Source organism: Micromonospora sp. RP3T (genome assembly GCF_003027925.1).
GTDB lineage: Bacteria > Actinomycetota > Actinomycetes > Mycobacteriales > Micromonosporaceae > Micromonospora.
Map to the genome: position 1 here is coordinate 1 of NZ_PYPS01000028.1, position 102,854 is coordinate 102,854.

The 102,854-nt window shown below is 74.0% G+C and carries 92 protein-coding genes, 1 tRNA gene and 2 pseudogenes; 44 read left to right on the top strand and 51 right to left on the bottom strand.

What is annotated here, in order from left to right; translation table 11 throughout:
- Window positions 1-42: 42 nt before the first annotated feature.
- Genes panD through C8054_RS21580 form a run of 3 tightly spaced genes read right to left on the bottom strand, consistent with a single transcriptional unit; the run spans window position 43 to window position 2,276 of the window.
- Window positions 43-474, bottom strand: coding sequence for an aspartate 1-decarboxylase (panD, locus tag C8054_RS21570; RefSeq protein ID WP_107159484.1), 432 nt, complete (start codon window positions 472-474; stop codon window positions 43-45).
- 30 nt (window positions 475-504) lie between these two features.
- Window positions 505-1,347: a pantoate--beta-alanine ligase gene (panC, locus tag C8054_RS21575; RefSeq protein ID WP_107159486.1), complete on the bottom strand. Its 843-nt coding sequence runs from the start codon at window positions 1,345-1,347 to the stop codon at window positions 505-507.
- Window positions 1,341-2,276, bottom strand: a complete 936-nt coding sequence (locus tag C8054_RS21580; protein ID WP_107159489.1) for a Rossmann-like and DUF2520 domain-containing protein — start codon at window positions 2,274-2,276, stop codon at window positions 1,341-1,343. Before C8054_RS21580 ends, panC begins: the two co-directional genes overlap by 7 nt.
- 210 nt (window positions 2,277-2,486) lie before the next feature.
- On the opposite strand from C8054_RS21580, the gene C8054_RS21585 reads away from it, so the two are divergent.
- Entirely contained in the window at window positions 2,487-3,551 is a 1,065-nt protein-coding gene (locus C8054_RS21585; protein WP_107159646.1) for an SAM-dependent methyltransferase, read from the top strand.
- Window positions 3,548-4,717 (top strand): NADH-quinone oxidoreductase subunit D, encoded by a 1,170-nt coding sequence (locus C8054_RS21590; RefSeq protein ID WP_181570726.1) that lies wholly within the window; start codon window positions 3,548-3,550, stop codon window positions 4,715-4,717. Before C8054_RS21585 ends, C8054_RS21590 begins: the two co-directional genes overlap by 4 nt.
- Before the next feature lie 63 nt (window positions 4,718-4,780).
- Here C8054_RS21590 and C8054_RS21595 read toward each other — a convergent pair whose 3' ends face one another.
- The 4 genes from C8054_RS21595 to C8054_RS21610 all read right to left on the bottom strand — a co-directional run bounded on the left by C8054_RS21595 (window position 4,781) and on the right by C8054_RS21610 (window position 9,774).
- Window positions 4,781-6,949, bottom strand: coding sequence for a hypothetical protein (locus tag C8054_RS21595; protein ID WP_107159493.1), 2,169 nt, complete (start codon window positions 6,947-6,949; stop codon window positions 4,781-4,783).
- 132 nt (window positions 6,950-7,081) lie between these two features.
- Window positions 7,082-8,086: a glycine betaine ABC transporter substrate-binding protein gene (locus tag C8054_RS21600; RefSeq protein WP_107159495.1), complete on the bottom strand. Its 1,005-nt coding sequence runs from the start codon at window positions 8,084-8,086 to the stop codon at window positions 7,082-7,084.
- A gap of 223 nt (window positions 8,087-8,309) precedes the next feature.
- Window positions 8,310-9,032: an ABC transporter permease gene (locus tag C8054_RS21605; RefSeq protein ID WP_107159498.1), complete on the bottom strand. Its 723-nt coding sequence runs from the start codon at window positions 9,030-9,032 to the stop codon at window positions 8,310-8,312.
- A gap of 55 nt (window positions 9,033-9,087) precedes the next feature.
- Window positions 9,088-9,774 carry an ABC transporter permease gene (locus C8054_RS21610; RefSeq protein ID WP_107159500.1) on the bottom strand — a complete coding sequence of 229 codons (687 nt, stop codon included), beginning with the start codon at window positions 9,772-9,774 and terminating at the stop codon, window positions 9,088-9,090.
- A 2-nt stretch (window positions 9,775-9,776) separates the two neighbouring features.
- On the opposite strand from C8054_RS21610, the gene C8054_RS21615 reads away from it, so the two are divergent.
- A complete protein-coding gene (locus C8054_RS21615; protein WP_107159503.1) occupies window positions 9,777-10,769 on the top strand; it encodes an ABC transporter ATP-binding protein in 993 nt (330 codons plus the stop codon).
- 168 nt (window positions 10,770-10,937) lie between these two features.
- Here C8054_RS21615 and C8054_RS21620 read toward each other — a convergent pair whose 3' ends face one another.
- The 7 genes and pseudogenes from C8054_RS21620 to folP all read right to left on the bottom strand — a co-directional run.
- Window positions 10,938-11,429 carry a hypothetical protein gene (locus C8054_RS21620; RefSeq protein ID WP_107159506.1) on the bottom strand — a complete coding sequence of 164 codons (492 nt, stop codon included), beginning with the start codon at window positions 11,427-11,429 and terminating at the stop codon, window positions 10,938-10,940.
- Between the two features lie 82 nt (window positions 11,430-11,511).
- Complete coding sequence (locus tag C8054_RS21625) at window positions 11,512-11,814, bottom strand: hypothetical protein (protein WP_107159648.1); 303 nt, start codon at window positions 11,812-11,814, stop codon at window positions 11,512-11,514.
- 113 nt (window positions 11,815-11,927) lie between these two features.
- A complete protein-coding gene (locus C8054_RS21630; RefSeq protein WP_107159508.1) occupies window positions 11,928-13,160 on the bottom strand; it encodes an ABC transporter permease in 1,233 nt (410 codons plus the stop codon).
- A gap of 118 nt (window positions 13,161-13,278) precedes the next feature.
- Window positions 13,279-13,767: a DUF3180 domain-containing protein gene (locus tag C8054_RS21635; RefSeq protein WP_199199875.1), complete on the bottom strand. Its 489-nt coding sequence runs from the start codon at window positions 13,765-13,767 to the stop codon at window positions 13,279-13,281.
- Window positions 13,768-13,805: 38 nt separating this feature from the next.
- Window positions 13,806-14,333, bottom strand: coding sequence for a 2-amino-4-hydroxy-6-hydroxymethyldihydropteridine diphosphokinase (gene folK / locus C8054_RS21640; protein ID WP_107159512.1), 528 nt, complete (start codon window positions 14,331-14,333; stop codon window positions 13,806-13,808).
- Window positions 14,330-14,689 (bottom strand): dihydroneopterin aldolase, encoded by a 360-nt coding sequence (gene folB, locus C8054_RS21645; RefSeq protein ID WP_107159514.1) that lies wholly within the window; start codon window positions 14,687-14,689, stop codon window positions 14,330-14,332. The genes folK and folB overlap by 4 nt, the downstream gene beginning before the upstream one ends.
- Window positions 14,689-15,561 (bottom strand): annotated as a pseudogene (gene folP, locus C8054_RS21650) (dihydropteroate synthase); the annotation flags it as partial. The gene folB and the pseudogene folP, both read right to left, overlap by 1 nt.
- A gap of 360 nt (window positions 15,562-15,921) precedes the next feature.
- Between folP and C8054_RS21655 the strand changes: the two are divergent.
- The 7 genes from C8054_RS21655 to C8054_RS21685 are packed head-to-tail and all read left to right on the top strand — an operon-like array spanning window position 15,922 to window position 24,329.
- Complete coding sequence (locus C8054_RS21655) at window positions 15,922-16,236, top strand: hypothetical protein (RefSeq protein WP_091070155.1); 315 nt, start codon at window positions 15,922-15,924, stop codon at window positions 16,234-16,236.
- A gap of 14 nt (window positions 16,237-16,250) precedes the next feature.
- Window positions 16,251-16,613 carry a hypothetical protein gene (locus tag C8054_RS21660; RefSeq protein ID WP_089157613.1) on the top strand — a complete coding sequence of 121 codons (363 nt, stop codon included), beginning with the start codon at window positions 16,251-16,253 and terminating at the stop codon, window positions 16,611-16,613.
- A 49-nt stretch (window positions 16,614-16,662) separates the two neighbouring features.
- Window positions 16,663-20,043, top strand: coding sequence for an ATP-binding protein (locus tag C8054_RS21665; protein ID WP_107159520.1), 3,381 nt, complete (start codon window positions 16,663-16,665; stop codon window positions 20,041-20,043).
- 1 nt (window position 20,044) lies between these two features.
- A complete protein-coding gene (locus tag C8054_RS21670) occupies window positions 20,045-21,988 on the top strand; it encodes a hypothetical protein (RefSeq protein ID WP_107159522.1) in 1,944 nt (647 codons plus the stop codon).
- Window positions 21,989-21,994: 6 nt separating this feature from the next.
- The gene (locus tag C8054_RS21675) at window positions 21,995-22,546 is read left to right on the top strand and encodes a hypothetical protein (protein ID WP_107159524.1); all 552 of its coding nucleotides are present in this window, start codon (window positions 21,995-21,997) and stop codon (window positions 22,544-22,546) included.
- Window positions 22,543-23,718 carry a M23 family metallopeptidase gene (locus tag C8054_RS21680; protein WP_107159526.1) on the top strand — a complete coding sequence of 392 codons (1,176 nt, stop codon included), beginning with the start codon at window positions 22,543-22,545 and terminating at the stop codon, window positions 23,716-23,718. The genes C8054_RS21675 and C8054_RS21680 overlap by 4 nt, the downstream gene beginning before the upstream one ends.
- A gap of 11 nt (window positions 23,719-23,729) precedes the next feature.
- On the top strand, window positions 23,730-24,329 hold the full coding sequence (locus C8054_RS21685; RefSeq protein WP_107159528.1) for a hypothetical protein: 600 nt from the start codon (window positions 23,730-23,732) through the stop codon (window positions 24,327-24,329).
- A gap of 6 nt (window positions 24,330-24,335) precedes the next feature.
- Here the strand turns inward: C8054_RS21685 and C8054_RS21690 are convergent, their stop codons facing one another.
- Window positions 24,336-24,899 (bottom strand): hypothetical protein, encoded by a 564-nt coding sequence (locus C8054_RS21690; protein ID WP_107159530.1) that lies wholly within the window; start codon window positions 24,897-24,899, stop codon window positions 24,336-24,338.
- Window positions 24,900-25,113: 214 nt separating this feature from the next.
- On the opposite strand from C8054_RS21690, the gene C8054_RS21695 reads away from it, so the two are divergent.
- Complete coding sequence (locus C8054_RS21695) at window positions 25,114-27,642, top strand: FtsK/SpoIIIE domain-containing protein (protein ID WP_199199869.1); 2,529 nt, start codon at window positions 25,114-25,116, stop codon at window positions 27,640-27,642.
- Window positions 27,639-28,340, top strand: a complete 702-nt coding sequence (locus tag C8054_RS21700; protein ID WP_107159535.1) for a hypothetical protein — start codon at window positions 27,639-27,641, stop codon at window positions 28,338-28,340. Before C8054_RS21695 ends, C8054_RS21700 begins: the two co-directional genes overlap by 4 nt.
- Before the next feature lie 44 nt (window positions 28,341-28,384).
- Here C8054_RS21700 and folE read toward each other — a convergent pair whose 3' ends face one another.
- The 4 genes from folE to C8054_RS32350 form a co-directional block, all read right to left on the bottom strand.
- On the bottom strand, window positions 28,385-29,002 hold the full coding sequence (gene folE, locus C8054_RS21705; RefSeq protein ID WP_107159537.1) for a GTP cyclohydrolase I FolE: 618 nt from the start codon (window positions 29,000-29,002) through the stop codon (window positions 28,385-28,387).
- Between the two features lie 83 nt (window positions 29,003-29,085).
- Complete coding sequence (gene ftsH / locus C8054_RS21710; RefSeq protein WP_107159650.1) at window positions 29,086-31,092, bottom strand: ATP-dependent zinc metalloprotease FtsH; 2,007 nt, start codon at window positions 31,090-31,092, stop codon at window positions 29,086-29,088.
- Window positions 31,093-31,474: 382 nt separating this feature from the next.
- Window positions 31,475-32,050: a hypoxanthine phosphoribosyltransferase gene (gene hpt, locus C8054_RS21715; RefSeq protein ID WP_107159539.1), complete on the bottom strand. Its 576-nt coding sequence runs from the start codon at window positions 32,048-32,050 to the stop codon at window positions 31,475-31,477.
- Between the two features lie 99 nt (window positions 32,051-32,149).
- The gene (locus C8054_RS32350; RefSeq protein ID WP_199199870.1) at window positions 32,150-32,287 is read right to left on the bottom strand and encodes a hypothetical protein; all 138 of its coding nucleotides are present in this window, start codon (window positions 32,285-32,287) and stop codon (window positions 32,150-32,152) included.
- Between the two features lie 150 nt (window positions 32,288-32,437).
- Here C8054_RS32350 and C8054_RS21720 point away from each other — a divergent pair, with 150 nt between their 5' ends.
- Window positions 32,438-33,424 (top strand): GlxA family transcriptional regulator, encoded by a 987-nt coding sequence (locus C8054_RS21720; RefSeq protein ID WP_107159542.1) that lies wholly within the window; start codon window positions 32,438-32,440, stop codon window positions 33,422-33,424.
- A 41-nt stretch (window positions 33,425-33,465) separates the two neighbouring features.
- On the opposite strand, the gene tilS is transcribed toward C8054_RS21720, so the two are convergent.
- The 3 genes from tilS to dacB all read right to left on the bottom strand — a co-directional run bounded on the left by tilS (window position 33,466) and on the right by dacB (window position 37,108).
- On the bottom strand, window positions 33,466-34,473 hold the full coding sequence (gene tilS, locus C8054_RS21725) for a tRNA lysidine(34) synthetase TilS (RefSeq protein WP_233219880.1): 1,008 nt from the start codon (window positions 34,471-34,473) through the stop codon (window positions 33,466-33,468).
- A gap of 76 nt (window positions 34,474-34,549) precedes the next feature.
- A complete protein-coding gene (locus C8054_RS21730; protein ID WP_107159652.1) occupies window positions 34,550-35,617 on the bottom strand; it encodes a zinc-dependent metalloprotease in 1,068 nt (355 codons plus the stop codon).
- A gap of 66 nt (window positions 35,618-35,683) precedes the next feature.
- Window positions 35,684-37,108 carry a D-alanyl-D-alanine carboxypeptidase/D-alanyl-D-alanine-endopeptidase gene (dacB, locus tag C8054_RS21735; protein WP_233219916.1) on the bottom strand — a complete coding sequence of 475 codons (1,425 nt, stop codon included), beginning with the start codon at window positions 37,106-37,108 and terminating at the stop codon, window positions 35,684-35,686.
- A 418-nt stretch (window positions 37,109-37,526) separates the two neighbouring features.
- Between dacB and C8054_RS21740 the strand changes: the two genes are divergently transcribed.
- On the top strand, window positions 37,527-38,033 hold the full coding sequence (locus C8054_RS21740; RefSeq protein WP_091070192.1) for an inorganic diphosphatase: 507 nt from the start codon (window positions 37,527-37,529) through the stop codon (window positions 38,031-38,033).
- Between the two features lie 52 nt (window positions 38,034-38,085).
- Here C8054_RS21740 and eccD read toward each other — a convergent pair whose 3' ends face one another.
- On the bottom strand, window positions 38,086-39,468 hold the full coding sequence (eccD, locus tag C8054_RS21745; protein ID WP_107159546.1) for a type VII secretion integral membrane protein EccD: 1,383 nt from the start codon (window positions 39,466-39,468) through the stop codon (window positions 38,086-38,088).
- Between the two features lie 101 nt (window positions 39,469-39,569).
- Between eccD and eccCa the strand changes: the two genes are divergently transcribed.
- From eccCa to C8054_RS21765, 4 genes are all read left to right on the top strand, one after another.
- Window positions 39,570-43,508 carry a type VII secretion protein EccCa gene (gene eccCa / locus C8054_RS21750; protein ID WP_107159548.1) on the top strand — a complete coding sequence of 1,313 codons (3,939 nt, stop codon included), beginning with the start codon at window positions 39,570-39,572 and terminating at the stop codon, window positions 43,506-43,508.
- A gap of 89 nt (window positions 43,509-43,597) precedes the next feature.
- The gene (gene mycP, locus C8054_RS21755; protein ID WP_107159550.1) at window positions 43,598-44,911 is read left to right on the top strand and encodes a type VII secretion-associated serine protease mycosin; all 1,314 of its coding nucleotides are present in this window, start codon (window positions 43,598-43,600) and stop codon (window positions 44,909-44,911) included.
- Window positions 44,912-44,954: 43 nt separating this feature from the next.
- Window positions 44,955-45,743 (top strand): phosphatase PAP2 family protein, encoded by a 789-nt coding sequence (locus C8054_RS21760; protein ID WP_107159552.1) that lies wholly within the window; start codon window positions 44,955-44,957, stop codon window positions 45,741-45,743.
- 30 nt (window positions 45,744-45,773) lie between these two features.
- On the top strand, window positions 45,774-46,499 hold the full coding sequence (locus tag C8054_RS21765) for a phosphatase PAP2 family protein (protein WP_107159554.1): 726 nt from the start codon (window positions 45,774-45,776) through the stop codon (window positions 46,497-46,499).
- A gap of 64 nt (window positions 46,500-46,563) precedes the next feature.
- On the opposite strand, the gene C8054_RS21770 is transcribed toward C8054_RS21765, so the two are convergent.
- The 6 genes from C8054_RS21770 to C8054_RS21795 form a co-directional block, all read right to left on the bottom strand.
- On the bottom strand, window positions 46,564-47,742 hold the full coding sequence (locus C8054_RS21770) for a MarP family serine protease (protein ID WP_107159556.1): 1,179 nt from the start codon (window positions 47,740-47,742) through the stop codon (window positions 46,564-46,566).
- Between the two features lie 76 nt (window positions 47,743-47,818).
- On the bottom strand, window positions 47,819-48,511 hold the full coding sequence (locus C8054_RS21775; protein WP_107159558.1) for a CoA pyrophosphatase: 693 nt from the start codon (window positions 48,509-48,511) through the stop codon (window positions 47,819-47,821).
- Window positions 48,508-49,110, bottom strand: a complete 603-nt coding sequence (locus C8054_RS21780) for a TlpA disulfide reductase family protein (protein WP_199199872.1) — start codon at window positions 49,108-49,110, stop codon at window positions 48,508-48,510. The genes C8054_RS21775 and C8054_RS21780 overlap by 4 nt, the downstream gene beginning before the upstream one ends.
- A complete protein-coding gene (gene nth / locus C8054_RS21785) occupies window positions 49,107-49,886 on the bottom strand; it encodes an endonuclease III (RefSeq protein WP_107159561.1) in 780 nt (259 codons plus the stop codon). Before nth ends, C8054_RS21780 begins: the two co-directional genes overlap by 4 nt.
- Window positions 49,887-49,945: 59 nt before the next feature.
- A complete protein-coding gene (locus C8054_RS21790; protein ID WP_233219882.1) occupies window positions 49,946-51,109 on the bottom strand; it encodes a CapA family protein in 1,164 nt (387 codons plus the stop codon).
- A gap of 136 nt (window positions 51,110-51,245) precedes the next feature.
- Window positions 51,246-51,950: an adenosylcobinamide amidohydrolase gene (locus C8054_RS21795; protein WP_107159658.1), complete on the bottom strand. Its 705-nt coding sequence runs from the start codon at window positions 51,948-51,950 to the stop codon at window positions 51,246-51,248.
- Window positions 51,951-52,124: 174 nt separating this feature from the next.
- On the opposite strand from C8054_RS21795, the gene C8054_RS21800 reads away from it, so the two are divergent.
- From C8054_RS21800 to C8054_RS21830, 7 genes are all read left to right on the top strand, one after another.
- Window positions 52,125-52,802, top strand: a complete 678-nt coding sequence (locus tag C8054_RS21800; RefSeq protein ID WP_007073398.1) for a Crp/Fnr family transcriptional regulator — start codon at window positions 52,125-52,127, stop codon at window positions 52,800-52,802.
- Window positions 52,803-52,914: 112 nt separating this feature from the next.
- Entirely contained in the window at window positions 52,915-53,658 is a 744-nt protein-coding gene (locus tag C8054_RS21805; protein ID WP_107159565.1) for a metallophosphoesterase, read from the top strand.
- A 65-nt stretch (window positions 53,659-53,723) separates the two neighbouring features.
- Entirely contained in the window at window positions 53,724-54,185 is a 462-nt protein-coding gene (locus C8054_RS21810; RefSeq protein ID WP_107159567.1) for a glycosyltransferase, read from the top strand.
- A gap of 2 nt (window positions 54,186-54,187) precedes the next feature.
- Window positions 54,188-54,682: a hypothetical protein gene (locus C8054_RS21815; RefSeq protein ID WP_107159569.1), complete on the top strand. Its 495-nt coding sequence runs from the start codon at window positions 54,188-54,190 to the stop codon at window positions 54,680-54,682.
- A complete protein-coding gene (locus tag C8054_RS21820) occupies window positions 54,679-55,500 on the top strand; it encodes a bifunctional 2-polyprenyl-6-hydroxyphenol methylase/3-demethylubiquinol 3-O-methyltransferase UbiG (protein ID WP_146179951.1) in 822 nt (273 codons plus the stop codon). Before C8054_RS21815 ends, C8054_RS21820 begins: the two co-directional genes overlap by 4 nt.
- 28 nt (window positions 55,501-55,528) lie before the next feature.
- On the top strand, window positions 55,529-56,602 hold the full coding sequence (locus C8054_RS21825; RefSeq protein WP_107159571.1) for a radical SAM protein: 1,074 nt from the start codon (window positions 55,529-55,531) through the stop codon (window positions 56,600-56,602).
- 4 nt (window positions 56,603-56,606) lie between these two features.
- A complete protein-coding gene (locus C8054_RS21830; protein WP_107159573.1) occupies window positions 56,607-57,374 on the top strand; it encodes a bifunctional 2-polyprenyl-6-hydroxyphenol methylase/3-demethylubiquinol 3-O-methyltransferase UbiG in 768 nt (255 codons plus the stop codon).
- A gap of 32 nt (window positions 57,375-57,406) precedes the next feature.
- Here the strand turns inward: C8054_RS21830 and C8054_RS21835 are convergent, their stop codons facing one another.
- Window positions 57,407-59,443, bottom strand: coding sequence for a DegT/DnrJ/EryC1/StrS family aminotransferase (locus C8054_RS21835; protein WP_107159575.1), 2,037 nt, complete (start codon window positions 59,441-59,443; stop codon window positions 57,407-57,409).
- A 121-nt stretch (window positions 59,444-59,564) separates the two neighbouring features.
- On the opposite strand from C8054_RS21835, the gene C8054_RS21840 reads away from it, so the two are divergent.
- From C8054_RS21840 to C8054_RS21875, 8 genes are all read left to right on the top strand, one after another.
- Entirely contained in the window at window positions 59,565-60,179 is a 615-nt protein-coding gene (locus C8054_RS21840) for a TetR/AcrR family transcriptional regulator (protein WP_107159578.1), read from the top strand.
- Window positions 60,180-60,203: 24 nt separating this feature from the next.
- A complete protein-coding gene (locus C8054_RS21845) occupies window positions 60,204-60,992 on the top strand; it encodes a TIGR03084 family metal-binding protein (protein WP_107159580.1) in 789 nt (262 codons plus the stop codon).
- Complete coding sequence (locus C8054_RS21850) at window positions 60,989-62,668, top strand: acyclic terpene utilization AtuA family protein (RefSeq protein ID WP_107159583.1); 1,680 nt, start codon at window positions 60,989-60,991, stop codon at window positions 62,666-62,668. The genes C8054_RS21845 and C8054_RS21850 overlap by 4 nt, the downstream gene beginning before the upstream one ends.
- The gene (locus C8054_RS21855; protein WP_107159585.1) at window positions 62,665-63,855 is read left to right on the top strand and encodes an acyl-CoA dehydrogenase family protein; all 1,191 of its coding nucleotides are present in this window, start codon (window positions 62,665-62,667) and stop codon (window positions 63,853-63,855) included. The genes C8054_RS21850 and C8054_RS21855 overlap by 4 nt, the downstream gene beginning before the upstream one ends.
- Complete coding sequence (locus C8054_RS21860) at window positions 63,852-65,453, top strand: acyl-CoA carboxylase subunit beta (protein ID WP_107159588.1); 1,602 nt, start codon at window positions 63,852-63,854, stop codon at window positions 65,451-65,453. Before C8054_RS21855 ends, C8054_RS21860 begins: the two co-directional genes overlap by 4 nt.
- A gap of 11 nt (window positions 65,454-65,464) precedes the next feature.
- Window positions 65,465-67,459 carry a biotin carboxylase N-terminal domain-containing protein gene (locus tag C8054_RS21865; protein ID WP_107159590.1) on the top strand — a complete coding sequence of 665 codons (1,995 nt, stop codon included), beginning with the start codon at window positions 65,465-65,467 and terminating at the stop codon, window positions 67,457-67,459.
- Window positions 67,456-68,619: an acyl-CoA dehydrogenase family protein gene (locus C8054_RS21870; protein WP_107159592.1), complete on the top strand. Its 1,164-nt coding sequence runs from the start codon at window positions 67,456-67,458 to the stop codon at window positions 68,617-68,619. The genes C8054_RS21865 and C8054_RS21870 overlap by 4 nt, the downstream gene beginning before the upstream one ends.
- A gap of 80 nt (window positions 68,620-68,699) precedes the next feature.
- The gene (locus tag C8054_RS21875; RefSeq protein WP_146179952.1) at window positions 68,700-69,386 is read left to right on the top strand and encodes a hypothetical protein; all 687 of its coding nucleotides are present in this window, start codon (window positions 68,700-68,702) and stop codon (window positions 69,384-69,386) included.
- 79 nt (window positions 69,387-69,465) lie between these two features.
- Here the strand turns inward: C8054_RS21875 and C8054_RS21880 are convergent.
- From C8054_RS21880 to C8054_RS21895, 5 genes and pseudogenes are all read right to left on the bottom strand, one after another.
- A pseudogene (locus C8054_RS21880) lies at window positions 69,466-69,649 on the bottom strand (DUF397 domain-containing protein).
- Complete coding sequence (locus C8054_RS32090) at window positions 69,646-69,822, bottom strand: Scr1 family TA system antitoxin-like transcriptional regulator (RefSeq protein ID WP_255563041.1); 177 nt, start codon at window positions 69,820-69,822, stop codon at window positions 69,646-69,648. Before C8054_RS32090 ends, C8054_RS21880 begins: the two are co-directional and overlap by 4 nt.
- Before the next feature lie 38 nt (window positions 69,823-69,860).
- Window positions 69,861-70,970 carry a hypothetical protein gene (locus tag C8054_RS21885; protein ID WP_107159596.1) on the bottom strand — a complete coding sequence of 370 codons (1,110 nt, stop codon included), beginning with the start codon at window positions 70,968-70,970 and terminating at the stop codon, window positions 69,861-69,863.
- Window positions 70,967-71,905, bottom strand: coding sequence for a transporter substrate-binding domain-containing protein (locus tag C8054_RS21890; protein WP_107159598.1), 939 nt, complete (start codon window positions 71,903-71,905; stop codon window positions 70,967-70,969). The genes C8054_RS21885 and C8054_RS21890 overlap by 4 nt, the downstream gene beginning before the upstream one ends.
- 124 nt (window positions 71,906-72,029) lie before the next feature.
- Window positions 72,030-73,811, bottom strand: coding sequence for an alpha/beta hydrolase (locus C8054_RS21895; protein WP_107159600.1), 1,782 nt, complete (start codon window positions 73,809-73,811; stop codon window positions 72,030-72,032).
- Between the two features lie 236 nt (window positions 73,812-74,047).
- Between C8054_RS21895 and C8054_RS21900 the strand changes: the two genes are divergently transcribed.
- Window positions 74,048-74,509, top strand: coding sequence for a hypothetical protein (locus C8054_RS21900; protein WP_107159602.1), 462 nt, complete (start codon window positions 74,048-74,050; stop codon window positions 74,507-74,509).
- Between the two features lie 45 nt (window positions 74,510-74,554).
- On the opposite strand, the gene C8054_RS21905 is transcribed toward C8054_RS21900, so the two are convergent.
- From C8054_RS21905 to C8054_RS21935, 7 genes are all read right to left on the bottom strand, one after another.
- Window positions 74,555-76,045: a serine/threonine-protein kinase gene (locus tag C8054_RS21905; RefSeq protein WP_107159604.1), complete on the bottom strand. Its 1,491-nt coding sequence runs from the start codon at window positions 76,043-76,045 to the stop codon at window positions 74,555-74,557.
- A gap of 30 nt (window positions 76,046-76,075) precedes the next feature.
- Window positions 76,076-76,546 carry a hypothetical protein gene (locus C8054_RS21910; RefSeq protein WP_107159606.1) on the bottom strand — a complete coding sequence of 157 codons (471 nt, stop codon included), beginning with the start codon at window positions 76,544-76,546 and terminating at the stop codon, window positions 76,076-76,078.
- Between the two features lie 100 nt (window positions 76,547-76,646).
- Complete coding sequence (locus C8054_RS21915; protein ID WP_107159608.1) at window positions 76,647-80,222, bottom strand: adenylate/guanylate cyclase domain-containing protein; 3,576 nt, start codon at window positions 80,220-80,222, stop codon at window positions 76,647-76,649.
- A complete protein-coding gene (locus C8054_RS21920; protein ID WP_107159610.1) occupies window positions 80,219-81,013 on the bottom strand; it encodes an MBL fold metallo-hydrolase in 795 nt (264 codons plus the stop codon). Before C8054_RS21920 ends, C8054_RS21915 begins: the two co-directional genes overlap by 4 nt.
- A 119-nt stretch (window positions 81,014-81,132) precedes the next feature.
- Window positions 81,133-81,594, bottom strand: a complete 462-nt coding sequence (locus tag C8054_RS21925) for a RidA family protein (protein WP_107159613.1) — start codon at window positions 81,592-81,594, stop codon at window positions 81,133-81,135.
- A gap of 3 nt (window positions 81,595-81,597) precedes the next feature.
- The gene (locus tag C8054_RS21930) at window positions 81,598-81,753 is read right to left on the bottom strand and encodes a DUF4177 domain-containing protein (protein ID WP_013289021.1); all 156 of its coding nucleotides are present in this window, start codon (window positions 81,751-81,753) and stop codon (window positions 81,598-81,600) included.
- Window positions 81,754-81,815: 62 nt separating this feature from the next.
- The gene (locus C8054_RS21935) at window positions 81,816-82,262 is read right to left on the bottom strand and encodes a hypothetical protein (protein WP_107159615.1); all 447 of its coding nucleotides are present in this window, start codon (window positions 82,260-82,262) and stop codon (window positions 81,816-81,818) included.
- Between the two features lie 334 nt (window positions 82,263-82,596).
- Between C8054_RS21935 and C8054_RS21945 the strand changes: the two genes are divergently transcribed.
- From C8054_RS21945 to C8054_RS21955, 3 genes are read left to right on the top strand one after another with little or no spacing between them, the layout of a single operon-like run.
- Window positions 82,597-83,205 carry a hypothetical protein gene (locus C8054_RS21945; protein ID WP_107159617.1) on the top strand — a complete coding sequence of 203 codons (609 nt, stop codon included), beginning with the start codon at window positions 82,597-82,599 and terminating at the stop codon, window positions 83,203-83,205.
- A gap of 26 nt (window positions 83,206-83,231) precedes the next feature.
- The gene (locus tag C8054_RS21950; protein ID WP_107159619.1) at window positions 83,232-84,206 is read left to right on the top strand and encodes an ArsA-related P-loop ATPase; all 975 of its coding nucleotides are present in this window, start codon (window positions 83,232-83,234) and stop codon (window positions 84,204-84,206) included.
- 55 nt (window positions 84,207-84,261) lie between these two features.
- The gene (locus C8054_RS21955) at window positions 84,262-85,413 is read left to right on the top strand and encodes an ArsA-related P-loop ATPase (protein WP_199199873.1); all 1,152 of its coding nucleotides are present in this window, start codon (window positions 84,262-84,264) and stop codon (window positions 85,411-85,413) included.
- A gap of 19 nt (window positions 85,414-85,432) precedes the next feature.
- Here the strand turns inward: C8054_RS21955 and C8054_RS21960 are convergent, their stop codons facing one another.
- Entirely contained in the window at window positions 85,433-85,756 is a 324-nt protein-coding gene (locus tag C8054_RS21960) for a WhiB family transcriptional regulator (RefSeq protein ID WP_107159621.1), read from the bottom strand.
- A 400-nt stretch (window positions 85,757-86,156) separates the two neighbouring features.
- On the opposite strand from C8054_RS21960, the gene C8054_RS21965 reads away from it, so the two are divergent.
- Entirely contained in the window at window positions 86,157-88,598 is a 2,442-nt protein-coding gene (locus C8054_RS21965; RefSeq protein WP_107159666.1) for a transglycosylase domain-containing protein, read from the top strand.
- Window positions 88,599-88,665: 67 nt separating this feature from the next.
- Here the strand turns inward: C8054_RS21965 and C8054_RS21970 are convergent, their stop codons facing one another.
- Window positions 88,666-89,121 (bottom strand): GatB/YqeY domain-containing protein, encoded by a 456-nt coding sequence (locus C8054_RS21970; RefSeq protein WP_107159623.1) that lies wholly within the window; start codon window positions 89,119-89,121, stop codon window positions 88,666-88,668.
- A gap of 25 nt (window positions 89,122-89,146) precedes the next feature.
- Here C8054_RS21970 and C8054_RS21975 point away from each other — a divergent pair, with 25 nt between their 5' ends.
- Window positions 89,147-90,040 (top strand): metallophosphoesterase, encoded by an 894-nt coding sequence (locus tag C8054_RS21975; protein ID WP_107159625.1) that lies wholly within the window; start codon window positions 89,147-89,149, stop codon window positions 90,038-90,040.
- Window positions 90,041-90,175: 135 nt separating this feature from the next.
- Window positions 90,176-90,252: transfer RNA gene (locus C8054_RS21980), tRNA-Pro, on the top strand.
- Window positions 90,253-90,360: 108 nt separating this feature from the next.
- Here the strand turns inward: C8054_RS21980 and C8054_RS21985 are convergent.
- The 3 genes from C8054_RS21985 to C8054_RS21995 all read right to left on the bottom strand — a co-directional run bounded on the left by C8054_RS21985 (window position 90,361) and on the right by C8054_RS21995 (window position 91,945).
- Window positions 90,361-90,570, bottom strand: coding sequence for a hypothetical protein (locus C8054_RS21985; RefSeq protein WP_107159628.1), 210 nt, complete (start codon window positions 90,568-90,570; stop codon window positions 90,361-90,363).
- A gap of 265 nt (window positions 90,571-90,835) precedes the next feature.
- On the bottom strand, window positions 90,836-91,030 hold the full coding sequence (locus C8054_RS21990; RefSeq protein ID WP_107159630.1) for a hypothetical protein: 195 nt from the start codon (window positions 91,028-91,030) through the stop codon (window positions 90,836-90,838).
- Between the two features lie 627 nt (window positions 91,031-91,657).
- Entirely contained in the window at window positions 91,658-91,945 is a 288-nt protein-coding gene (locus C8054_RS21995; RefSeq protein WP_146179953.1) for a hypothetical protein, read from the bottom strand.
- A gap of 184 nt (window positions 91,946-92,129) precedes the next feature.
- Between C8054_RS21995 and C8054_RS22000 the strand changes: the two genes are divergently transcribed.
- Window positions 92,130-93,233, top strand: coding sequence for a calcium:proton antiporter (locus tag C8054_RS22000; protein WP_199199877.1), 1,104 nt, complete (start codon window positions 92,130-92,132; stop codon window positions 93,231-93,233).
- Window positions 93,234-93,364: 131 nt separating this feature from the next.
- A complete protein-coding gene (locus C8054_RS22005) occupies window positions 93,365-95,287 on the top strand; it encodes a DNRLRE domain-containing protein (protein ID WP_107159636.1) in 1,923 nt (640 codons plus the stop codon).
- A gap of 47 nt (window positions 95,288-95,334) precedes the next feature.
- Here C8054_RS22005 and C8054_RS22010 read toward each other — a convergent pair whose 3' ends face one another.
- Window positions 95,335-95,808 carry a hypothetical protein gene (locus tag C8054_RS22010; protein ID WP_199199874.1) on the bottom strand — a complete coding sequence of 158 codons (474 nt, stop codon included), beginning with the start codon at window positions 95,806-95,808 and terminating at the stop codon, window positions 95,335-95,337.
- Between the two features lie 110 nt (window positions 95,809-95,918).
- Between C8054_RS22010 and C8054_RS22015 the strand changes: the two genes are divergently transcribed.
- A complete protein-coding gene (locus C8054_RS22015; protein WP_107159638.1) occupies window positions 95,919-97,208 on the top strand; it encodes an MFS transporter in 1,290 nt (429 codons plus the stop codon).
- 150 nt (window positions 97,209-97,358) lie between these two features.
- On the opposite strand, the gene C8054_RS22020 is transcribed toward C8054_RS22015, so the two are convergent.
- The 3 genes from C8054_RS22020 to C8054_RS22030 all read right to left on the bottom strand — a co-directional run bounded on the left by C8054_RS22020 (window position 97,359) and on the right by C8054_RS22030 (window position 100,982).
- Window positions 97,359-99,101 (bottom strand): bifunctional UDP-sugar hydrolase/5'-nucleotidase, encoded by a 1,743-nt coding sequence (locus C8054_RS22020; protein ID WP_107159640.1) that lies wholly within the window; start codon window positions 99,099-99,101, stop codon window positions 97,359-97,361.
- 307 nt (window positions 99,102-99,408) lie between these two features.
- Window positions 99,409-100,194 carry a histone deacetylase gene (locus tag C8054_RS22025; protein WP_233219884.1) on the bottom strand — a complete coding sequence of 262 codons (786 nt, stop codon included), beginning with the start codon at window positions 100,192-100,194 and terminating at the stop codon, window positions 99,409-99,411.
- 8 nt (window positions 100,195-100,202) lie between these two features.
- The gene (locus tag C8054_RS22030) at window positions 100,203-100,982 is read right to left on the bottom strand and encodes a phosphodiesterase (RefSeq protein ID WP_107159642.1); all 780 of its coding nucleotides are present in this window, start codon (window positions 100,980-100,982) and stop codon (window positions 100,203-100,205) included.
- 164 nt (window positions 100,983-101,146) lie between these two features.
- Between C8054_RS22030 and C8054_RS22035 the strand changes: the two genes are divergently transcribed.
- Window positions 101,147-102,604, top strand: a complete 1,458-nt coding sequence (locus C8054_RS22035) for a diguanylate cyclase (RefSeq protein ID WP_107159644.1) — start codon at window positions 101,147-101,149, stop codon at window positions 102,602-102,604.
- The last annotated feature ends 250 nt before the right edge of the window (window positions 102,605-102,854 follow it).

Genomic DNA, 102,854 nt, shown 5'->3' on the forward strand with positions numbered 1-102,854 from the left:
TCTCCCCCGACCCCGGCCCACCCCCCTCGGCGAGGGGCGGGGTCAGGACAGGGAGGGGGCGGCGAGGGGGTTGGGGACGGGGGTGCCGGCGGTGCCGGGAGCGGCGGTGGAGGGGTCGGCGGTCAGGTCGACGATGCGGTTGTCGGCGTCCACGTGCACCACCCGGGGCTGCCAGGTGCGGGCCTCGGCGTCGTCCATCTGCCCGTACGAGATGAGGATGACCAGGTCACCGGGGTGCACAAGGTGCGCGGCGGCACCGTTGATGCCGATCACGCCGCTGCCCCGGCGACCCGGGATCACGTACGTCTCCAGCCGCGCCCCGTTGGTGATGTCGACGATCGCGACCTGCTCGCCGGGGAGCAGGTCCGCGGCGTCCAGCAGATCCTCGTCCACCGTCACCGAGCCGACGTAGTGCAGGTCGGCCTGGGTCACCGTGGCCCGGTGGATCTTCGACTTGAGCATGGTCCGGAGCATCGGGTTGCCTTTCCGCGATTCGTGGAGGGGTCAGGAACGCGGCGCGAGGTGGATCGCCGTGTTGTCGATCAGGCGGGTGGCGCCCACCCAGGCGGCGATCAGCAGCCGGGCCGCGCCGGAGACCGGGCCGGGCTCCAGATCGGTGTCGGTGAGCACCAGATAGTCGAGGCGGGCCTCCGGCGCGTCGAACGCCCGGTGGGCGGCGGCCAGCACCGCGCCCGCGTCGTCACCCCGCTCCGCCGCCGCCGCACCGGCGCGCAGCGCGGCGGAGAGGCTCAGCGCGGCCCGCCGCTCCGACGCGGAGAGGTAACGGTTGCGGCTGGACAGCGCCAGGCCGTCCGGCTCGCGTACGGTCGGCACGCCGACTATCTCGGTCGGCACGTCGAGGTCGCGGACCATCCGGCGGACCAGGGTGAGCTGCTGGTAGTCCTTCTCGCCGAAGAGGGCCAGGTCCGGACGGGTGAGCTGAAGCAGCTTCAGCACCACGGTGAGCACGCCGTGGAAGAAGCCGGGCCGGCTCAGGCCCTCCAGGTCCGCGCCGAGCGGGCCCGGGTCGAGCCGCACCGTCGGCGGTCCCTCCGGATACATCTCGTTCACCGAAGGCGCGAAGACCAGGTCCACCCCGACCCGGCGGCAGATCTCCAGGTCCGCGTCGAGCGTGCGCGGATAGCGGTCGAAGTCCTCGTCCGGGCCGAACTGGAGCGGATTCACGAAGATCGTCACCAGCACGCGGTCGGCCCGCTCCCGGGCGGCCCGCAGCAGCGTCTCGTGCCCTTCGTGCAGCGCACCCATGGTCATCACCACACCGACCGTGCCGGCCAGCCCGTCCCGGGCCGCCGCCAACTCCTTCCGCGTGTGCACCACGTTCACCACGAGGAGGCCACCTCCATCCCGTCCAGCACGTCCCGCAGCGGCGCCGCGTCCGCCGGGTGCAGGCGACCCGCCGCGACGGCGCGGTCCGCCGTCCGTCGGGCCAACGCCAGGTAGGCCGGCACCGATTCCGGCGCGGTCGCGGCCAGCCGGTCCAGGTGCCGGCGTACGGTGCCCGCGTCGCCCCGGGAGACCGGGCCGGTCAGCGCGTCGTCGCCGAGCCGCAACGCGTTCTCCAGGGCGGCCCGCAACAGCGGGGCCAGCACCTTCTCCGGCCGGTCCACCCCGGCGTCGCGCAGCCGGTCGGCCGCGTCGTTGACCACTGTCACCAGGTGGTTCGCGCCGTGCGCGAGCGCCGCGTGGTAGAGCGGCCGATCGGCCTCGCCCACCCACTCCGGCACCCCGCCCAGATCGGCCACCAGCCGGGCCGCGAACGGGCGCAGCTCGGCCGGGGCGGTCACCCCGTAGGAGCTGCCGGCCAGGCGGGACAGGTCGTCCGGCGTACCGGTGAAGGTCATCGCCGGGTGCAGCGCGAGCGGCCGGGCGCCGGCCGCGGCGGCCGGGGCCAGCACGGCCAGCCCGTGCGCGCCGGAGGTGTGCGCCACGACCTGCCCGGGGCGCAGCGCGCCGGTGGCGGCCAGGTCGGCGATCACAGCGGCCAGGGCGTCGTCGGGGACCGCCACGAGCAGGAGGTCGGTGGCGGCGCGGGCCACGGCGGGAGCGGGCCGGTGCGGGGTCTGCGGCAGCAGCAGCGCCAACCGGGCCCGCGAGGCGCCGGACGCGCCGGACGCGGCGACCACCAGGTGACCGGCGGCGGCGAGGGCCGCGCCGAGCACGGCGCCGACCCGGCCGGTGCCGAGCACACCGACGGTGAGGGTACGGGGAAAGGCGAGCGGGGCGCGGTGGACCCGCGGGCGCAGCGGTGCGCTCATGGCAGCGATCCAGTCCTCGAAGGGGGTACCGGTCGATGGCAAGTATGCGCCGTGGTCACGGAGCCGGGACAAGAAGGTGTGAAAACCTTCACCGGCGCGGGAGGGCTGGCGCACCGTAGCGGTCCGCCTCGTGTCCGGTCACCGTAGGGTCGGCACGGTGACGTGCCTGGAACGAGGAATGAATTGACGGTGCTGCGCTGGCGTGACGCGATGGAGACCGCGCTCTACGGGCCGGACGGCTTCTTCGTCTCCGGTCCGGGGCCGGCCGCCCACTTCCGCACCAGCGTGCACGCGTCCCCGGTGTTCGCCTCCTGCCTGCGGCACGTCCTCACCGCGCTCGACCTCGCACTCGGCCACCCCGCCCGGCTGGACGTGGTCGATGTGGGCGCCGGGCGGGCCGAGCTGCTCCGCGCGCTGCTCGGCGCCGTCGTGGCGACGCCCACCGAGCCGTCGCTGGCGGAGCGGATCCGACTCGTCGCGGTGGAGAAGGCCGCCCGCCCGGCCGGCCTGCCCGCCGAGATCGAATGGCGGTCCGACCTCCCGCCGGAGATCACCGGTCTGCTGCTGGCCACCGAGTGGCTCGACAACGTCCCCCTGGACGTCGCCACCCACACCGCCGACGGCTGGCGTCACCTCCTGGTCGACCCCACCACCGGCGCGGAGTCCCCCGGCCCGCCACTCTCCCCCGCCGACACCGCCTGGCTGACCCGCTGGTGGCCCCGCACCCCGACCCCCACCTCGTTGATCAAGGAGTTTGCGTCGGGCGGAGACCCCGACCAGGACGCAAACTCCTTGATCGACGAGGGCGGGTGGGGGCGGGTGGAGATCGGACGGGGGCGGGACGAGGCGTGGGCGGAGGCCGTGGGGCGGGTACGGCGGGGGGCGGCGCTGGCCGTCGACTACGGGCACCTGCGCGACGCCCGGCCCGTGGACGGGACGTTGACCGGGTACCGGAACGGGCGGCAGGTGCCGCCGGTGCCGGACGGGTCGTGCGACGTGACCGCGCACGTCGCCATCGACTCGGTCGCCTCCGCCGGTGAGCGGGTCGCGCGGTGCGCGTACACCCTGGTGTCGCAGCGGGCGGCGGTGCGGGCGCTCGGGGCCGACGGCGGGCGACCGCCGTTGAGCCTGGCCTCGGAGGACCCGGCCGGCTACCTGCGGGCGCTGGCCACCGCGTCGGCGGTGGCCGAGCTGACCGACCCGACCGGCCTCGGCGGGCACTGGTGGCTGTGGCAGCCGGTCGGCGTCGACCTCGCTCCGCTTCTGGCACGATGACGGGCATGACCACGGACGCCGGCGACCTCCGCGAACTGACCGTCGGGACCGGCGCCGGCGGTGAGCAACTCGGCACCGACATGGTGCTCAACATCGGGCCGCAGCACCCGTCGACGCACGGCGTGCTCCGGCTGCGCCTGGTGCTCGACGGGGAGCGGGTGGTCGCCGCCGAGCCGATCGTCGGCTACATGCACCGGGGCGCAGAGAAACTCTTCGAGGTACGCGACTACCGGCAGATCATCGTGCTCGCCAACCGGCACGACTGGCTCTCCGCGTTCTCCAACGAGCTGGGCGTGGTGCTCGCGGTGGAACGGCTGATGGGCATGGAGGTGCCGGAGCGCGCCACCTGGCTGCGGATGGCGCTGGCCGAGCTGAACCGGGTGCTCAACCACCTGATGTTCCTCGGCTCGTACCCGCTGGAGATCGGCGCGATCACGCCGATGTTCTACGCGTTCCGGGAACGGGAGACCATCCAGGCGGTGATGGAGGAGGTCTCCGGCGGCCGGATCCACTACATGTTCAACCGGGTCGGCGGCCTGAAGGAGGAGGTGCCGGCCGGCTGGACCGGTCGCGCCCGCGCCGCCATCGGCGAGGTCCGCCGCCGGATGCCGGACCTGGACAACCTGATCCGACGCAACGAGATCTTCCTGGCCCGTACCGTCGGCGTCGGCGTGCTCTCGGCGGCCGACGCCGCCGCGTTCGGCGCGTCCGGGCCGGTCGGCCGGGCCTCCGGCCTCGACCTCGACCTGCGCCGCGACGAGCCCTACCTGGCGTACGACCAGCTCGACGTGCCGGTGGTGACGAAGACCGCCGGGGACTGCCACGCCCGGTTCGAGGTGCTGCTCGACCAGGTGTACGCGTCGCTCGACCTCGCCGAGCAGTGCCTGGACCGGGTGGACCGGATCAGCGGGCCGGTGAACACCCGACTGCCCAAGGTCGTCAAGGCGCCCGAGGGGCACACCTACGCCTGGACCGAGAACCCGCTCGGCATCAACGGGTACTACCTGGTGTCGCGGGGCGAGAAGACGCCGTGGCGGTTGAAGTTGCGCACCGCCTCGTACGCGAACGTGCAGGCGCTGTCGACGCTGCTGCCCGGTTGTCTGGTGCCGGACCTGATCGCCATCCTCGGCTCGATGTTCTTCGTGGTGGGCGACATCGACAAGTGAGCTGCGGCGCGGCGACGCCGCCCCGCGCGTCGGTGTGTCGGTGCTGTCGGCGTGGGCGTCGTGTCAGCGCCAGCGGTCGGCGGTGTCCCCGGGCGGAGGGCCGTAGCCGTCCGGCTCCGGGCGACGCCACTCCGGCCCGGGCTGCCGTTCCGGCCCGGGTTGCCGCCACTCGGGCTGGGGCTGCCGCCACTCCGGTTGGCCGCTGCGTTGGGTCGGCGGTCGCCACGCGTCCGGCATCGGCACCCCACCGGCCGGTAGCGCCGGCTGGCCCTCCCCCGACCAGCCGCCGCCCGGCGACGGCTCCCGCTCGTACCGCGACGCCCCGACGTCGTGGTACGCCGCCTCGCGGTCGTGGTGCGCCGGCTCGCGGACGTGGCGGGTCGGGCCGGTACCGTCGTGGCCGGGTGGCGTGGGCGTGCCGCGGACGGAGGCCCACCGGTCCTCGATCCGGTACCCGGTGCCACCGCCGTCGGCGTGCACCGCGGCCCGCCGCTCCCCGACCCGGACCTCCCGTCCCTGACCGTCGTCGCGGACCTCGGCCCAGCGGTTGCCAGCCCGCAACTCGGACCAGTGGCCACCGTCCGGCTCGCCGACCGCCGCGCGGCCGTACGGTTCGGGCGACGCCGTCCGCTCGGGCGTGCCGGTCGGCGGCCAACCGGCCTCCGCGAGGGACGGCCGACCGGCCCGGTCGTCGGTCGACCCGGACCAGGGGCGTTGCTCGTCCGCCGGCCGGCCCGGCCGCGAGCCGGTCGACCAACCGTCCTCCGCCGGCCGCGCCGGCCACCCCCGGGCACCGCCCGCGGCACGGCCGACGCCGGCCCAGGGGTGCTCCCGCCCGTCGCCGGTGCCGGTGCCGGTGCCGGTGCCGGTGCCGGTGCCGGTGCCGGTGCCGAATTGTCCGTCGCCCGGTGGGTCCGGCCGGAAGCCGCCAGCCCGTCCGCCCTCGTCCCGCGAACCGGGCCACGCCCCGCCGTCCCGCGCGCCGTAGTCCCGCGCGCCGTCGTCTCGTGCACCCGGCCATGCGCTGTCGTCCCGGGCAGCGGGCCAGGCACCGCCGTGAGCCCGCGAACCCGGCCACACGCCGCCGTCCGGTCCGCCGTCGTCCCGACTGTCGGGCCACGCCCGCTCCGGGCCGGACGACGGCGATCCGGGCCAGGCGTCCGGCCCGGCACCCGGCCAACCGGCGCGCGCGTGGTCGTCCCCGGCCGGCTCACGGTGGCCGGCACCGCGCCGGGCGGCCGGTTCCATGCCGGGCGGCCGGTCCTCCGCCGACGGGGACCAGCGGCCGGGGTACCCCCCGTACCGGGTACCGGCCGGGTCGGCGCCGCCGTCCACGACGGTGTGCCGCGTGGTGACGTGCACGGTCTCGGTGTGGTGGACCACCCCGACCGGACGGGATTCCGGCCGGGCAGCCGGTCCGGGTACCCGCGCCACGCCGTACCCACCGGCGGCGGCCCGTTCCGCGTCCCGCCCGGTGGGCGGCGGCTCCGTGCCGTAGCTGCCGAACTCCGCGCGCGGCCGGGCCGGGCCCGCCGCGTGGCCGCCGGACTCGGCGTGCTCGCCGGCCGGGCGGTCGCGATCGACACCGGGCGGCTCGGGGCGTGCCCGGCCCGCCGGGGCGTACGCGTCGGAAGCGGATCGCTCGGCCCGGTCGTCGCCGTGGCGGCCGGTGGCGTCCGAACGGCCGGCCCACGGCGACTCGACCTGCTGGTCGGTGCCGAAGCGACCCCCCGTCGCCGGGTTCGGCTCGTCCTCGTCGGGGCCGGCCGGATGCGCCGCTCCCGCGTCGTACGCCCCGGCGACCGGGACCCGGGCCCGTCCGCCCGGGCGGTCCTCGGCGGATGGGGCGGCCAGGCCCGCAGCCGCCGCGTCGAGCCGTCGGCGCACCGCGCCGGCCGCTTCCTCCGCCCGTCGCGCCTGGTCGAGCGCCTGGTTCCCACGCTGGGCGGCGGCCACGATCTCGGCCCGCAACTCCCGGCGGAGCTGCTCCAGCTCATCGCGCAAGCCCTCGGACACGGCCCCGTCGCCGCCGTTGTCGGCCCGCAGCGCGATGGAGAGGCCGATCAGCACGACGGCGAGGATCGCGAGCACGGCACCGAACCGGAGCGTGCCGTTGCCGTCGGCGACCAACAGGATCAGCGCCGCCAGGGGGGCCAACCCCACACCGGTCCAGAACAGGATCGTCAGTGGCGTGGGGGTGCGCTTGTCGGCGGGGGCGACCGAGGCGGGCATGGGTGAGCAGACTACCGAGAGTTCCATCGGAGTGGAACGGGTCGGCACAGTCGGATGCCCGCACCGTCGGCCGGGTCGCCGGTTCCGCCGCGCCGCCGACCGGCCACACCGGCCGGCGGCAACGGCGAGCGGTCAGCTGGTGGCGAGCGCGGCGTCGGAGGAGAAGACCAGACCGACGCTTGCGGAACCGGTCTTCAGCGCGTTCTTGGTCTGCGGGCCGCCCGCGTCCAGCGAGCTGAACGAGCCAGCCTTGAAGTCGTAGACCTCGACGAGCCCGGCCTGGCACTTCGGCCGCTGCGGGCACTCCGGCGGGCCGGCCAGCACGGTGGCCTGACCGGAGCACTTCGCGGCCAGGTCGGAGAGCGTGGAGACGCCGTACTTGTCGGCGAAGGCCTTGGTGACCGCGAAGGCGTTCTGGTCCTGCGCCTGGGACGGCTGGCCGAACACCAGGCCGGACTTGTCGCCCTCGGTCTTCAGCGCGGCGACCGTCTTCTCCAGCTCGGGCGAGGAGATCGGCTGGGCGTCCTTGCCGTTGGCCTTGGTGTTGAGGAACTCCGCCATGGTGGCGGCGTACTCCGGGACGACCTGGATCTGGCCCTTCTCCAGGGCCGGCGCGTAGAGCTCCCGGTTGCCGATGGTCTGCACCTTGACCTGGTATCCGGCCGCGGTGAGCGCGATCTTGTAGAGCTCGGCGACGGTCTGGCTCTCGCTGAAGTTGCCGGCGCCGACCGTGACCTGGCCGCCCGGCCCCTTCTCGATCCCGTCGGTCACGCCGTTGGCGCCGGCGAACTCCTGCGCCGCCACCTGGGGCGTCTTCCGGTCGACGTCGACCGCCCGGTTGAGCTGGATCAGCTTCGGGGTGTCGAGCTTCGCGGAGACCTTGTCCAGCGCGGCGACCAACTGCGGGGTGGCCGCCTTCTTGTTGATCGCGGGAAGGACGTTGTCGGTGTTCTGGAGCTTCTTGTCGTCGGTGAGGACGACGAGCTGGTCACCCGCCACCGGGGCGCAACCGGCGCCCGAGGCGCCCGCCTCGGGCGCGTCGGTGCCGGACGAGCCGGCGTCGCCGCAGCCGGTGAGAAGACCCGCCGCGACGAGGGCGCCGAAGGCCCCCGCGACCAGCCGTGAACGTGCGCGCATCAGATGCCCGCCTTCCGTGTCCCGGCGCGGCCCCTTCGGGCCGGCCGCGTGTCCGACGGGCGATCCGTGCGCCGCCCGTGAGTTCACCCAACATCCTCACGGACCGGACCGACAAATTCGGAGCGGTTTTCGTCATCGGATCGTCACCAGAGGGCCGCGCGACGGTGACCGCCGTCTCGTCACCCGCCCGGCGGCCGGATGTCACCCGCCCGGCGGCCGGGCGTCAGCCGCCGGCCGTGGCCGCCGACGCGCGGCGGTTCGCCCGCCGCCGGGCCCGCCGCAGCGGGCGCGGCGTGACCAGCCGCTCCACCACCGCGAGGACGCCCTCGACCAGCAGCGCCAGGCCGGCCACCAGGACGCCGCCGGCGATGATCTGGCCGCCGCCGGCGGCGATGTCGAGACCGAAGCCGGCGCGGATGATCTGGCCCAGCCCGCCGCCGTTGACGAAGGACGCCAGCGCGGCGGTGGCCACCACCTGCACGGCCGCGGTCCGGAACCCGGCCGCCAGGTAGGGCACCGCGAGCGGCAGCTCGACCCGGCGCAGCACCTGCCCGCCGGACAGCCCCATGCCGCGCGCGGCGTCCCGGGCCTCCGCGTCGGCCTGCCGGACCCCGGTGTACGCGTTCGCCAGCAGCGGCGGCACCGCGAAGACGGCGAGCGCCACCACCACTGAGGCGCGGCCGAACCCGAGGAAGGTCAGCGGCAGGATGGTCAGCAGCGCCAGCGTGGGGATCGCCAGCGTGACGTTGGAGACCAGCAGCACCATGCCGCCGCCCCGACCGCTGTGCCCGAGCCAGAGGCCGATCGGCCAGGCCACCAGGCAGCCGAGCAGCACCGCCAGCGCGGACATGCTCAGGTGCTCGCCCAGCCGGTCCAGCACGCCGCCGGGGTTGGTCCAGTTCAGCGGGTCGTTCAGCCAGGTCACCGCCGCCTCGACCGGGTTCATCGAGCCGACCTTCCGTTCGCGACCGCGGGGCTCCGCCGGGCTGCGCTCCGCGCGCTCACGACTGCCGTCCCCGCAGCCAGGGGGTGAGCAGCCGGCCCACGCCGGCCAGGACCAGGTCGAGCACCAGCGCCAGCAGCACGCAGAGCACCGTGCCGGTCATGATCTGCGCCTTGTAGAAGTTGTTCTGGAACCCGGCGAAGATGAGCTGGCCGAGCCCGCCCCGGCCCACCACCACCCCGACCGTGACCAGCGCGACCGTGGAGACGGTGGCCAGGCGTACGCCGGTGAGGATGCCGGGCAGCGCCAGCGGCAGTTCGATCCGGAACAGCCGGCCCCAGCGGCCGTACCCCATGCCCTCGGCGGCCTCCCGCACCTCGGGTGGCACCTGGTTCAGACCGGCCAGTGTGTTGCGCACGATCACCAGCAGCGCGTACAGGGCCACCACGGTGAGCACGGTCACCGCGCCGATGCCGAGGTAGGGGGCGAGGAACGCGAACAGCGCCAGCGACGGGATCGTGTAGAGCACCCCGGTCAGCGCCAGGATGGACGCGGCCAGCGACCGGAACCAGTACGCTGCCACCGCGAGCGGCAGCGCCACCAGCGCGGCGATCACCACGGCCCGGGCGGTCAGCCAGGTGTGCTCGCGCAGCGCGGCGAGGATGCTGTCAGAGTTGTCCCGCACGTACCGCCAGGAGAACCACGGATTACCCGGGGCGGCCCGGTAGCTCAGGTGGAGGAACACACGTGGACGTTACCCCGGAGACCCCCGCCGGTCACGGCGCCGCCTCGATCACGCTGGAGCGCATCCGCAAGCGCTACCCGGACGGCACCGAGGCGGTCCGCGAGCTGAGCCTGGAGGTCAAGGCCGGCGAGCTGGTGGTGCTGATCGGCCCGTCCGGCTGCGGCAAGTCCACCGTGCTGCGGATGATCAACCGGCTGATCGAGCCGACCGACGGGCGGATCCGGCTCGGCGACGACGACGTCACCCGGGTCGACCCGGTGACGCTGCGCCGCCGCATCGGCTACGTGATCCAGAACGTCGGTCTCTTCCCGCACCAGACCGTGGCCGCCAACGTGGCCACCGTGCCGGGGCTGCTGGGCTGGTCCCGGGACCGCACCCGGGCCCGGGTCGGTGAGCTGCTGGAACTGGTCGGGCTCGACCCGGCGCAGTTCGGCAAGCGCTACCCGCACGAACTCTCCGGTGGCCAGCGGCAACGGGTGGGGGTGGCGCGCGCGCTCGCCGCCGACCCGGTGGTGCTGCTGATGGACGAGCCGTTCTCGGCCGTCGACCCGATCGTCCGGACCCGGTTGCAGGAGGAGTTCCTCCGGTTGCAGGCCGAGGTCCGCAAGACCATCGTGCTGGTCACCCACGACCTCGACGAGGCGGTCCGGCTGGGCGACCGGATCGCGGTGCTGTCCGAGGGCGGCGTGTTGGAACAGTACGACCGGCCGGCCGCGCTGCTCGGCTCGCCCGCCTCGGCGTTCGTCCGCGAGTTCGTCGGCGCCGACCGGGGCATCCGGCAGCTCGCGGTCACCCCGGTGACCCGCGCGGTGCTCGACCCGCTCCCGGCCGGCGACACCGAGGGGCTGCCCACGGTGGCGCTGGGCAGCTCGGCCTACGACGCGCTGGGCACGCTGCTCACCGCCGGCGCCGACCGGGCCGTGGTCACCGAGGACGGTCGTCCACTCGGGCTGCTCGCCCGCACCCGGGTGCTGACCCTGGGCGCGGTGGACTGAGCCGGCCCGACCGCACCCTCGCCCCGGCCAGGCCGACGATCCCCGGCTCAGGTCAGGCCCGGCCGCCCCGGCCGGCCCGACCTGGTCAGGCCGACGATCCCCGGCTCAGGTCAGGCCCGGCCGCCCCGGCCGGCCCGACCTGGCCAGGCCGACGATCCCCGGCTCAGGTCAGGCCCGGCCGCCCAGGCTGGCCAGGCCGACGATCCAGCCGGCGAAGAAGCCGTACGCGGCGCCGGTGCTGGCGGCCTGGAACGCGGCGTAGAGCGTGCCGTGCGGCCCGAGCAGCGTGGCGAGCAACGCGCTGAGCCCGGCGGCCAGGGCGTACGCGCCCCAACCGGAGAGGAACTGGCTGCCGAAGGCCGCCACCCGGTCGACCTGCGGACCGGGCAGCAGGTAGAGCAGCGCCGCGGCCAGCACGATCAACAGGATCGCCCGCAGGTTGGTGGCGAGCATCCCCTCGTCCGCGTGCCAGCGCCAGGCCGGCCAGGCCAGCAGCCGCAGGAACCAGCCACCGGCGCCGGTCGGGTCGGTGTGCTGCTGCGCCCAGCCGACGTACATCGGGCTGCCGCCGACCGCGACGAGCAGGAACGCGGCGAGCGTGCCGGTGCCGGCGGCCGTGCCGTACCGGCTGACGGTGCGGGGGCGGTTGGTGAGGGCCATGGCACGGCCAGTTCCCGGGGCACCGCGGCGGGCAAACCTGCCCGGTCGTCGGACCGCCGCCGGCCGGCGTACGGCCATCGGGTCAGTGCTTCATCAGGTAGTCGATGAAGGCGGCCCGCAGCAGCGGCGCGGACTCCTCGTAGCCGTGCCCGGTCAGCTCGCGCCACAGCGCGTTGGCCTCGTCGATGGTCGGCCCGACGGAGTTGGGCGCGCCGTCCAGGGCCGCGGCCTCGTCGGCGTTCGGCAGGTGCCGCAGCACCGACCAGAAGAACCTGACGTCGCGACGCTCCCGGGCCAGGTGGAACGCCTGCTCGCGCAGCTCCTCGGTGGAGAGCTTGTCGAGCTCGTCGAAGGTACGGCCGCCGGGGGCAGGAGTCTCCGTCATGCCGCCGAGCCTAACCGGCGAGATCAGCTCCGGCCCGCCGGACGCCACGCCACCGGCCGAGCCCCGGCCGACGCCCGCGGCGACCAGACGGCCGGCCAACCGGGCGGTGACCGTCAGCGACCGTCGGTGTCCCAGCGTCGCGGCTCGTTCTCCCAGCGCGGCGCCTCCCAGGCGTCGACCGGGGTGTCGGTGTCCCGTACCGGCAGCACCGACGGCCAGGTGTCGGTCGGCTCGGGCCTCGGCGGCATCACCCAACCGCCGCTGATCGTGCCGTCGCCGGGCGGCCGGATCGGCGCGGGCGCGCCCGCGGCGGGCCCGGCCGGGCGGGGCCGGCCGAACGTCTCCACCAGGCGGGTGACCACCAGCCCGGCGCCGAGGACGGCGCCGCCCACCGCCCACCGGCTGACCGTCCAGCCGTGCGAGTCGGCCCAGATCTGGAACACCACCACCAGGCAGACCGCCAGCAGGGCGCCGAAGATGCCACCGCGCCGGCCGTACGCGCTGGTGCCGCCGAGCAGCACGGTGCCGACCGCCAGCACGGACCAGTCCAGCCCGGTGCCGGGCGGGACCGGGCCGTGCCCGTTCGCGGCGATGAGCACGCCGCCGAGCATGGCCAGCACGGTGGAGCCGACGAGCGCCAGCGCGGTCACCGTGGCGGCCACCGCGCCCCGCCGCCGCGCCGGGTCGGCGACCGGACGGAACCGGCCGAGCAGTCGGCGTACCGGTTTGATGGCGCCGAACAGACCGCCGAGGACGGCCACCGCGGCGAAGCCGACGAAGAGGTAGAGCGCGGTGCGGCGGGGGTCGTAGTCGCCCTGGACCGCGACCGGGGCGGTCCGGCGCTCCAGCCAGACGATCACGCCGGCCGCGGCGGCCAGGCTCGCCGCCCAGCCTGGCACGTGCAGCACCACGACGGCCAGGGCGAGCGCCAGCCCACCGACCGCCGCCACCGCCAGCGCCGGCAGCAGCGCGTCGCGGAGACCCCGGTCGCCCTGCTCGGCGAAGTGCACCGCGGCGGCCAGCGCGACCGGGCCGACCGCGAGGTTCACCGCGGCGGCCCGCAGGCTCAGTCCGGCGGCCAACGTGAGCAGGCCCAGCCCGGCCACGTCGACGAGCAGCATCTTCAGGGTGCCGCCGCGCAACGCGTCCGAATCCTCGCGCCAGAGCAGCCAGGTCACCGTGATCAGGCCAGCCAGCAGCAGGAACTCCCAGACCACGTGCACCGCGATCCGGTCCCGGCCCGGCTCGCCGTGGGAGGGGTCGTCGAAGACGTTCTCCAGCACCGCGGCGGGCACGCCGGACGGCGTGTCCGGTGGCGCCGTCCGGCCCGACTCGTCGTACCCCATTGGCCCGTGCCTCCCAGGTGGCCGCGTCCGGCCCACTCGGCGGGCGGACCGGCGGCGGCCGTCGCTCTCCGGTCGCCAGGGACGGTACCTGCGGGCGGAGACGGGGGAAACCCTCTGCTCAGCGGCGCCCGCGCGGCGTCTCCCGATCGCCCGGTTCCCGGTCCTCGTCGTCCTCCTGCTCGGGCACCCGGCACGAGCGCTCCAGCCAGAGCGCGGCGGCGACCAGGGCCAGCGCGGCGACCAGGCCGGACACCGCGGCCGGACGGTCACCGACGGCGGCGTTGGTCCGCTCCACGAAGAGCCAGCCGACCAGCCCGGCGTAGAAGCCGGCGAAGATGGCCCCGGCCAGCGCGGACGCCTTGGCGAGCACCACGAACCGGGCGACCAGGAGCGGGTTCACCGGCTCCCGGCCGGGCCGGCGCTCGACCCGGGCGCGGGTGTTGGCCGCCGCGTAGCCCTCCAGCACGGCCAGCCCGGCCAGCGTGATCACCGGCAGCCACGGCAGATCGGGGGCGAAGTCGTAGTAGAAACCGCTGATCAGCAGCCAGGCCACCGCGGCGGCGGCCAGACCGGCCACCACCAGCGTGGAGACCCGGGTCGGCCCCATCCGGAAGCGGTCGGGGTCCTGCGGGGGCCGGGCCGTACTCATGCGTCCGACTCTAGCGTCAGATCGGGCCGTGGGCTCAGTTCCAGCGCGTCGGCGGCCAGCGGCTCGGCGTTGAGCAGGTCGGTCAGCCAGCCGTGCCCGGGCAGCCGGCCGTGCGGCTCGATGTCGATCCACGGCCGCAGCACGAACGCGCGCAGGTGCGCCCGAGGGTGCGGCAGGGTCAGCTCGGGATCGTCGCTGAGCACCGGCTGCCCGGCGGCGTCCCAGACCGCGACGACGTCCACGTCGAGCGTCCGCGGCCCGTACCGGCGGGCCGGGTCGCGGGCCCGGCCGGCCGCCGCCTCCGCGGCCCGGGCCCGGGCCAGCCAGTCCGCCGGCGTCGCCGCCGGGTCCGCGACCATCACCGCCGCGTTCAGGTACGCGGGCTGGTCGGCGTCCCCCCACGGTGGAGTCTCGTAGACGCCGGAGACCAGCAGCACGTCGCCGCCGAGCGTGGCCACCGCGCCGCGCAGGTGGTCGAGGCGGTCGCCGAGGTTGCTGCCGATCGACAGCACGGCCCGGGTCACCGGGTACGCCGCATGGTGACGGCCACGTCGTGGAAGGCGTGCGGGATCGGGGCCTCCGGCTTGTGCACGGTCACCGTCGCGGCGGCGACCAGCGGCTCGGCCAGGCAGACCGCGAGGAGCCGGTCGGCGAGCGTCTCGATCAGGTTCACCGGCTCGCCGGTGAGCACCGCGACCAGCCGCTCGGCCAGCTCGCCGTAGTGCACGGTGTCGGTCACCTCGTCCGAGCGGGCGGCCGGGGCCAGGTCGAGTTCGAGCACCGCGTCGACCACGAACTCCTGCCCCTGGGCCCGCTCGAAGTCGTAGACCCCGTGCCGCCCGTGGGCCCGCAGGCCGGTCAGCTCGATCCGGTCGGTCATCGATGTCCTTCCCCGGTCGTGCCGGCGCTCGTGGTGGCCAGTCGGGGGCGGCCGGTGGCCTGCCAGACCGCGAGCGCGTCGACGGTGCCGCGGACGTCGTGCACGCGTACCCCCCAGGCGCCGGCGGCGACGGCGAGCACGCTGGTCGCGATGGTCGCGGCCGCCCGCCCGGCGGTGGGGCGCGGCTCGCCGGCCGGATCGGCGAGCAGCCGGCCCAGGTAGGACTTGCGGCTGGCCCCGAAGAGCAGCGGGAAGCCGAGGTCGACCAGCTCGGGCAGGCGGGCGCTGAGTTCCCAGTTGTGCGCGGCGGTCTTCGCGAAGCCGAGCCCGGGGTCGACGATGATCCGGTCGGCGGCGACGCCGGCGGCGAGCGCCGCGTCGACCCGCTGGCCCAGCTCGGCCCGGACGTCGGCCACCACGTCGGGGTAGGTGGCCAGGTCGCGCATGCCGCGCGAGTGGCCCCGCCAGTGCATGAGCACCCAGGGACAGCCGGCGTCCCGGACCACCCGGGCCATGTCCGGGTCGGCGAGCCCGCCGGAGACGTCGTTCACCACGTCCGCGCCGGCCGCGAGCACCGCCTCGGCGACGCGGGCCCGGCTGGTGTCGATGCTGACCGGGATGCCGGCGGCGCTCAGTTCGCGGATCACCGGCAGCACCCGGGCGGTCTCGGTCTCCGCGTCGACCCGGTCGGCGCCGGGCCGGGTGGACTCGCCGCCGACGTCGACCAGGTCCGCGCCGGCCTCGCGGAGTCGCACCCCGTGTGCGACGGCGGCGTCCAGATCGGCGTATCTGCCGCCGTCGGAGAAGGAGTCGGGGGTGACGTTGAGGACGCCCATCACCACCGGGGCGTCCGCTCGTACCAGATCGGTCACGGACCCGACAGTACCGTTCGCCAGCAGGGCTTCCGGCGACCGGGCGCGACCCGGATACGACGCCCCTGACGTGCACATTGGAACAGGCGTACGATCGGTCGTCCGGGTCGAAGCGGGTCCACTCTTCGCGGCTTGTCGCAAAGGTGGCCGGCCCGTACGCTTTGGAATTGCCCAGCATCGAGATGGCGAAGCCCGGAGGGGAGGGCCGAAGCGGGAAGAATCCGCCCAAAGCTCACCACTCTTCGTGGTGGGTGACGGACGCAGCGTCGACGGCGCTGTTCCCGTCGAGCACCATCCCGCCAGGCTTGTCCAACTGCACCATCGCGGCGCCGCCGGCCGCGACCTTTGGGGAGGTTTCCAGTGATCGCCATCGAGCTCATGGCAACGGCGTCCACCGCCGTCGACCACGCGCTCCACACCCTGGCGTCGACTCCACTCGCCGAGCCGGCTCCGAAGGGCATCGACACCGACAACGTCGTCACATTCTTCGCCAGCAAGGTCGCGCCGATCCTGCTCGCCGTGCTCGGCGTGATCTTCATCGGGCGGGCCAGCCGGGGTGAGATCTCCAAGGTGCTGACCAGCTCCGCCATCGCCATCATCGGGCTGGCCTTCATCGCCGGCGCGGCCACACTCTTCTTCGTCGGCGACTACCTGATCAACCTCATCTTCGAGTAGGGCGTTGGGCGACGATGCGGCTGCGCACCGACGACGACATCTACCGGGCTCGCCTCGTCTACCTGGGGCCGCCCGGCTACACCCTGCCCGTCCATCTGCCGTACGCCCAGTACGGCCTGTTCATGCTGCTCGTACCCCTCTACGTGTTCATCCACTGGTTGTTCACGCTCCAGGTCGAGCTCTTCCCCGCCTGGGAGATCTCGCTCGCCATCGTGACGACCTCGTTCATCTTCCGGTACGTCGACCCGGACCGGCCGGCGCGCATGGTCATCCGGACCGCGCTGACCGACTGGCGACGCACCCGGGAGCCGGCCGCCGAGCTGCGCGATCCGCGCCTCGTCGCGAGCCGGATCAGGATCCGGGAGGAACTGGCATGACCGGGCGCAGGCCGACGACGCAGACGAACGACGCGGGTGAGGCGGTCGCATGAGTCGCTCCTCCACGCCGGGTTCCCCGGCCGGACGCCCGGCCGACACGCCTGGTAACCGTGCGCGATCATTCGACTACCCACCGGACGAGGATCTGGACGAGGTCGTACTGGACCCGGCGCTCGTCACCAGCCCCGGCCACGGCCGCGTCGGCGTGTTCCAGCCGCCACGCCCGCTCGGCCCGCGCGGTGGGGACGCGCGCGAGGCGGTCCGTCCCGACGGCGACATCGACTCGCCGTTCCTCGACCTGTTCGGCGGCGCGCAGCCCCGGGTCCGCCGCCCCGCCGCCACCCCGCCGGCCCTGCCGGTCGAACCGGTGGTGGCCCCACCCCGACGCGGCGTCGGCGGCGTCGGGCGCGACGCGCTGCCGATCCCGCACCAGCCCGCCGCACCGGCCGAACCAGCGCCGCCGGTCCGGCCCGAACCGCCGGCCCGGGAGCCCGCCCCCGGCGTACGCGCGATGGAGCGACAGCGGCCGGAGCACGCGCTCGCCGCGCCCGCCGAGCCGCCCGCGCTCGACCCGCCGCCGGCGACCCGCAGCCGGGTGCCGCTGCAGGCGGGCGACCGGCTCGCGCTGCGCCCCACCACCGAGCCGGCGCCGGCAGCCGAACCCGTGCTCCCGCCGCCCGCGCACGCCGAGCTCGGAGCCGCCGCGAACCGCACCGACCCGCGGGAGCCGGCACCCGACCTGCCGGACCGGCCGACGCCGTCCCGGGAGGTCGGCCGGCCCGCGCACCGTGAGGTGACGCCGCCCCGGCAACGCTCGGCCGACCGCCGCAACAAGCCGGCCAAGCCGGCCCGAGTCCGCGCCCCGAAGATCAAGTTCGGCGATCGGGACCCGGCCGTCGAGCTGGCCATCACCGAGATCGCCGGCCACCTCACCTTCACCCCCAACACGGTCACCGCCTGGTACTGGCTGCCCGAGGTGCGCTGGGCGTTCCGCCCCGACGCGGAACGCGAGGCGTTGCTCTCGGCGATCTCCGAGCAGTACGCCGGCCTGGCCGGGTTCCGGCTGCACCTACGCCGCACCACCCGGCCCTTCCCGGCCGACGAGTGGGCGCGCACCATCGACGCGCACACCGCCACCCCGCTGCCCGACGTGGCCGGCACCGCCGGCTGGGCCGACCACCTGGTCTCCGCCCAGCGGCACCTCATGTCCGTCAACCACGCCGAGGGCCAGACCTACCTCGGGGTCACCTTCGCCCGCCGGTCGCTCGGCGACTCGCTCACCGAACGCCTGCTGCGCACGTTCGGCCGGGGCACCGCCGACGGCGAACGGCGCCGGCTGGGCCGCACCGTCGAGCAGTTCGACGAGGTGCTCGGCGCGTTCGGCATGCGCGGTCGCCGGGTCACCGCGCCCGAGCTGGAATGGCTGCTCTACCGCTCGGTGGCGCTCTGCATGGCGCCGCCCGGCGTGCTCTCCCCGATCACCAACGGCCGGTGGGAACGCGGCGACCTGCTGGCCCTCACCGAGCAGGTCGAGCGCTACCGCACCCCGTACGGCTCCACCGTGAAGCTGGTCAACCGGATGACCGGCGAGGAACGGCACGTGGCCGTGCTCGCGGTCGGCCGGATGGAACCGCTGGAGATCCCCGAGCGGCACGAGCCCTGGCTGCACTTCCACGAGCGGCTGCCGTGGCCGATGGAGCTGTCCACCCGGGTCGACCTCCTCGGCCCCAACGACTCCTTCCGGAACCTCGAACACCGGCTCCGGATGATCCGCTCCCAGCAGCTCGACTACGCCGAGCACGGCATCGACGCCCCACCCGAGCTGGAGCGGCTGGCCAAACGGGCGCTGGTGATCGGTGACGAGATGACCACCGGGCTGCCGGTCGACTCGGCCCGGGCGCACGGCTGGCACCGGATCGCGGTCGGCGGTCGCACCCGGGAGGAATGCCTGGAGCGGGCCCGCCGCCTCATCCAGCTCTACTCCCGCGAGCTGCGCATCTCGCTCCAGCATCCGAAGAACCAGGACTGGCTGGCCCGTGAGTTCATCCCCGGCGAGCCCATCGCCAACACCGGATACGTCAGACGGATGCCGGTCCAACTGCTCGCCGCCGCGCTGCCCCAGGCCGCGTCCACGGTCGGCGACCGGCGCGGCGACCTGATCGGCCGGACCGCCGGCACCTGCCGCCGCCCGGTCTTCCTCGACCTGCACTTCCCGATGGAGGTACGCGAACGCTCCGGGCTCGCCGTCTTCGTCGCCGAACCGGGCGGTGGCAAGTCCACGCTGCTCGGGGCGCTCGGCTACCTGGCCGCGCGGCGCGGCGTGCAGGTGACGCTGCTCGACCCGTCCGGCCCGCTGGCCCGGCTCTGCGCCATGCCCGAGCTGGCGCCCTACTCGCGGGTGCTCAACCTGACCGGCTCGGAACAGGGCACGCTGGCCCCGTACGCGCTGATCCCCACGCCGCTGCGCAGCGAGTTCGGCACCGGGGCGGCCGGCGACCGGGAGTTCGAGATCGCCGTCTCCAACGCCCGCGCCGAACGCCGGATGCTGGTGCAGGACATCTGCATGATGCTGGTGCCACCGCAGGTGGCCCGGGAGGCGTCCACCGCCACCCTGTTCCGACACGCCGTACGCCAGGTGCCGGCCGAGGAAACCTCCACCCTGGACGACGTGGTCGCCTGCCTCCAGGGGCTCGACGACGACGCCGGCCGCGAACTGGCGAACCTGCTGCTCGACACCGCCGAGATGCCGCTGGCGATGCTCTTCTTCGGCCGCCCGCCGGAAGGACTGCTCGGCGCCGACGCCGCGCTCACCGTGATCACCATGGCCGGCCTCCGGCTGCCCGACCTCAAGATCGAGCGGGAGTACTGGTCGGCCGAGGAAGCCCTGGCCCTGCCGATGCTGCACACCGCGCACCGGCTGGCGGTCCGCCGCTGCTACGGCGGGTCGATGGGTTCCCGGAAGCTCGTCGGCTTGGACGAGGCGCACTTCATGGAGGGCTGGCGCTCCGGACGGTCGTTCCTGGTCCGGCTCGCCCGGGACTCCCGGAAGTGGAACCTCGCCGCGCTGGTCGCCTCGCAGAACCCGAAGGACATCCTCGGCCTCGACGTGCAGAACCTCGTCTCCACCGTCTTCGTCGGCCGGATCGCCGAGGACAGCGAGATCGCCTCCGAGGCACTGCGGCTGCTCCGGGTGCCGGTCGACGACGGTTACGAGGCGACTCTCGCCTCGCTCTCCCAGGCCGACAGCGGTTCCGCCAACCGGCTCGGGTTCCGTGAGTTCGTCATGCGCGACGTCGACGGACGCGTGCAGAAGGTCCGGGTCGACGTGTCGTACGTCGACGGGCTGCTGAAGCACCTGGACACCACCCCCGCCGCGGTCGCCCAGGCCGCCGGCCAACTGCCGACCGTGCTGGCTGATCTGGAGGCGTGACATGGCGAGGGCCCGGGCACGGATCACGGCGCTCCTCATCGCCCTCGGCGTACTCGCCGGGGCCACGATCTCCTGGCCGCTGATCGGGGGCACACCCGCGTACGCGGCCGGCCCGGCCGCCCAGGCGCGGGCCGAACTGTGCAGCACCAAGGAGTGGCAGGCCGACTTCCGCGCCTGCGTGGGCAAGCTCAAGGCGGTCAGCGAGGACCAGGTCGAGTGCCGTAACGCGCCGGTGCCCGGTGCACCGGACTCCGGCCTCGCCGGCTGGTTCGCGGCCCGCCCCGACTCCGCCAAGCAGCCCGGCCCCAAGGGCCTCTACAGCGACTACGGGTACGCCGGCTACAGCTACACCACGTACGACGTGGACGGCGGCTGCGCCTCGTCCGTGCTGCACCCGGACTACCGCTTCACCACGATGGTGGCGAACGGCGAGTTCATGTTCGCCAACGCGGTGATCGGCGCGTCGAACGCGTTGCGGGAGCGCGCGTGGGACCCACGGACCATGTGGCGCTGGGCGGACCCGCTGGTGGAGCAGGCCACCAAGGCCGTCTACCAGAAGGTGTTCAGCGTCTTCGGCATCATCACCATCTGCGTGGTCGGCCTCTACCTGCTCTGGCGCTCCCGCCAGTCGGACATGAGCAACGCGATGACCACTGCCGGCTGGGCGATCCTGGTGATGGTGGCGGTGACCGCCCTGGCCGCCTGGCCGGTGAAGTCCGCGAACATCGCCGACAACACACTGATCACCACCCTCGGCGTGGTGCACGACGCGGTCGGCCCATCCGCGAAGGACACCCCTGCCGGTCAGTGCGATGACCCGAACCCCGAGTCGTGCAAGGACCATCGCCCGCCGGCCGTACGGGCCAGCGACACCGCGACCGAGACCATGCTCTACCGCAACTGGCTGCGGGGTGTGCTCGGCTCCGCGGACAGCGAGACCGCCAAGAAGTACGGCCAGGCACTCTACGACGCGAAATCGCTGACCTGGGACGAAGCAGCATCGATCCGAAGCAACCCGGCGACGCGCGACGTTGTGATCAAGGCCAAGCAACAGCAGTGGGCCCGGGTCGCCGAGCAGATCAAGTCGGAGGATCCGGAGGCGTACGAGTACCTCCAGGGCACCAAGGACATGGACCGGATCGGTGCCGGCTTCATCGCGGTGCTTGCCTCGCTGCTGTTCGCCATGTTCGACCTCACCGCGTCGGTGCTGGTGCTGCTCGGCTTCCTGATCTTCCGGTGGGCGGTGATCGCCGCGCCCATCCTCGGCACGGTCGGGTTGATGCGCCCAGCCAGCGCCGGGCTCCGCCGGCTGGCGAACGCTGTGGTGGCCGCCGTGTTCAACATCGCCATCTTCGGCACCGGTGCGGCCATCTACCTCTTCGCCGTCGACCTGATCATGAACACGGCCACCCTGCCGGGTTGGCTCCAGGTGGTCCTGGTCTGGCTCTGCGGTGTGGTGGGCTGGCTGTTGCTGCGGCCGTACCGACGGATCACCCAGCTCGGCGGTAAGGACAGCAGCGAGGCGGTCAGCTCGGCCGGCTCGTGGCACCGCCGGTTCTTCCGGGACATGCGGGTCGCCGCCCGGCTGGACGTCGCCGAGCCCGGCGGCACCAACGAGCCGGCGTTCGGCCGGCGTCGCGGCGTCGTCGCCGACCAGCGCAGCCTCCGACCGGAGGCCCGGCACGAGGATCCGGCGCACGCCGCCACACCCGTCGAGCGGGAGCGGCCGGACGGACGGGAACGGCCGGACGAGGCACCCGCGCCCGAGCGCACCGGTGGACGGCCCACCACGGCACCCCGGCCGCGCCGCGCACCGTCCACCTGGACCGAGCCGGACGTGCCCGAGGAGGTTCCCTCCTACGCCGTCTATCGGCCCGACTCGGCGGACCGGGCGACCGCACCGGCCACCCGGCCGGCGCCGCGGATCCGCTCCGAGGCCAGGTGACCTCCGATGCGACGGGCGCTGGAGTTCCTCTTCACCCGGGTCCTCCGGTCCCGGCTCGGCATCGCGCTGGCGATCGCGGTTCTCGTCTTCGGGGTGATCGGCACGGCCCGGCTGGTCTCCGGATCCGGCGACGGGGGCGCCGGCGTGGCCGTCCGTCCCACCCAGCCGATCAGCACCGTGGACCCCGAGGCAGGTGAGGACGGGGTGCTGTCCAGCCCGCCGGCGGCGGTCGCCCCGAAGACGCGCCCGGGCGAGCCCACCCCCGAGCAGGTGGCCGGACGCTTCACCACCGCCTGGCTGGCCGGCCCGGGCAGCACCGGCGACGCCTGGCAGGCCCGGCTGCGTCCGCTCTCCACCCCCGCGCTGGTGGAGAAGATGGCCGGGGCCGACCCGGAGACCGTGCCGGCCCGGCGGACCACCGGCCCGCCGACGCTCCGCCCCCGCACCGAGACCTTCGTGGAGGCGCTGATTCCGCTGGACGACGGCACACTCCGGCTCGAACTGGTCGCCCCGGACGGGCCGTGGTTGGTGGACGCGGTCGACTGGGAGCGGTCGTGAGCGCCGGAGCGGCCGCCGTGGGGCAGGTCCGGCGGAAGGTCCGGGTCGGCGTGCTGGCCACCGCGGTCACCGGCGTACTCGCCCTGCTCTGCTGCGTGGGCGGCGCCGCCGCCTTCTTCCTCACCGAGCTGGGCGGTGATCGGGAGGACCCGAAGCTCGCGGGCCTGACCTGCGACCCCACCTATCAGGTGACGCTGACCGGGGACATGCCGCGCTTCGCCGAGTACGGCGACGGCCAGCTGCGTAACGCCGCCGCCATCATCAAGACGGGCCAGGACATGAAGGTGCCGGCCCGGGGGTGGGTGATCGCGTTGGCCACCGCGATGCAGGAGTCGGCGCTGCGCAACCTGGCCAACAGTCGCGTGCCGGCGTCGCTGGCACTGCCGCACGAGGGGGTCGGCGCCGACCACGACTCGGTGGGCCTGTTCCAGCAGCGGCCGGGCTGGGGCAGCGTCGAACAGCGGATGACGCCGTCGTACGCGGCGCGCAAGTTCTACCAGAAGATGGTGAAGGTGCCGAACTGGCAGCAACGGCCGCTGTCCGTGGTGGCGCAGCGGGTTCAGGTCAGCGCATTCCCGGATGCCTATGCCAAACACGAGGAACTTGCGGGGCGGATCGTCGACGCGCTGGCCGGCGGGGCGGCCCGGACCGTGGAGATCGCCGGCAAGGCGGTCTGCGACGCCGCCGCCGGGGCCCGGATCGCCGCCTCCGGCTGGACCGCACCGCTGCCCGGCGGCGTGGTCTCCGGTTTCCGGACCGACGCCCGCCCGAGCCACGACGGCGTGGACCTGGCCGCGGACAAGCGCACCGAGATCCACGCCGCGTCGGCCGGCCGGGTGCTGGTTGCCAGGTGCGACCCCGACCACTCCGGCCGGCGGGACTGCGACCGGGACGGCTGGCCGGACAAGGGTGGTTGCGGGTGGTTCGTCGACATCCTGCACGCTGGCGGCTTCATCACCCGCTACTGCCACATGATCGAACGACCCCGGGTCCGTCCCGGCCAGACGGTCGCGGCCGGTGAGGTGATCGGGCTCTCCGGCACCAGCGGCAACTCCTCCGGCCCGCACCTGCACTTCGAGGTGCACCACGACAGCGACCGGTCCAGCCGCGGTGCGGAGAATCCGGTGCCGTTCATGCGCGAGCGCGGTGCGCCCCTCACCGGGACCGGATGAGTTCGCCGCCCATGAGCAATCCGCTGCCCGACCCGTTCGCGGACCGCCCCGACTGGGCCCCGCTGCCACCCCGCCCGATCGAGATCGTGCCCGCCACCGGCGGAACCGAGCTGCGCGGCCGCCGGGTGCTGGTCGGCCTGCCCGGCCTGGGCTGGCGCGGTGACCTGCGCGCCGACGAACGGGTGGTGCAGGGCAGCCGCACCTACGTGCCGGTCATCCCGGAACACGAGTGGTACCGGGCCGAGTCCGAGCAGGTGGAGGTGTTCGCGCCGCTGGTGCCGGTGGAACGCGTCTGGGTGGAGACGGTCGGCGGACGGAGACCGCCGGCTGGTCCGGCCGAGTCGGGCATCCGGCTGGTCTCGTTGGACGCGCCCACCCGCCGACCACCCACCCCGGTCTTCGAGACCGACGCGGTGACCGGACGACGCGTGGTGCACGTCGACGACGGCGCGGAGCGGCGTGACCTGCGGGCCGTCACCGAGACCTACTCCGGCGCCGACGGCGACATCTGCGTCCGGGTGGCACTTGAGCTGGAGTGGTACCGCTGGGCCTGGCGCGGACAGGCACCGACCACCCTGGAGGTACCGGTCCACCTGCTCTGGCTGGAGTAGCCACCGCTAACCGATCTTGTTGGCTCCGCAAACACGCCAGCCGTCCTTGTTGTTCAGCAGATCAAACCGCCAAGCCTCACGACGGCTACTCCGCGACTGACCGTCTTGCGAGCTAGAGATAGCGAGTGTTGTCGTAACGGACTCCCCTCGCCCGTTGTTGACTTGAACGAGAGGTCCCCAGCTCACCTTAATTTCCACCCCAAAGTTGGCCTCACGCTGCTCTAGTTCCGCTCGCAAGGCACGCATTCCGTCAAGATCATCGCTGTCTCTACAGGCGAACTCCTGAGCCTTGGTGTCATTGCGATCGATGAGATAAGTCTGAACGTAGTTGGCCACCACGACGTCCGGGGCGCTGCGGTCCGGGGCGGTGGCCCGGTCGTACAGCACGAAGCCGACCACCGCGCCGCCCGCGCAGAGCAACGCCACCACTCCCGCGACGACCGCGAGCACGGTGCGTAGCGGACGCTTGGGGTGGGCCGGAACCGGTGCCGGCGCGGGGGGCGCCAACTGCTCCGGCGGGGTCCGCTGCGCCGGCACTCGGGAGACCTGGGAACCGGCGGGGGGCTGCACTGATTCCACCTCCTGAGGTTATCGGCTGCGGGCCGCGTACCCAATGCCTCAGAACTGGCGGATCGTGGCGAACCGCCGGGCGGACATCGCCCGGCGACGGGGTGAGTCTGCTCACCGCCGCGCAGCTCACCGCGCCGACCGACATCCCGGTGGACGGCTCCCGACTGGGTTACCGTCACAGCTCGGGGGGAAGATGTCGGCCTCGGGAAGAGAGGTGGACGCGGTGGCGACTCCGAAGGCGCGTGCCGGCCGGGCCGCCGCGCTGCACCGTAGGGCCGAGGCCGCGGCGACCGCGGCGGCCGGCATCCTCGACGAGATCCGACCCGCGCCCGCCGACCACCACCGGCAGTACGAGCTGGCCGAGCGTCTGCGCGCGGCGGCCGAACGGGTGGCGCCCGGCTGGGCCGGCGCTGCGTGGGAGGCCCTGACCCCGGCCACCCCGCCCGGCGACGGTCCGCCGGCTCGGGTGCGGGTTGGCAGCGCCGCGCCGCTCGACGACGCCCGCTTCCCGGCGCTGGTGCCGCTGCTCGGCAGTGGCCACCTGAGCGTCGACGCCGACGCCTCCGACCCGCGGGTGGCGGGGCTGCTCCGGGCACTGCTGCTACGTCTGTTCGCGGCGACGCCGGCGGGCGCGTTGCTGACCCGGGTGGTCGACGGCGGTCCGGGTGACACGTTCGCGGGTTTCGCGGCGCTGGCCGACGCCGGTCTGCTGCCGCCGCCCGTCACCGATCTGGCCGGGCTGCATGCGGTGCTGGCCGAGGCGGAGCAGTGGGTGGCCGCCGGCACCGCCCGGCAGCGTGGCCACGACCGGACGCTGCTGCTCGTGGTGGCCGCCGCGCCGGACGGCACCGCTCCGGCCGACGTGGACCGGCTCGCCGACCTGGCCGAGCGTGGTCCCCGGGCCGGGTTGCACCTGGTGGTCGCCGGCTGGCCGGCCGGCGACCCGCTGCCCCGGGCCACGCCGCTCGCGGTGCGCACCGCGTACGCGCTTGTCGGTGACCCGCCGGCGGCCGGGTTCAGCGGCCCGGGCGTCGAGGCGCCCGGCGGGTTGAACTCGCCGGTGTTCCTGGACGACGATCCGCCGGCCGAGCTGGTCGCCGAGGTGTGCCGGCGGCTGGCCCGGCAGATCGAGGACGGGTCGCGGCTGGCGTTGGCCGATCTGCTGCCGGCCGACGGGTTCTGGGCCGACGGTTCGGCCGACGGCCTCAGCACCACGGTCGGTGACGCGGCCGGGCGCCCGGTGAGTCTCGGGTTCACCGAGCTGACCCCGCACTGGCTGGTGAGCGGCCGGTCGCAGGCCGGTCGTTCGGCGTTCCTCACCGACACGCTGTTCGGGCTCGCAGCCCGGTACGGCCCGGACGAGCTGGAGCTCTACCTGGCCGACCTGGGCGACGGGGAGTCCTTCGTGGAGTTCCTCCAGACCGAGCGGGACCGTTCCTGGGTGCCGCAGGTCCGCGCGGCCGGGATGGCCGCCGACCGGGAGTACGTCGTGGACCTGCTCGGCGAGCTGGAGGCGGAGGCGCGTCGCCGCGAGGAGGCGTCCCGGCGGGCCGGTGGGCAGCGGTACGCCGAGCTGCGCCAGCACCAACCGCTGCCCCGGATCGTCTGTGTGATCGACAACTTCCCGCTGGTGCTGCGCGACCGGGACCGGCTCGCCACCGACCTGCTGGCCCGCTTGGACGCGCTGGCGCGGGTCGCCCGCGCGTACGGGATCCATCTGGTCCTGGCCGGCGAGGGTGACCTGGGCATCGGTGGTCCGCGCGATCCGCTGCTCGGCCAGTTCCCGGTGCGGGTGGCGCTGCCCGGCGGCTCGGCGGTGCTGGAGCCGGCGAACGACTCGGCGGCCGGCCTGCCGGTGGGCAGTGCGGTGGTGAACACGGCCGGAGGGCTGGGTGGCCCGCGTGGCGCGACCCGCGGCCACGAGCGGATGATCCGCTTCCCGGATCCGTACGGGGATCCGGACGTCCTCGCCGAGCTGCGCCGGCGGCTGTGGTCGGCGCGGCCGGAGTCGGCGGTTCCGCCGGTGGTGTTCGCCGGCTACGCCCGTCCGCTGCTCGCCAACGATCCGCGGCACCGGGCCGCGCTGGCCGGGCGGGTGCATGCGCCGGCCGCGCTGCTGGGCCGCGCGGTGGATGTCCGGCGCACCACTGTGGCGGTGCCGCTCGGGCCGGTCGCGGGCCGGAACCTGGCGGTGCTGGGCGGGGACGAGGAGGCCGAGCGGCTGCTGGTCACCGCCGTACGCAGTGCGGCGGCGGCGCACCCGGACGCCGGGCGGTTCGTGCTGGCGCCGCTGGCGAACGGGTCGGCCGAGCCGGCCGGCGTGCTGGCGGCCGAGCTGGCCGGCCGGCACCGGGTGGAGACGGTCGACGCCGGCGGGTTGCGGGCGGCCATCGAGGCGGACGAGCCGGGTTACCTGGTGGTGTTCGGGCTGGACGTGCCGGACGCCGCCGAGTTGCCGCCGGAGCTGCTGCGGTCGTTGCTGTTGGAGGGTCCGCCGGCCGGCCGGCACCTGCTCGGCTGGTGGCGTACCCCGGCGCCGCTGGCCGGGCTGCTCGGGCCCGGCGGCGAGGTGGACAAGCTGACCGCCGTGGCGGTCACCGACGTGCCGGGTGGGCGGCTGGAGCGGCTCTTCGACCGGCCGGTGTGGTGGCATCCCCGGCCCGGTCGCGCGGTGCTGTGGGACGGCCCGGAGGAGCAGGGCACGGTCTTCGTGCCGTTCGGCACCGGGGAGGCGGCCCGATGAGCGGGGCTCCGACGGCGGTGCCCGGGCCCCGCGTGGGTGATCCGACGGTGACGGTGGACCCGGCCGAGTCGGCCTGGGCGGAGTACGTCGCGGCGGCGCGGCAGCTCGACGGCGTACGCCGGGCGGCGGCGACCGCCGCCGGGGAGCAGGCCCGGTCGGTGACGGCGGCCCGCGAGGAGCTGACCGGGGTACGCGAGCGGCTGGCCGCGCAGCAGTCCCGGCTGCGTGAGCTGGGCGTACCGGCGATCTCGCTGGCCCCGACGCCGCCGGAGGTGAGCGAGGCGGCCCGGTCGATGGCGGGTGGGCCGTCCGCCGTGCTGGCGGCGCTGCGCGCTGCCGGTGGCTGGGCGGACGACGCGGACGCCGTGTTGGCCGCGCACGGCCTGCCCCGGTTGGCCCGCTGGCCGGCCCGTCCGCGCAACCTGCTGGTGTACGGGCCGTTGGCGCTGGTGGTGCCGCTGCTGCAGCTCGTCCTCTACGCGGTCGCGGGTGCCGGGCCGGTGACCGTGTTGGCGCTGCTGGTGGGGCTGCCGCTGCCGGCGGTGGCGTTCATGCTGGGTTGGCTGGCGGTCGGGCGGGTGTTCCGTCCGCGCCCGACCGACCGGGTGGACCGGACGCCCCGGTTCGGCGCGCTGGTCTGCCTGGTCCCGGCCGTGCTCACCGCCGCCGGTCTGCTGCTGGCCATGCTGCCCGGCTGACCCGTCCCCGGGGACGACCGCGGCCGCACCGGGGAGAGGGCGGGTCAGCGGTGCATGATCAGCGCCATCGCCTCGGCCCGCGACTTGGCGTCGTTCTGGAGGCCGCCCCGGACCGCCGAGGTGATGGTCTTGGCGCCGGACTTCTGGATGCCGCGCATCGCCATGCACATGTGCTCGCACTCGAGCACCACGATGACGCCGCGCGGGGCGAGGCTGGACATCAGCAGGTCGGCGATCTGCGACGTGAGCCGCTCCTGGACCTGCGGCCGGCGGGCGAACACCTCGACCAGTCGGGCCAGCTTGGACAGGCCGGTGATCCGGCCGTCCGGCCCGGGGATGTAGCCGATGTGGGCGCTGCCCCGGAACGGCAGCAGGTGGTGCTCGCACAGGCTCATCACGTCGATGTCCCGGACGAGCACCAGCTCCTCGTGGTTGGCCTCGAAGGTGGTGCGGAGCACCTGCGCCGGGTCGACGCGCAGGCCGGCGAAGAGTTCGGCGTACGCGCGGGCGACCCGGGCCGGTGTCTGCTGGAGGCCGTCCCGGTCCGGGTCCTCACCGACCGCGATGAGGATCTCCCGGACCGCCTTCTCGATCCGGCCCAGGTCGACGCTGTCCTCGACCGGGCCGCCGGTGAGCTTGCCGCTGATCAGGCGCGCGGCCACGTAGTCGAGCGCGTCGTCCCCGTCGGGCTCGGTCGCGGAAACGGCCGGCTCCCGGTGGGGGGAGCCGGCCGTCGGGTCGGTGCTCAGTGCGAACCGTCCGAGTTGTTGCTGGCGCCGCCGACCGAGATGCCGTCGGCGGTGGCCTGCTTCTGCAGCGCGTCCTTCTCGGCCGGGGTGAGCACCGGCGGCTCGGTGGAGGGCAGGCGCTTGCCGAAGCCGTGGTAGGGCGCCATCGGCGGGCGCTTGACCACCCGGGCGGCGATCCGCGCCATGTCGGCGGTGGAGAGCGTTTCCTTCTCCATCAGCTCCAGGACCATGGTGTCCAGGACGTCCCGGTATTCCACCAGGATCTCCCAGGCCTCGTCGTGCGCCAGCTCGATCAGCGCGCGCATCTCGCTGTCGATCTCGGCGGCCACCGCGTCCGAGTAGTCCCGCTCGTGGCCCATGTTGCGGCCGAGGAACGGCTCGTCGCCGCTGGTGCCGTACTTGATCGCACCGAGCTTGGAGCTCATGCCGTACTGGGTGATCATCGCGCGGGCCAGTTGGGTGGCCTTCTCGATGTCGTTGCCGGCGCCGGTGGTCGGCTCGTGGAACACGAGTTCCTCGGCCGCCCGGCCGCCCAGCGCGTACGCCAGGGTGTCGATCATCTCGGCCCGGGTCTGGGTGTACTTGTCCTCGGTGGGGAGGACCAGCGTGTGCCCCAGCGACCGGCCCCGGGACAGGATCGTCACCTTGTGCACCGGCGCGGCGTGCGGCAGCGCCCAGGCGACCAGCGCGTGCCCACCCTCGTGGTACGCGGTGATCTTCTTTTCCTGGTCGCTCATCACCCGGGTGCGACGCTGCGGGCCGGCGATCACCCGGTCGATCGACTCCTCGAGCGAGTCGTTGGAGATCGCCCGCTGCTCCTTGCGCGCGGTGAGCAGCGCGGACTCGTTGATCACGTTGGCCAGGTCGGCGCCGGAGAAGCCCGGGGTACGCCGGGCCACCGCGTCGAGGTCGACGTCGGGCGTGAACGGCTTGCCCTTGGCGTGCACCCGCAGGATGGCCTTGCGGCCCTCCATGTCGGGGGCGTCGACCGGGATCTGCCGGTCGAACCGGCCCGGGCGCAGCAGCGCCGGGTCGAGGATGTCCGGCCGGTTGGTGGCGGCGATCAGGATGACGCCGCCCTTGGTGTCGAAGCCGTCCATCTCGACCAGGAGCTGGTTGAGCGTCTGCTCCCGCTCGTCGTGGCCGCCGCCCATGCCGGCGCCACGGTGGCGGCCGACCGCGTCGATCTCGTCGACGAAGACGATCGCCGGCGCGTTCGACTTGGCCTGCTCGAACAGGTCACGGACCCGGCTGGCACCGACACCGACGAACATCTCGACGAAGTCGGAGCCGGAGATGGAGTAGAAGGGCACGCCGGCCTCGCCGGCCACGGCGCGGGCCAGCAGCGTCTTACCGGTACCGGGCGGGCCGAAGAGCAGCACGCCCTTCGGGATCTTGGCACCCAGGGCCTGGTACTTCGCCGGGTTCTGCAGGAAGTCCTTGATCTCGTGCAGTTCCTCGACGGCCTCTTCCGCCCCGGCCACGTCCGCGAAGGTCGTCTTCGGCGTGTCCTTGGTGATCATCTTCGCCTTGGACTTGCCGAAGTTGAGCACCCGCGAGCCGCCACCCTGCATCTGCGACATGAAGAACAGCAGCAGGAGCACGAGCAGCGCGATGGGGAGAAGATTGACCAGCAGGCTGACCCAGATGCTGTCCGACGACACCTTGGTGTCGACCGGGCCGGTGATCCGGTCCGCCGCCTCGGCCTCGCGGACCTGGTTCCAGACCTGGCCGCCGACCTCGTACGGGAACTGCGCCTCGATCTTGTCGGTGGTGGTGTCGTCGAACTTGGCCTTGTCCTTCAGGTCGAGCTGGAGCGTCTGCTCCTTGTCCTGGAAGACGACCTTCTCGATACCGCCCTTGTTGAGCTGGTCGAGCGCGACGGACGTGTCCACCCGGTGGTAGCTCGGACCAGCGGTGAACAGTTGACTGAGCACAACGGCGCCGAGGATGACCAGGATGATCCAGACCACCGGTCGGCGGAAGAAACGCGTACGTTCCATGCTGTCGTCGGGCACCGAGGCGCCCGCATCCTCCTGATCGACGTCCTGACCGTCTGAATGGTGTCGCCGCCTCGGGCGGCGGCCGGGGCCGCCGTGCGGGCCGGCCCGGACCCCCGGGGCGCGCGAACTGCCGCACCACGGTCACTCGACGGTACACCGTTCGTGCCGGATGTGAGCTTGCGAGCCCGGCACTTACGCGTACGGCGAACCAGGGTTTGAGCCGGCGTGGCGGGGAGCTCCGCACCCGACCGGCCCATGCCGCACGGTCACGCGGCTCGGAGGGTCGGGCGTGGAGAGTGCCTCCACGTCACCGACCCCTACCGTAGACCGAAAGGCTGAGAGCCCGCTGAACGTCCGCTGACGAGCGGCTCGGCGGCGGCGCTCAGGCCCGCGCGTAGACCTCCGGCTTGAGCACCCCGACGTACGGCACCTCGCGGTAGCGCTCACCGAAGTCGAGCCCGTAGCCGACCACGAACTCGGTCGGGATGTCGAAGCCGACGTACTTCACCGGCACCTGCACCTTGACCGCGTCCGGCTTGCGGAACAGGGCGACCACCTCGACGCTGGCCGCGGAGCGCGACTCCAGGTACCGCAGCAGCCAGGACAGGGTGAGGCCGGAGTCGACGATGTCCTCGACCACCACCACGTGCCGGCCGGCGATGTCCCGGTCCAGGTCCTTGAGGATGCGGACCACCCCGGACGAGGTGGTGCCCTGGCCGTACGACGAGACGGCCATGAACTCCAGCTCGGCGGGCGGACCCTGGCGGCCCAACGCGCGGGCGAAGTCGGCCATGAACATGACCGCGCCCTTGAGCACGCAGACGAGCAGGAGACCGTCCTCGACGTGCGCGTAGTCCGCCGAGACCTGCTTGGCGAGGTCCGCGGTCTTCTCGCGGATCTGCGCCTCGGAGATGATCACGTGGTCGATGTCGGCGTCGTACCAGGAGCCGTCAGCCATGCTCCTAGCCTGCCGTACGCCGGATGGTCGCCGTCGGCGGGGCCGCCCCTTTTGGCGCGGTCCCGCCGGGGATCTTCGGCGCGAACAGGACAATTCACCTCAGCAGGTACGGGAGCGCCAGCGTCGCCCGTCGTCGGTCGGCTTCCAGTCGGCCGAGTCGCGGGTGTCGGCGGTGAACCCGAGGGCGCTGGCGCCGGCCAGCAGGAGCAGGAACAGCAGGAGCAGCAGAACGGTCATGGCGGCGCTCGCTTTCGCATGGTTGGTTCGTTTTTCGCCGCCGGTGCGCACCGGACACCACCAAGTCTGCGATCCGCCGTCCGACCCGGACAGTGGCAGAAATGCCCACGAGCATCGATTTCCTGCCACCCACCGGGTTACCCTCGTCACATGTTGCGCTCGGTGGCGGTGCTGGCGATGGACCGGGTGGCCACGTTCGAGTTGGGCGTGTTCGCCGAGGTGTTCGGCACCGACCGCACCGACGACGGCTTCCCCGCCTACCGGTTCCAGGTCTGCTCGCCCGACGGCGGGGCGGTGCGCACCTCGTCCGGGTTCCACCTCCAGCCGCACGCCGACCTGGCCCCGCTCGACGACGCCGACCTCGTCGCGGTCCCCGCGCACTTCAGCGGCGTCGCCGTGCCCGGCGAGGACGACCTGCGGGCCATCCCGCCAGCCGTGCCGGCGGCACTGCGCCGGGCCGCCGCCCGCGGGGCGTACGTGCTGAGCGTCTGCTCGGGCGCGTTCGTGCTCGGCGCGGCCGGCCTGCTGGACGACCGGGAGTGCACCACCCACTGGCTCTACGTCGACGAGTTGCAGCGTCGCAATCCCCGGGCCCGGGTCCGGTGCAACTCGCTCTACGTCCAGGACGGCCGGCTGCTCACCAGCGCCGGCACGGCCGCCGGGATCGACGCCTGCCTGCACCTGGTCCGCCAGGAGCACGGCTCGGCGACCGCCACCCGGCTGGCCCGGCGGATGGTGGTCCCGCCGCACCGCGACGGCGGTCAGGCGCAGTACGTCGAGGCGCCGATCCCGAAGGCGCCGGAGGCGCCCACGCTCGAACCGGTGCTGGAGTGGCTGATGGGCCACCTCGACCGCGGCGTGACAGTGGACGAGCTGGCCGCCCGGGCCGGGATGGCCCCGCGTACGTTCGCCCGCCGGTTCCGCGCCGAGACCGGCACCACGCCGCACGACTGGCTGACCAACCAGCGGGTGCTGCTGGCCCGGCGGCTGCTGGAGGACACCCGGCTCAGCGTGGAGAGCGTCGCCGACCGGGCCGGCTTCGGTGACGCGGCGGCGCTGCGGCACCACTTCACCCGCCGGGTCGGCACCACGCCGCACGCCTACCGGACCACGTTCCGCGAGCGCGCCGACGCCTGAGCCCCCGGTGTTAAGCGGGGGCCCCGCCTATACCGGAGGCGTTAAGCGGGGGCCCCTCCTTGCACCAGGCGGGCGGCGTGACGGTGCACCTGGTGGTTGCCGGGGAGGTGGACCGGGCCCTGGCCACGCCAGGCGGTGACCAGCGCGTCCAGCGCCGCCACGTGCCGGTGGGACAGCGCGGCCGGTGCCGCGCCCAACTCCCGCGCCCAGGCGTGCAGCACCCGGGTACGGACCGCCGCCGGCAACGCGGCCAGCCCGTCGACCGCCAGCCCGCCACCGGCGGCCCGGACCTCGGCGAGCGCGTCCCCGGCCAGCGCGTCGAGCGCGGCGGTGTCCGCCGCGAGCAGGCGCGCGGTCCGGGCCAGGTTCGCCACCACGCCCGGACCGAGCGCGTCGACGAGCGCCGGCAACGCCTCGGCCCGGACCCGGGCCCGGGCGTACGCGGGATCGCTGTTGTGCGGGTCGGTCCACGCCGCCAGCCCGAGCGCGGCGCAGGCCGCCCGGGTGTCGGACCGGGGCACGTCGAGCAGCGGACGCAGCAGCGGCACCCCGTCCCGCTCGCGCCGCTCCGGCATGCCGGACAGTCCACGAGGCCCGGCGCCCCGGGCCAACGCGAGCAGCACGGTCTCCGCCTGGTCGTCCCGGGTGTGCCCGAGCAGCACCCCGGCCGCGTCGTGCCGCCGGGCGGCGGCGACGAGCGCCTCGTAGCGGGCCTCCCGGGCGGCTGCCTCGGGGCCGCCGTCGCGCCCGGCCACCCGTACCGGAACCACCTCGACCGGGTCGAACCCGGCCGCGCGGGCCCAGCCGGCGACCGCGTCGGCCCGCTCGGGCGAACCGGGCTGCAGGCCGTGGTCGACGGTCACCAGGCCGGCCGCGCGGCCGAGCCGGGGCGCCACGAACGCGGTGGCCGCGGCGAGCGCCAGCGAGTCGGCCCCGCCGGAGCAGGCCACCAGCACCGGTCCGGGCCCGGGCAGGCCGGTGAGCAGCCGGCGTACGGCGAGCCGCACGGCGGCCACCGACGGCGCCGGCGCGGGCGCCTGCGGCGTCACCGGTGCCGTCGGTGTGCCCGGTTCGGTCGACGCGGCCGGTCCCGCCGACGTGGGCGGCCCGGTCCGGGCGGCCGGTTCAGCCGGCGGTCGGGGTGGCACCGGCCGGCCCGTGCACCCGGGACACCCAGGCGTCCGGGTCACCCAGCTCGTCGAGCCGGGGCAGCGTGAGCGGGGAGGAGAAGATCTTGTTGAAGCCGGCCATGCCGACCCGGTCCACCACGCCGTGCACGAACTTCCGGCCCTCGGCGTACTGGCGCATCTTGACCTCGACGCCGAGCAGCCGGCGGATCGCCTTCTCCAGCGGGTTGCCGGACTCGCGGCGGCGGTTGAACGACGCCCGGATCGACTCGACGCTGGGAATGACCTGCGGGCCGACGCCGTCCATCACGAACTCGGCGTGCCCCTCCAGCAGCGTCATCAACGCGGTCAGCCGGTCCAGCACGGCACGCTGCGCCGGGGTCTGCACGATGTCGAGCACGCTGGCCCGGCTCTCCGGGTCCTTGACCGCGTCGGAGAGCGTGGCGACGCCACGGCGCAGGCGCTCCAGCAGGTGCTCGCCGCCCTGCGAGGCGTCCACGAACGCCTGCACCTCGCCCAGGAAGTAGGCGCGCATCCACGGCACGGCGGTGAACTGGGTGCGGTGGGTGACCTCGTGCAGGCACACCCACAGCCGGAAGTCCCGCGGGTCGGCGCCGAGCTTCCGCTCCACCTCGACGATGTTCGGCGCCACCAGCAGCAACTGGCCGGGGTCGCCGGCGAAGACCTCGTACTGGCCGAGCACCCGGCCGGAGAGGTACGCCAGCACGGTGCCGGCCTGCACGCCTGTCACCCGGGAGCCGATCGCCTCGGTGAGCGCGCCCGGTCGCTTGTCCCCGGAGAGCCGTTCCACAAGCGGCGAGACGACCTCACGCAGCCCGGCGATGTTGGCCGCCGCCCAGTCGCGGCGGTCGACCACGCGGACCGGCGGGTGCGCCACCTGGGCCCGCAGGCCGGTGTAGTCGGCGACGTGCCCGGCGGCCTCCTCGGTCAGCCGCCGCAGGTCGCCGACCACGTCGGTGGCCTCGGCGTACGACACCCGGGGGCCCGACTTGCTCAGCGCCCCCGCGGTAGCGGCGGCCAGATCCCAGTCCACGAACTGCGCCATGAACCCACCGTACCCGCGCCGGCACACCGCCACCCGGGCTCGGACCGGCGGATCGACGCCGGTCGGTCAGCGGCAGCCGCAGCCGGCCAGCGCGGAGGTGATCCGGTCGAGCGCCTGCCGGGTCTCGTCGAGCGAGCCCTGCGTGCGGTCGGTGAGCACGGCGAACGTCAGCAGCCGGCCATCGACCGTGGTGACCGTGCCGGCGATGGCGTTCACCCCGGACAGCGTGCCGGTCTTGGCGCGCACCACGCCGGCGCCGGCCCGGGTCACGGCCACCTGGTAGCGCTCGTCGAGCGTGCCGGACCAGCCGCCGACCGGCAGGCCGCCGAAGATCGCGGCCAGCTCGGGGTGGCTCCCGTTACCGGCGAGCGTGATCAGGTCGGTGAGCAGCGACGGGCTGATCCGGTTGGTGCGGGACAGCCCGCTGCCGTCGGCCAGGCTGATCTCAGCGGCCGGCAGGCCGAGACCGCCGAGCACCTCGTCGGTGGCGGCCGCGCCGCCGACGAAGGACCCTGGCTTGCCCTTGGCCAGCGCCACCTGGCGGGCCATCGCCTCGGCGATCACGTTGTCGCTGTCGCTGATCATGATGTCGACCAGCCGGATCATCGGCAGGGACTCGACACTGCCCAGCTCGGCGCCGGGCGCGGTGCCGGAGCCGCCGGCGGGCGGCGCGGTGCCCCGGGTCACCTGCGCGGCGTTCCCGGTGAGCCCGAGCAGCTTGGCGAACTGCCGGCCGGCGGTCAGGTCCGGCTGGGGCACCCGCTCGGCGGCGTGGTTGGTCTCCTCCGCGGTACGCCGGGCCTGCGCCGGGTCCTTCCGGGCGCCGTCGGTCATCAGCGCGGTGATCGCCGCGCCGAACCCGCCGGTGGGGATGTCGGCGTCCCAGCCGGGTTCGAAGACCGGGCCGCTGAACAGCGTCGCGTCCACGACGACCTTGGTGGGGGCGGTGCCACCGAGCGCGGTGCGCACCTGGGCGGCCAGGTCGTCCAGCCGGGCCGCGCCCGGGTAGAAGGCGTTCTTCCGGTCCACCGCGAGGGTCGGGTCACCGCCGCCGACCAGGACCACCTCGCCCGGGTTCGGGCCGGCCACCGCGCGGGTGGGGATCCGGTACGCGGGGCCGCGCGCGGCGAGCACCGCGACGCCGGTGGCGAGCTTGGTCACCGAGGCGGGCACCGTCGGCGCGTCCGCTCCCCTGCCGTAGAGCGCCTGGCCGGTGGTCACGTCCGCCACCGAGACGTTCACCCGGTCCCCGAGTGCGGCGGCGCGCACCAGCGGGTCCAGCGCGGCACGGAGCCCGGCCACGGTGGGCAGCGGGGCGTTGCCGTCCGGCCCGGCCAGCACCACCGGCGGGTCGGGCTCGGGTGGTGCGGCGGTCGCGCCGGACGAGGTGCCCCCGCTGCCCAGCCAGCCGGCCACCGGGCCGGGGCGGAGCACCGCCAGCCCGGCCACGGCCAGGGCCAGCACCAGCACGCCGGCCAGCGCCGCGACCAGCCGGCCGCGGCGACGCGGCGGGGCCGGAGGCGGGGGCGGCGCGGTGCCGGCCGGCGGGACCGGTGGGCTCACCGGCACCGGGGCCGGCCAGTTCCCGGCCGCCCGGCCGTCGGGGTGGGCCGCGCCGGTCGGCGGAGACGCACGGTGGGTGAGGTTGGCGCCCGGCACGGACACCCGGCCGGTGGCGCCGGCCGGGCCGGAATCGGATCCGACGGACCGCCGCCCGTCAACCCCTCCGGGGCGGTAGTGTGAGTCTTCCCTCCCCACGGCCCCCTCCTCCCCGCTCGAAATCACCTTGGGTGACACTACTTCGGTCCGAACACTATGCGGCGGCCGGAGCCGGCGGGGGCGTTCTCCCGTGCGGGCGGCGAGCCGGTGGTTCCGTTAGCCAGCGTGGGCAAACGAGGGAGCGTGGGAAATGGATTTCGACGTCACGGTTGAGATCCCCAAGGGTCACCGCAACAAGTACGAGGTGGACCACGCGACCGGCCGGATCCGGCTGGACCGCACCCTCTTCACCTCCACGCAGTACCCCGCCGACTACGGCTTCATCGAGGGCACCCTGGGTGAGGACGGCGACCCGCTGGACGCGCTCGTGCTGGTGCCCGAGCCCACCTTCCCGGGCTGCCTGATCCGCTGCCGCACCATCGGCATGTTCCGGATGACGGACGAGAAGGGCGGCGACGACAAGGTCCTCTGCGTGCCCTACGAGGACCCGCGCCAGGAGCACCTGCGCGACATCCACCACCTGGGCGAGTTCGACCGGCTGGAGATCCAGCACTTCTTCGAGGTCTACAAGGACCTGGAGCCGGGCAAGTCGGTCGAGGGCGCGACCTGGGTGGGCCGGGTCGAGGCGGAGGCGGAGATCGTCAACTCGTACCGCCGGGCCAAGGAGGCCGCGGAGCGCGGCGAGACGCTGCACTGACGGCGAGACTTCGAGGGCCCGGGTCGCATCGGCGACCCGGGCCCTTCGCTGTTCAGGCGAGCAGGCCGCGGGCCCGGTCGTAGAGGTCGAGCACCGCGCAGGCCACCGGCACCACGGCCACCACCAGCGCGGTGTCGGTCAGGTCGGCCAGCCGACCGAGGTACGGCGAGACGGGCCGACGGGCGTACGTGGCGCCGGCGGTGACCGCGACAAGGGCCAGGGTGAGCCCGCCGACGGTCAGCGCGAGGCGGCCCCCGGGCCCGGCCCGGTCCGCCAGCGCCGCGCCGAGCAGCGCGTACCCGGCCAGGCCGGCGGCGACGGCCGGCACCCGGTGCCGCACCGCCACGAAGAGCCGGGAGCGCAGCAGCAGCACGCCGGCGGCGACGGCGACCAGCAGCCGCCCGGCGGTCCCCCCGGCGGCGACGAGCACCGCGGCGGCGCCCACGGCCAGCATCGCGTGCCCGAGCAGCATTCCGGTCAACGCCTCCTCGGCGCGGGCCACGGCCGCGTGCACCCGTCCCCGGTCGGGCAGGTCGCGGGTGCCGGCGGGGGCGGGCAGGGTGAGCGGCGGCAGCGGCAGCTTGCCGACCCGGATGGCCAGCAGCGGCAGCCCGCCGAGCGCGAAGACCAGCACGGCGAGCAGCACGGCCGCGGTGCCGGCCGGGTCGAGCAGCAGCGCGCCGAGCGCGGCCACCGCGCCGACCGTGCCGACCGTCACGCCGGCCACCGGGACCCGGGACCGGTGCGCCACGCCGAGCAGGCCGAGCACCGCCACCAGCAGCACCGCCACCGAGCCGACCAGCAGTTCGGGGGCGCCGACCCAGCGCAGGCCGGGGATCGGGCCGACCGGGTCGCCGGAGCCGACCGCGAGCGCGCCGGCCGCCGCCGCCCAGGGCAGCGCGTACCCGCCGAGCGTGACGCCGACCGGGCCGTCGCCGTAGGCACGGGAGGCCGCGGTGGCGGCGAGCACCAGGATCAGGGCGCCCACCGCGGCGACCGTCCAGCCGGGCCCGCCCGGACCGGCGGACAGCACCGCGACCAGCCCGACCGCCAGCGGCACGGCGGCACCGGCCAGCGCGGCGGCCCGGGTCGCCCCGGCCGACCAGGCGGCGCCCCGGCGGCGGGCGCCGTCCACGATCGCCTCGACCACGTCGTCGTACTCCAGCTCGGGCCACTCGGCGCGGGCCGGCACGAGATGCAGCACCTCGCCGTCGCGGACACCCTGCGGCAGCAGCGCCTGGGCGGTGGCCAGCACCGCGCCGTCGGTGCGTCGCAGCACCCAGCCGCCGTGCCGTTCGCCGTCGTCGGCGAGCCCCTCCCCGGCGTGCCGGAGCACCTCGGGCAGCAGCTCGGCCAGGGGAACCTGCTCCGGCAGGGCCACGTCGACCCGTCGCCGGGGCGCGCTGATCGTGACCCGGGCGAGCCCGCTTGTCATCGACGTATCTCCATCATCGAGCCGGAACGGTGGGCTGACGGACGGAAGGACTTTACCTACTATGAGCCAGGCTCGGGTTACCGAGAGCCATGGGAGGCCGAGTGTCCACTGTCGTCATCAAGCGACCGCCGCGCCGGCCGGCTCCGGAGATCCCGGTCGGTGAGCTGCCCGTCGAGGCGCCGCCGGAGATCCCGGTGGCGACCGGCGGGCGCTGGCAGCAGGCACTGATGGTGCTGCCGATGCTCGGCGGGACGGTGGCCATGGCGATGATGTTCGGCCGGGGCGGCGGCGCCTACTCGTACGTGGTGGGCGGCATGTTCGGGCTCTCCTCGCTGGCCATGCTGGTGACCACCTGGGGCAGCGCCGGCCCGAAGAAGTCCGAGCTGATGGCCGCCCGTCGGGAGTACCTGCGCCACCTGGCCACGCTGCGTCGCCGGGTCCGGGAGACGGCCGGCGCCCAGCGCGCCGGGCTCGCCTACCGCCACCCGGAGCCGGGGCGGCTCTGGTCCACCGTCGACAGCCACCGGGTCTGGGAACGCCGACCGGGTGACCCGGACTTCGCGGTGGTCCGGGTCGGCGTCGGGCCGCAGACGCTGGCCACCCCGCTGGTCCCGCCGGTCACCCGGCCGCTGGAGGAACTGGAGCCGATGACCGCCGGGGCGCTGCGGCGCTTCCTGGACGCGTACTCGGTGGTGCCGGACCTGCCGGTGGCGCTGTCGCTGCGCAGCTTCGCCCGGGTCTTCGTGCGCGGCCCGGCCGGCGAGGTACGCGGCACCGGCTCGCCGGCCGCCCAGGCGCTGGCCCGGGCGGTGCTCACCCAGCTCGCCGTCTTCCACGCCCCCGACGAGCTGCTGATCGCGGTCTGCGCCGGCCCGGAGCGCCGGGACCGGTGGGAGTGGGTGAAGTGGCTGCCGCACGCCCACCACCCGGCGCGCACCGACGCGCTCGGTCCGGTGCGGCTGGTCACCAGCGCCGCCGCCGACCTGGAACGACTCCTCGACGACGTGCTCGGCAGCCGGTCCCGGTTCAGCCCGCACGGTCCGGCCACCGACGGGCCGCACGTCGTGGTGGTGCTCGACGGCGGCGACCTGACCGGGGCCGCCGACCTGGCCGGCGACGGCGGCATCGACGCGGTCACCGTGCTCGACCTGGACACGCCGCCGCCCCGGCTGCTCGACCGGTACGCGCTGCTGCTCGACCTGGTCGACGGCCGGCTGCACTCGCACTCGGCGGAGGGGCCCGCCGAGGTGGGCGCCGCCGACGCGTTGCCGACGGCCGACGCGGAGGCGGTCGCGCGGCGGCTCGCGCCGCTGCGGCTGGCCGGCGCGGTACGCGGGTCGGACGCGCCACCCGGCGCCGAGCCGGGCCTGCCGGAGCTGCTCGGTCTCGGCGACCCGGACGGTTTCACCGCCGAGCAGGGCTGGGCGCCCCGCGCCGCCCGGGACCGGCTGCGGGTGCCGATCGGGGTGGGCGCCGACGGCGGGGCCATCGACCTCGACCTCAAGGAGTCGGCGCTGGACGGCATGGGTCCGCACGGGCTGCTGATCGGCGCCACCGGTTCCGGCAAGTCGGAGCTGCTGCGCACGCTGGTGCTCGGCCTGGCCGCGACACACAGCTCGGAGCAGCTCAACTTCGTGCTCGTCGACTTCAAGGGCGGTGCCACGTTCGCGCCGTTCGAGCGCCTGCCGCACACCGCGGCCGTGATCACCAACCTGGCGGACGCGCTGCCGCTCGTCGACCGGATGGTCGACGCGATCAACGGGGAGCTGATGCGCCGCCAGGAGCTGCTGCGCCGGGCCGGCAACTTCGCCGGCGTGCGTGACTACGAGCGGGCGCGCGCGGCCGGCAGTCCGCTCGCCCCGCTGCCGTCGCTGCTCCTCATCTGCGACGAGTTCTCCGAGCTGCTCTCCGCCAAGCCCGACTTCATCGACCTGTTCGTGCAGATCGGCCGGCTGGGCCGGTCGCTCGGCGTGCACCTGCTGCTGGCCAGTCAACGGCTGGAGGAGGGCCGGCTGCGAGGGTTGGACACCCACCTGTCGTACCGGATCGGGTTGCGCACGTTCTCCACGTTGGAGTCCCGGACGGTGCTCGGCGTGCCGGACGCGTACGAGCTGCCCCGCAGCCCGGGGCACGGGTACCTGCGCTCCGGCACCGAGCCGCTGGTCCGGTTCAAGGCGGCGTACGTCTCCGGCACGGTCCGTCGGCGCATCGGCCCGGCGGGCGCGGCCGGCGTCGGCGCCGCGCGGGTGCTCGCGTTCTCCACCCACCTCGCGCCGGTGCCCGCGCCGGCCGCGCCGCCGGCCGAGGAGGAGAGCGGCGAGACGCTGCTCGACCTGCTGGTCGACCGGCTGGCCGGACAGGGCCCGCCGGCGCACCGGGTGTGGCTGCCGCCGTTGGACGCCTCCCCCACGCTCGACGAGCTGCTCGGCCCGGTCGGCGTCGACCCGGTGCGCGGGCTCACCGTGGCCAATCCCGAGCTGCACGGCGCGTTGCAGGTGCCGGTGGCGGTGGTGGACAAGCCGTTCGAGCAACGGCGGGACCTGTGCTGGCTGGCGTTGGACGGCGCGGCTGGGCACGTCGCGGTGGTCGGCACCACCCGCAGCGGCCGGTCCGCCGCGCTGCGCACGCTGGTCTGCGCGCTGGCGCTCACCCACACCCCGGCCGAGGTCCAGGTCTACTGCCTCGACTTCGGTGGCGGCACGCTCGGCGCGCTGCGGGACCTGCCGCACGTCGGCGGCGTGAGCGGGCGCACCGACGGCACCGCGGTGCGCCGTACCGTCGGGGAGGTCGCCGGCCTGCTCGCCGAGCGGGAGCGGCGCTTCACCGAGTCCGGGGTGGAGTCGATGGCGGCGTGGCGCCGGCGGCGGGCCGCGACCCCGGCGGCCGGTGCCGACCCGTTCGGGGACGTGTTCCTCGTCGTCGACGGCTGGAACACGCTGCGCGGCGAGTACGAGGACCTGGAACCGCTGGTCACCGAGCTGGCCACCCGGGGGCTGGCGTACGGGGTGCACGTGGTGGCGAGCGCGCTGCGCTGGTCGGACTTCCGACCGGCGATCCGTGACCTGTTCGGCTCCCGGCTGGAGTTGCGCCTCGGCGACCCGGCCGACTCGGTGGTGGTCAAGCGCGCGCTGGCGGCCAGCGTGCCGGAGGAACGGCCGGGGCGCGGGATCACCGCCGGCGGGCTGCACTTCCTCACCGCCGAGCCCCGCTCGGCCGCGCTGGGGGACGGGACCGCCGACCTGGTGAAGGCCGTCGCCGACGGGTGGTCCGGGCCGGTGGCGCCCCGGGTGCGGCTGCTCCCGCCGGTGCTGCCGTACGCCGAGCTGGACCAGACCGCGACGACCGGGCTGGCGTTCCCGGTCGGGGTGGCGGAGGCGGATCTGGCGCCGGTGGTGCTGGATTTCGCCACCGAGCCGAACTTCGTGGTCTTCGGCGACGCCGAGTGCGGCAAGTCCTCGTTCCTGCGCGCGCTGGCCACCTCGATCGTCCGCCGGTTCACCCCGGAGCAGGCCCGGGTGATCCTGGTCGACTACCGGCGCAGCCTGATGGGCGCCATCGAGAGCGCGCACCTGATCGGGTACGGCACGGCCGCGCCGCACACCACCGAGCTGATCGAGTCGGCGGCCGGTTACCTCCAGGGGCGGCAGCCCGGCCCGGAGGTGACCCCGGCCGAGTTGCGTGCCCGCACGTGGTGGACCGGGCCGGAGCTGTTCGTGCTGGTGGACGACTACGACCTGGTGGCCGGCGGGCCGACGAACCCGCTGCGCGCGCTGGAGGAGCACCTGCCGCACGCCCGGGATGTCGGGCTGCACCTGGTGCTGGCGCGGCGCTCCGGCGGCGCCGGCCGGACCGCGTACGAGCCGATCATCCAGCGGCTGCGGGAGCTGTCCACGGCCGGGCTGGTGATGTCCGGCGGCCCGGAGGAGGGGCCGCTCGTCGGCCAGGTGAAGGCCGGGCCGCTGCCGCCCGGTCGGGCCCGCCTGGTCACCCGGCGTGAGGGCGTCCGTCTGGTGCAGTTGGCTCATCTCCCGCCCGGCTGAGCCGGGTGCGCCGAGTTGCCCCGGGACGGCTGGGACTACCGGTAATCTCCGAGCAGCATGTGTCGGACGCGACGGAACGGCTGGGGAATGTGACAGGGGATCGGCAGGGGCTTCCCGGCGGGCCGTCCCGGCGTCTCGCCGGGCGGGCGCTGCTGGCCGGCGCGGCGGCGTTGGCCGTCACGGCCGGCCCGCTGGCCCCGCCGGCACACGCCGCGCCGACCACCGTCCGGGTGCCGGCCTGGTCCGCGCCGGAGCGCGTGTTCCGGGCCGACCAGGTCCGCGACGAGCAGTGGCAGTTGGCGGAGCTGCGGGCGAAGACCGCCTGGCGGACGTCGACCGGGCGCGGCGTGGTGGTCGCGGTGATCGACTCGGGGGTGGACGCGTCGCACCCCGACCTGGCCGGTCAGGTGCTGCCCGGCCTCGACCTGGTCGAGCCGGGCGGCACGGACGAGCCGGACCCGGTGGGGCACGGCACCACGGTGGCCGGGCTGATCGCCGGGCGGGCCGACGACGACCGCGGCGTGGTGGGGCTGGCGCCGGACGCCCGGATCCTGCCGGTCCGGGTGCTGGACGCGGAGAACCGGTACGACGACGCGCTGATCATCGCGAAGGCGGTGCGCTGGGCGGTCGACAACGGCGCCCGGGTGGTGAACCTGTCGCTCGGTGGCGGCGGCGACAGCCCGGCGCTGGCCGCGGCGCTCGACTACGCGTTCGCCCGGGACGTGGTGGTGGTCGCCTGCACCGGCAACCTGGCCACCTCGACCACCACCAAGGTCTGGTACCCGGCCCGTGAGCCGGGCGTGCTGGCGGTCACCGGCCTGGACCGCGACAGCGAGAACCTCTGGTCCGGTTCGATCACCGGTCACGAGACCACACTCAGCGCCCCCGCCACCGCGCTCTACGGCGCCCGCTCCCGGGGCGGCTACTGGCGGGTGCAGGGGACGAGCTTCGCCGCGCCACTGGTCGCCGCGACGGCCGCCCTGGTCCGGGCCCGCTACCCGCGGATGCCGGCCGGGGACGTGGTCAACCGGCTGATCAGCACCGCCCGGGACCTCGGCCCGACCGGCCGGGACGACCGGTTCGGGTACGGCATGGTGGACCCGGTGGCGGCGCTCACCGCCGACGTGGCGCCGGTGGGCCGCAACCCGCTCGACGACAACGCCGCCCCGGGCGTGGTGGGTTTCGGTCCCGCCCCGGGCGAGGGCCCGGGCACCCGGGCCGCGGCGGCGGGGCAGGGCGGCGACCCGTTCGGTCGCCCGCAGCCGGCCGGTTGGTCGGCCGGCGCGGCGGGTCAGACCGACGAACCCGGCCCGGGACGCCTCTGGATCGGCTTGGCCCTGCTCGTCGCCCTGGTCACCGGCTCCGCGCTGGTGGTGCGCCGGTTCCGGCAGGCCCGCCGCTGACCGGCGAGTCTGACCGCGCCCTTCCCTGGGTAGTGAACGGCGCATGAACAGCACCGGCCCGACGTCCACGCGCGACCGGTCGTGGCGGACCCGCCGCCTCGACCCCGACCACTCGCTGGGGCTGCGCCTCAGCCTGGCCGCCGCCGCGGCGGTCCTGGTGCTGGTGCCGTTCGCCCTGCTCGCGCTGCTGGTGCTGGGCGCCTGGCCGCCGCTGCTCCGGCTGGACGCCTCGGTCACCGACGCGTTCCACGGATATGCGGTGCACCATCCGCTGTGGGTCCGGGTGATGACGGTCTGGACGCACGCGTTCGGGCCGGGTCCGCTGCGGGTGGCCGCCGCGGTGGCGGTGGTCTGGCTGCTGCGGCGCGGGGCGCCGCGGCTGGCGGTCTGGGTGGTCACCACCATGCTTGTCGGCGGCCTGCTCGGCGCGCTGCTCAAGCTGCTCGTCGGCCGGGACCGGCCGGACCTGCTCGAACCGGTGGCCCGGGCCGCCGGCTACTCCTTCCCGTCCGGTCACGCGCTGAACGCGGCGCTGGCCGCCGGGGTGCTGCTGCTGCTCTTCCTGCCGTTCGCCCGTGACAACCGCGCCGGCCGCATCGCGCTCTGGACGGCGGCGACGCTGCTCACGGTGGTGACCGGGTTGAGCCGGATCGCGTTGGGCGTGCACTGGACCAGTGACGTGGTGGGCGGCTGGGTGCTGGGGGTGGCCACGGTCGCCGCCACCACTGCCGCGTTCGCCACCTGGCGCACCGGGGCCGGCCGGCGGCCGGCCCGCCCGCTGCGCGAGGGGGTCGAGCCGGAACTGGCCGACCCGGAGGATCGACACGCGTAACAAGACGGCCACCGGGGTAAAGGGCGGCTCATGTCCGATGTCGCGGTCCAGATCGCCCGGCGCGTCCTGCTGCCGGTGGCCCTGCTCTTCGCCGTGATGGTGGGGCTGGGCCTGCTGGTCACCCGGGTGCTCACGCACACCTGGCCGTTCACCGTGGAGGACGCGGTGAACCGCGAGTTCGCCGGTGACCGGTCGTCCGGCTGGAACGACGTGTCGCTGGTCTTCAGCACGCTGGCCAGCACCCAGATGATCGTCGTGGTGACGGTGCTGGCCGCGCTGGTGCTGCGGCTGGTGCTGCACCGCTGGCGGGAGCCGATCTTCCTGTGCGCGGCGGTCAGCGCGCAGGCGTTGATCTTCCTGTTCACCACCATGGTCATCGACCGGAACCGGCCGGCCGTGGAGCACATGGACGCCTCTCCCCCGACGTCCAGCTTCCCGTCCGGGCACACCTCGGCGGCGACCGCGCTCTACGTCGGCCTCGCGGTGCTGCTGGCGCTGCGGGCGCGCAGCACCCCGGCCAAGGTCACCTGGTGGACGCTGCTGGTGCTGGTGCCGGTCGGCGTGGCGCTCACCCGGATGTACCGGGGCATGCACCACCCCAGTGACGTGGTGGCCTCGTTCGTCAACGGCGGCACCTGTGTCGCGATCATGGCGCGGGCGGTGCTCGACCGCACGCTCACCTGGGGCCGCGCAAAACTGTCGATGAGCCGGCCGGGCGACGACGTGACGCCGGCCGGGGCCCCGGCCGGCGGCTGACCGGCACGCCCGCCGGACCGACCGCCGCGCCGGCCGGCTCGGGCACCGGCCGCCGGTGCCGGGTTCAGGTGCAGTCGCCGGTGGCCACGCCCCGGGTTCGTTCCGCGCCGGTCAGCGCCACCGACCGCGCCTCGGCGGCGGTCACCGCGAAGCCGGTGTTCGGGTCGTCCGCCGCCGCCGCGAAGATCACGCCGAGCACCAGCCCGTTCGAGGAGACCAGCGGGCCGCCGGAGTTGCCGCTGCGCACCAGCGCCCGGATGGTGTAGATCTCCCGCGTCACGTCCCCGGAGGAGTAGATGTCCGGCCCGGTGATCCGGTCGACGTCCCGCACCCGGGCCGGCCGGGCGTCGTACGGGCCGTCCAGGGGGAAGCCGAGCACGATCGCGTCCGCCCCGCTGGCCGCCGCACCGGCGGCGAAGCGCAGCGACGGCCCGGGCAGCCCGGGCACGTAGAGCACGGCCAGGTCCCGATCCGGGTCGTAGACCACCACCTCGCCGTCGTACCGCTCGCCGCGCAGTTCCACCGCCACCGACCGGGTGCCGGCCACCACGTGCGCGTTGGTCATCACCCGGTCGTCGGCGTAGACGAAGCCGGAGCCCTCGATCCGGCGGGAGCAGCTCGGCGCGGAGCCGAGCACCTTCACCACGGACCGCTTGCTGTTCTGCACCACCTGGGAGTTGGCCAGCGCCGGGTCGGGCGGCGAGACCTGCCGGGCGTTGGTGCTGCCGAGGCCGTTGAACACGTCGGGGAAGCCGTTGGTGTCGACGGTGTCCCGCAGGGCGGTGGAGAGTTCCTGGGCCCGGTCGGGCAGCACCCGGTCCACCACGGTGAGCAACGCGCTGTCCTTGACCGAGGCGGCCAGCCAGGGCACCGACGAGGAGCCCAGCGGCACCGCGACCAGCCAGGCCACCAGCATGACCGCGATGACCGAGATGAACGCGCCGCCGACGTCGTCGACCTTCTTTCCGGCCGGCCCGGTGATGGCCGCGCGCAGGTTGGAGCCGAGCCAGCCGGCCAGCGCCTGCCCCAGTACGGCAAGCCCGAAGATCGCCACCAGGGAGATCAACACCCGGGTGCCGCTGGACGCGAACTGCCGGGCGATCAGCGGGCCGACCTGGAGGCCGAGCAACGCGCCCAGGAAGAAGCCCGAGAACGACAGCGCTCCGACGACGAAGCCCTGGCGGTATCCGCTGATCGCGAACACGAGCATGAGCAGGAGCAGGACGAGATCCACGGCGGACACGCCCCAAGGGTACGGGCACCGGGCCCGTGGCCCGCTCAGCGCTCGCTGAACGTGACCTGAGGATCCGTGCGGGTGATCAGCGCACCGGGCTCTCGTCGGCCGCCTCGGTGCCGGCCGAGGGGGCCGGGGTGGCGCCGACCGGCGGCAGCTCCCACACCCGCGAGCGGGGCCAGGGCCGGGCCCAGCCGCCCATCTCCAACAGTCGGTCGATGACGCCGCCGGTGAAGCCCCAGACCAGCATGCCGCGGACCGAGAACGCGGGGCCGATCCAGCCGCTGGGGTGGCGTACCCGCATGCGGTTGTCCGGGTCGACCAGCTCGGCGACCGGCAGTCGGGCGACGTGCGCGACCTCGGCCGGCTCGCGCGGGTGGACCGGGTGCGGGTCGTGCCACCAGGCGAGCACCGGGGTCACCACGAAGTCGCTGACCGGGATCCACAGCCGGGGCAGTTCGGCCAGCACGGTGACGCTGGCCGGGTCGAGGTCGACCTCCTCGTTCGCCTCGCGCAGCGCGGTGGCGCGGGCGTCGGCGTCCTCCGGGTCGGCCGCGCCGCCGGGGAAGGCCGGCTGCCCGGCGTGGTTGCGCAGCGTGGCGGCGCGCTGGAGGACCAGCATGTCCGGCCCGGCGCCGGGTTCCTCGCCGAGCAGCACCAGCACGGCGCTCTCCCGGCCGCCGGTCTCCGGCGTGGCGAGCTGGGTGAAGTCCTCGGCCCGGGCGCTGCCGAGCCGGCCCAGCAGCGGGTCCAGCCATCCGGGCGGCGTCCGGGTCACACCCGCACCCCGAGATGCGTACGGACGAGCGCGGCGAGGCGGGCGTCGTCGAGCGCGCCGGTGCCGTCGATGTGCCGGATCCGGCCGTCCGCGTCGACCAGGACGGTCAACGGGAACGCGCTGCGTTCGAGCGCGCGCTCGAACGCGTCGCCCTGGTCGAGCAGCATCGGGAAGTCGATGCCGAAGTCCTCGCCGAGGGACTGCGCGCCGCGGCGGCTGTCCCGGCTGTTCACGCCGATCACCTGGAACCGGCCGTCGGCCCGGTCGCTGAGCCGCTGGAACGCGGGCAGCTCCTTGCGGCAGGGCGGACACCAGGACGCCCACACGTTGATCACGGCGGGGCCCTTCACGTCGCGCAGCTGCACCGGCGCGCCGCCGGTGAAGCAGTTGAGCGCCAGGTCGGGCAGCGGATCACCGGGCCTGCCGGCCGGCGCCGGCGCGGCCGAGGCCGGCACGGCGGTCAGCGGGGCGCAGTCGGCGAACGGCGAGGGGCGCTCCGCGCGGTGGGCCGACGCCGGGTTGGCCGGCTCCTCGGCCGTGGCGGTGCAGCCCGCCGCCAGCAGCAGCGGGACGAGCAGGACCGCGAGCCGGCGGATCATGGCACGTCCGCCACGGTCGCCTGCTGCGGCACCAGGTCCGGGTCGAGGCCGACGGCTGCCGCGAGGTCCCGCGCGCGGGGGCCCTTCAGCAGCTTGGCCGCGGCGGCCGGCTCGGTCGGCCCGGTGCCGTACGCGGGGCAGAGCTTCGCCAGCGTGCACGCGCCGCAGGCCGGCTTGCGGGCGTGGCAGACCCGACGGCCGTGGAAGATGATCCGGTGCGACAGCATGGTCCAGTCGCGCTTGGGGTACAGCGCGCCGATCGCGTGTTCGATCTTGACCGGGTCGGTCTCGGTGGTCAGCTCCCACCGCTGCACCAGCCGCTGGAAGTGGGTGTCGACGGTGATGCCCGGGACGTCGAACGCGTTGCCGAGGATCACGTTCGCGGTCTTGCGCCCGATCCCCGGCAGGGTGACCAGGTCGGCGAGCCGGCCGGGCACCTCGCCGTCGTACCGCTCGCAGAGCGCGCGGCCCAGGTTGATCAGCGAGCTGGTCTTGTTGCGGTAGAAACCGGTGGGCCTGATCAGCTCCTCCAGCTCGACGCGGTCCGCCCCGGCGTAGTCGGCGGCGGTGCGGTAGCGGGCGAACAGCTTCGGCGTGACCTCGTTGACCTTCTTGTCGGTGCACTGGGCGGACAGGATCGTGGCGACGGCCAGCTCCAGCGCGTTGCCGTGGTCGAGTTCACAGTGCGCGTCGGGGTGGGTCTCGGTCAGCACCCGCCCGATGCGGCGGGCCCGACGCGTACGGCCGAGGTCGGTCTCGGGAGAGCGCGTGGTCACGCCGGCCAGCCTACGTCGCGGGGACGACGCCCCGGTGGGTCGACGCGGGTGGCGTGCGCTCAGCCACCCGTCGGTGCGCTGATCCTGCCGTTCGCGTCGAGCTTCGCGCCGGTGTCCGGGAAGTCCGCCCGGGTCACCTCGCGCACCAGCCCGAGGCCGCGGTCCTGCCGGTCGACGGAGGGTCGGCCGACGCCGTTCATCACGGTGGAGGTGAACGTGCCGCCGACGAAGCGGCCCTCGGCGGTGAGCGACACCTTGAGCACGCCGCCGTAGCCGAGCCGACCGGTGCTCTGCAACGACTTCCCGCCGCCGGCGAAGTTGCCCAGGCTGTAGGCGATCAGCTTGCCCTGGTAGAACTCCAGGCCCCGCAGCACGTGCGGGCCGTGCCCGATCACCAGGTCCGCGCCAGCGTCGATCACGGTACGGGCGAAACGCATCGGGTCGCCCCGGTTCTCCCCGACGTACATCTCGGTGCCGGGCTTGACCCGGGTCTTGTCCGCACCCTCGGCGCCCATGTGCACCTGCACCACCACGAGCTTGGCCATCCCCTTGGCCATCTCGATGACCTGCTTGGCGGCGTCCAGGTCGATCAGGCTGTTCGACCAGGGGTACGACGAGAAGCCGACCACTGCCACCTTGACGCCCTTGACGTCCACGACGGTGATCTCGCCGGGCGCGCCGGTGTGCTTGAGGCCGTGCGCCTCCAGCGCCGACTGGGTGTTCTCGTAGCCCTGCTGGCCGTAGTCGTTGCCGTGGTTGTTGGCCTGGTTGAGCAGTTGGAAGCCGGCCGAGCGCAGGTGCGCGGCGTAGCCGGGCGGCGCCCGGAACTGGTAGCAGTTCTGCGGGTTCGGGCCGCACTTGCCGGCGCCGGTGTCGTCGGTGAGCGGCTCCTCCAGGTTGCCCATCACCAGGTCGCCCTTGAGCGCGGACTTCACGTCGTCGAAGAAGCCCTTGCCGCCGTTGGGCGGCAGCCGGTTCGGCGCGTTCCCCATGATCACGTCGCCGGTCGCGGTCAGCGAGATCGACGGCTCCGTCGACTCGCCGGAGGCGGCCGGCTGGTCGCCGGACGCGGGGCCGGCCGACCCGGTCGAGCCGCCGCCCTGCCCGGTCTGCCAGAGCGGGCCGTCGCCGTCGCCGGAGTCCGAGCAGCCGGCGACGAGCAGGACCGCGAAGAGCGCGGCGAGCGCGGCGAGGCGCGGTCGGGGGACGGCACGGCGCGGCACGGGACCGACGGGGTGGGGGCCGGTGGTGCGGCGGGAACGGGGCACAGAGTGGGCGGAAGCGTACATCGTCGGCGACGCTACCGCCCCGGGGACGCCGCGACGAGGGCCGAATGGTCGGAATACCGGTCTGCGCACGTCAGCCGGCCCGCCGGTCGGACCAGGGCACGACCGGGCCGGCGCCGCCGGCGCGCACGGCGGCGTGCACGGCCCGGGCCAGCGGGGCGCCCCAGGTCGAGCGCGGGCCGCCGTACTCAGCCGGCGTGCCGTCGGCCGGGCAGAGCACGGTGACCGCGTCGGTGGGGGTGCCGGTGGCCGGCAGTCCCAGCTCCCAGATCGCCTGCGCCTTCGCCTCGGTGGCGGTGGCCACCGCGTTGACCAGCGCGGCGTCCCCGAGCCGGACCGGCACGTGCACCACGATGTTGACGGTGCCGACCGGGTGGGCCGGCGCGGGCCCGGCCGCCGTGGCCGGGGCGTCGGTGGTCTCCCGGCCGCCGTCGACCGGCGCGGCGGCCCAGACCGGGGTGCCCAGGCCGACCGTCGCCCAGACCCGGACGCCGTCGTCGCCGCGGTGCACCACCTCGGTCACGTCGACGCCGGTGAGCAGCCCGACCCCGGGCCCGCCCAGGTCCAGGTCGCGGGCGAGTTCGGCCAGGTGGGCGGCCGGGTCGTCCCGGTCGTACGTCATCGGCACGGTCGCGTTGACCACCCACCGGCGGACGCCGATCCCCCCGCCCAGCGGGGCGGAACCGACCGCCAACAGCGGCGTCTCGGCCCGCCAGACGAGCAGCGGGATGTCCCACCCGGCTTCGGACCGGCTGGTCAGGATCGGCTCGCACAGCACGCCGGTCACCTTACGATCGGGTGGGGACCGGTGGCGCCCGGCCCGGCGTCGCGGGGCCGGATCCAGGGGTGCACCTCCGATTCCTGCTCATGTGCGCCTAGACTGGCGGCGCGCGAGGGATCAGCGGACGGCGGACCCGGGCCGACGGACGGCACGCGCAGGCGGAGGTGCGCGATGGACGAGGTACTGGCCCGCAGCGGGATCTTCCAGGGTGTCGACCCGGAGGCTGCCGAGGCGCTCGCCAAGGAGATGGAGACGATCGAGGTCCGCAAGGGCGAGGTCGTCTTCAACGAGGGCGAGCCCGGTGACAGTCTCTACATCCTCCTGTCCGGCAAGATCAAGGTGGGTCGCCGCGCGGCGGACGGCCGGCAGAACCTGATCGCCGTGATGGGCCCGTCGGACATGGTCGGCGAGTTGTCGCTGTTCGACCCCGGCCCGCGGACGGCGACCGCCACGGCGGTCACCGACACCCGGCTGGTCCGGCTGCGCAAGCAGGCCCTGCGGCCGTGGCTCAACAACCGGCCCGAGATCGCCGAGCAGCTGCTGCGGGTGCTGGCCCGCCGGCTGCGCCGGACGAACGACTCGCTCGCCGACCTGATCTTCACGGACGTGCCCGGTCGGGTCGCCAAGAACCTGCTCCAGATGGCCGGTCGGTTCGGCACCCGCGACGGCGGCGTGCTGCGGGTGACCCACGACCTCACCCAGGAGGAGATCGCCCAGCTCGTCGGCGCGTCCCGGGAGACCGTCAACAAGGCGCTCGCCGACTTCGCCTCGCGCGGCTGGCTGCGGCTGGACGGCAAGAGCATCATCATCCTCGACCCGGAGCGCCTGGCCCGCCGCGCGCGGGTCTGACCTTCCGCACCTCCGCCCCGGCCCGGCCCGCCCCACGCGGTCCGGGCCGGCGCGTCTCTGCCCGGCGCAGAATTCCTGGACGTCCCCGGCGGCCGGCGTCCAGGCTGGGGCGATGATCGATCGTGTCGCCGTACTCTCCGACATCCACGGTGTGCTGCCGGCGCTGGAGGCTGTCCTGGCCGAGCCGGACGTGGCCGCCGCCGACCTGATCGTGCTCACCGGGGACATCGCGTCCGGCCCGCAGCCGGTGGAGGTGCTGGACCGGCTCGCCGCGCTCGGCGACCGGGCCCGCTGGGTCGGCGGGAACGGCGAACGGGAGCTGGTCGAGGCGCGGGCCGGGAAGCCGTCGGAGATCGAGGTCGCCAACTGGGCCGCCGCGCAGCTCCGGGACGACCAGGTGGCCCGGCTGGCCGCGCTGCCGCCGTACGTCACGCTGTCGGTGGCCGGGCTCGGCGACGTGCTGTTCTGCCACGCGACGCCCCGCGACGACGAGGAGGTCGTGCTCGTCGACTCGCGGCCGGAACGCTGGGCCGAGGTCTTCGCCGGCCTGCCGGCCGAGGTCGGCACCGTGGTCTGCGGGCACACCCACATGCCGTACACCCGGTTGGTCGACCGTCGCCTGGTGGTCAACCCGGGCAGTGTCGGCATGCCGTACGGGGGCGCGGGCGCCTGGTGGGCGCTGCTCGGTCCGGGGGTGCAGTTGCGCCGCACCCGGTTCGACGTGGACGCCGCCTGCGCCGAGGTGGTCGCCGGGTCCGCCTTCCCGGAGGCGGCGCAGTGGGCCGACGAGTACCTGCGCGGCGGATACTCCGACCTGGACGCGCTCACCGCCTTCGGGCCCCGGGACGGTCGCTGACGGGTACCCGACGTCCACGCTGGACGGGGGCGTCCTGAGTCGCGACTCTGCGATAGCGTGGCCTGATGGGACGGCGGTACCGGGTGCTCCTCGTCTCCAGCAGCGGTGGCGTCCTGCTGGACCTGCTGGCGCTCCGCCCCTGGTGGGCCCGACACGATCCGGTGTGGGTCGCGGTCCGGGCCCCCGACACCGAGGTGGCGTTGGCCGGGCAGCGGGTGCACTGGCAGCCCGAGTTGTCGACCCGCACCCGGCTGCGGGTGCTGCCGGCGACCTGGCGGGCGCTGCGGCTGCTGCGCCGCGAGCGACCCGACGTGGTGGTGTCGGCCGGCACCGGCGTGGCCGTCGGCGTCTTCCTCGCCGCCCGCCTGCTCCGGGTGCCGTCGCTGTGGTTGGAGACGTTCAACATGACCGGGCCCGCCGGCTCCGCCGCCCGGCTCTGCTCCCGGCTCGCCGCCGCGGTGCTGGTGCAGCGCCCCGCCCTGCTGGCGTCCCGCCCCCGCGCGGTGCTCATCGGGGAGCTGTACTGACCATGGCCCGCATCCTGGTCACCGTCGGCATGGGTCCGTGGCCGTTCGACCGCCTGATCCAGGGCGTCGCGCCGCTCTGCGCCGCGCACGAGGTGTTCGTCCAGACCGGCACGTCGACCGTGACGCCGCCGTGCCCGCACGAGGCGTTCCTGCCCCTGGACGACCTACGCGAGCGGCTGGCCGCCGCCGACGTGGTGATCACCCATGCGGGGAACACCGTGCGCCTGGTCCAGCGGCTCGGCCGGGTGCCGGTGGCGGTGGCCCGGGAGGCCGCGCGGGGCGAGATGGGCAACGACCACCAGGTCGCCTACCTGCGCGACGAGGAGCGTTCCGGCCGGGTGATCGCGGTGTGGGACGCGGCCGACCTGCCGGCCGTGGTGGCCGCACACCCGGAGCGGCAGCGGCGGTTGCTGGCCGAGCGGCCACTGCCCGGCGCGGTCGACGGCGCCCGGTTGGCCGCCACGTTGGACGCGCTCTGCGCCCGGCTGGTCCGATGAGCCGGGCCGACGAGCGCCCGGCCGGCCCGATGAACCGGGGCGACGCGGCGACCCGCCGAGCGGGCCGGCAGCCCTTCGCCACCCACCCGCTGCGCCGGTACGCGTTCGCCTGGTCCGCGCTGGCCGGTCGCACCGGCCGACACCTCGACCTGGGCTGCGGCCCCGGGGACTTCCTCGCCGCGCTGCACGAACACGGCACCGTGACCTGCGAGGGCGCCGACCCGCACCCCGACTACCTCGCCGGGCTGGCCGCCCGCCACCCCGGCCTGCCGCTGCACCGGCTGCGGGTCGGTCGGCCGCTGCCGTTCACCGACTGCTGCTTCGACTCGGTCAGCCTGCTCGACGTGCTGGAGCACGTGCCCGACGAGGCCGCGCTGCTCGCCGAGACGCACCGGGTGCTCGCCCCCGGTGGGCTGCTGGTGCTCACCGTGCCGCGCCGGCACGTGTTCAGCTTTCTCGACCCCGACAACGCGAAGTTCGACTTCCCCCGGCTGCACCGTCGCGTCTACTCGTGGCGGTTCGGGCCGCAGGTGTGGCACAGCCGGTTCGCGGACCTCTCGAACGACCTGCGCGGGGACATGTCGGTCGGCCGGGACCGGCACACCAACTACCGCACCGCCGACCTGCTGGACCTGCTGCGCGCGGCCGGCTTCACGCCGACCACGGTGACCGGCGCCAACCTGTTCTGGCGGTGGTTGCAGATCCCGGCGCTGCTCACCGGCGGGCCGGTCCGCCGCCTGCTGGAGCGCGGCATCCACCTCGACGGCCGGCTGTTCCGCGCGGCCAACCTCTTCGTCGTCGCCCGGAGGCAGCCGTGAGCATCACCCGTCCCGCCCGGAGGCAGCCGTGAGCGTGGCCGACACCGCGCGGCTGGCCTGGTTCTTCGGCCGGCTCGCCATCAAGGAGCGGGTCGCACCCCGGCTGCACGTCCGGCCGCTGGTCGCCGAGCTGTTCCTCACCGACAACTGCAACCTGCGCTGCACGAGCTGCGGCTGCTGGACCACGAACACCAAGGGTGAGCTGTCCACCGAGGAGTGGCGGGACGTCCTGCGCCAACTCGTCGCGATGCGCATCCACAAGGTGAACTTCACCGGCGGTGAGCCGTTGATCCGGCCGGACGCGGTGCCCCTGATGGCGTACGCCCGCGAGGTGGGCGTCCGCCACCTGCACCTGAACACCAACGGCGTCCGGCTCACCCCGCCCGTCCTCGACGAGGTGCTCGCCGCCGGCGTACGCAGCTTCAACGTCTCGGTCGACGGCCCGACGGCGCTGGTGCACGACCGGATCCGGGGCCGGCTCGGCGCGTTCGAGACGACCACCCGGCACCTGCGGAACCTGATCGCGGAGCGCGACCGGCTCGGCCTGAAGGTGCGGATGAACTTCACCGTCATGCGGGACAACGTGGACAGCCTGCCCGGCATCGCGGCGCTGGCCCAGGAGCTGGGCGTGGCGCTCTACCTCAACCTGGTCACCGACCGGACGTTCCTGTTCCGCACCGACGCGGTCACCGGGCAGACCGACGTGGCCGGCGACCGGCTCGACGCGGCGCTGGCCGAGTTGGAGGCGATGGCCCGGACGGACCAGCGGTGGTTGCCGCGCTACTCGGAGCTGCGCTACCTGCGCGGGCACTTCGACGATCTCGTGCAACGGGACCTGCCCTGCGCCGAGTCGCAGCTCAAGCTGATGGTGCACTCCCGGGGCGAGATCGGCGGCTGCTGGGCGCACGACCCGACTGCCTCGGTCCGGCAGCGCCCGATCGCCGAGATCGTCGACGCCCCGGAGTACCGCGCCGAGCACGCGCGACTGTTCCGCAAGGAGTGCGTCGGCTGCGGCAGCAACTACAGCCTCAACCTGCGCTGGCGGCCGGGCACCTACCTGGCCGACCGGCAGTGGCGACGCGGGCGGCGCAGCCTTGTCTGAGCCGATGCGCCCGAGCCAGCCGCTGTACGACGCGCTGGCGCCCGGCTACGAGGAGCACTTCGCGGTGCCGCACCGGCGCGCGTACGACGATCTGGCGTGGGAGCGGGTCAGCGCGCTGCTGCCGCCCGACGGCCCGGTGGTGGACGCCGGCTGCGGCGTGGGCCGCTGGGCGCGACGCCTGCTCGACCTGGGCCATCCGGTGACCGGTGTGGAGCAGGCGCCGGGGATGGTCGCCGAGCTGCGTCGCCACCCGCCCGGTCCCGGCTTCACGCTCGTCGAGGGCTCGATGACGGAGGTGACGCTGCCCGCCACGGCCGGCGCGGTGCTGGCGATGGGTTCACTTCAGTACACAGCCGATCCCGAGCGGGCGGTCCGGCACCTGGCCGGCTGGCTGCGTCCGGGCGGGGTGCTGGCGGTGCTCGTCGACTCGCTGGTGGGCCTGGTGCTGGAGCTGGTCGGCGCCGGCCGGGACGACGAGGCGGTGGACCGGTTGGCCCGGCGCCGGGGCGTCTGGCGGGCCGACGGGCACGCCGCCGACCTGCACCTGCTGGACCGCGCCCGGTTGGCGGCCGCGTTCACCGCCGCCGGCCTGGTCGAGGTCCGCGGCGTCGGGTTGCTGGTCAGCGCCGGGCCGTTGGGCCGGGCGGGGCTGGCCGGGCGGCTCGCCGCGGACCGGGACGCGCTGCTGGCGTTGGAGCGCCGGCTCGGCGACGACCCGGTCCTCGCCGACGCCGGCAAGCAACTGCTGGTCACCGGCCGCCTTCCGGCCTGACCGCCCGGCCCGCCACCCGCTGCCGGCGAGGTTCAGCCCAGGCAGCGGCGCAGCGCGGCGACGACCCGTTCCGCCTGCTCCACGGTGAGTTCCGACGACATCGGCAGCGCGAGCGCCTCGGCGTCCAGCCGGTCGGTCACCGGCAGCCGTTCGCCCCCGCCGAGCGGGCCGCGGTGGATCGCCGCGAAGTAGGGCTTGGTCTGCACGCCGAGCGCGGCCAGCGCGTCCGCCACCCGGTCCCGGTCGGCGATCCGGGCCACCCAGTGCACCCAGCAGTGCCGGTCCCCCGGGCGGACCTGCTGGAACTCCACCGGCAGGGTGCGGGCGGCGGCGGCGTACACCTCGGCCACCTCGCCCCGCCGGCGGACCAGCGTGTCCAGCTCCGCGAGCTGGTCGACCGCGACGACGGCGTGCAGCTCGTTCATCAGCTCGGAGCGGGTCCAGCCGGCCGGCGCGGCGAGCACCGCCTCGGCGGCGTCGGCGGGCAGCACCAGGGCGCCGCCGGCCCCACCGGCGGAGACCACCTTGGCGAAGCTCATCGAGTACGAGTGGGCCAGCGCCTGCTGTGCCACCGGGCGGCCCCGGTGCAGGCTGCCGAGGGCGGCGGCGGAGTCGGCCAGCAGCGCCACGCCGGCGGGGTCGCAGACCGCCCGCAGGGCCGGGTAGTCGCACGGATTGCCGAACGTGTCCACGCCGAGCACCAGGCGTACGCCACCCCGCGCGACGGCGCTGGCGACGGCCGCCGGGTCGAGCGTCCACGTCGCGGCGTCCACGTCGACGAAGCGCAGCGCGTACCCGAGTTGGACCAGGATCTCCGCCGTCGCGGGGAACGTGTACGACGGCAGCACCGCCACGTCGCCGGGGCGGGCCGGGCCGACGGTGGCGGCCACCATGATCCGTAGTGCGGCGGTGCCGGACGCGGTGACCAGCACCCGGTGGTCGTCGTCGAGTTCCAGCTCCTTGCCCAGTCGTTCGGTCAGCTCCCGCGTCCACCGGTTGCCGTGTTTGACCTCGCCGCTGGCGAGCGCCGCCTGCTGGCGGTCGGCCACCAGGTCGGGGTGGGCGGGCGGCGGCGGCACGACGACCGGCAGCGGCGGCCGGAACACGGGTGCCCGGTCGGCGTCCACCGCGGCGACCAGTTCCGCCAGGCGCGGGCGGAGCGGCGGCACGCGGTGGCCGGCGGCGGTCAGCTTGTCGGTGACCACCAGACCGGAGCTGTCCGGCGTACGCCGGGGTGTGGTCAGCAGCGGCGCCGACGACCCGCACAGGTCACGGATCCAGGTGGCGAGGTCGGCCAGGGACACCGGCTCCCCGCCGACGTTCCAGACGCCGGGGCCGATCCCGTCGAGCAGCATCCGGGCGAGGGCGTCGGCGGGCAGGAAGCTGCGTACGGCGTCCGCGGTGACCGGCAGCGGCAGCCCCTGGCGGGCCCGGCGGACCAGCCGGGTGGCGACCCGGTGCTGTCCCGCGCCGAAGGCGTTCGCGAGCCGGAGCACGGTCAGCCGGTCGGGGTCGACCGCGCCGGCGACGAGCCGTTCCTGGGCGAGCTTCGCCATCGCGTACGTCCACCGGCCGGTCGGGTCGGCGTCGGCCATGGCCCGGGCCAGCGGGGCGGCCCGCCAGGGCGGGCAGGGCGTCCTGGCCAGGTCGCGGGCGGCGGCGCACCAGCCGTCGATCTCCTCGACGGACCACGGCAGGTCGGGTGCGGTCTCCTCGGTGAGCGGACCGGCGGCGGCGCCGTACACCTCGACGGAGGAGGTGAGCATCACCTGGCGTCCGGCCAGCCGGGGCAGCAGCCGGGCGGTGCTGATCGCGTTGTCGAGCGGCAGCGTCCAGGGCCGGCGGGGGCGCGGCTCGCTGGCGCCGAGCAGCACCACGACGGGGCCGGGCGGCAGCTCGGGCGGGTCGTCGACAAGCAGGTCGACGCGGATCCAGTCGGGTGCGCCGGTGTTCGTGCCGGCCGGCGGATGCCGGTCCACGACTGTCACCCGCGCGCCGGCGGCCAGCAGTGCCTCGGCGGTCGCGGCGCCCAGGAAACCGGAGCCGCCGACCAGCACGAATTCATCCATCGTCGTGCCTCCCCGTGAACCGAGCACAGTATCGCGGAACGGACCGTCTGAGGGGTGTCGGATAGCGGCGGCAGAAAAAGTCAGGCTTGACTGTTTGTTTCCCGGGCGGGACGCTGTCCCCGTGCCCACCGCACCGACCCGCGTCCCGCAGCAGGAACGCAGCCGCGCCACCCAGGCCCGGCTGCTGGAGGCGACCGTCGAGTGCCTGGTCGAACACGGCTGGTCCGGCACCACGACCACTGTGGTGGCCGCCCGGGCCGGCGTCTCCCGGGGCGCCCAGCTGCACCACTACCCCACCAAGGCCGCCCTGGTCACCGCCGCCGTCGCCCACCTCGCCGAACGCCGGGCGGTGGAGCTGCGCACCGAGGCGGACGCGCTGCCGGCCGGCCCGCGACGGCTGGACCGGGTGATCGACCTGCTCGGCGCCGCCTTCACCGGGCCGCTCTTCGTCGCCGCCCTCGAACTCTGGGTCGCCGCCCGCACCGACGCCGAGCTGCGCGACGCGCTGGTGCCGCTGGAGGCCACGGTGGGCCGGGAGATGCACCGGCTCACCGTCGAACTGCTCGGCGTGGACGAACGCCGCCCCGGCATCCGCGAGGCCGTGCAGGCCACCCTCGACCTGCTCCGCGGGCTGGGCGTGGCCAACCTGCTCAGCGACGACTCACCCCGCCGCACCGCCCTGCTGCGGATGTGGAAGCGCCAACTCGCCACCCTGCTCACCCCCGACGCCCCCTGACCGGCCCACCCGCCCGGAGGCACCATGGTCGACGCGACCGCACTGCTCGCGGATCTCACCGCCGAGTCCGACCAGCTCGACGCGCTCGTCAGCGGGCTGCCACCGGAGGACTGGGCCCGGCCCACCCCGGCCGCCGGCTGGACCGTCGCCCACCAGATCGCCCACCTGGCCTGGACCGACCACGTGGCCGGGCTCGCCGCGACCGACCCCGACGCGTTCTACGCCTCGGTGCTGTCCGCGCCCGACCCGGCCCGGCTGGTCGACGACGGGGCCGATTCCTTCCTCGCCTCGCCGGCCGCGCTGCTGGCCCGCTGGCGGGACGGCCGCACCGCGCTCGCGGCGGCCCTGGCCGCCACCCCGGCCGGCGAGAAGCTGCCCTGGTACGGCACCCGGATGTCGCCCGCCTCGATGGCCACCGCCCGGCTGATGGAGACCTGGGCGCACGGCGAGGACGTCGCCGACGCGCTCGGTGTCACCCGCGCCCCGACCGCCCGGCTGCGGCACGTCGCGCACCTCGGCTTCCGTACCCTCGGGCACGGCTTCGCCGCGCACGGCCGCCCGGTGCCGGCGGACCCGGTCCGGGTCGAACTCACCGCACCGGCGGGCGACGAGGTCTGGGCCTTCGGGCCGGCCGCGGCGACCGACCGGTTGACCGGGCCGGCGCTCGACTTCTGCCTGCTGGTCACGCAGCGCCGGCACCGCGCCGACCTGTCCCTGGTCGCGACCGGGCCGGTCGCCGACGAGTGGCTGGACGTGGCCCAGGCGTTCGCCGGGCCACCCGGCGCCGGCCGGGCGGCGGAGGCCCGCCCATGAGCGGGGTGCTGCGGGTCGGCAACGCGTCCGGCTTCTACGGTGACCGGTTCGCCGCCTGGCGGGAGATGCTCGACGGCGGTGAGCTGGACGTGCTGACCGGCGACTACCTGGCCGAGCTGACCATGCTGATCCTCGGTCGGGACCGGATGCGCGACCCGTCGCTGGGCTACGCGAAGACGTTCCTGCGGCAGGCGGAGGGCGTGCTCGGCACCGCGTCGGAGCGCGGGGTCACGCTGGTCACCAACGCCGGCGGCCTCAACCCGGCCGGGCTGGCCGACGCGATCCGGTCGCTCGCCACGCGACTCGGCCTCGACGTGCGCGTCGGGTACGTCGAGGGCGACGCGCTCCAGCGGCCGGACGCGCTGACCGCGAACGCGTACCTGGGCGCGTTCGGGATCGCGGCCTGCCTCGACGCGGGCGCGAACGTGGTGGTGACCGGGCGAGTCACCGACGCGTCGCTGGCGGTCGGCCCGGCGATCGCCCGGTTCGGCTGGACCCGGGACGACCTCGACGCGCTGGCCGGGGCGACCGTGGCCGGGCACCTGATCGAGTGCGGGGCGCAGGTCACCGGCGGCAACTTCAGCTTCTTCACCGAGCTGCCGGACGGCGGCCGGCGCCCCGGCTTCCCGATCGCCGAGCTGCACCCGGACGGCACGTCGGTGCTCACCAAGCACCCCGGCACCGGCGGCGCGGTCACCGTCGAGACGGTCACCGCGCAACTGCTGTACGAGGTGGCCGGGCCGGACTATCTCGGGCCGGACGTGGTGACCCGGCTGGACACGGTCCGGCTGGGGCAGGCGGGGCCGGACCGGGTACGCGTCTCCGGCGTACGCGGCACGCCCCCGCCGGACACGCTCAAGGTGGGCGTCAACAACCTGGGCGGCTTCCGCAACTCGATGACGTTCGTGCTGTGCGGGCTGGACATCCCGGCCAAGGCGGACCTGGTCCGGGGTCAGGTGACGGACGCGGTGGGCCCGGACGGGCTGGAGTTCACGCTGGCCCGCACCGACCACCCGGACGCGGCCGACACCGAGGCGGCGAGCGCGCTGCTGCACGTACACCTGCGCGACGTCGACAAGGCGCGGGCCGGGCGGGCGTTCTCGGCGGCCGCGGTGGAGCTGGCGCTGGCCTCCTACCCGGGTTGCACGCTGACCACGTTGCCCGGCGACGCCACCCCGTACGGCATCTTCACCTCGGACACCGTGCCCCAGGACGCGGTGGCGCACGTCGCGGTGCTCCCCTCCGGCGAGCGCGTGTCGATCCCCCCGCCGCTCACGACCAAGCGATTGGCGGGGCCCCCGCCTATACCGAATGCGTTAAGCGGGGCCCCCTCCTTGCACCTCACCCGGCGAGGGGCGCTGGGGGAGCTGGTGGGGGCGCGGTCGGGGGACAAGGGTGGGGACGCCAACCTCGGCGTCTGGGCCCGGACGGACGCCACCTGGTCCTGGCTGCGCGGCTGGCTGACCGTGGAGCGGCTGGCCGAGCTGCTGCCGGAGACCGCCCCGCTGACCGTGGAGCGGTACGAGTTGCCGAACCTGCGCGCGGTCAACTTCGTGATCCGCGGGCTGCTGGGGCAGGGGGTGGCCGCGTCCACCCGGTTCGACCCGCAGGCCAAGGCGCTCGGTGAGCTGCTCCGGGCCCGGGTGGTCGACCTGCCGGCGGAGGTGCCGGCATGACCATCGTGGACACCCCGGAGCGTCGCCAACTTCGCGAGCTGACCCGCGCCTTCGTCACCCGGGAGGTGCTGCCGCACCTGGCCGACTGGGAGCGGGCCGGTGTGGTGCCCCGCTCCCTGCACGAGACAGCCGCGCGGGTCGGGCTGCTCGGCATCGGCTTCCCGGAGTCGGTCGGTGGCAGCGGCGGCGACCTGCTCGACTCGATCGTGGTCACCGAGGAGATCATCCGCTCCGGCGGCTCGTCCGGGCTGATCGCCGCGTTGTTCACGCACGGCATCGCGCTCCCGCACATCGTCGCGGCGCAGGACGAGCACCTGATCGACACGTACGTCCGGCCCACGCTGGGTGGCACGATGATCGGCGCGTTGGCGATCACCGAACCGGACGGCGGCTCGGACGTGGCCGCCATCCGCACCTGCGCGGTCCGCGACGGCGACCACTACGTGGTGAACGGCGCGAAGACGTACATCACCAGCGGCGTCCGGGCGGACTTCGTGACCACCGCGGTCTGCACCGACTTTCCCGGCTCCGGTTCGCTCAGCCTGCTGGTGATCGACAAGGGCACGCCCGGGTTCACCGTGGGCCGGCGGCTGGAGAAGCTCGGCTGGCACTGCTCGGACACCGCCGAGCTGTCCTTCGTCGACGTGCGGGTGCCGGTGGCGAACCGGGTCGGCCCGGAGGACACCGCCTTCCTGGCCGTCATGCAGCAGTTCGCCGCCGAGCGGCTGTCGCTGGCCACGAGTGCGTACGCGACCGCGCAGCGCTGCGTGGACCTGGCGGTGCGGTGGTGCCGGGACCGTTCCACGTTCGGTCGTCCGCTCGCCAGTCGGCAGCTCGTCCGGCACCGGCTGGCCGAGATGCACACCCGCGCCGAGGCGGCCCGCGCGTACGTGCACGAGGTGGCCGAGCGGGTGGCTCGACCACTCCAGCTCGGCGCGTCCGGCGCCGCGCCGCGAGCTGGAGCAGTCGGCGGGCAGCCGGTGGTGACCGAGGTGGCGATGGCGAAGAACGTGGCGGTGGCCGCCTGCGACCACGTGGTGGACGCCGCGCTGCAACTGCACGGCGGCTTCGGCTACCTGCGCGACGCGGAGGTGGAGCGGCACTACCGGGACGCCCGCATCCTCGGCATCGGCGGCGGCACCACCGAGATCATGAACGAGATCATCGCGAAGGGCATGGGCCTGTGACCGTTCTCCAGACTGCGATCGACACCTCCGCACCCGCCTTCGTGGCCAACCGGGAGGCGCTGCTGGAGCGCCTCGCCGAGTTGGAGACCGCGCTGGACCAGGCGCGGGCCGGCGGTGGCGAGAAGTACGTGACCCGGCACCACAAGCGCGGCAAGCTGCTCCCCCGGGAACGCGTCGAGCTGCTGATCGACCCGGACAGCCCGTTCCTGGAGCTGTCGCCGGTGGCCGCGTACGGCACGGACTTCCCGGTCGGCGCCAGCACCGTGACCGGGATCGGCGTGGTCGAGGGCGTGGAGTGCCTGATCGTGGCGAACGACCCGACGGTACGCGGCGGCGCGATCAACCCGTGGTCGTTGGCGAAGACGCGTCGGGCGGGTGAGATCGCGTTGGCCAACCGGCTGCCGATGGTGAACCTGGTCGAGTCGGCCGGCGCGGACCTGCCCTCCCAGGCGGAGATCTTCATTCCCGGCGGGCGGGTGTTCCGCGACCTGACCCGGCTCTCCGCGGCGAAGATCCCCACGGTCAGCGTGGTGTTCGGCAACGCGACCGCCGGCGGTGCGTACGTGCCGGGCATGTCGGACTTCAACATCATGATCCGGGACCGGTCGCAGGTCTACCTGGCCGGGCCGCCGCTGGTGAAGATGGCCACCGGCGAGGTCACCGACGACGAGTCGCTGGGCGGCGCGAAGATGCACGCCGCCACGTCCGGCCTGGCCGACTTCCTCGCCGAGGACGAGCGGGACGGCATCCGGCTGGCCCGGCAGTGCGTCCGCCGGCTCAACTGGCGCAAGGCCGGCCCGCCGCCGCGCACCCCGTCCCCGCGACCACCCCGGTACGACCCGGAGGAGTTGCTCGGCATCGCCAGCGCCGACCTGAAGGTGCCGTTCGACCCGCGCGAGGTGCTGGCCCGGGTGCTCGACGACAGCGCGTTCGACGAGTTCAAGCCCGGCTACGGCACGGCGTTGGTGACCGGCTGGGGCGAGCTGCACGGCTGGCCGGTCGGCGTGCTGGCGAACGCCCGGGGCGTGCTGTTCAGCGAGGAGGCGCAGAAGGCGGCCCAGTTCATCCAGCTCGCCAACGCGGCCGACACCCCGCTGGTCTTCCTCCAGAACACCACCGGCTACATGGTCGGCACCGAGTACGAACAGCGCGGCATCATCAAGCACGGCGCGCTGATGATCAACGCGGTGTCGAACTCGACGGTGCCGCACCTGACGGTCAACCTGGGCGCCTCCTACGGCGCCGGCAACTACGGCATGTGCGGCCGGGCGTACGAGCCGAGGTTCCTGTTCACCTGGCCGAACGCGAAGTCGGCGGTGATGGGCCCGGCGCAGTTGGCCGGCGTGCTGTCGATCGTGGCCCGGCAGGCCGCCGCGGCCCGGGGGCGCGACTACGACGAGGACTCCGACACCGCCATGCGGATGATGGTCGAGCAGCAGATCGAGTCGCAGTCCGGCGCGTTGTTCCTCTCCGGCCGGCTCTACGACGACGGGGTGATCGACCCCCGGGACACCCGTACCGTCCTCGGGCTCTGCCTGTCGGCGATCCACAACGGACCGGTGAAGGGCGCCGACGGTTTCGGCGTCTTCCGGATGTAGGGGGCTGACTGATGATCACTCGACTTCTGGTGGCCAACCGGGGGGAGATCGCCCGCCGGGTCTTCGCCACCTGCCGGGCGCTCGGCGTGGCCACGGTCGCCGTGCACTCCGACGCGGACGCCGACGCGCCGTTCGTCGCCGAGGCCGACCTCGCGGTCCGGCTGCCGGGGAACACGCCGGCCGAGACGTACCTGCGGATCGACCTCATCCTGGACGCGGCCCGGCGCTCCGGCGCGGACGCGGTCCACCCCGGCTACGGCTTCCTCGCCGAGAACGCGGAGTTCGCGGCGGCGGTGACCGACGCGGGCCTGACCTGGGTCGGCCCGTCCGCCAAGGCGATCGCCGCGATGGGCGACAAGATGGCGGCCAAGGCGCTGCTCGCCGACGCGGGCGTGCCGATGCTGCCCACCTGGACCGACCCCGACCAGGTCACCGCGTTCCCGGTGCTGGTCAAGGCCAGTGCCGGCGGCGGCGGCCGGGGCATGCGGATCGTCCGCGACGCGGCCGGGCTCGCCGAGGCCGTCGCGGGCGCGCGCCGCGAGGCGGCGGCGGCGTTCGGCGACGGCACGGTCTTCATCGAGCGGTACGTCGAGCGTGGCCGGCACGTCGAGGTGCAGATCTTCGGCGACACCCACGGCACGATCGTGGCGCTCGGGGTACGCGACTGTTCGATCCAACGTCGGCACCAGAAGATCGTCGAGGAGGCGCCCGGGGTGCTGCCCGACGAGGTGCGCGAGCGGCTGCACTCGGCGGCGGTGGCGGCCGGCCGGGCGGTCGACTACGTCGGCGCGGGCACGGTGGAGTTCCTGCTGGCGCCGGACGGGCAGGTGCACTTCCTGGAGGTGAACACCCGGCTCCAGGTCGAGCACCCGGTCACCGAGCTGACCACCGGCCTGGATCTGGTGCGGCTGCAACTGCTGGTCGCCGACGGCGAGCCGCTGCCGGTCCCGGCCACACCCGCCCCGCAGGGCCACGCCATCGAGGTGCGGCTCTGCGCCGAGGAGCCGGCCGAGGGGTTCCGCCCGGCCACCGGCACGCTGCACCGGTTCGCGATCCCCGGCGTCGACGCCGAGTTCGGGCCCACCCGGGGCCTGCGCCTGGACTCCGGCGTGGTGGACGGCTCGACGGTGAGCGTGCACTACGACTCGATGCTGGCCAAGCTGGTCGCCTGGGCACCCACCCGCACCGAGGCGGCCCGCGCCCTGGCCGGCGCGCTGGCCCGGGCCGAGCTGCACGGCGTGGCCACCAACCGGGACCTGTTGGTCCGGGTGCTGCGCAGCGGCGAGTTCGCCGCCGCCGACGTGGACACCGGCTTCCTGGACCGGCACCCCGAGGTCTTCGCGCCGCTGCTGCCGGCCGACCAGCTCCCGTTGGCCGCGTTGGCGGCGGCGCTGTCCGGGGCCGCCGCGCGCCGGGCCGCCGCACCGGTGCTGGCCGGGCTGCCGTCGGGCTGGCGCAACGTGCCGGCTCAGCCGCAGCTGACCCGCTTCAGCGACATCGAGATCCACTACCGCCTCACCCGCACCGGCACCCTCGCCGAGTGGGAAAGGCGGGGGCCCCGCTTAACGGATTCGGTAGAGGCGGGGGCCCCGCCTAACACCCCAACGGTGGAGCTGGTGACGGCCACGCCGGAGCGCGTGGTGCTCGACGTGGGCGGGGTGCGGCGGGCTTTCCGCGTACACCGGGTGGGGTCGTCGGTCTTCGTGGACGGCCCGGACGGGGCGACGAGCCTCACCGAACTGCCGCGGCTGCCCCGGCCCACCGCGGCGCTGGCGGCCGGATCGCTGCTCGCCCCGCTGCCCGGCGCGGTGACCCGGGTGCACGTCGAGGTCGGTCAGCGGGTCGCCGCCGGTGACCTGCTGCTGACGCTGGAAGCGATGAAGCTCGAACACCCCGTGCTCGCCCCGGCCGACGGCGTGGTGGCGGAGCTGCCGGTCGCGCCCGGCGGCCAGGTGGAGACGGGTGCCGTGCTGGCCGTGGTCGACCCCGAGGAGGACCCGCAGTGAACTTCGACCTCACCCCCGAACAGGACCAGCTCCGCGACGCGGTACGCGCGCTGGGCCGCCGGTACGGCCACCCCTACTTCGTGGCCAAGGCCAAGTCGGCAGAACACACCACCGAGCTGTGGCACGAGGCCGGACGGCTCGGCTACCTCGGCGTCAACATCCCCACCGAGTACGGCGGCGGGGGCGGCGGCATCACCGAACTGGCGCTGGTCTGCGAGGAGCTGGCCGCGGCGGGATGCCCGCTGCTGCTGCTCGTGGTCTCCCCCGCCATCGCCGCCACCGTGATCAACAAGCACGGCACGGAGGAGCAGCGCAAGAAGCACCTGCCCGGCCTCGCCGACGGCTCCCAGAAGATCGTCTTCGCGATCACCGAGCCGGACGCCGGGTCGAACTTCCACCGCCTCGGCACGGTGGCCCGCCGCGACGGCGACGACTGGCTGCTCACCGGCCGCAAGGTCTACATCTCCGGGGTCGACGAGGCCGACCACGTGCTGGTGGTGGCCAGGACCGAGGATGCCTCCTCCGGCAAGCTGAAGCCGGCGTTGTTCATCGTGCCGACCGACGCGCCCGGCCTGGAGAAGTCCAAGCTGGACATGGAGATCCTCTCCCCGGAGAACCAGTTCCAGCTCTTCCTGGACGACGTCCGGCTGCCCGCCGACGCGCTCATCGGTGAGTCGCTGGACGCCGGCCTGCCCGCGTTGTTCGCCGGGCTGAACCCGGAACGGATCACGGTCGCCGCGATGGGCGCCGGCACTGGCCGCTACGCCGTCGAGAAGGCGTCCGAGTACACCGCCACCCGCAAGGTCTGGGGCGGGCGCTCGATCGGCTCGCACCAGGGCGTCGCGCACCCGCTCGCGCACGCCGCCGTCCAGGTGGAGCTGGCCCGACTCATGATCTACAAGGCGGCCAGCCTCTACGACGCCGGTCGCGACCTGGAGGCCGGCGTCTCCGGCAACATGGCCAAGTACGCGGCCGGCGAGGCCGCCGCGCTCGCCGTGGACACCGCCGTCCAGGCGCTCGGCGGGGCCGGCATGACCACCGAGTACGGCGTGGCGACGCTGCTCGGCGCCGTACGCGCCGGCCGGATCGCCCCGGTCAGCCGCGAGATGATCCTCAACTTCGTCGCCCAGCACGTCCTGGGCCAGGACAAGTCCTACTGACCGTGGGTGTCGCCAACGCTGTCTCCGGCCTTGTTTGACAGCCGTGGCGTTCCACCCGAGCGGTCGGCGAGACTGGCGGGGTGGGAGCGGGCGACGTGGAGCGGGCGGGTGAACGGCTGTACGCCGTGTTCGCCCAGCACCCGATGCCGGGCGACATGGCGGCGTGCGAGCACTGCGTGGACCCGGCCGACGTCGACCGGTTCCGGCGGACGCCGCTGCGCGCGTTGACCCCGGACCAGCTCGGCAGCTACCTCGCCAATCCGGGCACCTGGGGCGACGGGAGCGAGCTGCCGCACCTGGTGCCCCGGCTGCTGACCGCGTACGCCGCCGGCGAGATGGTCGACCAGTCGTGGCCGGACACGCTGGCCCGCCGGATCGCCGGGTACTGGGCGGACTGGACGCCCGTCGAGCGGGGCGCGGTGGAGGACTTCCTCCGCGCCTGGTGGCGGTCGACGCTGACCTCGTGGCCGTCCGAGCATCCGGCGGAGGACATCCTGGACGCGGTGGCCGCGCTGGAGCTGGACCTCGGCCCGTACCTGGCGGCCTTCGCCGAGCTGCCCGGTCCGGCGTCCAGCCGCCACCTCGCGGAGGTCGTGCGGTGGTCGGCACCCGACGAACGGGCGAGACGCGCGCTGGACCGCTGGCTGGCCTCCGACACCCCGGCCGAACTGTTGTGGACCGGAGCGGTCGCCGACGCGGGAACCCCGCTCGGCGACGAGCTGGTCGAGGCGGCCACCCTGGCCGACCTGCTCCGCCAGGCACGCTGACCCGGGTTCGGGGCAGATCTTGGAAGCAAACGGCCCTCGGAGGGGCCCTCATCTTCCAAGATCTGCGTGCGGAGGGCCGTCAGGCGTCGAACGTGCCGGACCTGACCGCGTGGACGAAGCCGGTCCACCGGTCAGCGGTGAACGTCAACGTCGGACCCTGCCGCCTTGCTGTCGCGAACCATCACAGCCTCGGGCGGAGTGGCGACCTCGACGCAGTTTCCCTCGTTGCTGCGGGTGCTCTTCTTCCCGATGAGCGTGGTCATGTCTGGTCCTCCGCGATCGATGCGATGAGTTTGCGGGACTGCGCTTCGTTCAGCGCGAGCTTTTCGGTGGCCGCCCATGCCTCTCCATACGCGCCCATCTCGGCGGGCTTGTCGAGGTAGAGCGCACCCGTCAGGCTGTCGGAGTACACGAGCGAGGGGCGCCCCCGTACCAAGATTCCTCGCTAGCCGGTTACGTGTGGACGCGGGCGCGTCAGCGGACCGTGCGGCAGGCGGCGTCGATGCGGTGGACCGGGCGGACCCGGCGACCCAGCCCTTCCAGCAGTGAATCCTCCACGTGGAAGTCGCGCACCCGGAGCTGCCGCCGGGGCAGCTCGTCCTCGCTCGGGCAGAGCACCTGTGCGCGTACCTGGCCGACCGGCAGGTAGCGGACGCCGCCACGTTCCTGGAGCAGCACCACGTCGACGTCGTCCACGGTGACCACGTGGCCGCGGACGTCCTCGGTGACGCCGGGCGACGTCTCGACGGTGGTGACGGTCAGCGGCAGCACCGGCGTGCTGATCACCGGCAGCGCGGCCCAGACCAGCATGGCCAGCACCGCCGCCTCGGTGACCGAGGCGAGCGGCCGGATCACCGCCGCCGGCAGCGGACCGGTCACGAACAACGCCAGCACCGGGGGTACGACAAGCAGCGCCAGCGCCAGCGCCTCCCCCTGCCGGGCGGCGTCGAGCAGGGTGGGTCCGAGCAGCCAGAGGTATCCGGCGAACCCGGCGGCGAGCAGCAGCAGGCGCGGCACCCGCTGCTCGTGCAGCCGTTCCGGGCCGAGCTGGAACGCGGCCACGAACGCGGGCAGCAGCAGCGGCAGGTAGAGCAGCGGCCAGGTGACCAGCGCGAGCAGGAAGCTGGCCACCGCGAACCAGGCCGGCGTGCTGTCCACCCAGCGGGCGAAGAGCGGCCGACGGATTCCGGGCGGCATCCGGTCCACGCTGACCCGCAGCACCGCGCCGAGCGCGAACACCGCGACCAGGGCGGTGGAGAGCAGCGCGGCGGCGGTGGTGAGGAAGCCGGCCAGCAGGTTCACCGTGCCGACGTTGGCGACCAGCAGCAGCGTGGTCTGCAACTCGCCGCCCGCCTCGACGCCGAGCCGCAGCACCGAGAAGACGGCCGGCACCCCGACGACCGCGGTCCAGAACGACTGGGTGGCCCGCGCGCGACGCTCGGCCGGGTCGGCCGGCGGGGGCCCGGCCCGGCCCGGCGCGGCGGCACCCGGGCCGGCGGCCCCGGCAGCGACGACCCCGGGACCGGCGGTGCCAGCGCCCGGACCGGCGGTGCCCGCCGGGACGGCGTCCGGCGGGGCGGTCATCGCCGGGGCGCCTTGTCGTCGAAGTCGACGAGCTTCGGCACGTTCAGCGGCTGCGGCTGGGACTTGTCCGCCTTGAGCCACGGCCCGAGCGTGCGGTTGTACGCGGTCAGCCACGGGCTGCTGATCCCGTCCCGCCCTTCCAGGTAGCTCTTCTGGAGCGCGAACGCGACCAGGTCACGCAGCGCCGGGTCGCCGATCGGCACACCGATGCCGAGCAGCTCGCTGGTGCCGAACGGCATGTCGACGATCTCGAACTCGGTGGGGTACTGGGACAGGAAGCCGGCCAGGATCGTCTCGTCGGAGCTGACCACGTCGTACCGCTTCTCCCGGATGCCTCGTACGCAGTCGCCGACGGTCTTCACGACGTATGCCCGGACCTGGTGTTTCTCCAGTTCCGCCTCGGTGGTGGAGCCGCCGCTGGTGCAGACGCGCAGCCCCGGCCGGCGCAGGTCCTCGATGGTGCGGACCCGGTCCCGCAGCCGCGTCGGCACCATCACCTCCTGGGTGGTGACGAAGTACGGCCCGGCGAAGCTGATCAGTTTCTGGCGTTCCTCGGTCATCGAGAAGCTCGACACGATCAGGTCGACGGTGCCGCCCTGGAGCGCGGGAATGCGGTCCTCGGTGGCCAGCGCCACCCACTGGATGCGCTGCTCACCCTGGAAGCCGAGAAACGCGGCGATGTAGCGGGCGATCTCCACGTCGAAGCCGATGTGCGCGCCGTTGCGCAGTTCGCCCATCAGCGGCTCGGTCTCGGACACCCCGATCTTGATCTTCGCCTGGCCGTCGATGTGCGACTCGTGCAGCTTGTCGAGCACCGAGGGCAGCGGGGGTTCACGGCGGTTGTCGCAGCCGGCGGCGGCGGCCAGGGTGAGGGTCAGCGCCACGGCCAGCGTGGTGGCGAGGGAACGGAGCCGGCGGGAAGAGATCTCGGGCATCGGACACCTCGATCGCGGGACACGACGACGGAGAACTCAGCGTAGCGACCACCACACAATGCGCTGTGCCCCGCGGCCCGGGGTACGGCGGACGCCCGATCGCCCGCCGCACCCCGGGGGTCCGTCAGCGGACGGTCAGCGTGCCGACCGCCGGCCGCGGCGTGCTCACCGGCGGCAGCCGCTTCGGCTCACCCCGACCGGGTGCGCCGGCGCGCGCCAGCTCGCTCTTGGACGCGGCCACCCGGCCGGTCGGCGGGTCCTCCTGGAACGGCTGGGCGTCACCGACACAGCGCGCGCCCTTGGCCGGCGGCTTGCCGGTCAGCAGGTACGCGTCGATCTTCCCGGTCACGCACGTCGAGGTGCCGTACGCGGTGTGCCCCCAGCTGTCGCTGCTCAGCAGCCGGCTGTTCGGCAGCAGCGCGGCCGAGCTGACCGCACCCTGGTAGCTGGTCGCCGGGTCCCAGTAGTTGCCGACCACGAGCACCGGGGCGGCGGTGGTGCGGTTGAACGGGCCGGTGTAGGCGTCCTCGTCACGCACCGTCCAGGTGTTGCGGGCGCAGGGCGCGGTGCCCCACGCCCATGCCCGCCCGAAGTACGGGGCCCGCTGGTCCTCCCTGGCCGCCAGCGCCGGCCAGGCGTCCGCGTTCCGCGGGTGGTACGCGTCGGTGCAGTCGACGGTCAGGAACGTCTCCAGCCCGTTGTTGTAGGGGAAGTCGTACCCCCGCTGCTGCCGGGCCTGCGCGGCCCGGGCGGCGAGCGCCCGGCGGGCCTTCGTGGCGGCGGCCCTGCCGGTGGCCGGGTCGGTCGCGGCCAGCAGTTGCAGGGTGATGTCCACGACCGACTGCCAGCCGTACGGGTCGTAGAGCGCGTTGAGCGTGGCGCCGACGAAGTCGGCGTAGCTGACGGTGAACGAGCCGTACTCCGGGTCGTCGATCACGGCCGGCTTCTTGCGAAGCCGTTTCGCCACCGTGTCGTACCTGGCGACCGGGTCACCGCCGGCGGCCAGCGCACACTGCTCCGCGCCGACCTTGCCGCACCGCACCAGGATCTCGTGCAGCGCCCGGTACGCGCCGTCGGCGCTGCGCAGCCGCGTCTCCTGGAGCTGGTTGCGGGCCGGGCCCTGGCCGACCCAGGCGTTCGGGTTGAGCACGCCGTCGACGACGAGCGCGCGGAACCGGTCCGGGAACATGTTGGCGTAGTACTGGCCCAGCGCGGTGCCGTAGCTGAAGCCCAGGTAGCTGAGCTTCTGGTCGCCGACCGCCCGGCGCAGCACGTCCATGTCGCGGGCCACCTCGGCGGTGGACGCCGCGCCGGTCAGCGGCTTGCCGGTGGTCGAGCACGCCGTGCCGACCGCCTTCGAGGCGGCGACGAACGCCTTCTCCTCCGCCTTCGTCCACGGGAACGCGACGTTCAGCCCGGCGTACGCCCGGGTCTGCTCCTTGACGGTGCGGAAGCACCGGATGTTGTCGCTGGCCTCGACGCCGCGCGGGTCGACGCCGACCACGTCGAAGCGGTCGAGCAGGTCGTCGCCGAGGAAGTAGGGCGCGGCGAGCGCGATGCTGGTGCCGGAGCCGCCCGGGCCACCCGGGTTGAGGAACAGGCTGCCGATCTTGTGCTGCTGGTCGCGGGCCTTGACCCGGAGCAGCGCGACCTCGGTGGTGGCGCCCTTCGGGTTGTCGTAGTCCAGCGGGAGCCGGACCGTGGCGCACTCGGCGTAGTCGTAGCAGGCGTACCAGTCCAGCTTCGGGGTCGGTACGCGGTCCACCCGACGGGCCTCGGCCGCGCTGGTGCGGTCGTACGGCGGCGGTTGCGGTGTCGGCGCGGCCACGGCGGGCGAGACGGCCGATCCGGCGAGGAGGATCCCGGCGATCCCGGTTGCGGCGAGGGACCGGATTACACGGGGCATGTGACTGCCTTCCGGTGGGGAACAGATCCGTCGAGGAGCACCTCGACCCCGTCACTTTAGGATTCCCCCACGACCGGATGTGGCCCCCAAAAATGGACCAATGCCGCAAAGCGCCGAGTTATGTAACGATTTTTTCTCGATCGACGCTTTTCGCGATCCGATGTGGAGCCAGGAGTGACGGGAAGCCGTCCCGGGTCGACGGTTGACAGGTCGACGCGCTGGGCCATGCTTGTCGGGTGAGTTCGTTCCCGAGGTCCGATGCGCGGGTGAAGGCCGTCGCCGCGTCCGCGGCGACGGTGGCGGCGCTGGTGACGCTGGCGGTGTGGCGACCGCCCGGCATCCTGTCGGTGGTGTTGGCCCTGGTCTGCGTCGTGCTGGGCATGGTCGCCGGCGTCACGGTCACCGCCGCCCGGCAGTCGCCCGGCGGCGTCGCCGCACCGTCGGCCGAGGGCTGGCCGGCCCCCGACCGGGGGTACGGCGTGGACGCCGACACGCTGGAGGCGATCGACCCGCGCGCGGTGCGGAACCTGCGCACCCCGGGCGGCGCTCCGGTCGACGCGGACACGCTGGAGGCGCTCGACCCCCGGGCGGTCCGCGGGCTGCGCGCGGCCGGCGCGCTCGACGCCGACACGCTGGAGGCGCTCGACCCGAGGTCGGTGCGACAGCAGCGGACGGTGAACGGGCTCAGCGACCGGTGAGCGCGTCGATCGGTGCTCCGCGACCGGTGAGCGCGGCGATCGGGCTCAGCGACCGGTGAGCGTGGGGCGGGCCAGCGCGTTCACGCCCTGCCCGGCCAGGCAGCGGTAGGTGCGGTCGGCTTCGCTCTCGGCCGGCGGCAGCACCTCCAGGTTCCACCCGGCACCCGACTTGACGCCGCTGACCAGCCGGAACGTGCCCGCGTTACAGACCTTGCGGACGGCCGGATCGGCGGCGACCGCGTCGTGGCCGGCCCCGGTCAGACCGGTCGGCAGGTCACCGGCGGCGTAGGTCTCCCAGGTGTGCTGGCCGTCGCACGGCACCCGGCTCGCCTCGGCGCGTTCGCGGCGTAGGCGCACCGGGCCGTAGCACTCCAACTCGGGCGCACAACGCGCACCGGCCGGCAGGCGGACGTCGGCGGACGCGCAGCCGGGCAGCGGCGTCATCCCGGCCGCGCCGCTGGCCACCGGGGTCGGCGACACCACCGGCGGGGTGCCGCCGGCCAGCCAGGCGCCACCGGCGGCCGAGGCGGCCAACGCCAGCACCCCGGCTCCGCCGAGGAACCAGCGCCTCGGCCAGCGCCGGCTCCGCGCCGGCACGGTCGGGTGGTCGTCCCGGGCCGGCTGCCGCGGGCTCGGCCCGCCGCTCCGGTCGTACGGGCCGCCGGTGCGGTCGTACCGGCCGCCGACGATCGGGGGCGCCGGGGTGCCGGGATCGAGCGGGAGCGCGGCGAGCAGGCCGCGCAGTTCCACGGCGGAGGGCCGCTCGCCCGGGTCGTTGGACATGCCCAGGCGCAGCACGTCGATCAGCTCGTCGGGCACCCCGGGCAGGCCGGGGATCGGGTGCTGGAACATCTCCAGCACGGTGACCAGGCTCGGGTTGCGCTCGGACTGCCAGCGCGGCGGCCGGCCGTGCATCACCGCGTAGAGCGTGGCGCAGAGCGCGTAGACGTCGACGGCCGGGCTGGGCGGGCTGTGGTTGAACATCTCCGGCGGCGCGTACGCCGGGGTGAGCACCTCCAGCGTCACCGAGGCGTCGCGCACCTCGGCCAGCACCGCCAGACCGAAGTCGGCGAGCACCGCCGAGTTGAACTCGGAGTGCAGGATGTTGGCCGGCTTGACGTCGCGGTGCAGCACGCCGGCCGCGTGCGAGTGGGCCAGCGCGTCGGCGATCTTCACGCCGAGGTCTCGGGTCTCCGACGCGTCCAGCGGCGAGGTGCGCATCCGTTCCGCGTACGAGCCGTCGCACAGCTCCATGATGAGGTAGGGGTGCTGGTCGACGGTGACCCCGACGTCGAAGAGGTCGACCACGTGCGGGTGCGACGACATCCGCCCGGCGGCGCGGGCCTCGCGCAGGAAGCGGGCCTGGTCGCGCTCGCTGTTCAGCGTCCGGTTCTCGACCTTGACGGCCACCTCGCGCCCCACCGAGATCTGGGTGGCCCGGTAGACGGTGGCGTACCCACCACGGGCAAACACTGACAGGTCGGTCAGACCGGGCACGATGGGCAGCCGCATGGCGCCGGGCGGGGTCTCGGTCACGGCTCGAAAATACCCAACGGTCCCGGTCGGTCAGCGCGCCGCGTCGGGGGCGGGCGCCGGCGCGGAGTCGTCCGACCGGGTCGGGACCGCCGCAGCGGCGGCTCCCCGACGGGCGTCCCACCACAGGCCGGCGGCGGTCGCGAGCGCGCCCAGCCCCTCCCACGCGGCCACCCCGAAGAACCGGTCCGGCGCGACGTCGGAGAGCACCGCGATGGTGAACACGGTGAACGTGACCAGCCGGAACCAGACCGTGAAGCGGTAGAACGGCCGCCACTCGGTGGCCACCGCGAGCAGGTAGTAGACCCCCATGTTGAACGAGGCCATCGAGGACGCGGTGAGGAACGTGCCGGTGTAGTCACCGGGGGCACGCTCGGCCGGCACCTCGAAGCCGAGCAGGCGCAGCTGCGTCTCCGGCCAGAGCAGACCCAACGCGCCGAGCAGCAGCGCCAGGAGCCCGAAGACCGCGATCGTCCAGCCGGCGCCGGAGCGCGGCAGCCTCATCGTCCCTCCCCACGGACTCCTCCGACGGCACTCGCCGGCCGCCCCACGCTAACCGGCCGCACCGACGAGCACATCCCCGGAACCGGCAGAACAGGGGTGCTCAGCCGGCGAGGCGCGACCGCAGCGCGCCCGCGGCGGCCCGCTCGCTGAGCTGCTCGGTGGCGTACGCCAGGCGGACCGCCTCCTCGGCGCTGGCCAGCGCCTCCGCCGGGCGGCCGGCGGCGTCCAGCGCCTCGGCCAGCGCCAGTCCGGCCACCACCTGGCTGCGGACGTCCTCGGCGGGGGCGGCGACCGCCCGCTGCGCCCAGTCCAACGCCTGCTCCCGCTGGCCGTGGGCGAGCAGCGCGGCAGAATACCGGGCCATCGTCTGCCGCCGGGAGATGAGCAGCGAGGGGGCGTTCGCCGCCACGCTGGCCACCGGGGCGAGCAGTCCCACCGCGGTTCCCGGGTCACCGGCCGCGACCCGGGCCATCGCGAGCAGCACCCGCGGCGCGACCTGGGCCGGCGCCTGCGGGTTGTGCGGCTCCACACTGGTCAGCACCGACCGCGCGTCCCGCTCGGCGGTCTCGCAGTCGCCCATGTCCAGCGCGACGAAGCCGCGCAGCGTGCCGGCCATGCCGGTGAGCAGCGGATGGGTGGTGCGGGCGGCGTACTCCAACGCGTCGGAGAACAGGTCGGCGGCGTGCTCCGGCTCGCCCAGCCCGCGCGCCACCACCCCGCGCACCACGAGCGCGAACCCCTGCCCCCAGTCGTCGCCCACCTCGGCGAAGTCCCGGTACGCGCGCCGCGCCGCGCGGTCCGCCTCGGCGAGGTCGCCCAGCTCGGCGGTGGCGTACGCCTCGACCGCCCGCAGCGTGCCCACCGCCCACGCCTCGCCGACCCGCTCCCCGAACGGCAGGAACACCTGTGCCAGCCGGCACGCCTCGCGCAGCCGGCCGGCGAGCAGCCGGGCGAACGCGGTGGTGCCGCGCAACCAGGCCCGCCCGTACGGGTCCTTCAGCTCGGCGAACAGTCGGGCGGCCCGGCCGAGCACCGCGTCGGTGCCGGCGAAGTCGCCCCGGGTGGTGGTCACCCAGGCCAGGTTCTGCAACGACCAGGCCTGCCCGCGCGGATCCTTCGCGGCGAGGCTGACCTGGTAGGAGGCGGCCAGCCGGCTGCTCGCCTGCCCCAGCCGGCCGGCGATGAAGTCGGCCATGCCGAGCCGGCGCATCGCCGAGGCCCGCAGCGTCGGCAGGTCGGCGGCGGTGGCCACCTGCAACGCCTCGGAGTAGCTGCGTTCGGCGCGCTCGGCGTCACCAAGCGTCTGCTGGGCCTGCCCGGCCAGCAGCAGCGCCGCGGCCCGGGTGGCGGCCTCGCCGGCGTTCGCGGCGATCTTCTCGGCCGAGGCGAGCGCGTCGGTCGGGCGGCCGATCTGCAACAACGCGCGGGCGTGCACCACCCGGTCGGCCGGGGGCACCGCGCCACGGGCCAGCTCGGCCGCGCGTTCGGCGTACTCGACGGCAAGCGCCGGCTCCCCGACGCGCAGCGACCGGCGGGCGGCCCGGCCCAGCGCGGCCACGCCCAGGCCGGCGACCGCGCGGGCCGGCGCGTCCGGGCGGAGCTTGACCGCGTCGGCGAGCGCGGTGGCCCGCTCGACGTGCTCGGCGACGAAGTCGTCGCGGGCCGCCTCGGTGAACCCGCCCGCCGGGGTGCCCGCCTCGGTCACGCTCTCCGGGGCGGCCCAGCGGGCCAGCGCGGCGTGCCGCTCGGCCAGTTCCGCCTTGCTCACCCCGGTGTACGCGGCCTCCCGCATCAGCGGGGTGGCGAACGCGAACCCGGTCCGGGTGCGGTGCAGCATGCGACGTTGCAGCAGCTCCTCGACGGCGCGGTCCAGCTCGACCGCGGCCACCGCGGCGGGCCGCCCGTCCCGTCCGACCCGCTGCTCGCGCAGCGCCTCCAGCGCGCCGGCGGCCACCGTGTCGCCGACCACCGCGGCGTCGCGCAGCACCGAGCGGGCGTCCGGCGGCAGCGCGTCGATGCGCGCCGCGAGCACGGCGGCCAGGTCCCGGGAGAGCAGCCGGCTGCCCAGCGAGCCGGGGGCCAGCCGCCAGGACACGTCCGCGCCCCGCCCCGCGCCGGCGGTCAGCGCGCCGCGTTCCATCAGCAGCGTGACCAGTTCGGCCAGGTAGAACGGGTTGCCCTGGGCGGTGGCGAGCAGCCGGTCCGCGTCGGCCTGGGGCAGCCGCCCCCCGGCCAGGTAGCTGGTCAGCAGCCGGGCCGCGTCCGCACCGCGCAACGGCGGCAACGCGTGCACCTCGGCGTCCGCGAGCCGGGTGAGCGCGCCGGCGGTACGCACCAGCTCGGGACGGCCGAGCAGCAGCACCAGCACCGGCCCGGTGAGCCGGTTGAGCGTTAACGCGAGCGCCTTGACCGTCTCGGCGGTGGCGTCGTGCAGGTCGTCCACCACGATCACCAGCGGGGCCTCGCCGGCCAGCGCGCTGAGCAGGTCCGCGACCGCGTTCGGCACCACCTCGGCGTCCGCCGGTCCGGTGGCGGCGTTCCACTCGACGCTCTCCGTCGCGGGTGGCAGCTCGGCGTACCCGAGCAGGGCCAGAAGCTGGTCCACGGCGATCGGCGGCGGGTCGCCGGGAAGCCGGGCGAGGCGCTGGCCGAGCCGGCGCAGGCGTTCCTCGACGGCCGGTCGGGTCACCGCGGTCGCCGCGTCGTTGGGCAGGCCGACCGCGGCGCGGACCAGGTCGGCCAGCGGCGCCAGCCGGCGTCGTTCGCCGAACGCGGCGCAGCGGACCGACAGCACCCGGGCGCCGGTGTGCGCCGCGTACCGGCCGGCGCCGACGTCGTAGCCGGCGGCGAGGCGCTCCACCTCGGCGGCGAACCGGGACTTGCCGATGCCCGCCTCGGCGGTCATCAGCAGCACCCGGGGCTCACCCCGGTCGATCACCTCGGCGAGCCGGCCGGCCATCCGGCCGATCTCGGTCTCCCGGCCCACGTAGGGCGCCTCGTCACCGAGGCCGGACCGGGTGCCCGGCGCGTCCAGCAGGCCCAGCAGCTCGTACGCCTCCACGGGTTCGCGCTTGCCCTTGAGCCGCAGCGGGCGCAGCGCCCGCCAGGAGGCGACGTGCCGGGTGGCGGTGGAGGTCCGCGCGCCGGCGTAGATCGCGCCGACCGCGGCGGCGTCGGCGAGGCGCGCGGCGGTGTTCACCGTGTCGCCGATGACGGTGTACTCGATGGCGGCCTGGATGCCGGCGATGACGTCCCCGGTGTTGAGCCCGACCCGCAGGCCGAGCGGCGCGCCGCCGCCCCGCTCGTCGTCGAGCACCCGGCGGACGGCCCGCTGCATGGACAGCGCCGCGCGGACCGCCCGCTCGGCGTCGTCCTCGTGCGCGACCGGCGCACCGAAGACCGCCATGATCCCGTCGCCGGTGAGCTTGTCGACGTGCCCGCCGAACGTCTTGACCGCGCCGGCCAGCGCGGCGAGCACCCGGTCGGTGACCGCGCCGACCCGCTCCGGGTCCAGGTCCTCCGACCAGGAGGTGAATTCGGAGAGGTCACCGAAGAGCACGGTGACCACCCGGCGCTCGGCGGCCGGCAGCGTGGCGGCGGCCGGCAGCGCCGCCCCGCAGTTGTGGCAGAACCGCGCGCCGGGCACGGCGACGGTCCCGCACACCGGGCAGGTCACGGCTGCTCCACCCCGAGGTGTTCGAGCTGGGCGCGGACCGACCACTCGGCGGCCCACCACAGCGACCGGTCGACGTCGGCGTAGACCACGGCGACCACCTCCGGCGCGGTGCGGGCGCCCGCGGCCACCGCGGCGCGTACCTGGTCGAGCCGGGCCCGCCGGTGGGCCAGGTAGAACTCGGCCGCCGCGCCGCAGTCGGCGAGCGCCGGGCCGTGGCCCGGCAGCGCCGGGATCCCCCGGTACGCCGAGAGCAGTTCCAGGCTGGCGAGGTAGTCCCCGAGGTGCCCGTCCGGGTGGGCGACCACGGTGGTGCCCCGGCCGAGGATGGTGTCGCCGGTCAGCACCACCCGCTCACCGGCGTGCTCGACCAGCAGGCAGACCGAGTCGGCGGTGTGCCCGGGGGTGGGCAGCAGTCGGAGGCCGAGGCCGGCGTCGGGCGTGGTCGCGGTGGTCAGCGGCGCACCCCCGGCGGTGTGCGCCGGGTCGGCGGCCAGCACCGGCACGCCGCCGAGCAGCTCACGCAGTCGGGGCGCGCCCTCGGTGTGGTCCGGGTGCCCGTGCGTGATCAGCACCCAGCCGACCGGCCCGTGCGCCGCGATCGCGGCCAGGTGCCCCTCGTCGGCCGGGCCCGGGTCGACCACCACTGCCGGCGCGTCCGGCCCGGCCCGCAGCACCCAGGTGTTCGTCCCGTCGAGCGTCATCGGCCCCGGGTTGGGCGCCCGCAGCAGCGAAACCCATCCCGGCAACTCTTCCGCGAGAGCCCCTGCGGCCCCCGTCACACGCCCACCCATGGCAGCGATCGTACGACCCCGACCGCCCTCCTCCGCGATCTTGCACTTCCGGCCCGGAGTTTGTCCTCGTTCGAGGCTTCCGCCGGGGCGGAAACTGCAAGATCGCGGGGGACGGGGCGTTACGCGACCTCGACGATGACCTCGACCTCGACCGGGGCGTCGAGGGGGAGTTCCGCCACGCCGACCGCGCTGCGGGCGTGCCGGCCGGCCTCGCCGAAGACGGCGCCGAACAGGTCGGAGGCGCCGTTGATGACGCCGGGCTGGCCGGTGAAGCCGGGCGCGCTGGCCACGAAGCCGGAGAGCTTCACGATCTTGACGACGTTCTCCAACCCGACCAGCGCGTCGATCGCGGCGAGCGCGTTCAACGCGCACCGCTCCGCCAGGTCCTTCGCTTGCTCGGCGGAGACACCGTTGCCGACCTTGCCGGTGGCGAGCAGCTTGCCGTCGGCCATCGGGAGCTGACCGGAGACGTAGACGTGCTGCCCAGACTGGACGGCCGGCACGTAGCTGGCCACCGGCGGCACCACCTCGGGCAGCGCCAGACCGAGTTCGGCGAGTTTCGCGTGCGGTCCGTTGCTCATTGGTCAGCCCTTCGGACGCTTCAGGTACGCGACGAGCTGCTCCGGGTTCGGTCCGGGCACCACGGAGACCAGCTCCCAGCCGTCCTCACCCCAGTTGTCGAGGATCTGCTTGGTCGCGTGGACCAGCAGCGGGACCGTGGCGTATTCCCACTTCTGCATCGGAGGAAGGCTCCCTTGCCTGACTTGGACTTCGGTCAGGCACAGCCTACGGTCCGACCGCCTCAGCCAGACGCGGGACGCTGCTCCGGCGCGGGCGACTCGCCGCAGGGGCCCTCGTGCTCGTAGCGCTGCGGGCAGCGACTGCGGTCGGGCAGCAGCAGGTCACAGAAGACGCGGTGCCGGTTGTTCTGGTCGTCGGCGGTGGAGACGGTGGTCTCGCCGGCGTCCAGCTCGGCCAGGAAGCCGAGCGAGGTGGCCACGATGCCGGCGAGCGCGGTCGCGGCAGCCAGGTCGGGCACCCGCACCGGCAGGTGGATGACGTAGCCCGGCTCATCCTCGTCCCGCCGGCGGCCGGCCGGCCGGAGCAGCGTGCGGACCACCTCGACCGGGGGCCGGTACGAGCGCTCGTTGAACGGTGTGCCCGCGCCGGGGCCGTCGGCGTCCCCGGGCCGGGCGGCCCGGTCACCGGGGGGAAACTGGGCTCGGGGAACGTTCTCCGCGTCGCGCATCCGCTGCCTCCGGACGTCATACCTGTTCATGGGCACCACTGCGCGGCTCGGAATCCCCCGGTCCGGCCGCCGTGTCGCGACGAACGTAGGACGTGGCCGGCCGCCCCGACAACGGGACGCGCATGAATGATCACGTCGAGTCACATATGCGACACAAGGCTGGTCCGGAACGCGACGGCGCTCTCGCGTCCGGGACGCCATGACGCGGGGCTGGCAAGCGGCCCGCCGACCGCTACCCTTCCGGACTGGGCGCGCGCGGTCGCGCACCCACCACCTCGACCCCGTGCCCGTCGCCTGGGGCGGCGACGGGCGCGCCGCAACCCGGGGGAGACCGATGACCCAACCGCCCGCCGGTGGCACCACCGGCACGCCCGGCGACCCGATTCCGCAGCCCGCATCCGGCGGGGCCCTCCCGCCGACCGGGCCCGGTCAACCGCCGCCCGGCGCCGGCCCGCCGCCGGGGCTCGGCCACCCGCCGTACCCGCCGCTCGCGCCGCCGCGCAAACGCCCGACCCTGCTGATCGTCTCGCTCGTGCTGGCCGCGGCGGTCCTGCTGTGCGGCGGCGGTGGCACCGCCGCGTTCCTCGCTCTCCGCGACGGCGCGGACGGCCAGGGCGCGCCGGAGCCGCAGGTGGCGGTGGACGGCTTCCTCAAGGCCGTCTACCAGGAGCGGGACGCCGACAAGGCGGCCACGTTCGTCTGCTCCGCGGCCCGCGACGACGAGAAGATCGCCGCCAAGGTCGCCGAGGTGCAGAAGTACGCCGGGCAGTACCAGAACCCCCGGTTCCGCTGGACCAACCCGACGGTCGACAACCAGACCGGGGACCGGGCCACGGTCTCCACCAAGGTCACCATGACCACCGCCGACGAGAAGGTCGCCGATCAGGACCTGCGCTTCACCGTGGTGCGGAAGACGGGTTGGTGGGTCTGCGAGGTCGGCTGATCCCGGCGGCTGGTTAGGCTCGACGGATGGCAGCGAGTGAGCAGCCGGCCGAGTCCGCCGGCAGATGGCCGGGCCGCCTGCACGTGGTGACCGGCAAGGGTGGCACCGGGAAGACCAGCGTGGCCGCCGCGCTGGCCCTCGGGCTGGCCGCCGGGGGCCGGCGCACGCTGCTGGTCGAGGTCGAGGGGCGGCAGGGCATCGCCCAGCTCTTCGGCACCGACCCGCTGCCGTACGAGGAGCGGCACCTCACCGACGCGCCCGGCGGCGGTGAGGTGCGGGCGCTGGCGGTCGACGCCGAGGAGGCGCTCCTCGAATACCTGGACATGTTCTACAAGCTCGGCGCCGCCGGCCGGGCGCTGCGCAAGCTCGGAGCGATCGACTTCGCCACCACGATCGCCCCCGGGCTGCGTGACGTGCTGCTCACCGGCAAGGTGAAGGAGGCCACCACCCGCACCAGCGGGTCCCGCCGGGCGTACGACGCGGTGGTGCTCGACGCGCCGCCGACCGGGCGGATCGGCCGCTTCCTCAACGTCACCGCGGAAACCGCCCGGCTGGCCAAGGTGGGCCCGATCAAGACCCAGAGCGAGGGTGTCTCCGCGCTGCTCCGTTCCCCGATGACCGCGGTGCACGTGGTCACGCTGCTGGAGGAGATGCCGGTCCAGGAGACGCTCGACGCGGTGGCCGACCTGACCCAGTTCGGCTTCCCGGTGGGCCAGGTGATCGTCAACGGCGTCCGTCCGCCGGTGCCGGCCGGTCGCGCGGTGACCGCGGCCGAGCTGAAGCGGGGGTTGGCCGCCGCTGGCCTGCCGACCGACGCCCGGACCGTGGCCGGCCTCGCCGAGGAGGCCCGCGACCAGCGGGTACGCCGCGAGCTGGAGGATTCGCTCCGCGGTGACCTGGTGGAGTTGGGGCTGCCCCTGATCGAGCTGCCGCTGCTGCCCGACGGGGTCGACCGGGTCGGGCTGGAGACGCTGGCCGGGACGCTCGTCCGGGCGGATTGACTCACACCTGGGGCCGGCTGCGGAGCAGAGAGCCCCTCGGGACCGATACGCTCGATTGGTGCCTTCCGAAGACGCGGCGCCTCCGCTGGACGTCGACCAGATCCTCGCCGACCCCGGCGTGCGGATCGTGGTCTGCTGCGGGGCGGGCGGCGTGGGCAAGACGACCACCGCCGCGGCCCTGGCGCTGCGGGCGGCCGAGCGGCACGGCCGGCGGACGGTGGTGCTCACCATCGACCCGGCCCGCCGGCTGGCCCAGTCGCTCGGCCTGACCGAGCTGGACAACACCCCCCGGCAGGTCAAGGGCCTCGACGTCGAGACCAGCGGCGGCGAGCTGCACGCCATGATGCTCGACATGAAGCGCACGTTCGACGACGTGGTGCTCCAGCACACCGACCCGGCGAAGGCGGCGGAGATCTTCGCCAACCCCTTCTACCAGGCGATGAGTTCCACCTTCGCCGGCACGCAGGAATACATGGCGATGGAGAAGCTGGGCCAGCTCCACGCCCGCGGCGACTGGGACCTGATCGTGGTGGACACGCCGCCGTCGCGCTCCGCGCTCGACTTCCTCGACGCGCCGGCCCGGTTGTCCCGGTTCCTCGACGGCCGGATGCTGCGGCTGCTGCTGGCCCCGGCGCGCAGCGGTGGGCGGAGCATGTTCAGCCTGGTGACGGCGAGCTTCGGGATGTTCTCCAAGGTGGTGCAGAAGGTGCTCGGCGCACAACTGCTCACCGATCTGTCCGGTTTCGTCGCCGCGCTCGACTCGATGTTCGGCGGGTTCCGGCAGCGGGCCGAGCAGACGTACCGCATCCTCCAGGCCGACGAGACCGCGTTCCTGCTGGTCGCGGCGCCGGAGTCGGACGCGGTCCGGGAGGCCGCCTACTTCGCGGGCCGGTTGCGGGACGAGCGGATGCCGCTGGCGGGGCTGGTGCTCAACCGGGTGCACCAGCCCGCCGCGCCGGGGCTGTCCGCGGAGCGGAGCCTGGCCGCGGCGGAGCGGCTGGCCGACGTCGGCGGGCACGAGGGCACCGTCGAAGTGTTGCGGGCGCATGCCGCGCTGGCCCAGCAGTCGGTCCGGGAGCAGCGGGTGGCGGCCCGGTTCACCGAGGCGTTCCCGGCGGTGCCGGCGGTGTCGGTGCCGGCGCAGCCCGCCGACGTGCACGACGTCGACGGGCTGCGGACGATCGGCGAGGCGATCAGCCGGCGGTGAACCCGCCGGCCGGGCCCCGTCAGGAGGTGGCGGTGGTGACCAGGATCTTGTCCTTGCCGGCCTTCTCCTTGGCGTTCTTCCTCATGGCCGCCTCGAACATCTTGCGCCAACTCGTCACCTGCGGGTGACGGCGGAGCAGCGCGCGGCGCTCGCGTTCGGTCATGCCGCCCCACACGCCGAACTCGATCCGGTTGTCGAGCGCGTCGGCCAGGCACTCGTACCGAACTGGGCAGCTCCGGCAGATCCTCTTCGCCACGTTCTGTTCGGCGCCCTGTACGAACAACGCGTCCGGGTCCCCGTTCTGACACGCCGCCAGTGACGGCCAGTCAGTGATCATGCCCATCTGTACACGTCCCCCCTTGCAGTACATACCGACGTCGCGCGAGCAGCCGCGAACTTCCCCCGGTCGTCCGGCCGGCCTCCCCAGGGCGGCACGGACGACGTGTGGCTGCGATCGCCGTCACCATCATGCTGTGTAGTCACCCGATTACGCAACGTTGTCGGCGAAATCCCTAATTTCTGGACACTCCCGGCGAGCCGGGCCTTCGCCGGCCGTCTACCCGGCTCCGGTACGGAAAAACGCCGCGCCGATCCCCCGATCGGCGGAGACTTCTGCGGATCTCACGCAACCCTGTGCCAGGGTTCGTGCGTTTAGCACAACGAGGCCGGCGCGGGATGGAAATGGGGAAAGTTCCCCGTGCGGCGGCCGATCCCTGCTCGCGTACCCTGTCGAGGTGACCTGGATGCGGAAACGTGACCACAATGTCTTCACCAACGCCGCATCGCTGCTGATCTGCGGCCTGCTGGCCGGCGTGGTGGTCGCCGCGGCGGCCTTCCCCGCGGTGGCGATGACCGGGCTGGCCGCGAAGGCCGGCTCGGAGACGTTCGGCGCGCTGCCCAAGGAGTTGACGGTGGCCCGGGCCCCGCAGATCACCTATCTGCTCGCCTCCGACGGCAAGACGCCGCTCGCCACCATGTACGACGAGAACCGCAAGGACGTCAAGCTCAAGGACATCTCGCCGTACATGGTGAAGGCCATCATCGCGGCCGAGGACCACGACTTCTACAAGCACAACGGCGTGGACCTCAACGGCGTCGCCCGGGCGTTCGTCAACAACCAGTCCACCGGCTCGTCCCGGCAGGGCGCGTCCACGCTCACCATGCAGTACGTCCGGCTGGCCATCTCCTACTCGGCCACCCACCCGGCCGACGTGGTCGCCGCCACCGAGGACACCAGCACCCGCAAGCTGCGCGAGATGAGCCTGGCGCTCCAGGTCGACAAGGAGCTCTCCAAGGACGAGATCCTGGAGCGCTACCTGAACATCGCCGCGTTCGGCAACGGCGCGTACGGCGTCTACGCCGCCAGCCAGGTCTACTTCGGCAAGCCGCCGAGCAAGCTCGACATCCAGGAGTCGGCGATGCTCGCCGGCATGGTGAAGGCGCCGACCGCGTTCGACCCAACCACCAAGGCCGGCTACCCGGAGGCGGTCGGTCGGCGCGACTACGTCATCCAGAACATGGTGCAGACCGGCGCGATCACCCAGCCCGAGGCGGACGCCGCCAAGAAGATCAAGCTCCAGGTGCGGGACAAGCGCACGCCGAACGGCTGCGTGCAGACCAACACCAACTCCTGGGGCTTCTTCTGCGACTACTTCTACCGCTGGTGGCTCCAGCAGGAGACGTTCGGCGGCACCTCGTACGACCGGGAGCGGCGGCTCAAGAGCGGCGGCTACACCATCGTCACCAGCATGGACGTGCAGGCGCAGAAGGCCGCCGACAAGGCGGTCCGTAACCACCTGAGCGAGAGCAGCAAGGCGGCCCGGATGGTGGCCGCGATCGAGCCGGGCACCGGCCGGGTCCGGGCGGTGGCGGTGAACCGGAAGTTCAAAATCGACGACCCGAAGAACCCGCAGAACAAGCTCTCCAGCGACCCGCGCAAGGCGAAGAAGAAGATCCGGGGCAACTACCCGAACACGGTGAACCCGCTGGTCACCGGCGGCCCCGGCATCTCCGGCTACCAGGCCGGCTCGACCTTCAAGATCTTCACACTGGTGGCCGCGCTGGAGAAGGGCTACCCGCTCAGCTACAGCATCAACGCGCAGAAGGTCTTCAAGTCCGACTACCCGGTCGAGTTCAACTCCCCGGCCGCCTGCCCGGGCACCAACAAGTACTGCCCGCAGAACGCCAGCGAGTCGATGGCCGGCATGCACAACATGTGGAGCGGCTTCGGCTTCTCGGTGAACACGTTCTTCATCGACCTCCAGCAGCGGGTCGGCGCGGAGAACGTGGTCAAGGCGGCGCAGAAGCTCGGCATCAGTTTCCGCTCGTCGGAGGACGCCAAGCTCGCGGCCAACCCGCACCAGTGGGGCGCGTTCAGCCTCGGCGTCTCGCAGACCACCCCGCTGGAGCTGGCCAACGCGTACGCCACGCTGGCCGCCGACGGGAAATACTGCGAGCCGATCCCGGTGCAGGAGATCCGCGGCCCGGACGGCGACAAGCTCGACATCGCCAACCCGCGCTGCGAGCAGCGGGTCAGCACCGAGGTGGCCCGCGCCGCCGTGGACGCCGCCCGTTGCCCGGTCGGTGACCGCTCCGCCACGTCGAAGTGCGGCACCGCCACCGCCGGCAACGTCCGCGGCATCGTCAAGGCGCCGGTGGCCGGCAAGTCCGGCACCACCGACTCGGAGAAGACGTCCGCCCTGGTCGCGATGACCAAGCAGTACGCGGTGGCCGGCATCATGGCCGACCCGGACTGGGCGCAGACCAACCAGCAGATGGGCCACGACGTGCCCAACGGCATCAACCCGGCGGTCTACGAGACGCTGCGGGACGCCATGAAGGGCAAGGAACGGAAGAACTTCACCCCGCCGGACGGCAAGATCGTGATGGGTGACCAGCGCTCGATCCCCGGCGTGAAGTGTGAGTCCGTCGACACCGCCAAGTCGCGGATCAAGGGCGCCGGCTTCGAGCCGGTGGTGTCCAGCAACAAGGTGCCGTCGGAGTGCCCGGCCGGCACCGCGGCCGGCACCAGCCCGGACGGGCGCACCATCAAGGGCGGCGTGGTGCTGATCGAGGTCAGCTCCGGCCAGGGCGCGCCGAAGCCGGGCGATTCCACCGGGCCGGGCGGGCCGGCGAACCCGCCGGGCAACGGCAACGGCCGGCCGGGACGCCCTGGCCGCGGCTGACCGGCGAACGACGACGACGGGCGGGCACCCCAGCGGGGGCCCGCCCGTTCCGTTGCGGTCGGCGCGTCTACAGGCCGAGCTGGCGGCGTACCTCGGCGGCGACCCGGCCCCCCTCGGCCCGGCCGGCCACCGCCGCCTGGGCCGCCTTCATGGCCGGGCCCATCTGCGCCTTGCCGGTGAAGCCGCCCGCGGCGAGCGCCCCCGCGACCAGCTCGGCCAGCTCGTCGTCGGGGAGCTGCTTCGGCAGGTAGCGCTCCAGCACCTCGCCCTCGGCGGTCTCCTTGCCGGCCTGCTCCGCGCGCCCGGCATCGGCGAACGCGGTGGCCGCCTCGCGCCGCTTCTTCGCCTCCTTGGTCAGCACCGCGAGCACCTCGTCGTCGCTGAGCTCGCGCTTCTCGCGGCCGGCGACCTCGGCGTTGCCGACGGCCGCGAGGGCCATCCGCAGCGTGGAGGTGGTCAGCTCGTCGCGCGCCTTCAACGCGGCGCGCATATCGGTGGTGAGACGGTCCTTCAGCGTGCTCATGGTCGGTGAAACTACCCTGAACAGCATGCGAAAGCGCACACTATTCCGGCTCGCGGCCGGAACCGCCGCCGCCGGCGCGGCCACGCTGGCCTACGCGTCGCTCGTCGAGCGCAACCTGTTCACCCTCCGCCGGTACGACGTGCCGGTGCTCCCGACCGACGCCGAACCGCTGCGCGTGCTCCACCTGTCGGACCTGCACATGATGCCCAACCAGCGGCGCAAGCAGGACTGGGTGGCCTCGCTGGCCGCGCTCGACCCGGACCTGGTGGTGGTCACCGGCGACAACATGGCCGACCCGGAGGCGGTGCCCGGGGTGCTGCGCGCGCTCCAGCCGCTGCTCGACCTGCCCGGCGCGTTCGTGTTCGGCTCCAACGACTACACCGGGCCGGTGCTGAAGAACCCGTTCTCCTACTTCCTGCCCGACCGGGAGTACACCGACGGCGTGTCGCTGCCGTACGAGGAACTGCGCGGCATCCTCACCGGCGCCGGCTGGGCGGACCTGAACAACGCCCGCACCACACTCAAGGCCGGCGGGCGGGCGATCGAGGTCGTCGGCGTGGACGATCCGCACATCGAGCGGGACGACTACGACGCGGTGGCCGGGCCGGTCGGTGCCGAGGTCGCGTTGTCGATCGCGCTGGCCCACTCGCCGGAGCCGGCCGTGCTGGACCGGATGGCCGCCGACGGCTTCGGGCTGCTGCTGGCCGGGCACACCCACGGCGGGCAGGTCTGCGTACCCGGGTACGGCGCGCTGGTGACCAACTGCGGGCTGCCCCGGTCGATGGCGCGCGGGCTGCACCGCTGGCCCGGCTCGGACTCCTGGCTGCACGTCTCCGCCGGCCTGGGCACCCACCCGACCGCCCCGGTGCGCTTCGCCTGCCCACCCGAGGCGAGCATCCTGACCCTGATCCCCCGCTGACGCTCGCCTCTGGCGATCTTGGTACGGATCGGCCCTCGGCGGGGCTGAATCCGTGCCAAGATCCAGGTGCCGCGTGGGGTGGGGGTACCGAGTTGGACCCCGGAGACGGGTGGGCTACTATTTGTCGGCACGCCTCGGGGTGTGGCGCAGCTTGGTAGCGCGCTTCGTTCGGGACGAAGAGGTCGTCGGTTCGAATCCGGCCACCCCGACCAGAGGTAAGAGGGCACGTCCAGTTTCTGGATGTGCCCTCTGGCGTTTCCCGGGGCAGACGTCGAACGGCCCCACGATCCCGGTCGTGAGTCGAGTGCCTGAAGCCTTACTCACGTACTGGGGGGATTGTGATGCCGCGCAGCCATACCTGACGCGAAGTGGCGCTCCGCTTCGTGTCGGTGCTGGTCGACGCCGGCTTGGTCGACCGCAGTCACGTCCTCCTCCGACGAGAGCCGATTCCGGTCTCGCCAGCTCACGAGGACAGCGACCACTAGCCCCAACACCACGAGCACCGCGAGCGATACCACCACCTTCGCCATGTCTGCGACGCTACGGCATCAGCGCCAGACCCAGGCGCGTCATGCCCGCAGGATCAGCGGCGGTGATAGCCAGCAGAACTCCCCACGGCCAGAGCAACGTGGCGTTACGTAGCGTGGCGCTGAGGTGTACCGTCCGATGCGCGAAGGCTCCGACGTCCGGGACGGCCCGCCACCTCGATGAGGTTCTTCAGGCTGACGGCGCACTCGTGCGATTGGTCGGGCAGCCTGTCGACCACGACGCCCGGCCGGCCGGCCAAGTCGAGGGCTACAACTTCCGGTCAGTGATGGCCGCCTCTATGCGCAGCCCGATGCCAGTCAGGATGAGGAAAAACGCAACGAGATACGGCTTCACGCCGTCATAGCCCGAAGACATGGTGAGCAGCGAGGCCAGGAAGCCAGCGACCAGCAACAGCGTGCCGAGTACCCGTCTGGCATCCGCTCGTTTAGATCGAGGATCCACAATGCGACCGTAACGGAGTCGGTGTAAGGGAGCGAGGCCCTGGCCTGGGTCGGGTGACTAATTGGGTGACGATCGGCACGCGCGGCGGCGGACCACCACGGATGACGGTGGACACCTGCCGCCGCTGGAGGAGCGGAGACTGCCAGGTTGGGAGAAGCGTGTCGGTTGCCTGAGGGTCAAGGAGTAGGAGCTGCCGGAGCGTTGTTGGTCCTTATTTGCTGGGATATGCCGCTTGCAGCACTTCTCGAACCAGCTCACTCGGTCGACGGTTTGTCAGCTCCGCCACCTTCTGAATCATTTGGAAGGTCTGGTCGTCAACCCGCACGCTGAGTCTGTGAGAGGCCCCGCCCTGGGCGGACAGGGATGGTCGACCGACTCGCCGTGGAGTGAGCTTGTCAAGGTCGAAACCCGCTTCTGCTTCGGCTGTCAGGGCAGCCTCCATCTGCGGAGTCAGCCGTACTCCGCCCTTGGTCTGCCGCCCGCCGGTCCGGGGTGTCATCGCCTCGCCCCTCTGAGTAGGTATGACCCTTTCAGTCTCCGCCGCACGCTTGCGCTTGACGGCTCGACCCTGCGCCTTGGTCCTGTCAGGAGTGGGCGTGGTGACTTCGCCCTCCGTTGCTCGTGTCGTCACACCCGCCATGGCTTCGCCTCCCTGTATGGCCGGTTGTACTTGGGTCGCATCTCCATCGAGTGGATCACTCGCAGAGTCCCGTCCAGCAACTCGATGCCGAGGACCTCAAGGGGAACGCCGCCCTTGTCGTCACCCAGGAACAGCAGCCGTTCGGGTCGCTCGGGAGGTTCCGGCGCCAGCACGTACGGCTGACCGCAATGCTCGATCACGTACTGCGACCGAGATCGAGAAATGCCGTGTTTGGTTGCGGCCTGCGCCCACGAGTACCCGTTGTACCTTGCCACCCCTGCATTTTGTCCGACGAAACTCTTCGTCGCTAGCCTGACACGTCTTCGCGAGACCGGCAAGGATTCTGCGATGTGCGTCCCGCCGACTCATGTCCGATGCGGTAGCACCAACGCCGACAGGCCTGCACGCTCGCTGCGGGCGGCCGGCCGGTTCACCTGGCAAGGTAGACGCATGCCAGCGATGATCCGATCCCGCCTGACCGATTGGACCACCGTCGTACCCGTGCTCGCCGTGCTCCTGCTCGTCTTCACCTGGGGGCGGGAGCTACCTGGCGCGCTGATCTTCGTGGTGGCGGCCCTGCTCGCCGTCGCCGTGCTGGCCGCCGTCCACCACGCCGAGGTCGTGGCGCACAAGGTGGGCGAGCCGTACGGCTCGCTGGTGCTGGCGGTCGCGGTCACCGTGATCGAGGTCGGCCTGATCGTCACGCTGATGATCAGCGGTGGGGACAAGACGCAGGCGCTGGCCCGGGACACCGTCTTCGCCGCCGTGATGATCACCTGTAACGGCATCCTCGGCCTGTCGTTGCTGCTCGGCGCGCTACGCCGGCAGGTGGCGGTGTTCAACCCGGAAGGCACCGGCGGGGCGCTGGCCACCGTGGCGACGCTCGCCACGCTCAGCATGGTGGTGCCCACGTTCACCACCAGCCGGCCCGGCCCGGAGTTCTCCCCCGGTCAACTCGCCTTCGCGGCGGTCGCCTCGCTCGCGCTCTACCTGCTGTTCGTGATGGTGCAGACCGGCCGGCACCGCGACTACTTCCTCCCGGTCACCCAGGAGGGCAGCATCCTGGCGGAGGACACCGACGGCGACGGGCACGCCGAGCCGCCGTCCACGCGTACCGCGCTGGCCAGCCTGGCGCTGCTGGTGGTGGCGCTGGTCGCGGTGGTCGGCGACGCGAAGACCATCTCCCCGGCGATCGAGTCGGCCGTGCAGGCGGCCAACCTGCCGCAGGCGTTCGTCGGCGTGGTCATCGCGCTGCTGGTGCTGGCGCCGGAGACGCTGGCCGCCGCCCGGGCCGCCCGCCGGGACCGCGTACAGATCAGTCTGAACCTGGCGCTCGGCTCGGCGATGGCCAGTATCGGCCTGACCATCCCGGCCATCGCGATCGCCTCGATCTGGCTGGACGGCCCGCTGCTGCTGGGGCTGGGCGGCACCCAGATGACGCTGCTGGCGCTGACCGCGGTGACCGCCGTGCTCACCGTGGTGCCGGGGCGGGCCACCGTGCTCCAGGGCGGGGTGCACCTGGTGCTGCTCGCCGCGTTCGTCTTCCTGGCCGCGAGCCCGTGACCGGGGCGGAAGTCCGCCTCCCGCGCGGCCGGTGATCGGCCGAAAGGCCATTGCCCGCCCCGAACGGGAAACGGTTTGATGCTCGTAACTGTCCGGGCGGGTGCCCGGACGGTAACGGGAGGACATCCACTGTGTTCAGTGTCAGGCCACGTCGTGGCCTCATCGGCCTGCTCGGGTTGACCTTGGGGGTCACCGGGCTGACGGTCGTCACCACCGACGGCGCCGCTGTGGCGGCGCCGCACTACACCACCCCACCCCAGGTGCAGGGCGGCTGGGTCGACTCGGCCACCCCCGCCAAGGCGTACAACTGGGCCGAGGGCGTCAACATGCCGCTCGGCACCCGGGTCGACGACGCCGGGAAGTCGCACACCTCGCGGATCTACGCGACCTTCGACCTGTCCCAGTTCGAGGGCGGTCGGAAGATCTACGGCGGAAAGGTCTTCATCCAGGAGCAGACCGCCGCCGACTGCACGAAGCGGGCGATCGAGATCTGGCGTACGAAGCAGGTGGGCTCCACCCCCACCTGGAACCGGCAGCCGGAGCCGATCGGCAAGCTCGACGAGATCGTGACGCCGGAGTACTGCCCCCGGGCCACCATCTCCTTCGACGTGGGCGCCGCCGTCCAGGAGGCGGTGGCGCAGAAGCAGCGGCGGATCACCTTCCTGCTCCGGGTGCCGGAGCAGTACGAGTCGGACCCGACGTACGCGCGTGAGCTGAACTGGTACAAGCAGGTCCAGCTCAGCGTGCAGTACAACTCGCTGCCCACGGTCGACAACACGCGCCTCTACAACGGCGGCTTCGCCTGCACCCAGTTGCGGCCGTACCCGAAGATCGGCTCCTTCGCCCACGTGCTCCAGGCGGTCGGCTCCGACGCCGACGAGTGGGACCAGCGCAGCCTGCGTACCGATGTGGCGTTCTGGCCGGTCGGTCACCCGGAGCAGCGGCGGGAGCTGAGTGGCGAGCACGGCAGCTCGGGCCGGGCGAACACGGTCCAACTGCCCGCCGACGCGCTGGCCGACGGCACCTCGTACGTCTGGCAGGCCCGCGTCGGTGACGGCGCGGACACGTCCGCCTGGTCGAAGAAGTGCTACTTCAGCTACGACGCCACCGCACCGGCAGCGCCGACGGTGACCTCGTCGAACTACCCCTCGTCGGAGACCGGTCAGTGGGTGCCGGCCGGCGAGCCGGGTGTCTTCACGTTCTCCGGCAACGGCAAGAAGGACGTGGCGGGCTTCCAGTACTCGTGGTCCCAGCTCGGCGTGGGCGGCTGCGAGTCCGGCGGTGACGTCGGCCAGTTGGTCTGCACCGACCCGCTGAGTCATCCCGGCACCATCCGTGCCGACGCGCCGGGGGGCACGGCGACGGTGACGATGAGCCCGCCGAACGCCGGTCCGCAGCGGCTCACCGTACGCTCGGTCGACCTGGCCGGCAACGCCTCCGGGCAGGTGGTCTACGAGGTGAACGTGCCCTGGTCCGCGCCGCAGGTGGAGGTGCAGGGCGGTCCGCCGGAGTGGAACCAGGACGTGCTGCTGAAGATCACCCCGGCGCCGGGGCTCACCGGCGTCGAGGAGTACGAGATCACCCTCGACAACGAGCCGACGGACACCCGGCGGCCCGAGGAGGACGGCGTCGCCTGGTTCAGCTTCCGGGCGAGCAACCCCAACGGTCACCGGGTGACGATCCGCAGCCGCAGCGCCAACGGGTTCGTCTCCGAGGAGACCAACTGGTACGCCACGTTCAACCCGTGGCCGGGTGTCCGGTCGGACGTCTACCAGCGACCGGCCGACGGCAGCCCGGTGGGCGGGGTCGGGGTGCCCGGCACCTTCACCTTCTCGCCGCCGCCCGGGTGGACCGACGTGGCGACCTACCGGTACGCGTTCGGCGACGACGGCGAGTTCACCGACGTGACCGCCGACGGTGACGGTCGGGCGACCGTGACGTGGACGCCGCAGACCAGCGGGTGGATCACCCTGACGGTCTTCGCGGTCAAGGCCGACGGCACGTTCAGCGAGTACGCCAACTGGTACTCGTTCGAGGTCGCCGGCACCGCCTGATCGGTGGGAGCGGGGCGGGGTGGACGGGGACCGTCCGCCCCGCCCCGTCAGTCGTGCAGCTCGGTGCGGGCCACCTCGGCGAACGCCGCGCTCAGGTAGTCGGCGAACGGGCGTCCGGTGACCGCCAGCAGGTCGGCCACGAGCAGCGGGGCGTGCCGGGCGACCGCCGCCGGGTCGGGCGGGTTCTCGTCGTCGCCCGGGTCGTAGACGCCGAGCGCGCCGGCCAGCAGCACCAGCAGCACGTGCGGGTCGACGTCGGGCCACCACGTCGCAGCCGACCGGGCGCAGCGCTCCAGCACCTGGCGTACGTCGTCGCCGTCCAGCCCGTCCGGATGCCCCTCCTCCAGCAGCAGCCGCACCGCGCCGCCGAGCACCAGCCCGGCCCGGTCGGCGGCGGCGAGCCGCTCCACCGCCGGCCGGTACGCCTCGGCGTCCCGCTCCCGAGCCGCGTCGACCGCGTCCGTGGCGGCCACGGCGATCTCGCGGGCCGGGGCGGGCAGATGACGCCAGGTCATGGTCACCGGGCCAGCATGGCAGACCGGGTGGGCTTGCTCACCTTCCGGCTCCGCGCCCGTCCGGGGCGAGGGTAAACGGGTCGCGGCCGTCGTACCCGCCGCCCAGAATCCCAGCCATGCTGCGCCGCTCCCTGCCCGCTCGTCCCGAAGCCCGGCGGATCCTCCTGGGCACCCTGCTCTCCGCCGTCGGCCGCGGCCTCACCCTGCCGTTCCTGTTCATCTACCTCACCGACGTACGCGGCCTCACCGACGCCCGCGCCGGTCTGGTGATCGGCTGGTTCGGCGCGGTGACACTGGCGCTGTCGCCGCTGGGCGGCACGCTGATCGACCGGTTCGGCGCTCGGCGGGTGGTGCTGCCGTGCCTGGTCGTCGAGGCCGTCGGCACCGGCTCGCTGGCCCTGGTCGACTCCACCGCCTCGGCGTTCGGGGTGATGACCCTGGTCGCCGTGGGCAGCTCGGCGATCTGGGCCGGGCAGAACACCATCCTCGCGTCGCTCACCGGCGACGGTGAGCGGCAGCGGGTCTTCGGGTTGAACTTCGCCCTGCTCAACCTCGGCATCGGCGTCGGCGGCCTGATCTCCGGGGCGGTGGTCGACGTGGCCCGTCCGGTCACGTTCCAGGCGATCTACCTGCTCGACGCGGCGAGTTACCTGACCCCGGCCCTGATCCTGCTCACGCTGCCGCACGTGGGGCGCCGGCCGGCCACGGTCGCGGACGGGGGCGATGCCGCGCCGGCGGCCGGCGGCTATCTGACGGTGCTGCGGGACCGGCCGTTCCGCCGGCTCGTCGTCTTCGGGCTGGTGCTCACCACCTGCGGGTACGCGCAGATCGAGGTGGGCTTCGCGGCGTACTCGGTGCGGGTGGTGGAGGTGACGCCGCGGGTGGTGGCCTGGGCGCTCGCCGCGAACACCGTGATGATCGTGCTCTCCCAACTGCTGGTGCTCCGGCGGCTGGAGGGACGCAGCCGCACCGGCGCGCTGGCGTTGGTCGGCGCGGTCTTCGCGGGCGCCTGGCTGGTGCTCGGTGCGGCCGGTGTGGTCGGTGGCGGCAACGCGCTGCTCGCGGCGCTCGGCGTGGTGGCCTGCTCGGCGATCTTCGGGTTCGGCGAGACGATGCTGTCGCCGGTCATGCCCGCCCTGACCAACGCGTTGGCCACCGACGAGCTGCGCGGCCGTTACAACGCGATGAGTTCGATGATCTTCGGGATCAGTGGTGTCGTCGGTCCGGTCACCGCCGGGCCGCTGATCGGCGCGGCGGACGGACGGGTCTGGGTGGCGGTCGTGGTGGGTGGCTGCCTGGCCGCCTCGCTGCTCGCCCTGTCCCTGCGCCCTCTGCTCAGCGCGGCTCAGGACGGCCGCCCGGCCCTCACCCGCACCCCGGACCCCCACCCCGCCTCCACGGCCTGACCGCCCCCGACCGTCGATCAAGGAGTTCGTGCCACCCTTCCGTGCTCCGCCGGACGCGAACTCCTTGATCGCCGAGCGGGGAGGCGCGGGCGAGGACGGGGACGGGCCCCGGAGCGTCGCTCCGGGGCCCGTTCTCGGTGTCGGTCACCGTCAGGCGGCGGGGACCTCCGCGGTGGTCTGGATCCGGTCCAGCGCCGGCGCGGACACCGGCGACTTCTCGGTCAGGTACGCGGTGAAGGCGTCCAGGTCGATCTGGCCGGTCACCGCGTTGGTGCCGCCGGTCAGGACGCTGAAGCCGTCGCCGCCACCGGCGAGGAAGTTGTTCACCGTGACCCGGTAGGTCGCGGTGTCGGTCACCGGGGTGCCGTTGATGGTGAGGCTGCCCCGGACCACCCGGCTGCCGGCACACGGCGTGCCGGCCGGCGCGGTGGTGCCGTTGACGTCCACCACGTAGTGCACGGACGAGGACGCGTAGAGCACCCGCGCCACGGTGAACTGCTGCTCCAGCATGCAGTAGAGCTGCGCGCCGGTCAGGTCCAGCGTCACCAGGTTGTTGGCGAACGGCTGGACGGTGAACGCCTCGGCGTAGGTGACCGGGCCGGCGTCGAGGTCGGCGCGGACGCCGCCAGGGTTCATGAACGCGGCGACCGCGTTCTGCTCGGTGTCGGTGGCGGCGAGCTGGGCGTCGGCGATCACGTTGCCCAGCGGCGACTCACCGGTCTGGTACGTCGGCTTGCCGTTGGCGTCGACCCCGGTCTGGTACAGGTTCTCCTGGGTCTTGGTGATCGCGGTGGTGGTCTCACCGACCACCCGGTCGGCCACCGGGCCGAGCGCGGTCTTGTACCGGCTGATCAGCTCGGTCGAGGCCGGGTCCTTGGCGACGTCCCGGGTGACCACCACGTTGTTCGCCGACGCGCTGACCACGTCCCGGGTACGCGGGTCGATCTTCAGGTTGATGTCGGTGACGAGGCGGCCGAACGAGCTGGCGCTGGTCACCAGCTTGCCGTTGATGTTGCAGTTGTACGCGGCGTGGGTGTGGCCGCTGACGATCACGTCGATCGCCGGGTCCATCCGGTTGGCGATGTCGACGATCGGGCCGCTGAAGCCGGTGCAGTCGTTGATGCCGCCGCCGTTCTGCACGCCACCCTCGTGCAGCAGCACGACGATGCTCTTGACGCCGAGCAGGCGCAGGATCTTGGCGTACTTGTTGGCGGTGTCGGCCTCGTCGGTGAAGCGCAGCCCGGCCACGCCCTGCTGGCTGACGATGTTCGGGGTGCCCTCCAGGGTCATGCCGATGAAGCCGATCGGCACACCCTTGACGATCTTGATGCCGAACGGCTGCATCAGCGGCAGGCCGGTGGAGGTCTTGAACGCGTTGGCGGAGAGGTACTTGAACTTGGCGCCCTCGAACGGCGTGCCGTCGGCGCAGCCGTCCACCGGGTGGCAGCCGCCGCGCTGCATCCGCAGCAGCTCCTTGGCGCCCTCGTCGAACTCGTGGTTGCCGACGCTGGCGAACTCGAGCCCGGCGAGGTTCATCTCCTCGATGGTGGGCTCGTCGTGGAACGCGGCGGAGAGCAGCGGCGAGGCGCCGATCAGGTCGCCCGCGGCGACCGTGACGGTGCCCTTGCCCTGCGCCTGCGCCGCGGCGCGCATGGCCTTCAGGTGGCTGGCCAGGTATTCGGCGCCACCGGCGGCCTGCCCGTCGATGGTGCCGCTGGAGCCGGTCGGCGGCTCCAGGTTGCCGTGGAAGTCGTTGATCGCGAGCAGTTGGACGTCGACCGGCTTCGAGTGGGCCTCAGCCTGGTCGGGGGTGACGGCGACGGCGGTGAACGCGGTCGCGGCGAGTGCGGCCAGGCCGACGGCGGCCCGGCGGCGCATCCCGGGGACGGACATGGAACTCCTCGTGAGATACCGGCGCGTGGTTGCCCGGACGATGGTTCGCCCGGCGACCCTGACGCGTGCCGTGACAGGGGTCGATCGCGGAAGGCGGCACTCGGGGGAACGCCGCCCCGCCCGGGGTAGCTTCTCATCCACCGGGCCGCAGGTCGACCGGGGTGGCATCCGGAATGTTCACCGCACCAGGCGACCCGTGCCGGTCTGCCCGACGAGTCCGACATGACCGTCGGGTGAATTCCCGCACGGCGCACGCCGGTCACGAAAGGGCGCCGGCCCCCAGGGACCAGGGAGCCGGCGCCGTCGCTCATGTCACGCCGAAAACGTTGCCGTGGCAACCTTCCTGACCGGAAAAACTCCCGGCGGGCCATCCGTCGCCGGCCGAACGGCCGTTCATGTCCACCGGTCCGGCGGTCGGAGCGGACTGTCCGAACTCGACCTGGACACCGGAGGGCGGGTCGGTGACCGCGACGTGGGCGGCACCGACCAGCCTCCGGAGCGCCGCCCGGCTCCACCGCCCGGCGACACCCGGCCGGCCGGACAGATAGTCGACGGTGTGCGCCACACCCCAGCCGTGCGCCTCCCGCAGCCCCCGGGCCAGCATGCCGAGATAGACCGGGGCGGGCCGGGTCCAGGGCACCGCCACCGCGCGGTGCGGGGCGGTGAACGTGAGCATCGGCCGGCCGTCGCGCTCCCCGACCCGCAGCAGCGTCTCGTACCGGCCCGGACCGAGCGTGGCCCTACCGGTCGCGACCGCCGCGCGGATCCCGGCCAGATCCGCGCCGGGCGGCCGGTACATCTCCTGGGCGGCGATGTCGGCGAACTGCTCGGCCGTGACCAGGTAGCCGCGGACCGCCGCCCGGCCGGGCAACTCCGGGTCGTAGAACGCCATGCCGCCGGTCCAGGCGCGGGACTCGCCGGCGAAGTAGACGCCGCCGGGGATCAGCGCCGGGACCATCCGGCGCGGCGGTCGGCAGTCCCGGCAGCCCGGGTACGTGCGCAGCCCGCCCGCCGGGCGCCCGCCGCGCAGGTACCGGTCGAGCCGCGCGGCGTGCAGGTTCGACCCGTACGCGACGTACCAGAGCAGGGACACCGGAGCGTTCAGAACCCGCACGTCCGGCCGGCGGCGTGACTGACCTGGACGGTGTGCGTGACGCAGCCACCGTCGGCGACCCGGTGCAGCAGGAACCCGGTCGGCTCGGCGACCCAGCCGATCTCGTCCCCGTCGGCCATGGTCAGGCTGGCCTGGATCCAGGTGCTCGGCGCGCAGGTCAGCACCGTACCGGCGAACGCGCTGGTCACCGGGCGGTGCAGGTGGCCCGCGGCGACGCGTACGACGTGGGGGTGTCGGGCGATCACGGCGGCGAGCGCGTCGGCGTCGGCGAGCCGGATGGCGTCGGCGGCCGGGAGGCCCACCGCGACCGGCGGATGGTGCAGGCACACGACGGCGGGCACCTCCGGCCGGCCGGCGAGCACCCCGTCGAGCCAGTCGAGCTGCTCGTCGCCGAGGCGACCGCCGGAGCCGCCCGGGGTGAGCGAGTCGAGCACCACGAGCGTCGCCTCCGGGTGGTCGACGTGGTAGTGCGCGGAGAAACCGCCGGCCAGGTGGGGGGTGCCGCCGAACGTGTCGAGCAGCGACTCGCGGTCGTCGTGGTTGCCGGCGGCCAGGTGGACCGGCAGCGGGAACCGCCCGACGATCTCGCGGAGGGCGAGGTATTCGTCCGGCCGGCCGTGGCCGGTGAGATCGCCGGTGATCACCACGCAGTCGGGCCGGGGGCGCAGGGCGAGCACCGTGCCGAGCGCCCGGTGCAGGCCGGCCGCCGGCTCGGCGGCGAGCGGGCCGGTGGTCACGTGCGGATCGCTGAGCTGGGCGATGAGCATCGGCGCCTCCTCGGGCCGGGACTCCTCACGCTACCGCCGCCCCGGCCCACGCGTTGCCCACAGGCCGCGTCCACAGCCTGTGGATAGCACATGTGTACGAAGGTCGACGGCGGTCCCGCTGAGTACGCTTGATCGCGAACCCACCCCCTCCGAGCAGGAACGACGTGGATCACGAGCGAGTCCTCCGCGACGTCACGGTGCGCCTTCCCACGGCGTCGACCGTGCCGGAGGCGTGCCAGTGGACCGTCGCCGCGCTCGCCCGCCACACCCCGGCGACCGCCTCCGTCCTGCTCCGCGTCCACGACCGCCTCCGGTGCGTCGCGGCCACCGGCGCCTGGCAGGTCTTCTCCCACGTCCCGGCGACCGCCGACGATGCCGGGCCGGCCCGGCACCGGCCCGAACCGTCGGTGGTGCGGCGGGTCTACGCCTCCGGCGAGACCGCCGCCGTGCCCGACGTCGCCGCCGACCCCGACTACCTCCCGATCCGCCCGGACGTCACCACGGAACTCTGCGTGCCGGTACGCGACCCGGCCGGCCGCCCGATCGGCGTGCTCGACCTCCAGTGGAGCGAACCGATCACGTTGGCGCCCTGGCAGGAGACCGCCGAGCGGCTGGCCGACCGGCTCGGCACCCGGATCGCGGCGCTCGGCGGCCCACCCGCCGAGAGCCGCAGCGAGAAGCTGCTCCGGCACGCCGCCGCGTTCACCGCCGCCGGAACCGACTGGGACCTGATGACCGCCGCCATCGCCGCGGCCCGGGACGTGTCCGCGCTCTCCGCCGCCGTGCTGGTGCTCACCGGTCGCGGCGGCCCCCGGCTGGGCGCGCCCACCGACACCCCGGGGGCCTTGGAGGCGCGGATCCGGGCCGAGCTGGCCGAGGCCGGCCCCGCCACGCTGGACCGGATCATCGACCGCGCCCACCGCTACGGGTCGGCGTACACGCTGGGCGAGGCGGGGCACCCGCCGACCGAGGAGTACCTGCCGCTGACCCGGGCCGGCGCGCGCACACTGGTGGCGGTGCCGGTCGGCACGCCGTCGAGCGGCGGTGTGCTGCTGGTCGCCGACGGACGGTCACTGCGGCCCGACCCGACCACTGTCAACCTGATCGAGTTGCTGGCCGGGCAGGCGTGGACCTGTCTGGACCGGCTACGGACGCTGGCGCGGCTGCGCGAGCAGGCCAGTTCGGACCCGCTCACCGGGCTGCGGCACACCGGCCCGTTCGGGCAGCGGATCGCCACCGCCACGCCGGGGCGTACCGCGCTGCTGGCCATCGACGTGGACGGGTTCAAGCACGTCAACGACACGTACGGCCACCAGGCCGGCGACCGGCTCCTGGTGGGGCTGGCCCGGGCGCTGGAGGGCGCGCTACGGCAGGGCGACGAGCTGTACCGGACCGGCGGCGACGAGTTCTTCGCGGTGATCGAGGTGAGCCATCCGCAGGAGGCGGTCCGGATCGCCGAGCGGCTCACCGAGGCGGCCCGCCGCACCGGCCGGACGATCAGCGTCGGCATCGCGCTGCCCCGCCCCGACGAGCCCCCGGAGCGCACCCTGCACCGCGCCGACCAGGCCCTCTACGCGGTGAAGCGGCACGGCCGAGACGGCGTCCACCTGTCCGCCGCCTGACCCACCCGCCCTCACCCTCACCCCGCGCCCTGTTTCACGGAAAGAGTGGCTATCCGGGCCCGCATAGCCACTCTTTCCGTGAATCTGGGCATGCGCAACGGGCGCGGGGCGCGCGGGGTTAGGGGGTTAGTCCTTGTCGCCTCTGGCGAGGTGGCCCGTTCCGGGCTGAAAATCGTGTCGGTCGCTCGCTGACGTCGTCGCTCCTTGGTCCGTGTGAGGTCGTGGGTTAGTCGGACGCTGGTAGCCGCGT

Bases quoted from the DNA above. Each gene is read 5' to 3' on its own strand.
- C8054_RS21660 (WP_089157613.1), top strand. From the start codon at position 16,251: ATGCGGCTGCGCACCGACGACGACATCTACCGGGCTCGCCTCGTCTAC.
- C8054_RS21605 (WP_107159498.1), bottom strand. From the start codon at position 9,032: ATGAACCCGGTCGAGGCGGCGGTGACCTGGCTGAACGACCCGCTGAAC.
- C8054_RS22015 (WP_107159638.1), top strand. From the start codon at position 95,919: ATGCTGCGCCGCTCCCTGCCCGCTCGTCCCGAAGCCCGGCGGATCCTC.
- C8054_RS21960 (WP_107159621.1), bottom strand. From the start codon at position 85,756: ATGGGCATGATCACTGACTGGCCGTCACTGGCGGCGTGTCAGAACGGG.
- C8054_RS22020 (WP_107159640.1), bottom strand. From the start codon at position 99,101: ATGTCCGTCCCCGGGATGCGCCGCCGGGCCGCCGTCGGCCTGGCCGCA.
- C8054_RS21685 (WP_107159528.1), top strand. From the start codon at position 23,730: ATGAGCAATCCGCTGCCCGACCCGTTCGCGGACCGCCCCGACTGGGCC.
- C8054_RS21965 (WP_107159666.1), top strand. From the start codon at position 86,157: ATGCGGAAACGTGACCACAATGTCTTCACCAACGCCGCATCGCTGCTG.
- folB (WP_107159514.1), bottom strand. From the start codon at position 14,689: ATGACCGACCGGATCGAGCTGACCGGCCTGCGGGCCCACGGGCGGCAC.
- C8054_RS21935 (WP_107159615.1), bottom strand. From the start codon at position 82,262: ATGCGCGACGCGGAGAACGTTCCCCGAGCCCAGTTTCCCCCCGGTGAC.
- C8054_RS21600 (WP_107159495.1), bottom strand. From the start codon at position 8,086: ATGCGCGCACGTTCACGGCTGGTCGCGGGGGCCTTCGGCGCCCTCGTC.
- C8054_RS21920 (WP_107159610.1), bottom strand. From the start codon at position 81,013: ATGGGTGGGCGTGTGACGGGGGCCGCAGGGGCTCTCGCGGAAGAGTTG.
- C8054_RS22000 (WP_199199877.1), top strand. From the start codon at position 92,130: ATGATCCGATCCCGCCTGACCGATTGGACCACCGTCGTACCCGTGCTC.
- C8054_RS21590 (WP_181570726.1), top strand. From the start codon at position 3,548: ATGACGGGCATGACCACGGACGCCGGCGACCTCCGCGAACTGACCGTC.
- C8054_RS21700 (WP_107159535.1), top strand. From the start codon at position 27,639: ATGAGCGGGGCTCCGACGGCGGTGCCCGGGCCCCGCGTGGGTGATCCG.
- C8054_RS21765 (WP_107159554.1), top strand. From the start codon at position 45,774: ATGTCCGATGTCGCGGTCCAGATCGCCCGGCGCGTCCTGCTGCCGGTG.
- C8054_RS21925 (WP_107159613.1), bottom strand. From the start codon at position 81,594: ATGAGCAACGGACCGCACGCGAAACTCGCCGAACTCGGTCTGGCGCTG.
- C8054_RS21730 (WP_107159652.1), bottom strand. From the start codon at position 35,617: ATGGCGCAGTTCGTGGACTGGGATCTGGCCGCCGCTACCGCGGGGGCG.
- ftsH (WP_107159650.1), bottom strand. From the start codon at position 31,092: ATGGAACGTACGCGTTTCTTCCGCCGACCGGTGGTCTGGATCATCCTG.
- C8054_RS21895 (WP_107159600.1), bottom strand. From the start codon at position 73,811: ATGCCCCGTGTAATCCGGTCCCTCGCCGCAACCGGGATCGCCGGGATC.
- C8054_RS21585 (WP_107159646.1), top strand. From the start codon at position 2,487: ATGGAGACCGCGCTCTACGGGCCGGACGGCTTCTTCGTCTCCGGTCCG.
- hpt (WP_107159539.1), bottom strand. From the start codon at position 32,050: ATGGCTGACGGCTCCTGGTACGACGCCGACATCGACCACGTGATCATC.
- C8054_RS21855 (WP_107159585.1), top strand. From the start codon at position 62,665: ATGACCATCGTGGACACCCCGGAGCGTCGCCAACTTCGCGAGCTGACC.
- C8054_RS21975 (WP_107159625.1), top strand. From the start codon at position 89,147: ATGCGAAAGCGCACACTATTCCGGCTCGCGGCCGGAACCGCCGCCGCC.
- C8054_RS22030 (WP_107159642.1), bottom strand. From the start codon at position 100,982: ATGCTCATCGCCCAGCTCAGCGATCCGCACGTGACCACCGGCCCGCTC.
- C8054_RS21635 (WP_199199875.1), bottom strand. From the start codon at position 13,767: ATGGGGCCGACCCGGGTCTCCACGCTGGTGGTGGCCGGTCTGGCCGCC.
- C8054_RS21970 (WP_107159623.1), bottom strand. From the start codon at position 89,121: ATGAGCACGCTGAAGGACCGTCTCACCACCGATATGCGCGCCGCGTTG.
- C8054_RS21835 (WP_107159575.1), bottom strand. From the start codon at position 59,443: ATGGATGAATTCGTGCTGGTCGGCGGCTCCGGTTTCCTGGGCGCCGCG.
- C8054_RS21845 (WP_107159580.1), top strand. From the start codon at position 60,204: ATGGTCGACGCGACCGCACTGCTCGCGGATCTCACCGCCGAGTCCGAC.
- C8054_RS21850 (WP_107159583.1), top strand. From the start codon at position 60,989: ATGAGCGGGGTGCTGCGGGTCGGCAACGCGTCCGGCTTCTACGGTGAC.
- C8054_RS32350 (WP_199199870.1), bottom strand. From the start codon at position 32,287: ATGACCGTTCTGCTGCTCCTGCTGTTCCTGCTCCTGCTGGCCGGCGCC.
- C8054_RS21595 (WP_107159493.1), bottom strand. From the start codon at position 6,949: ATGCCCGCCTCGGTCGCCCCCGCCGACAAGCGCACCCCCACGCCACTG.
- C8054_RS21985 (WP_107159628.1), bottom strand. From the start codon at position 90,570: ATGGCGAAGGTGGTGGTATCGCTCGCGGTGCTCGTGGTGTTGGGGCTA.
- C8054_RS21930 (WP_013289021.1), bottom strand. From the start codon at position 81,753: ATGCAGAAGTGGGAATACGCCACGGTCCCGCTGCTGGTCCACGCGACC.
- C8054_RS21805 (WP_107159565.1), top strand. From the start codon at position 52,915: ATGATCGATCGTGTCGCCGTACTCTCCGACATCCACGGTGTGCTGCCG.
- C8054_RS21675 (WP_107159524.1), top strand. From the start codon at position 21,995: ATGCGACGGGCGCTGGAGTTCCTCTTCACCCGGGTCCTCCGGTCCCGG.
- C8054_RS21910 (WP_107159606.1), bottom strand. From the start codon at position 76,546: ATGAGGCTGCCGCGCTCCGGCGCCGGCTGGACGATCGCGGTCTTCGGG.
- C8054_RS21950 (WP_107159619.1), top strand. From the start codon at position 83,232: ATGGCAGCGAGTGAGCAGCCGGCCGAGTCCGCCGGCAGATGGCCGGGC.
- C8054_RS21780 (WP_199199872.1), bottom strand. From the start codon at position 49,110: ATGATCCGCCGGCTCGCGGTCCTGCTCGTCCCGCTGCTGCTGGCGGCG.
- panD (WP_107159484.1), bottom strand. From the start codon at position 474: ATGCTCCGGACCATGCTCAAGTCGAAGATCCACCGGGCCACGGTGACC.
- C8054_RS21830 (WP_107159573.1), top strand. From the start codon at position 56,607: ATGCGCCCGAGCCAGCCGCTGTACGACGCGCTGGCGCCCGGCTACGAG.
- eccD (WP_107159546.1), bottom strand. From the start codon at position 39,468: ATGACAAGCGGGCTCGCCCGGGTCACGATCAGCGCGCCCCGGCGACGG.
- C8054_RS21580 (WP_107159489.1), bottom strand. From the start codon at position 2,276: ATGAGCGCACCGCTGCGCCCGCGGGTCCACCGCGCCCCGCTCGCCTTT.
- C8054_RS21740 (WP_091070192.1), top strand. From the start codon at position 37,527: ATGGATTTCGACGTCACGGTTGAGATCCCCAAGGGTCACCGCAACAAG.
- C8054_RS21810 (WP_107159567.1), top strand. From the start codon at position 53,724: ATGGGACGGCGGTACCGGGTGCTCCTCGTCTCCAGCAGCGGTGGCGTC.
- C8054_RS21625 (WP_107159648.1), bottom strand. From the start codon at position 11,814: ATGACGGAGACTCCTGCCCCCGGCGGCCGTACCTTCGACGAGCTCGAC.
- C8054_RS21670 (WP_107159522.1), top strand. From the start codon at position 20,045: ATGGCGAGGGCCCGGGCACGGATCACGGCGCTCCTCATCGCCCTCGGC.
- C8054_RS21820 (WP_146179951.1), top strand. From the start codon at position 54,679: ATGAGCCGGGCCGACGAGCGCCCGGCCGGCCCGATGAACCGGGGCGAC.
- C8054_RS21800 (WP_007073398.1), top strand. From the start codon at position 52,125: ATGGACGAGGTACTGGCCCGCAGCGGGATCTTCCAGGGTGTCGACCCG.
- C8054_RS21890 (WP_107159598.1), bottom strand. From the start codon at position 71,905: ATGCCCGAGATCTCTTCCCGCCGGCTCCGTTCCCTCGCCACCACGCTG.
- C8054_RS21630 (WP_107159508.1), bottom strand. From the start codon at position 13,160: ATGGGGTACGACGAGTCGGGCCGGACGGCGCCACCGGACACGCCGTCC.
- C8054_RS21620 (WP_107159506.1), bottom strand. From the start codon at position 11,429: ATGGCCCTCACCAACCGCCCCCGCACCGTCAGCCGGTACGGCACGGCC.
- C8054_RS21665 (WP_107159520.1), top strand. From the start codon at position 16,663: ATGAGTCGCTCCTCCACGCCGGGTTCCCCGGCCGGACGCCCGGCCGAC.
- C8054_RS21760 (WP_107159552.1), top strand. From the start codon at position 44,955: ATGAACAGCACCGGCCCGACGTCCACGCGCGACCGGTCGTGGCGGACC.
- C8054_RS21720 (WP_107159542.1), top strand. From the start codon at position 32,438: ATGTTGCGCTCGGTGGCGGTGCTGGCGATGGACCGGGTGGCCACGTTC.
- C8054_RS21885 (WP_107159596.1), bottom strand. From the start codon at position 70,970: ATGACCGCCCCGCCGGACGCCGTCCCGGCGGGCACCGCCGGTCCGGGC.
- C8054_RS21865 (WP_107159590.1), top strand. From the start codon at position 65,465: ATGATCACTCGACTTCTGGTGGCCAACCGGGGGGAGATCGCCCGCCGG.
- C8054_RS21815 (WP_107159569.1), top strand. From the start codon at position 54,188: ATGGCCCGCATCCTGGTCACCGTCGGCATGGGTCCGTGGCCGTTCGAC.
- C8054_RS21945 (WP_107159617.1), top strand. From the start codon at position 82,597: ATGACCCAACCGCCCGCCGGTGGCACCACCGGCACGCCCGGCGACCCG.